Genomic DNA, 93669 nt, shown 5'->3' on the forward strand with positions numbered 1-93669 from the left:
TTCGGCACTGTCGTTGCTGTGGATCTTTTTTTTTTTCCAAGCAGAAGACGGCATCCGAGTTTTCTGCCTGTCGCGGGGGCTGGGAGATGTGTAAAAGAGACGGGGCCCGGTGGCGGGCGCTGCCCCGCCGGCGCCGCCGTTTCCGCCGGGGCCACCGAAGCCGTAGAACAGGCCCGCGCCGCCCCCGTACCCTCCAGCGCCGCCGGTAGTACCCACGCCCCCGGCAAGTGGGGCCGGACCACCATTACCGCCGTTCCCGCCGGCACCCCCGTTGCCCCATAGCCATCCGCCGTTGCCTCCCGTGCCCCCGCTGAACCCGTTGACGCCGACCGTGGTGGTGTTTCCGGCGGCGCCGCCGTTGCCACCGTTGCCCCACAATCCGGCACTGCCGCCGTTGCCGCCGCCCTGGTTGGGGCCACCGGAGCCACCGTTTCCGCCGTTGCCATACAAGATTCCGCCGTCACCCCCGTTGGCGCCGGTGCCGGGCGCCCCGTCAGCGCCGTTACCAATCAGCGGACGGTTGAACAGTGTTTGGGTGGGCGCGTTGATCAGGTTGAGCAGGTCTTGCGGCAGCGATTGCGCAGAGGCATTGACCGCCTCGGCGACCGCGTACGAGTTCGCGCCTGCGGTGAGAGTCTGCACAAACTGTTGATGAAACAGTGCCGCCTGGACGCTCAGCGACTGATATGCCTGAGCATGCGCGCCGAAGAGCGCCGCGATGGCTGCCGATACCTCATCGGCGCCCGCCGCGACCAGAGACATCGTCGGGGCGGCTGCGGCCGCGCTGGCCTCGCTGATCGATGAACCCACGTTGGCCAAATCCGTTGCCGCGGCCGCCAGGAACTCCGGCGTCGCGATGAGATACGACATGAGGGACCTCCCGCCACCCGCTGCCGGCACCGCCCGGCCACCATCGAACCCTGGCGCAAAGAGTATCGCGATCAAGCGATGAGACCGCGCATTTCCGTTCGTCGTCGTGCCTGATTTCGGTTGCGCGCCAATTGCCGGGGCATTGTGCGTGATAAGTATCGGCGGGTAAACGATCGGCGATAGCCAACATTCGGCCGAATGTTGGCTTCACAGTATGGCTTTGAGGTCCTTCGCTCGCGCGATATCGTCCCATTCCAGATCGAGTTCGAGCAGTATTTCCTCGGTGTGCTGCCCATGCTCGGGAGCACGCGCGGGATCCGGCGGGGTTTCGTTGAATTGAACGGGCGCAGCCACGATCCGGTATTGCTCGCCACGGTCGTCGACATTTGTCACCACATAGCCGTTGGGTGCAACTTGCGGATCGTTGAGGGTTTCCCGCGGGGTGGCCAGAGCCGCCCACACACCCGGTTCGTCTTCGAGCACCTTCTGCCAGTGCGCCAGATCATGGCCGGCAAACGCTTTCGCGAATATCGCGGTTGCTTCGGCCGCGTTGGCTATGAGATTGCTCGACGGTACGAATCGCTCATCGGTGGCCAACTCCGCCAGACCCATGCGCTCGCAGAAGCCCACCCAGAATTTGTCCGGCTGCAGAAAAACCAATTGAATCCACCTGCCGTCCTTTGTCTTATACCGGTTGACGAGTGGATTTATGGCCAACCCCGGCGGCGCCCCCGGGATGCCGTCAATGTCAAAGAAATCGGCCGCTGAAATCGACGGAGCGATGGCCCACATCGCCTGGGCCAGCAGCGAGGAATCGACGATGCTCGGTTCACCGGTCCGCTCACGATGGAACAACGCGGCGCAGACCCCGCCGGCCAGCGTTGCTCCGCCCTGCAGGTCGCCAAATCCGGGGCCCTGGACTGCGGGGGTCTCGGTGCCAAACGGCGTGAGCGTGTACGCCCCCCCGCCACGCGCCAGGTACGTGGCGGCATCGAAACCGCCGCGATCGCGATCGGGTCCGCGCACTCCCACCCCCGTGCCCCTCGCGATGATGATCTTGGGGTTGAAAGCGCGGATGTCTTCGACGGTCAGTCTGGCCCGCTGCAGCGCGCCGGGCAGCCAGTTGGTCAGGAACACATCCGCAGAAGCCAACAGCCGGCCAAACAATTCCCGACCCGTTTCGGACTTGATGTCGATCCCAATACTGCGCTTGCCGCGGTTACCCAACTCGAGGATGAAGTCGGCGTCAACGCGGGCCGCCTCGCGGGTGAAGCCGCCCACGACCAACGCCCGGCCGGGATCGCCGGAGGCAACGCCTTCGACCTTGATAACGTCGGCGCCCCAATCCGATAGCGCGGCACCGGCCGACGGTACGTACGTCCAAGACGCCAACTCGACCACCCGAACGCCGCTGAGCACCCCTGACATTGCAACCCCCTCGGTCGCTGCTTCATTTCTTGCTATTTTAGATATTCTAGTTACTGTTGGGTTATCGATACCGCGGCTGCAGCCCCGCGCAGTGTTTGTAGAAGAGATGCGATGGAGCCGACGATTGGTCCATTCCTTTGTCCCCCAACATGGGTCGTCGGTGTCGCCGAGGAAATACGGGGTTGGCGATGAGCCAGGCAAGAAGCGGGCGCGCCGGCCGTGTGGCAGGAAAAGTGGCGGTGCCGAACAGGCCAGCAGCTCCGGGTGGACGGGGCGGTTTCCTCAAAGTGAAGCCGTGGTCAGGCGCGTAAACGACTGGGATGCAACGTGGTAAGCACAGTGAGCAACGACGATCCCGCACCCGACAGTCAGCGCCGACTGTACGCGTTGATGGTGCTAATGAAGGTGGCTGACGACCGGCTGTCCAAGGGCATCGGCACCGGGGAGTTCATGTGCGTGTACTGGCCGTCTCGCGGCCAGGAAGCCATCGCCGCCGCGATGGGTGTGGCGCTATGGCCTGATGATCAGCTCGTCACGACGTACCGCGGGCTGCACGATCTCATTGGCAAGGGCGTCCCGCTCGAGGAGATCTATGGCGAAATGATGGGGCGCACCGTCGGCGCCAGCCGTGGCAAGGGCGGCTCCATGCACATCGCCAACCCCGACAATGGGGTAATGCTCTCGACTGGGATTGTTGGCGCCGGACCGCCGGTAGCGGTCGGGTTGGCAATGGCGGCTAAGCGCAAGGGCATCGACCGCGTCACTGTGGTCAGCTTTGGCGACGGAGCCACCAATACCGGGTCGTTCCACGAAGCGGCCAACATGGCCGCACTCTGGGACCTGCCCCTGGTCTTCGTCTGCCAGAACAACCTGTATGCGGAGATGACGCCGACCGTGGACACGATGAAAGTCGAGCATGTTGCCGACCGGGCCGCCGGTTACGGAATTCCGGGCGTTCGTGTCGACGGCAATGACCCGCTTGCGGTGACATCAGCACTCGAGGAAGCGCTGGATCGGGCGCGCGGCGGTGACGGTCCCACCTTGATCGAGTGCGTGACCTTCCGCTTCCGCGGCCATTACTTCGGGGATCGGATGCCCTACATCCCAAAGGATCAGCTGGCCGCGGCGATGGCGGCCGATCCGGTGCCGCGGTTCCGCAACCACCTCGCCGAGGCCGGCATCTGCACCGAGGACGAGCTCGACCGCATAGACAACGACGCAGCGACAACGGTGGAAACGGCGTTGCGCGCGGTTATGGCCGCTGATTCGCCTTCGGTCGACGAACTCGAGCGTGACGTGTACGCGACCCCGATCAGATACCCGGTGTGAGGCACATGGCTGACAAAGAGATGACGATGCGCGAGGCACTGAATCTCGCGCTGGATCAGGCGCTGGAGGCCGACGACCGGGTGTTCTTGCTCGGGGAGGACATCGCCGATCCCGGCGCCTCCGGTCCGACCGCGGGATTGTCGACCAAGTATGGCCATGACCGGGTCCTCGATACACCGATCTCGGAAGCCGCGATCGTCGGCGCGGCGATCGGCGCCGCAATCGATGGACTGCTGCCGGTGGCCGAGATCATGATCATGGATTTCATTGGCATCGCCGCCGACCAGCTGATCAATAACGCAGCCAAACTGCGATTCATGACCGGCGGGCGGACGAGCGCCCCAATCACCGTCCGGACTCAGGTGTATGCCGGCCTGTCCACCGGAGCGACGCATTCGCAAACCTTCGAAGCGTGGTTCATGCACATCCCCGGGATGAAGGTGATCGTGCCATCCACCCCACGCGACGGCAAAGGCCTACTGACCACCGCGATCTTCGACGAGGACCCTTGCCTGTTCATCGAAACGATTCGCCTGCAGAGCAAGAAAGGACCCGTCCCGGTCCATCCTGGATTCGCAATTCCCCTGGGCCAGGCCGACATAAAGCGGCCAGGCACCGACGTTAGTGTGATCAGCTACGGACGAACTGTGCACGACGCGCTCGCGGCCGCGGACACCCTGCAGGACCAGGGTATTAGCGTCGAGGTCGTCGATCTGCGCACCCTGGTCCCCCTCGACATCGATACCATCGTCGAATCCGCCCGCCGCACAAGACGAGTCGTGATCGCTCACGACGCGGTGCAATTCGCCGGGCCGGGAGCAGAGATCACCGCGATCCTGCAATCCGAACTGTTCGGCGAACTCGCCGCACCCGTCGCGCGCGTCGGCGCCAGGTTCGTCCCCAGCCCGGCCGCGCCGACGCTCGAGGCGCACGTTTACCCGTCACCGGCGCGGATCATCGCGGCCGTCCATCGCACCATGGAAAACGCGAACGTCCATGGCTGACTTCACCATTCGCATTCCGCGGGTTTCGGTGGCCGTCTCGGAAGCCGAGCTCACGGCGCTTCTCGTCAACACCGGCCAGCATGTCGAGGAGGGCACGCCGATCTACGTGATCGCCACGGAGAAAGTGGAGCAGGAAATCGAAGCAGGTGTCTCGGGCACCGTGCGATGGACGGGTCAGGTTGGAACCACGTACGACATCGGGGCCGAAATCGGCGTCATCACTTCTTAACGAAAGGCTGGACTATGGATCTTCACGAGACCCGCGAGCGGATCATCTACGAAAAAGAAGGCCCTATCGCCCGTATCACGCTCAACTGGCCGGAGAAGGCGAACGCCCAGGACCAGAAGCTGGCCGAAGAAGTCGACGCCGCACTGCTGGACGCCGACCGCGATTACGACATCAAGGTGCTGATTCTCAAGGCAAACGGCAAGGGTTTCTGCTCGGGCCACGCGATCGGCAACAACGCGGTGGACTACCCGGCGTTCGTCGAGGGTGCGAAGGTCATGGGACATCCGTGGAAGCCACAGAGCGACCTGTTCGTCAAGCCAACGATGAACCTGTGGGAGTTCTCCAAGCCGACGATCGCGCAGGTGCACGGCTATTGCGTGGGCGGCGGCCCGCACATGGGCCTGACCACCGACATCGTCATCGCCTCCGAGGACGCATACTTCCCCTCCCCGCCATTGCAAGGGTTCGGCATGCCGTCCGGTGAATGCTCCATCGAGCCGTGGGTATTCATGAATTGGCGCCGCGCGGCGTATTACCTGTTTCTCGCCGAAGTCATCGACGCCAGGAAAGCTTTGGAGGTCGGTCTCGTCAACGAAGTAGTCCCCCGCGACCAATTGGATGCGCGTGTCGAAGCCATAGCGCGCCACATCGCCCAGGCTCCGATGACGACGCTGCTGGCGACCAAGGCCAACCTGAAGCGGGCCTGGGAACTGATGGGCATGCGGGTGCACTGGCAGAGCTCCAACGACCTCGTCGCGCTCGCGTCGATCAGTAAGGATGTCCAGCAGCTGATACAGCAGGTGTTCAAGGACAAGGTGCTGCCCTCCGAACAAGCCCGCCGTCAGGCCGCCGCAGCCGCACCGACCGACGGCGCGGCAGCAACCACTTAGGTCTTCTGGGGTCTTTGGTGAATATCGCCGATTACGCGATCACGGCCCCGCAGTCGCCGGCGATGATACTGGCCGGCGGCGGGACGATCTCCTACGCCGAGCTCTATGCCCGCAGCCTGCGGGTCGCCGCCATGCTGCATGACGCCGGGCTGCGCCGAGGTGACGGCATTGCCCTGGTGTTGCCTAATTGTGCCGAGTTTTTCGAAATCACCTGGGCATGCCAACTTTCCGGGCTGTACTACACGGCGGTCAACACCCACTTCACCCCTGACGAAGTCGCCTATGTGGTCGACGACTCCGACGCAAAGGTGGTGTTTGTCGACGCTTCAATGGCAGACCTCGCCGCGCACCTCCGCGGCGCCGACATGGCGGTCCATGACCACATCGCGGTCGGAGGCAGTCTCCCCGGCTGGCGTTCTTATGCGGACACCCTCGCGGCGGCGGGCACGGCGCCGCCGTTGTCGGACGGATCGGAAATGCTCTACTCGTCGGGAACCACGGGACGCCCCAAGGCCGTCCGTCGCCCGCTTCCCGTCGACGGCAACGGGTCTTGGGCCCAGGCGGTGCTGGAGTTGGCGCTGATTCACCGTTATGGGATGGACCAGTCGAGCGTGTATCTGTCGCCCGCGCCCCTGTATCACGCGGCGGGGGTCAACTACACGATGGCGGTACACCGCGTCGGCGCGGCCTCGGTCTTAATGCCCAAGTTCGGCGCCGAGGCCGTGCTGCGACTCGTCGAGACTCATGGCGTCACGCACGCACAGTTCGTACCCACGATGTTCGTGCGGATGCTCAAGCTGCCGCAGGCGGTTCGGGACAGCTATGACGTCTCGAGTTTGCAGTGTGTAATCCACGCGGCCGCGCCGTGCCCGGTGAACGTCAAACGCCGGATGATGGACTGGTTTGGGCCCATTATCCACGAATATTACGGCGGTACAGAGGGATTCGCGGGCACGACGATCGGCCCACGGGAGTGGCTGGCGCACCCAGGCTCCGTCGGCAAGCCACTCAGCCGGGTCCATGTGCTTGGCGACAACGGGGGCGAACTTCCCGCCGGCGAGACCGGCGAGCTGTTCTTTGAGGGCGGGCCCGATTTCGAGTACTTCAAGGACCCGGTCAAGACCGCGGCGGTGTCCAACGACCGCGGCTGGCGGTCGCTCGGCGACATGGGCCACGTCGATGAGGATGGATACCTCTACCTCACCGACAGGTCAACGTTCATGATCGTCTCCGGCGGGGTCAACATCTACCCCCAAGAGGTCGAAAACCTCCTGGTGATGCACCCCAAGCTCGTCGACGCGGCGGTGTTCGGGGTGCCGAACGACGAGTTCGGTGAGGAGGTCAAGGCCGTCGTCCAACCGGTCGCGGGCATAGTGCCCGGGCCCGATCTCGAAGCCGAGCTCATCGACTATTGCCGAGCTCACCTTGCCACCTACAAGTGCCCGCGCACAGTGGAATTCGAGCCGGAGCTGCCCCGCGACCCGAACGGAAAGCTTTACAAAAGGCGCATCCGCGAGCGTTATTGGCAGGGTCGGGTGTCGCGGATCGTATGAACGAGGGAAAGCCATGGCGGGAACCGATAGCACCAAAGTGAACTGGACGCCGCTTCCCGTGCCGTGGGCGGTGCAGACCCCTGATCGGATTCCCAAACAGCGGTACTACGACCCGGCGTTCTACGCGCTGGAGGCCGAGATGTTCTGGCCACGCGTGTGGCAGATGGCATGCCGCCTCGAGGAGATCCCCAAACCCGGCGACTTCGTGGAGTACGAGATCCTCGACGAGTCCATCATCGTGGTCCGCCTCGACAGTGACCAGGTGCGGGCTTACCACAACGCATGCCGTCATCGTGCCGTAAAACTAGTGGAAGGCAACGGATCCCGGCGTACCTTCGTCTGCCCGTTCCACGGGTGGTGCTGGGGCATCGACGGACGCAACACCTACGTCGCCCAGCCGGAGGCTTTCGACGAGCACAACCTGCGCCCAGCCGATCTTCAGCTGGTATCGGTCAGGTGCGAACTCTGGGGCGGGTGCGCGTGGATCAACCTCGATGACAGTGCTCCCCCGGTGCGGGACTGCCTTGAGCCGTTCGCGTCGATCTACGACGCCTGGAAGGTCGAGTCACTGCGCACCGAGTGGTGGCAGGCGTGTCGGCTTCCCGTCAACTGGAAACTGGCGACGGCAGCATTCATGGAGGGGTACCACGTCCCACAGACCCATCCGCAGCTGTTGCCGTCGGCGCGGCACAATGAGGCGTCGGCAACGCATCAAATCATCCAGACCAGCCTGTATTTCATGCGAACACTTGGTGCAGGGATGGGCGGGATGACCCACGAGAACGACATCCGAATCGCCGAAGGCCTGCAGAATATCGAGCTACCGGACGATCCGGCCGCGGCGATGGCCATCTGGCGCAGCAAGCTCAACGACGCCGTCGTCGGCTGGCATCGAGCCCGGGGCTGTGACGTTCCCGACCTCAACGACTTGGCCCGGCGCGGCATTGTCGACGCCATAGGCTTCGGCTTCCCGCATTACTTTCTACTGCCGCAGTACAGCAGCGCTTCGTCCTACCGGATCCGGCCACTAGGCCCTGAGGACACCTTGTTCGAGATCTGGTCGCTGACCCGCATTCCGCCCGACCAGATCACCGGGAAGCCCACACCGCCGGAGCCGATGGGTCCCGAGGACCCGCGCTGGCCGCCGATCCCCGCCCAGGACTTTTCCAATCTGCCACGACAGCAAAAAGGGTTGCACTCCAAGAGCTTTGAGTACATGCGACTGTCGAGTCAGATCGAAGGACTGATCTCAAACTTTGAACGCGTCGTCGACGGATTCCTCGCCGGTCTGCCGCACGACACGCTGGTTTCCGCGATTCAGAAGACCAACACCACCATCGATGTTCCGATCGTCGAACTTGGATTTACTCAGACGGTCACGTCGGAGGCACGATGAATACCCAATGGCACCGATCGGTCGACCTGCTCATCGCAGGAAGCGGCGGGGGCGGCATGGTGGCGGGGCTGGCCGCACTCGACCGCGGTCTCGAGCCGCTCATTGTCGAGAAGCAGGCACTGGTCGGTGGGTCGACCGGGCTATCCGGCGGCATCGTGTGGCTTCCCAACAACCCGCTGATGCGCGCTGACGGGATCGCCGATTCGCACGAGGACGGCCTCGCCTACCTGGCAGACGTGGTCGGCGACGTCGGCGCGGCCTCCTCCCCTGCGCGCCGGGAAATGTTTCTCACCGCGGGCTATCAGATGATGAACTTTCTGGTGCGCAAAGGCGTTCGGCTGATCCGGTGCGCCGGCTGGAGTGACTACTACCCGAACCACAAGGGCGGCAATGAGTCCGGCCGCGCCGTCGAGGGCATCCCCTTCGACGCTGCCCAATTGGGCGCTTGGGGTGACAAGGTCCAGCCGTCGCTCGCCAAGAACTATGGGTATGTCGTGCTGACCAACGAGCTGCGCTCGGTCCAGTACTTCAACCGCTCGCCGCGCGCATTTGCCGTGGCGGCGAAGGTCTTTGCACGTACTAACGCCGCGCGGCTGGCCCGGCGTCAGATATTGACCAATGGCGCATCGTTGATCGGTCAGATGCTCAAGGCGCTGCTCGACCTCAGTGACGGCCACCCACCGCTGTGGACCAACGCCGCCCTGGCGGATCTCATCGTCGCTGATGGCCGCGTAGTGGGCGCGCGGGTCGTTCATGACGGCGTTTCGCTGAATGTTGAGGCGCGCAAGGGAGTTCTGCTGGCGGCCGGGGGCTTTGGCCACAACGCTGAGATGCGTCGACGGTATAGCGGCGATCAGCCCAACGAGGGACAGTGGTCGATCGCCAACGCCGGCGACACCGGCGAGGTGCTGCAAATGGCCATGCGTCTGGGTGCAAAAGCCGATCTGATGGATGAGGCCTGGTGGCTGCCTTCGGTTTTCATCGTCAACGGCGGCGCGGCCGCCGCGTCGCTCGGTTCGGGACGCCAACGCCCCGGAGCCATCTATGTCGACTCGACCGGCCGTCGGTTCTGTAACGAATCAAACTCGTACGTCGAGGTCGGCAAGGCGATGTACGCCAACAAAGCGGTGCCGTGCTGGATGATTTTCGACGATGGTTACGTGCGCCGGTATGTCGCGGGCACCAACCCGCTGAAGCGGCAGCACCTGCCGCCCGAGCTGGTCAACAGTGGCGCCGTCAAGCGAGCGGACAACATCGGCGGCCTGGCCCGTCAGATCGACCTTCCTCGCGACGAGCTGACCCTCACAATCTCGCGGTTCAACCAATTCGCGGCCAAAGGCTTGGACCCCGATTTCGGGCGTGGCCAGTCGGCCTACAACGACTGCCTTGGTGATCCCGGTTATCGGCCCAACGCCGCGCTCGGTCCGCTCGACCGTGCGCCGTATTACGCGACCCGGGTCTTTCCTGCCGATGTTGGGACCTGCGGCGGCGTGATCACCAACGAGCACGCCCAAGTTCTCGACGAGCACGACCGGGTGATCGAGGGTCTCTACGCCACCGGTAACACCACCGCGACGGTCATGGGCCGAACGTATCCGGGCGCGGGCGCGAGCATTGCCAACTCAATGGTGTTCGGCTACGTCGCGGCCCGGCATGCCGCCGGCCGCTAACCGGGCGAGCCATCCTCGCCGCGGTCGAGGAACTCGCGGGGCGTCAGGCCCGACTGCATGAGTTGTGTTCGGCGCGCCTGCACATCGGAGGCCGCGCCGACCATGTTGGTCAGGATGTGGCTGACCTGGAGGTGCACCCGCATTCCCATCAGTTCCCACGCCCGCTTCACGTTGTTCTTCACCGCCATCAGCGTGGTCAGCGGGATTTGCGCAATCTTGCGCGCCATCTCCTCGACAATGCTCTCGAGTTCTTCGCGCGGCACCACCTTGTTGAGCAACCCCCAGTCGAGGGCCTGCTGTGCAGACAGGGTGGGTGCCAGCAGCAGCCAATCCATGGTGCGGTGCCAGTTCATCATCAACCACGGCTCGATCATGGTGTGCCCGCCGGGTTCGCCAAGGCTCTGGGCAAGCGGCATCTGGAAATACGCGTCCTCAGACGCCACGCAAAAGTCGGTCAGCAGACCGAGATAGATGCCACCCCCCACGCAGTAGCCATGGATCTGGGAAATCGTCGGCTTGGGAAACTCCCATAGATACAGTGTGGGCCACAGAAATAAGTCCGCCGTGCCTTTGTATAGGTCCTCGAAGGTAGTCCCGAACTCCGGGTAAGGGTCCTCGTCCGGAGCCCAGCGCGCCACGTGCCCGCCGCAGAAGCCGTTACCGTTGGCCTTGAGGATGACGACCTTGATCTCGCTGTCGCGATCCGCCTCGTGTAGGCAGTCGTCGACTTCCCGGACGAGCTGGGAATCTTTGGTGTTGGCCTTATCGGCCCGATTCAGCACAATCCGCGCAATTGGCGGTTCGCGCTCATAGATGACCGCTTCGAGGACGCGCCGCTCCATGTCCGTGACATTACAGCGAACGGCTGATGATTTCTTTCATGATTTCGCTTGTGCCGCCGTAGATCTTGTTGACCCGCGCGGCAGCGTAGGCGCGTGCGATGGGACATTCCATCATGTAGCCGTATCCGCCGAAGAACTGGACGCATCGGTCGACGATGTCGACAGCCTTATCGGCTGCGATCAGCTTGGCCATCGACGCTGTCGCCGGATCGTTGTTGCCATCGATGTAGTGCTGGATGCAGTAGTCGACGGTCGTCTTGATCGACAGCGTCTCGGCTTTGAGCTCCGCGAGCTCAAACCTGTTGTGCTGGAACTTGATCAGCGGGCGTCCGAACGCCTCGCGCTGCTTGGTGTACCGGATCGCCTCTAGCACTGCGGCTTCGGCCATGCCGGCACAGACCGCGGCGATGATGAGTCGCTCACGGGCCAACTGTTCCATCAGTTGATAGAAACCCAGGCCTTCCTTGTCGCCCAGCAAGTTCTGCGTGGGCACGCGCATGTCGGTGAAGAACAATTCGCGGGTGTCCTGACCGTGCTGGCCTACCTTCTCCAGCACGCGACCACGCTCGAAGCCGACCAGACGGTCGTCGGTTTCGGCGACGATCAGCGAAGTGCCCGCTGCGCCTTCGGAAGGATCCGTTTTGGCGACGATGACCAGCAGGTCGCAGTGAGTGCCATTGGAAATAAAGGTCTTTGATCCGTTGATCAGATAGTGCGAGCCGTCGCGAACAGCGGTGGTGCGTACTGCTTGCAGGTCCGATCCGGTGCCCGGCTCGGTCATCGCGATCGCCAGAACGGCATCCCCGCTGATAATCGATGGCATCCAACGCTGTTTCTGCTCCTCGGTGCCGTAGGTGTTGATGTAGTGCGCGACGATCGGCGAGTGCACAATCCAGCCAGAGGAGCTGTCGTGAGCCAGCGCCAGTTCTTCGGCCACGACCGCGGAATAGCCGAAATCGCCACCCGTGCCACCGAACCGTTCGGGCAGATCCAGCCCGAGCAACCCGGCGTTACCTAGCTTGTTCCAGAACTCGCGATCGACCTGATGCTGGCGCGCCCATCGTTCTTGATGAGGCGTGGCCTCCTTGCGCAGGAACTCGGCTGCATGCTGACGGAGTTCCCGGTGTTGGTCGGTCTCCCAGCTGGCTCGGTACGCCGGAAAAAGCTTGGACACTCCCTACCTCGCTTCGCTCTTGCGCACGATGCCTCCCCCGTGCAAAACGATACGATCGTATTATCCGCCATTCAACCGCACCGCTTGCTGTGCCACCTCGCACGATTTCGGCGCAAGAGGGTGTAATGGACGCGTGGCGATGACCAACCCGCGGGCAACAAACGAGGATCTGACCGCAAAGGCCCGCATCCGCAACACCGCGCTGGACCTGTATGCGCAGTATGGCGAGGATCGGGTCTCACTACGCGCCATAGCGGCCGAGGCCGGAGTCACCCTCGGTCTCGTACAGCATCACTTCAAGACCAAGGCCGGCCTTCGCGACGCGGTCGACCAACTCGTCGTAGACCATTTCGCTCACGCTATCGCCGAGGTCCCCGCGGGAGGCCGTCCCGCGGAACTGGCGGCCGCCCGCGACGACGCAGTGCGGCGCATGCTTCTCGACAATCCGGCCGTGGTCAATTACATCCGCCGCGCCGCGTTTGAATCCCCCGATCGGATTCACCTGCTCGACGCGTTAATTGAGTTGACTCGCCGGGAGATCACAGCCCTGCGTGACGCCGGGCTGGCCTCCAAACGCCGTGGCGAATCGACCCAAGTCGTTGCGGTATTGGTGCGCCAAATGGGCGAACTACTGCTGCAACCCTTGGTCGACGCAACCTGGGAGCGAGTGGCACGCCGCGGTGACGGTCCGAAACCCCGCTTGTCGGTGACGATCCGGGACGAATAAGCCATCATGCACGGGCCAGCAGCCAAGCAGAACCGTGCCCCTCGCCGGCGGCAACCAACTCGAGTTCGGCGAATGCAGCGCGTAGCTCGCCCCGCCTTGCGCGGAACGGGCCTGGGGCGGCGCCTACTTCGCTGAATGCGGCGATCGCCAGTAGCCCACCCGGTGCCAGGCGCTCGATGAGCGCCTGGTCCAAGTGGCGGTCCCGGAATTTATGGCAGAGGATAACGTCGACCGGCGGCCCGGCAGGTAAACCGTTGTCGAGATCGAAGACGGAAAACTGACAGCGATCACCGACCGCACTGCGCCGGGCCAGATCTCGCGCGTGGCAGATGGCAACCGCCGATACGTCCAATCCCACGACGTGCAGGCCACGACGGGCCAACCAGACCGCGCCGCGGCCCTGGCCGCAGGCCAGGTCCAGAGCCGTTCCTGCGGTCGGGAATACGTCCACGTGAGGTGCAACAAAACCGGGCGGCTCGAGCGCACCGACGGGCACCGGTCCCAGGCTTTCGTACCGCTCGTCCCAGCGGCGCCGGTCGGCGTCGGTCATGAGCGCCAGTCGTAGAAGCCATACCCGCTTGCCCACCATGGCATTTGACGGCACCTAACAAAGACTCTGCGACACCCGGCGTTAAGCCGGCGGCGTGGGGTTCGGCTCCAGCGCGCCCCGCTGAATCTGCGCTTCGAGTTCGTCACACAGCGCGGCGGCGGCACCGAACCCGCGGACGTGCTCGGTCCGAAAATATCGTTTCTCCCGGTCGATCTGTACCGGCCAGCTCATCACACCGCAGGTCCGCGCAAGCAGTACCAGCGGCATCACGAGCACCTGCAGGACAAAATCGATCAAGGCGAGCAGCATGACAATGACGGCCGCCAACACGATCAGCGCCGCCTTGCCCGCCTGCGCGACGAGCCAGATCACCGCTGCCAGGACCACTAAGATCGCATGCACGACTGGGTTGGAGGACGACTCCGGTTGAACCGACTCCGTGCTCGGCGCCTCATCGTCGCCGCCGGAGGGCTTATCGTCCTCGCCCGTGCTGTACCAGATCGCGCGTAGCGAGAGTACCCGTCGCCACGGCCACCACCGCCGGCGCACGGTCCACGCGCTGCCGTCGGGAGCTAGCACCCGCTCCGCCACCCCTCGCCTCCTTTGCTTGGGCCCACCGACGCCGGTTAATGTACATCGAACTGCGCCCTAGGCGTTCGCCGTTCACGGAAGCACTAGCAACGAACTGTGCTGCCCGATCCTATTGTTTGAACCGCCCGGCGAATCCACGCAGCGGCAGGTCGGCACTGGTCAAGAGCCCGGGAGGGGCAGCGACGACAGACCGTATGGCGTTGAGCGCTGGCATACCGGTGACGGTCATCCCCAACGAAGCGAACGTCTTCGGGTTGGACAAGTCGGTGCTCCGGTTCGGAATGATCATGTGCTTGCTGTAGACGGTGGGATCACCCTGGATTCGGGTTATGTAGCAGCCCTTTACATCCCAGTGCGGGTCGGTATGTGGTGTCATTTGCCATTCGATATGCGCCTCGACCTTTGGCACGCCGCCGACAAGGCCTTGGTACTTGATGTAGCTGGCGCCAAGTGAGCCTCTGGGCAGCTTGTACCAGCCTAGGTCGACATCCTTTGTGCATGCGCCCAACTCGTACGAATAGCTAACTTCGTCCAGTTCGAGGCCGAAGCAATCAGCCATCATGTACACACTGTCGGCGAACACCCGGGTGCCCTTCTCCAGCATGCCGGGGATCTCGCGGTCGCCGATTGGCCGACCATAACCGCACATCTCCCAGGTCGGGGCCGAATGGTGGCAGGACACATCCACGGACTCTATGACGGTCACGTTTTCCAGATCGGCCACATCGCAGGTGTGCACGACACCGAGAACCTGGCACAGCCCGGGGTTCATTCCGGTTCCGTAGAAGGTCGATCCGCCGCGTTCGCACGCTTCCCGGAGCACCGCCGTGGTGGGCTTGCCCGAGGGGTGCGGGTGGTTGGTGTCCCGGTGATATCCGGTGATCCAGTCCGCTGTGGTGACGATGTTGATGCCGGCTTCCAGCACTTTCACATAGAGGTCTTCATCGGGAAATACACCGTGAAACGTCAGTACATCTGGTCTGGCTGCGATGATGTCCTCGACGGACCCGGTCGCGATCACACCATTGGGAGCCAGCCCGGCCAGCTCGCCGGCGTCACGTCCAACCTTTTCCGGTGTGTAGCAATGTAATCCGACCAGTTCGAGGTCGGGGTGAGTGCCGATCCGTTTGATCATCTCGGTGCCGACGTTTCCCGTCGCCACCTGAAAAACTCGGATCCGACGCTGGGTCTCCTTGGCGGTCATGGGATGGTGGATTCCTCTCGGCTGTCCGGATAAAACTGCTTCGCCCAGGCGCGCAGTGCTTTGAAGCCGGCGTTCTCGTCGGTGGCCAGCGCGGGAGGATCGGAATAACGCTGATGCGACCAGATGTGGACATCGGCAAGGAACTGGTCGATGACGGCCTGTGCGAAGCCCTGCGCCTTGGGCGGTGGTTGCGGTGTGTCGTTGCCCGGCAGGCGACCGATATACACCATGAACCGGACGTCTGATGTCTCCTCGTCAACCGGGGTGATCGTCGAAATCGTCCGGTTGTCGATCATGCCCCAGCTTTTCGTGACGGCCACTCCGAGACCGCCGTTGATGGCCTGCACGCCGCTGTTCATCGTGTCGGCAGACATGCCATCGACGGCGTCGAAGACGATCGTGAAGTCGACATAGGAGACCGGGCCCTCGAACTCCTGCCGAGTGAACTTCGGGATGAACGGAGTTTTGTGCACGAACTTGAAATGTGCGAAATCCACGCCGTTTTCAAGCACGTACTGGGGATGCAGTTCCAGGCGTTCTCGGTAGAGGGTGCCCTGCGGGTAGGCCGGGTAGTAATCCTCGACGCTGGTGCCGTCGCAGAAGCTGGCGAATACATCTGGGACATCGAAGTAGGGATCGCAGCCGTCGACGTCATGCCAGATGTAGACCGATTCGTTACGTTCCACCACCGGAAAGGTGTGGATGCGGCGCCCCCGGTTGGGGCGATCCTGGTACGGAATACATACGTTGCGGCCGTCGAGGTTCCATTCCCAGCCGTGGAACGGGCAGACAATCCGGTCGCCCTCCACATGGCCGCCATAGCCCAGATGGGCGCCAAGGTGTTCGCAATAGGCGTCCATGACGGTTAGGGCGCCCGAAGCTGCTCGCCAGGCGACCATCTCGCGACCGAAATATTTCATGCGGTGGACTTCGCCGGCGCCAATCTCGGCTGACCATGCGACTTGGAACCAGCCCGTTGGCTTCATCGACAGAGGCGGCTTTGCCATCTCAGCGGTCCCTTCGCGCACCCGTCCCGCCGGGGCTCGCGGCATCCTCGACACACCCCCAAATCCAAACAATAGCCCGCATTCCGCGTTTTTCATAGTAGGCTCTGTGAAACTACACTACGCAGATCCGGCCACGGCTGCCGGATGCACGAAAATCATTCGGAGCCAGAATTTTCCAGGTATGCAACGATCGCGTTGGTCAGCCCGCGGCGCGCCTCATCGAGGTCCGAATACGTGCCCAGCTGCCTTTCGGAGGTGATCCCCCGCATCGCGCCCGGGATGAACGCAGCCACCTCGCGAATCCGACGGGGGTCGACATCCAGGCCGGCAAACGCCTTCTGGCAGGCCAGTGCCCAGCTGTGTTGCCAGGACGACAATTCGGCAGCGGTGCGGGGATAGAGTCGCTCGAGTTCGGCGCGGTCATTGGGCAGCGCCCTGCGCAACGTCTCGATGGCCCGGGAATCGGTCGAAGTCAGCCCCACATACAAGGTATCGATGATGACGGCGACGCGGTCACGCAGCGGACCGCCACAGACGGCATTCGATGGCAGTTCGCCGCGCCGCTGCGCGGTGTGGTGCAATACAGCCGCCCAAAACCCGTCGATATCCCCAAATTGGTACTTCACAGCTCCCCAGGTGGCGCCACTTTCCTTGGCGATGCGATTAGCCGACGCGGCCCCGGGATCGCCGGACGCCAGTGATCGCAGGGCACTCTCCAACATGCTCTCCCGGGTCGCGAGTCCTCGCCGGTTGGTGCGCCGCCCATTGACGCCAGCTTCCGCCATTCCCGGGATGGTAGTGGTTGCGTCCACTGGGGGCTAGCACCCGCGTCGACGACGCCGGGCTTGTGGTGGCGGCCCACCGAATTCGAGAAGGTCGGCGGTACACCGCAGCTCGCCCTCCTGGTGCCGAACGGGTTGTCGGTCAAGGCGATTCACATCATCCACAAGGACCCGCGCAACATCTGTTGGCCGACTACACCCGCGCGGCGGTTGATCCTTTGCCCAAGTTCAGCGATCCTCAACGGGCCGATACTGGCGATGTACCGACCGAGGAGTGGCGTGATGGGTGTGGGACAGCTTGCGCTGAACAGTGCGCCGATTTTTGGTGGCGCGATGCTGGCGATTGCGGCCGGACAGTTCCGAGGACCGGACTTTCGCGGGATGATCAAGCAGGACATGGAACTGCTCGATCGGCTCCCACCGGAGGCCACCGCACGACGAGCCGAGCTGCAGCGCACCATCGATGCCCGCATCGACGACCTGATCGAGGCTTCCGACCGGGGTCGCGCCATGCGCAAGGCCGCAGCGTCCTACCAGGGCAATTGGCGCGACATCGTGCTACTGATCTGTGCGGTGCTGTTCACGATCGTTTGGTGGAATGTCAACCACCACCGCAGCAACTGGCTACCGACATTCATCCTGTTGATCCTGCTATCGGTGGTGACTGCGGCCTACGCACTGCGTGGCGTGGTCCGGGCCGGCACGTCGATGCTGTACAGCCGACACCGCAATCGCTAACGCGATAATCGTGAAAATGTTTGTGCGACGGTTTCAGTACCCGCCGCCGAAGGTCTCGAGCATCTCCAGTGCTGCTTCGATGCTCGGAAGAATGCTTGGCCCGAAGCTGCTCACTACCTTCGCGAGTGCGTGGGCGACGTGCGGCCCGACGGCGCCGGCCGCGAGGACGGTATCGGCAAGCACGATGCCGTTCACCACATGGGCGGCGCTCAGGCGACCGTCCTGGGTGACCTCGTACCGCCAGTCACCGATCTGGATTCTCTCTGGCTCCGATCGGAAGAACCCCCGTCGGGCCGGGATGTGCACCACGCCGGGAACTGCGGCAAACACCTTGACCACCAACCCGACTCCCCCGGGGCCAGCCAAAGCCGACCCGACGGCGCGGCTGACGCGATCCTGGTCGAAGCCGGTCATCAGCCACTCATCGGGAGGACGAACGACGGCGTGATGCTTTGCGGCTCGCCGCTTCGACGCACCGCCGTTCCCGCCACATAAAACTCCACCGTGTGGTGTCCCCATGCGTAGTTCGAGATAGCGAAATGCACACCGACTACACCGGTTCCGCCGTCTCGCTCGGCTTCGCTTTGCATGCGCGACATCGCCAGCTCCCGCGCCTGGTAGCTGCCCTGCGTCCACTGCGGCATCTCCGCGTTGCGCCCAACCTGGCTCAGCGTCCTCAAGAAACCTTGCACCGCAATGTGGAATACACAGTTGCCCATCACGAAGGCAACGGGTGTAAACCCGGACCGCAGCAGCGTCGTCAGGTCCTGCCCGGACAGGTGGCTGGTAAACGCTTGCCCATTGGGACGTCGAAACGCCCCCGGTTTGGCGGTGTACCGCACAGCCGTCCCGACGGCGATGAACTCGAGATGCTCGCCCTCGCCCTGATGGCGCCATTCGAGTCGGACGCCGACAACGCCGTCCGCGCCAAGTGAATCGGCTTCGGCCTGCATCCTCGACATCGCATTCCAGCGGGCGCGATACGTCGCGTCGGTGAGCACCGGCAGCTCCGATTGTTGCCGTATACCGGTGAACTGGTAGCCCACGTGATACACGGAGACGCCCATCACAAGTTCCATGGGTTCAAAACCTGCCCCGTGCAGGAGCGCGAACTCGTTGATCGACAGATCCGACGTGAACACTTTCCCGGCATGCGATAGCCGTTCGCTGGCAACTGGATCGAGTGGGTTCGGTTGCATTGTCCCTGTCCTCCTGCGGCCCTCGTGCGATCTCGGTCAGCGTAGGCCGCAGGGCAGTGTTGCACACGCATAACGTGCGACATCAGCGAACAGTGTCGAACTCAGGAATCCAGGTCGTCGCCATCTGTCGGGCGGTCGTCGCTGCATTCCAGAAGCTCTTTGAGAGCCTCGGAGAACCCATCGGCCATGCCCCACAGGTCCGGCAGGACGTCGGGGCACGAGATGATCCCGATGCCCAGTTGCCCGTTAAGCGACATCACGGTGATGTTGAGCGCCGCACTGCCCAGGATCGGACCGAGAGGATAGATCGAGTCGACTTGGCACCCCAGGAAGTACAACTGGGTCGGCGGGCCGGGCACGTTCGACAGAATCAGGTTGAAGGCGGGGCTGGGGGATATCGGAATGCGGGGCAGGATGCGCATCGCGGCACCGAACATCGCCGCGCTCCCGAATTGCGTCCAGTCATGCAGCAGAGTGGGGCCGATGGCGGCGGTGTGGTCTTTTGCGGCGGTGTTTCCGGCGGCGATGGTGCGAATTCGTTCGGCCGGGTCGCTGATTTGACTATCCACCCGACAAAACATCCATGTGGTGTGGTTTCGCCCCGGTCGGTCGGACTTATCGTGGACCGACACCGGCACCGTGGCGACCAGCGGGGTGTCGGGAAGCTCGCCACGATCCAGCAGGAACCGTCGCAAAACCCCGGCGCACAACGCCACAATCACGTCGTTGACTTTCACCCCGAACCGGTCCTTGACTCTCTTGACGTCGCGCATATCAAGCTGGGTGTAGGCGATGTTGCGTTCCTTGCCGACGGCGCCATTGAACAGCGCCGGTGGTGCTGAAAACGGTGCGGCCATGGTGCGGCCCTCGCGTGCCCGAAGCGCCGTCTGGGCCAAGGTCACCATCGTTGCCGGTACCAACGTGGCCAAGCGCAACGGGCGGGTAGCGAAACCCATCAATCCACTTACAGCGATCTGCAGCGGATTGGCTCGACCCGTGCCACCGACCGGCTGGGGGGCCGGCGCATCGGCCACCGGGCTGCATAGCTCGGCTAGCAGGTTCGCCCCGGCGATCCCGTCGACCATGGCGTGGTGGACCTTGAGCATCACCGCCACTGCGTCATGGCGGGCGCCGCCTTCAAGCACCCACATCTCCCACAGCGGTCGGTCGCGGTCGAGCGGCAATCCCGCAACATATCCACAGATCTCAGCCAGCTCCCGGCGTCCTCCCGGCGCCGGCACACCGACTCGGTGCAAGTGGCGGCGCAACTGGAAGTTCTCGTCGTCCACCCACACCGGGTGATCCAGGTTCAACTGGGTGTCGGCGAGCTTCATCCGAAATTCCGGCAACGCTTTCACATGCTTCGCCAACGCGGCGCGCATCCGGCTGTACGTATAGCCGCCTGGCATCGTTGATGTGTCCAATTCCAGAACACAGCACACGTTCAGCGGTTGCGTCCGCGTCTCCAGATAGAGGAAAAATGCGTCAAATCCGGTTAGTCGTTCCATAGCCGCCCGCTCGACTAGAAAATGTTGGAACTCCCCCACCCCGCACAAAAGTTTAGACAGCCGAAATCGCCAGATCTAGCCCCCAACAAGGGTTTTCCGCGTTAAAAAATTGTGACGGTATTGGTCAAGTCATCGCGTGTCAGTGGAACTGGAGACAACAAGACAGCCCGTATGCGCGTGCACCCCCGGGTGGCCGAGGGATTCCCACTCAAAACGAAACCTAAACGTCTTTCCAGCCCTCGTCACGAGCGCGCGTGGCCGCGCGGATCGCGGATCGACACCCGGCCCGCCCCGGGTGCTCGGGGGGCTCCGTTCCAGATCGGCATTCCCTCGAATCAGTGAAGTCAGCAGTCTTTGCATCGATGGCCTCAATGAGATTGCGCTGTGCTGCAGCGCCGGCATACAGACCGACCGGCGCGGACAGGCCGAAGGCACTGAGCGGGATCGATGTGAGTTCGACCGCAAATGGTACAGGCCACCGGCGAGTCCGCGCGCAAGCGAGACGTCACCACAGCCGATCAGCTGACACCTCAGGAACTGCAGATCGCCCGGTTCGTCGCCCAGGGACAAACCAACCGCGCCATCGCCGCGTCGTTATTTCTCAGTCGCCGCACCGTGGATTACCACTTGCGCAAGATCTTCACCAAACTCGGTCTGGCATCACGCGCCGAGTGATCCGCATCGTCCTCAGCGATGCCACGCTGGCTAGCCACACCACCAAGTCTGGCTGACACGCCTTAGAGGCGGCTCGCGGCGAAAGTCGCCGCCTCCTCGACCATTCCGTCGTCGGTATACGCGTTATGCGCGGCCCAGTCTCCTCCGTTGGAGCAGACGGGGTCGCCAGCAGAACACAGCTGGGTGGTCTTGGCCGCGTACAGCGGGCCGATGATCAGCGGTGGCGCACCGATCGAGTTGATGAATTGGGCCGACGGCGTTCCGAAAAGGGTGATCGCGGCGACATGATCCGCGACCTCGGCCGGCATCGGCCTGGGAGCGTCCTCGGGTGCACCATCGGGTATTGCCGCGGAGGTGACATAACCCATCACTGCCGCACCTTGGGAGAATCCACCCAGCACCATCTTGGTTTTAGGACAGTTAGCCGCCGTCTGCTCGATGTGCATGCCCGCGTTGTTGACTCCGTCGATCGCGGTCGGGAAATCGGTCGTGGCTGGGTAATCGACCGCGTAGACCACCATGGACTTCGGGCCAATCTTCGAACGCAACGAGTTGACGAATGCCTCTCCGGTTTCGCCAACGCCCGGTGGCTCGCCGGTGCCCCGGGCGAATACCACCTCGACATCCGCGCACGCCGGGTTGGGCGGCGGCGATGGAATCGCGGATGCGATGGGGACGGGTTCGATCAACAGTGCCCACGTCGCGGCAACTGCCGCACCAGCGAATCTAGCGATGACGGATGCTCTCACGCGTCAATAATGCCCGATGGATACCTTTCGCATCACCTAAGGGTCCGAATGTTCGGTCACGGATGCCTGGCGGTGACCGCGGGCAAGATGCTGTTCACAGGTCCGTCGCACGCGGATGCTGCGGTTCATAGAGGCCCAGTCGACCACCCCCGGGAAGCGTGATCATGGTGAGCCGGCCCCAGCCTTCTTCCGTCGGCGAAGTGCACTCGACGCCCTTGCCGTTGAGCATGTCGATGGTGGCTGCGAGGTCGTCGCACATCAAGTACAGCTCGTGAGAATCCGCCGCCGCGGTAGGGTGCACGGCGATCTCCGCTGGAGGCAGCTTGAAGATCAGCCAGCCACCGCCTGCGTCGACATGGGGGTAGCCCAGAACGTTGCGGAAAAACGCCCGGTCAGCCTCGGCGTCGCGGCTATAGATGATGACATGGGCACCGGTGATCATCCGGTCAACACTACTTCAGCGGCGTGCGCCTGTTACAGCTCAACAATTTCAAGAATTCTTCGCAATGGGCCGCGCCACGTCGGCAAACCAATCTGATCTGGTCGGTTCCGTGCCATCGAACCAATCCGGGGTCGACCTCGTGATATCTCATATCGGCACTTTGGGGAAGGTGTCCAGGGTTACGTGACTGGAGCGGCCTGGCGGGAGGGCCATGAGCAAACGAGTCGACGCTGCCGATTCGCTCACACGCGAGCTGACCATCCAATTACAAGACGTGGTTCGCGAATACCAAGTCGGTGGCCAACGCGTTCGTGCACTTGACGCGATCAACCTGCGGCTTGATGGCGGGCATTTCGTGTCGATCGTCGGACCCTCGGGCGCCGGCAAGAGCACGTTGCTACATCTGCTCGGCGCGCTGGACTCCCCCGACTCCGGGTCGATTACGTTCGCGGGCGATGAGATTGGCCGACTCAGCGATGAGCAGCAGTCGGAGTTCCGCCATCGGCGCGTGGGATTCATCTTTCAGTTCTTCAACCTGTTACCCACGCTGTCGGCGTGGGAGAATGTAGCGATCCCCAAGCTGCTCGACGGTGTCCGACTGGGCGTCGCCAAGCCGGATGCGGTTCGGTTGTTGGACCGGGTGGGACTGGCCGACCGGACCGAGCACCGACCCGCGGAACTATCCGGCGGGCAAATGCAGCGCGTTGCCGTGGCGCGGGCATTGATGATGGATCCACCCTTGATCCTTGCCGACGAGCCAACCGGGAACCTCGATTCCACGACGGGCGCTTCGATCTTGGCGCTGCTAGCCGAATTGGCCCACGAGGACGGCCACGGTCGACTCGTGGTGATGGTGACGCACAACTCCGACGCCGCGGCCGCCAGCGATCGGGTGATCATGCTGCAGGATGGTCGGGTCAGCTCCGACGAGTTGTCGGTGGTGTCCGGGTGAGACCGGGGCGCGCGACAACGGCTGCCGCGAGCCGGTGGCGCGTATTCAGCCTGCGCGAACTCGTTGTGCACCGGCGGCGCACTACCGCCTCGATTGCCGTAATGGCAGTGTCCGCAATGTATCTGGTCGCTATTCTCGGGATCTTCGGATCGATCAGCGGTTCCGTCAACAGGCTCGCCGACGGGATCGCCGGCATAGCCGCGCTGGAGGTGTCGGGTATCACCGATGCCGGATTTCCCGACACGATCACCGCAGACGTAGCCGCGGTTCCCGGCGTTGCCACGGCGGTACCGATGATCCGGGCTACCGCCTCCACGCCGACTGGACCGGTTCTGCTGCTGGGGGCAGACGCGAACATTGCCGCGCTGGATGGTGCGCTGAAAGATGCTTTGAAAGATGGTGGGGCAGAACAGCAATTGGCGACACCTTCGCGGGTACCCAATGGTGTGCGCGTCGGACCCGGTGTGGGTCGCACGAAAGGCGAAACGTTTCAACTGGGCTCGGGTTCAGTCACCGTCATCGAGGTGTTGGCGGGCAAACGCCTCGCGGATCTCAACGGCGGGCACTATGTGCTTGCTCCACTTGCTACCGCTCAGAATGTTTCCGGACGACGAGGTCAGCTCGACTCGATTCTGGTCACCACCAAACCAAATGCTGACGTTGCCGCCGTTCGCGCGTCGATCACGGCCGCGGTGAACAATCGGGCAATCGTCGCGGAGCCGAATGTGCGCGCGACGCGCGCCGGCGACGGCGTCAAGATGATGAACTACATGGCTCTAACGGGCGCGATGGTCGCGTTGGCGGTGGGTGCGTTTTTGATCTACACCACGATGACCATGGCGATCACGCAGCGCCGACCGGTGATCTCGATGCTGCGCGCGATCGGTGGACGACGCGTCACGATCGTTCGCGACATGCTCGCGGAGGCGGCGATACTCGGACTGATCGGTGGGGCCATTGGCTCGGGCACCGGAATACTGCTGGGCCGCATGGCGATTGGCCGATTGCCTCCGACGATGACCCAGGGTCTAGAGGCCCGGGTCGAGTACTGGCTGCCCGGCTACGCGATACCTGCCGCCGTGGCGGCCACGGCACTGACCAGTGTGGTTGCAGTTGCGATGGCTGCCCGGCAGGTTTACAAGGTTTCACCGATCGAGGCGTTGGCACCGGTCGGAGTTTCAGCGGCCGATCGCGTGTCGCGCTGGCTGCGGATCGCAACTGGGGTTGGAGCCGTCGCCGTGTTTGCGTTGTCGATCCTCATGGTCGTCAACCAGAAAGGCGTTTTGGCCTTCGCCGCGATGTCTACGGTGTTCTGTGCCCAGATCGCGCTGGGCTTCGCAGTTGCGGGGCCCATTATCAAAGCCACCGCCGCAACAGCCCGAATGTTCGGATCCGTCGGAGCTCTCGCGGCAGCAACGATCGAGCGGGCGCCACGCAGAGTCTGGGCGACCGTGATGACAGTGCTCATCGCAGTCATCACCACCGTTGCGATCACCGGTACGAACAGCGACATGATCCGGTCGGCACGAGCGATCTTCTCGCCGGTGTCCGAGGTCGACGTGTGGGTGAGCGCAGATCCTCCGGACAGTTATCCCACCGACGTTCTCCCGCAAGGCATTTCCGACAAGGTGGCAGCGGTGCCAGGGGTAGCACGCGTGACCGAGGGCGCATTCGCGTTCGCCGTCGTGGGCGGGACTCGCGTGATGCTCGACGGTTTCTCCGCCGGAACGGCCGACGCGCTCTACCGCGCCCTCGATCAGCACCTGCGCAACGAGGTGCTGGCCGGTCGAGGCGTGGTGCTTTCACGGAATCTAGGCAAGACGCTCAATGTTCGGGTTGGTGACCAATTGCGGCTACAAACGCCGCATGGCTTACAGCAGACGGTCGTGCTGGCCTTGGTGCCGTACTTCTCGACGGTGATCGGCACCATCGGAATGAGCCTCGACCAACTGCGAACGTGGTTCGACCGTCCGCAACCGACCACACTGCAGATCACCGCGGACCGTGGCGTGGATACCAACCGCCTGTTGGCCGATGTCCGGCGGGTAGTGCCGGCATCGAACTATGTGTATGACGGTCGTGCGGCCGTGGCGGGCTTGGAAGCACCGCTGCATCAAAGCATGTACATCGCCAACGCGGTGTGGCTCATCGTCGTTGTCGTAGCCGCCGTGGCACTCCTGAACACCCTGACACTCTCGGTACTGGAACGGCGTCGCGAAATTGGGGTGCTGCGGGCGATGGGATCCAACCGCCGGGTCACATTGCAGACGGTGCTGGCCGAGGCGGCGGCCCTCGGCATTGTCGGCGGTGTCTTGGGACTGTTGTTCGGCCTGCTCGACCAGTGGTTGTTCAGCCTGGTGAGCGGCGACATGATGAACTTCGCGGTCGGCTTCCGCCCAAGCTCAATGGCGTTGGTTTTCACCATCGGAGCGCTGGCGATCAGCCTCCTCGGCTCCGTACCGCCGGCGCGGCGGGCGGCACGACTGAACATCATCGAGGCGGTCGGCGTCGAGTAGGGTCCTCCCGCAGATCGCTGCCAGGCCAACCCACCGGCGGCGTCAGAGGCCGAGTGGGAGAAGCGCAATAAAGAGCGGCGCCAAGGGATCCGTCACAGGAAGGGCGAACGAACTATTCAAGAACGGTAGCACCGGACTTTCGAATCGATTTACGGTTTGTCCGGGCGCACCTAGGCCAAGCGAGGTTTCTTGCCCAGAAGTCAACGTATTGTTAAAGAATGGGCTCTCGACAACAAGTCCAACAAAATTATTCTCGGCGGAGTCGCCAAGAGCCGTGATTGTGAACGGGCCGAAACTTTGGGTTTGACTCTCTAGGCTTAGGTCGCCGGGTACCGGGTTGGTGACTGGATTGAGGCCCAGCACTCCGGCGAGCTGGGTCGCCAGGTTTCGCAGTGATTGTTGCCACGGCGCAAGCTGAGTGGCAGCCGCCGAGGCCCCGGCATGGTAGCCGAACATCGCGGCCACATCCTGGGCCCACATCTCCTCATACTGGGCCTCAGCGGCCGCAATCGCCGGCGCGTTCTGGCCGAAGAAATTCGACAACACCAACTGCACGAACCCTTGCCGATTGGCCGCCACGGCCAGCGGATGAATCGTCGCCGCCCGCGCAGATTCAAAAGCGTCGGCCACCGCCTGCGCCTGCCCAGCCGCCCCTGTCGCACGAGCCGCCGCCGCACTCAGCCACGCCGTATACGGAGCCGCGGCGGCCGCCATGGCCTCCGCCGCCGGACCCTGCCAGGCCTGATTCGCCAACCCCGACGTCACCGACGAAAATGACGACGCCGCTGTGGCCAACTCATCCGCCAACCCATTCCAGGCCGCGGCGGCTTCCAACATCGGAGCCGAACCCACACCAGAGAACAGCCGCGCCGAATTGACCTCCGGCGGCAATACTGAGAAATTCATCACCACAGCCCCCTGTTTACTTATTTTCAGGCCCGCCGCACCTATCCCCCGGCGCCAAAACGGCAGAATTTGAGTTTATACCTCGTCAATGGGAAGGTTCAAGATACCGAGTGTCGATTCGAAGCACTACTCCTCGATTACTGTGGCAAATCCTTGCAGATGAGGCGTGCACGGGGGCGGCACCATCGTTCGTGGGATGCTGCGCAGTCTCGAGGTATCGAATCCGGCCGCTGCAATTGCGTCGATGGTTCGGCGATTCGGATGACAACCGGACGAAACCCACGACCATGGCTTTGCGATCCGGTCTTGGAATCGACCCATCGCGCCATCCCCGCGGACATGTTCGAGGACGACCAACCTGCCTCCCGGTGCGAGCACACGCCGAATCTCGCCAAGAGTCGCGCCTACATCAGCTACCGAGCACAACACCAATCCGACATGTACTGAGTCGAAACTGTTGTCCGGGAACGGAATCGACTCTCCCATCCCATCGACGATGTCGACTGCAATGCCGTGGCGACGGGCAAGACGGGACGCCATCCGCCGAAACGCCGCCACCGGTTCCACAGCGGTGACCGAGGTCACCGTAGGCGGTACAAACTTTAAATCGGCCCCTGGGCCAAGACCAATCATCAGCAGCCGGCCGGTCGCATTCATGATCGCCGCCCGACGATACCGGTTATAGAACAGCCGGTCGAAGATCGGCTGTCCGAGCCGATACACATACGGAAATAAGGGATTACGGCGCGTTATGTTCCACCTAGATCCAGTCGGAACGGCGGATAGTCATCACGCATCAACGATACATATACAGCCACTCGATAACGCCACCGGACAATTCCCATCAGGAGATCGAACATGCCCGGATGGAGTCTGCCGGTGCACAGCAACCACACCGCGGAGATGACGCAAAGCACTTGCAGCAGCGGCTCCATCGCCCAGCACAGCAGTATCTGAGGAAGTCCCAGCAGCCACCACTTCACCAGGACCGCCCAGTTTGTGAGCCGTTCCGGATAGTCGACTTCTAGGTCGCCCGGGTAGTCCGGGCGAGACGACAGGCTAAATGGCGGATACCTGTCGGTGCTGTTCATCGGAAATCGGTAATTCATGACCCGCCACGACCAGCGCAGCACCCCGACGTTGAACTCAAATATGGGGCGTGGATAGCGTCCGGTGAACAAGATCGCAACGCCGGCAACAATCGTCAGCACCGGATACACCAGATAGAGAAATATCAGTATGGGATAGTGCGGAACGGCCAGCACGCACCACTTGACGAGCCAGAGCCAACGCGACGGCGTGCCGGGATCGCCTCGAATTCGTACCGGATCGTCCGGATGATTCATAGCCCAGACCCAGCCGTGCAAATGGGGGTGTTCGTCGCGGTCGCAAGGTCACGAGTGATCGCTGCGGACATCCTGCGGTGACTCGTCAACCGGAGGAACAACAGCAGGCCCCAGGTGTGGAGCCGGTCCGACAACAACGCGGCAGGTCGTAGCACCGACTCGCCGTGGGCCACCTGCAGCGAAGCCACCCGGGACACGGCGGCGACCCTACGCCTCCGGGTTTTCTCATACCAGCGCAACGCGCTCGGCAGATCATTGGTTGCGCTGGAAAGATCCGCAAGCGCCTTGCACAGCACCATCGTGTCCAACAGCGCCTGATTGGTCCCTTGCGCCAGTGTCGGCGGCATCGTATGAGCCGCGTCGCCAAGCAACGTCATCGCTTCTTGACCCTGCCGGGGAATCGGATGCCGAAAATGCGGGTAAGGCGAAGGCGCCAGATGATCGTCGGTCAATGCGGCCAGGACTCGATCGACCGAATCCGACCATCCACTGAAGTGAGATCGGATAACGGCGATCGGATATTGCGGCCTGATGAAGTCGTCGGACCACGGCAGGTCGAACCACCATTGAAGATCGGAGCCGCCGGCGGGCCAGAGGCCCAGGTTTCCGTGCTTGCCGATAATGACCTGAGCGACGTGCTTGTCGTCCACAACGTCTGACAAGGCGATCAGTCCCTGCCAGCTGCACCAGCCGGTCGGTTCCGCGCCCGGCGCGCCTACAACTTGTCGAACTATCGAATGCAGGCCATCCGCACCGATTAACAAATCACCTTCAACCGAGCTGCCGTCTTCAAAGTCAACCAGCACTCCGGTAGGAGTACTGAGCACTCCTACCGCGCGGCAGTTGCATCGGATGCGACCGCTCGGGATGCCGTCCAACAGCCGCTTGAGCAAGTCACGACGCGGAACCATCCGAACAGGTGCGCCCAACTGGTTCGCCATCGCCGTCACGTCCAGGGTGGCGAGCCGGCGACCCCGAGACGTCAACACTCGCACGCTGGACAACAGCTGACCGGCGCCATCCATGTCGACACCCAGCTGAGCCAGAACGGTAGAGCCGTTGGGCCATATGGTGACGGCGCCGCCACCCGCCTGCGAATTCGGCCGCTGGTCAAAGACGGTGACGTCGTGTCCGTCGCGCAGCAATCCGCGAGCCACCGAAATCCCACTCACACCGGCGCCTACGACCAGGACCCGAAGCGGCCCTCCTCGAAGCCGGCGTCCCGGCCGCTTCGTACTCACGACTGAACAGATGACGCCAGTGGGGCTGCTGAGCAAGGTGGTAGACAACTGACATGACTGTTAGCGCTACCGCGATAACGCTCTTCCATCCTCCCTCCGATCCCGAGCGATTCGGCCGGTGGGCAGCCGGATACCTCGCTGCGGCTCGTCATACTTCTGGATACGTCAGCGCGCGCCAATCGGTTCAAAGCTCCAGTCAACTCGATTGGGCGCTCGAAGCCTCCTTCGACAGCGCAGAACGGCTCGACGCATGGCTCGACGGCGCGGAACGCCAGGCCATACTTTCCGAAGGCCAACAACAAGGATGCTGGCGGGCTGCCTCCGAAGTCATCCTCGCCGAGGGCGAATTGCCACCCGCGAACCTCGGTGTCTTCCTGCACAGCGTGTCGCCCGGCAAGGAAACCGAATTCATTGCAGCCCAAGGTAACTTGACGCGCATCAGCTCCGGATTTCCCGGATACGAAGGGACGACACTGCTTCCCGCGGATGCCTCCGGGCAGTGGATGACGGTGCTTCGCTTTCGCACCCCGAGCCAGCTGACGCGATGGATTCGATCACGCGAACGGCAAGAAGCGCTGCCGCGGCTGCGGGGCGAGTTGACCCGCGACTTCGCCGAACTGCCTCGCAGTGCACCATTCGGGTCGACCGTTCGAGTTGCCGACGGGCAAACGAAAATCACACCGGGTTGGAAGTCGGCAATGCTGGTGTTGCTGTGCTTGTACCCGACCGTGCTCGTGTTGGCCAAGTCGCTGGCACCCGCGCTGAAGCAGCTCGGAATCGGGCCAGCGGTATCGATGTTCTTGGGCAATGTCGTCAGCGTTGTGTTGCTGCAATGGGTTCTCGTACCGATCGCATCGCGCCCGTTCCGGCGGTGGTTGGACCCTATCGACGGGGCGCCGGTCCGCATCGGTCTGGCGGGGGCTGCAGTGCTCCTCGGCGCCTACGCCGCACTTGTGCTGCTCTTCACGTTGGGCGACTAACTGGCGCTGATCATTTCGTGCGCCTCGGCAATTCAAACGGTCAAAGCTTCAGACACCTGCTCGTCGTAGGTAACCTGTCGCCGTGGGAACCACAGCCAGCGGCCCAGCACAACCATAACGGCAGGCAACACGAAAGCGCGCACCACAAGCGCGTCCAGCAACAGCCCGAGGCCGACGGTGACACCGATTTGGGCAATGCTCAGCACATGGCTGGCAGCAAGCGCGAGTATTGTTGTGCCGACAACGATTCCGGCGACTGTAGCAACTCCTCCGGTCGCGCGGTACGCGCGGATGATGCTGGTGCGTTGCCCGGCCCAGCGTTCTTCGCGGATGCGCAGCGCGAAAAGCAGGTTGCAGGCGGAACCCACGGCGACCAGCAACACAAAGGCGATCGGCAGCACCGACCAATGCAATGATTGGCCGAATATTCGTTGCCAAATCAGCACGCTGGCGCCAAGTGCACACAGGTACGAGATCGCGATGGTGACAACAACGACAAACCCAGCGACCGGACTTCGCAGGAGCATCGCGGCGATCACCAAGATGACGACGAGTGTGGTGGCAACCATCCGCATCAGGTCGCTGCCCACCAGATCCTGAAGGTCTCGGGTGGCGGGTCCGACGCCGGTGAGTTCAACCGCGGTCGGTTGGAGCGTGCCATCCTTGGTCGCGTCTGCCACGGCGGCCACGATGGCACGAGCACGTTCGGCACCATCAGAGCCCCACTCTTGCCCATCGCCGTAGACGATAAGACGCGTCGCGCGTCCGTTTGCCGAAATGAAATCGTTCAGCAGAACGCGCATATTGGGGTCGGTCAGAATCTTTCGGGAGGCGTAGAGGTCTGCTCCCGGAGAGCCCTGAGAAGCCGCCACAAGGTTCTGCAAATAGCCGGGTAGCTCCAGCGCTGGTACCGGGCGTGCAGCGCTGACGGTGCCAATCACGCCTTCTGCTGAGGCTCGTAGCTGTTCCAGCTGACCGGTGATCTTGGCTATCGCAATCGGCAGATTGGATGGACCGCCCTTTGCGGCGCCCTCCGCAACCTGCTGCCCGAGCTGTTCTGCCGTATCAGCCAGCTTCACCGAACTGTCGACGACGGTGTTCGACCATTGGACCGCTTCGTCGGCAGCAGCACATACCGGGGTTGTCGTGCAGTTCGGTAGCCCCGCGACGAGATTGCGCAGCGGTCCGAAAATGTCGGAGATGTCAGCTGCGCGGCCCCGAACTTTGGCGATCGATTCCTGCATGAGATGGACGGCCAAACCGGCCCCACCGATTCCGTAGGCGCCGAGCGACATCGCATTCTCGGTGAGGTCGATCGACTTCGTCATGTCGGCGATCGCGGTTTCGAGAGCGGCGAACGCCGCACCCCGAGACGCGACGAGGTCGGAAAACTCGTCGAGACGATCACCGAAATTCCCTGCCGAAGTTGAATACGCGGCTTGTTTGGACACCATCCCGGTGGGGTGGCTGGCTGACTGCACCATGCGCACACCGGGAACCGTCATGATTGCGGCGGTGATTCGTTCCAACGCAGTCAGACCCGCGGGATTGCGAATGTCGTGGTCGGTCTGGATGGTGACGACGTCGGGCAATAGTTGGTTGGCGGCGAAGTGACCGTCGACCGCTTGGTACCCGCGGTTGGATTCGGCGTTGGCCGGGGTCGCCGCAGATTCGTCCCACCCGATCGGCACTGCAGGCAGGCTGACCATAAGAATGAAAACCAGCACGCCGCTGGCCACCAGGATCGGCGCTGGCCAGCGCGCCACATAGATGCCGAGCCGCCGCAACCGGCGCCGCACCCGGTTACGGGCTGGCGGGTTCAGCAAGTCGGCGCGGCCAGCGAGCGCTATGAGCGCCGGCGTGAAGGGAAGTGTGGCCGCCGCGACCACGAGAGTGCCGATCGTTAACAGGGCTCCGGTTGGCCCGAACACACTGATCCGGGCGAAGTCTAGAAATTTCACAAAGCCCAGGGGCACCACCACGATGAGTGCCGAACCGATGATTGTCGGTGCCACACCCCGGTAGGCGTCCGCGAACGCATCCGCTGGGGCGAATTGTTGTCGTCGCCGTTCCTGGTAACGCCCGATCAGGAATATCGTGAAGCCGGTACCGACACCGGCAACCACAGCAATGCTCAGCCCGATAGCGAATACCGAAACCCCGATGTCACCGCGTTCGACGAGGACGGCGACGATCGGCTTGGCCACGGTTAAGGCCAAGCCGACCGTCACCAATGGCACCATCGCAGTGATCGGGGATCGGTCGAAAATCAACAACAGGACTAACAGCACCGCGAATGTCATCAGCACGATGAACTTCATCTGCTGGTATATCGCCGCGAACTCGTCCATGATCGTGGCGCCAGGACCGGTGACAAATACCTGCAGGCCGTCGGGGGGGTGCAAATCTTTCACCATGTTGCGCACGGCTTGCACGGACTCGTTGGCGTGCGTGGTTCCGACCATGCCCGATAACCGCACGAATACTGTCGCCACCTGATGGTCGGCGCTAAAACTCCGCCCCGCCATGACGGGGACTGCCCACCAGTCCACTACATCGGTGACATGCTGGTCATCGGCGTCCAGCGCGGCGACCAGTTGATCGCAGAATGCCCGGTCGCGGTCGGTCAGGGGTCCGTCTCGTTGTAAGACCACGTATCCGAGGTTGTCGGTGGGCGGCTTCGAGAAGGCCGCTGCCGACTGTTGCAACGCATGCCAGCTCGCGGTGCCGGCTGGCGCAAATGGTTGATCCCGCGCGGCGGTGAGCGCTTCGAGTTGCGGCGCCATGGCATTGCCGACAACGGCAGCGACCAACCACAAACCGACGATCCATAGCGCGAAGCGATCGATAAATCGAGCAATCACCACATGAGCCTTAGCCGCCGGTCAGGCATCACGTTGCCGGCTGATTCTGTTCAACTAGTGCATCGCCTTCGCTTCGGGTGACATCCTGACGCTAGCCACCAACCGATCTAGATCATTCAATCACCTCAGCCGCCGATCAACAGTAAATTTCGCGTGAGCTGGTCAGCGCGACGGCATACGCGGAAATCCTGGTCATTCGCATTCCCTGCTCGCTGGGGTGCCCGACCATGGGTGTCCTTCGGTTCATCTGGCAACGTGTGCTGGCGTTTGACCGGATCGGATCCCGTATCCCCCAGCTCATTCAGGTGTGGCTGCTCGAACTGTTCTTCGCGATGCCGTTGACCTTCGTTATCGCGCTTTATCGCGAGGATGATCGACATCCACGGCGCGTTTGGTGTGCCTGGCACCGGCGGCCGTATCGACGGAGTGTTCTGGGGCGCGCTGGCGATGTCGCTGATCTTCGGCTTCTTGTTCGTGCGCTCCCTGGTGAAACCGCGAATGGTACAGGGCTCTTGGACTCCCGTCGTGGGCGCCGACATCGGACCCGTGACCGTGTACGGCGGCAACCGTTCGTGGACGGTTACCTATTCCTACCTAACCAACCACCCGTCCTACGCGCTGCTGTTGCTTCTCACTGCGCCGATCCCGGGCGTCATGCTCGCGGCGACGATCAACCAAGGCGACAGTACATTCTATTTTCGGGCGAGCGGCATTGTTGGATTAGTCGTCCTGGCCTGTATGGCGCTGGCGCGCGTATTGGCCTGGTACGTCTTTCGATTCGGTCGCCGTCAACTCGATGAGCAGCTGCAAGCATTACCGATCTCGCGACGCCGCCTGGGCTGGGAAATCGCCTGGAAGCCGGTCCTGGTTCTGATGGTGTCGATGTATGCGATCGTCGGTATCCCGCTGGGTGCAATGTGGTTGAAGGAAAAGCACACAATCGCCGCCCTTCCCGTCGTCACCGTGGCCGACGCGGAAAACCCCGGCAGCTATCGGCGCGTGGTGGGCACCCTGGCGTCCAAGCCAATTTATTGGGCAGCACGAGGCACCGGCCGCGGCGGCAACAATTTTGCGGGCGCTGCTGTCCAACCCGTAAGACGGCAATGCGATCCCGGACGCGGGCGGCCGTTGTACCGTTCTGCACAGGTCTCACACGGTTCAGCGACAAAGCCGGATAAGAAGCCGTTGCCATGAGACTGGGTTGTGGCTTATGAGGGGAGTTAACACCATGACCAGAGCAGCAATTTCGGCCGCGGCGTTGGCCGCGCTCATGTTTGCTGCGGGATGCAGCGGGTCCAGCAGTCACCAAGCGGACGACAAGTCACAGTCGGGGCAGCCATCGAGTCAAGTGGCGAAATCATCGGCCGAGCCCGCATCGCCCGGGAACATGACCATTCGCTATGAGGACGCCGACACACCAGAGGCACGGCGCGGACGTCAGCTCATGCAGGACGCCACGCTTTTAGAACAAGTCGCCCAGCAGGTCAACGACACTTTGAATCTGCCTTACGACGTGGGGGCCGTCGGCAAGCAATGCGGCGAGGCCAACGACTACTGGGACCCCAACGTCAACGAGATACAACTCTGCTACGAGGACATCCAGCAAAGCGAGCAAAGGTTTGCAAACAACGGTAATCCGGATCCGGTGGTCGCCGCGGTCGATGCGACGATCTCCGGGTTCTATCACGAACTCGGACACGCCACCCTGGCCATCTATCAGCTGGCGTTCACCGGGCGCGAGGAAGACGTGGCCGATCAGCTCTCCGCGTTCATGCTCCTAACCCCGGGCGCAGACGGAAAGCCTTACCCCAACGGCGTTCGTATCGCCACCGACACCGCCCAGGACTGGAAGCTGAGCGCGAAAGAGGCCGGCGATGCCAACGATCTTCCGTTCTGGGACGGGCACTCCATGGACATCACGCGCATGTACAACTGGGAGTGCTGGATCTATGGCTCAGATCCGATAACCAACGCGAATATCGTCACCTCCGGCGACTTGCCGGAAGACCGCGCCGGCAATTGCGAAGACGAGTTTCAGAACATGTCCAGGGCATGGCACGAGATGCTGGGGCCACACCTCAAGAAACCCAGCTGAGCCACGCCCGTCGGCGCCACTGCCGTGTTCGGCACGTACGCAAGCGGATTCGGCTGGCGGACTTGCGCCGATGTTGTGCGCGATGGCGAGCTCGCGACGTCCCCATGCCCCGCCGGCGGAACAAGTCTCGGCTGGGCAGAGTTCATGCACTATTCAGGCACCCGTCGATCTGAGATCGTTGACCGCACACGAGCACCGGTTTTTCTCACGGTATGCGTGTCGTTCAGGTCGCCAACTTCTATGGACCTCGCTCCGGTGGCCTGCGGACCGCGATCGACCGTTTGGGCGCGGAATACTCTGCCGGTGGACACAAGGTATTTCTGATCGTCCCGGGTCCACATGCGGGGCGAATCCGGCTGCCCACGGGTGTCGTGCGAATCACGCTGCCCGCCAAGCTGCTTCCGTTCACCGGGGGCTACCGCGCGATAATGCCGGGACCCGTGCGCGCCGTGCTGGAAACGCTGCAACCAGATGCCTTGGAGGTCTCCGATCGGCTCACGCTGAGGTCGCTGGGCCGGTGGGGCCGCGACCACGGCGTCACAACCGTGATGATCTCCCATGAACGTCTTGATCGCTTTGCCGGCCAACTGCTTCCGCGTCGAACCGCACAGAAATTCGCAGACTTCGCCAACAAGCGCACCGCCGCCAACTACGACACGGTGGTGTGTACAACCAGCTTCGCGCGGGAGGAATTCGACCGCATAGGCGCCACGAATACCGTCACCGTCCCGCTGGGTGTGGACCTGCAGACCTTCCACCCGCGTCGGCGCTCTGCACTGCTGCGACGGCGCTGGGCCACACCGGCGCAGGTCCTACTGGTCCACTGCGGCCGGCTCTCGGTGGAAAAGCATGCCGATCGCAGCATCGACGCCGTAGCTGCACTGTGTGACGCCGGAGTCGACACCAGATTGGTGGTCGTTGGCGACGGTCCGTTGCGGGCCAGGCTGCAACGGCAGGCAACTGGGTTGCCAATCGACTTCACCGGCTTCATCTCCGATCGCCTCACGGTTGCGGGACTGCTGGCTTGCGCCGATGTCACGCTGGCGCCTGGGCCGCACGAAACGTTTGGGCTGGCCGCATTGGAATCGCTGGCCTGCGGCACACCGGCCGTGGTGTCGCGCACATCTGCGCTGGCCGAGATCATCACCGCGGACAGCGGCGCCCTGGCCGACAACGATCCGATGGCGATCGCACAGGCGGTCCGCACAGTCGTCAGCAGGCCCGAGCAAGATCGCCGTGTTAGCGCGAGGCGACGCGCCGAAATGTTCACCTGGCGGCGGGCCGCGGGAGGCATGCTGACAACTCTCGGCGCGCACCGAAACGCATCCGCAGCAATATTTTTCAAATCCACCAACGAAATATCGCGCGTGGAACTCATGTAGAAGTCGTTCGACCACCACGATTATTTGGGCAGTGCATGAAATTTGCGTGCGACACGCCGGGTCGGGCCGGCAAGGCCGGTCACCGTTGTCGTCTACGTTGAGCTGAAATTCCCCAACGGGAGGCACAGCGGTGAGCCAAAGCCGACTCAGCGGAATGTCGCGTCGGAAATTCTTGGGCAATGCCGCCGCAGGGGGTGCTGGGGCGTTAATGGCGCTTGCCGGGCCGGTAATTGAAAAGGCCTACGGAGCGGGGCCTTGCGCCGGTCATTTGACCGACATCGAACACTTTGTGCTATTCATGCAGGAGAACCGATCATTCGATCATTACTTCGGAACGCTCTCCGGCATCGATGGATTCAACACCCCATCGCCACTTTTCGCGCAAAAGGGCTGGAATCCCATGACGCAGGCCATTGACCCTGCCGGCGTCACGATCCCCTACCGCCTCGACACCACCCGCGGCCCCATCCTCGACGGCGAATGCGTCAATGACCCGGCCCACACCTGGGCCGCGCTGCATCAGGCCTGGAACGGCGGCGCCAACGACAACTGGCTGCCGGTGCAGGCCAACGGAGCACACACCCCCACAGTGATGGGCTACTACCAGCGCCAAGACATTCCGGTCCACTACCTGCTCGCTGACGCGTTCACGATCTGCGATCGGTACTTTGGCTCGGTGTTGGGACCAACCCTGCCCAACCGGCTGTACTGGCTGAGCGCCACCCTCGACCCAGACGGAACCAATGGCGGGCCGCAGCTGGGGAGCCCCTACATCAAGCCGACTCAGAGCTTCAGCTGGCGCATCATGCCACAGAACCTCAGCGACGCCGGCATCACCTGGAAGGTGTATCGCAACAAGACCCTCGGACCGTTCGTCTCCGATCTCACCTTCGGTAATTTCATCGAGTACTTCACACAGACAGCGGATCCGAGGTCGGATCTCGCCCGCCGCGGCCTAGCGCCGAGCTACCCCGGAGATTTCCTCGTCGACGTCAAAACCAACAGACTGCCGCAGGTTTCCTGGGTGATTCCCAACATCCTTCAATCCGAACACCCAGCATTCCCGGTGGCGGCGGGCGCCATCGCGCTGGTGATGGTGCTCAAGATCCTGCTGTCCAATCCGGCGGTCTGGGAAAAGACCGCGTTGATCGTCAGCTACGACGAAAACGGCGGATTCTTCGACCACGTCGTACCGCCCACCGCGCCACCGGGAACTCCCGGCGAATATGTCACGGTGCCTGACATCAATGCGGTGCCTGATTCCGGGGGCATCCGTGGGCCGATCGGCTTGGGTTTTCGGGTCCCGTGTTTGATCATCTCTCCGTACAGCCGCGGGCCGCTGATGGTCCACGACACCTTCGACCACACCTCACAGCTGCGATTGCTGGAGACACGATTCGGGGTACCAGTGCCTAACCTCACCCCCTGGCGCAGAAGCACGGTGGGAGATATGACTTCCGCGTTCAACTTCGCTGTCCCGCCAAACCCGTCGCCGCCTAAGCTGAATCATCCTGTGGTTGGCGAACTTTCGAAACTCCCGCAGTGCGTTCCGAACGCGGTACTGGGCAGCGTGAATTACGGGATCCCCTACCGAGTGCCGTATCCGCAAACCATGCCGTCTCAGGAAACCACTCCAGTCCGTGGGATTCCCAGCGGTGCTTGCTAATTCGTGTCCAACTCGCCTAGAGCAAAACACTGGCCGCCATAGCCCAATGGGCTAGGCGGCCAGGTTCCGTGAAATGCGTTTTGGAACTTAGGTGCACGGTATGCCGTGCGGACCTCCAATCCAGTGACCAGGCGGTGCCTGCCACGGGCACCAGTGCTGAATCTGTCCAGGTGGTACCGGCTGCCATCTAATCGGATCGTCGATATGGGGCCCCGGTGGTCCTGGTATACGTGGTCCCGGATCGGCCTGCGCGACACCGGCACCGATGCCCAGCACAGTGGCGCACATCGCCCCGGCGAGTGTGATCCTCCCCACGATTCTCTTCATATCCATTGTGGTGGCCTCCCTTTTGGCCCTTTCTTACCGCGCGCCAGATCAGTGGTACTCCGCTGACGTGCGGGTTAGGCAGGGTAACAACCTGCAATACTTCCAAGATACCCTCCGGACCTGAACGTCAAACCCGGTCCGCGCGCGTAAGGTAGCGATGGGCCGCTGATTGGGACCAGCCGGTATTAGATCTCAACTGGGTGACGCCCCGCTTGGCTGGCGCACTGGTAGTCCAGCGGCGCGGTATATCGCATCGATGACGATCATGTTCTCGACGGCATCCTCCGGTGTTGTCTTTACCGGTTCCCCGCGCAGCACCGCGGCGGCGAATGCGTCGAGCTGGTACGCATAGGAGGCGCGGCGCGAAAAACGCTCTACCCGTTTGCCATTGGCTGATCGCACCGTCATCCGGTGAAAATACTGCGGTACAACAGGATTGAGCACACGCAGCTCGCCGTCGTCGCCGATCAGGTGAGCGCTGATGTTCAGCAGGTCCGATGACCACATCGAGCAGCGGACCCTGCCCGTGTGCCCGCCCGCAAACCGCAACTCTGCCACCATCGCCCGATCGACCTGTGAATCACGCGGTTTGGCTTGCGCTGAAACAACTTCCGGAGCTGCCCCGCCGAACGTACGCGCCATATGGACGGCATAGCAGCCAGCATCCATCAGTGCGCCACCGGCAAGCGAAAAGTTATAGCGGATGTCAGAAAACTTCGGCAGCGGAAAGCACATCGAGGTCTCGACCCGCCGGAGCTTGCCGAGCTCGCCCGAGGCGACGATCTGCTCGACTCGTAAAGCCAGCGGATGGTAGCGGTAGTGAAACGCCTCCATGACGACCCGATCCGACTTCGCTGCCAGCTCTGCGATCTCACGGGCTTCGATTGCGTTGGCGGTAAACGGCTTCTCACACAACACGTGCTTGCCGGCGGCCAGCGCGGCGCGTGTCCAACGGCCGTGCAAACCGTTGGGCAACGGAATGTAGATCGCATCGAGGTTCGGGTCGGCGATCAGGGTGTCGTAGTTGTCATGCACCCGAGCGAGGCCGTGTTTGGCGGCGAAGTCCCGAGCACGCGACACGTCACGGGCGGCCACTGCGGCCACCTCAACCTCGGCGTTTGCTTTGGCCGGGTTGACGAGCGCCAGCGGTGCAATGCGGGCCGCACCCAGAATGCCGATCCGTAACGGTGCCCGCTGTCCGGACTCAGCCATTAGGGGTTGCCAGGTCCGCGACGGGCGAATTCGGGGGCGTGCTCGGGCCGGACCCCGACACCGATGAAATATGCGGGCACAGCCGATAGCCAGGGCAGCCGCGCGACCAGACCGAGTAGGGCCGCCGGAGGAGTGGGATCCTTGCCGTCGAGCAATGGACCGAGCAACCGCCTCTGTAATACCCGCTGCACGGCTTGGGTCACCGCGGTGGGAAATGCGCGGCGGCGGCGGACGGCGGCTAGATCGCGATCGGTGACCCGATGCTGCCGCAAGGGTTCAGCCAATATGGTCGCGGCCGCGACGGCATCTTGGACCGCCAGATTGATGCCGACGCCTCCTAACGGTGACATCGCGTGCGCCGCGTCGCCAATGCACAGCAGTCCATCAATGTGCCAGCGGCGCAACCGATTCACCCGGACGTCAAGGTGCTTGACATCGTCCATCGACTTCAGAGTTGCCACCGACCCGGCGGCTTCTGGTACCAGGGCGGCGACCTCGCGGCGAAACTCGTTGATGCCCCGTGCGCGCAATTGCCGGTCGCCACCCTTGGGCCCGATATAGGCGATCTGGAAATAGCCTTCGCGCGGGATGACGCCGAGGGCTTTGCCAGGGCCGATGCGAGGCAGGAAGGAAAACTCCACCCCGCCATCACGCGGCAGCTTGAACCACCAGACGTCGAAGTTCACCGGGTATTCGCGCGTCTTCAGCCCGGCCTCATGACGAGCGATCGACCAGCGACCGTCGCACGCCACGGTCAACTCGGCCCGCAGTTCACCAGGACCCTCGGGGCCGTCGTAGCGCACTCCGATGACCTTGCCCGCCTCCCGCAACAGCCCGGTGGCCTCGGTCTTCATCCGTAATGTGAAAGTCGGCTCGGCTTCAGCGGCCTCGGCGAGCAGGTTCAGCAGGTCCCACTGCGGAACCATTGCTACGTAGGGATGGGGCTGCTTCAGACGCTCGAAATCGACGTAGGTCACCGAGCGCCCGTTTGATTCCAGTCTCGCCTTGCGGACCTCGGTGTAGGGCAACGCCGCGAAGCGCTCCCACAGGCCGAGCTCGTCGAGCAGCCGCATCGTTGTCGGATGCACGGTGTCGCCGCGGAAATCGCGCAGGAAGTCGCCGTGCTTCTCCAGCAACGTGACCTGCACCCCCGCCCGAGCCAGCATCAGCCCGAGGACCATGCCAGCCGGGCCGCCGCCGATAATCGCGCAGGTGGTTGTGTCGACCATTAACGCCCAAGCATAAGGGCCGTTGAGTACGACAGGATCACCTGTTCAGTTGGCGACAGGTCCGCTAGGGGACAAGCGCCGAAATGTCATATGCGATCGCTTGGCCGGCGTTAATGAGTATCAGAAGCTCAAGCGCGCCCGCCGCGGTAACAAGTGCCACGTCGGCCGCTATCGGGTAACCGACCGCGTTCACGAGCCCCATCGGGTCACCATGGATCGCTTGCTGTATCCCGTCCAGGAAGAGATTGATGTTGTAGGACGGTGCCGTGGTTAACACGGCGTTGGCAATGTCGGCCGTTGGCAGCAAAACCGTGTAGCTCCTTTCGGCAACCTTGGTGATCGTGGCGGCGACGTTGGTGTTCGCCGCCTGCAGATTGTCGATAATGCTGTCGATCGTGATCGCGTGAGGCGCTGGCGCAGGACCCGGCGAGGAACCGGATGCGGTACTACCCGGATTCAAGGTCAGCGGACTTCCCCAATCCATCGGTGACGGCAGATCGAGGTTGCTGATGTCGTACGCGAAATCGCTTATTCCCTGCTGGGTGCCAGCAGCCAGAGCATCGAAGACGGTTAACGGGCTCACCTCAGGGAACAAGCCAAACGGAGTAGAGACATTCGGTGGTGAGGTCGAATAGCCATAGGCCGGGTCGCCATAGCCCAGGTTGACGATCACCTTCAAGTTCGGTTGAACCAGGTCGGCGAGTGGATTTCCGAGAACGGGCAGCGCCCGCAGCGGCTCCAACAGCGGCAAGTTCTCCGTGCGAATCACGTAGTACTGGGTCATGGTAGGGCCGACCGTGTTAGTCAACGGAACGGCCGACGCAATCTGTTCAGGCGTGAGCATGAAGTAGTCGGTGTGCACATAGTAAGCGCCCGCAATGGCGTTGAGCGTTGAGACGAAGTTGATCGGATACCGCGGGAAATCGGCGACGCCGTCGTATTCGATGGTGTAGATCCTGGTCGGATACAGATTGTCCGGAGTCGCGCCGGTGGCCGTCACACCCAGGCTCGGAAAGGATATCCCTGGAAACCGCGTCGCTACCCCTCCGTTGGGATTGTTGGGATTGCCGATCAGCGTGAAGGAAAGCTGGTCTGGCGGCGGCGGATTGGCCGACGCCGCGAGATTGGCCATCGTCAGGGACGAGATCGTGGCGCTCTGGGAGTAGCCGAACACAGTGACGTTACTGCCAGCGGCGAGTTGCTGCCGGATCGCACTGTCCAGAATGACCACGCCCTGGGCCACGGATGCGTCAAACGTCAGGTTCTTGACCGCGACCACGGGATATAACCCCTGTGGCGTAAAGAGTGCCTGCGCGATAGCCCCAGGGACACTGTGGCTGACGTATAGATCATTAGCTAATTGCACATATCTGGACGGAGGTATCGGCGTGCCGCTGCCACCCATGATCAGCGCAATCGTCTGTGCCGCAGCAGCTTTCATGACAACGCCGTTGCTCACCGAACTAGCTACGCCAACGTTTGATACGGCCGCCTTCGCGACCGCCGTATTGGCCTGGACAGGCCAGGCGGTACTAGCACTGCCGAGCAGGGCCTCGAGCTGCTGAGGCCAGGATGCCAACTGCGCGGCCACCGCCGAAGCCCCGGCGTGATAGCCCGCCAGCGCCGCCACGTCCTGGGCCCACATCTGCTCATACAGCGACTCAATGGCCGCGATGGCCGGGGCGTTCTGCCCGAACAGGTTGGACGCCACCAGGGACACCACCTGCGCTCGATTGGTCGCAACGAGCGCCGGATGAACCGTCGCGGCCATGGCTGCCTCGAACTCAGCTGCCGCCGCCCGAGCCAGACCAGCCGCTCCTTCGGCATGGGCGGCCGACATGCTTAGCCAACCGACATAAGGTGCAGCCACATCCGCCATCGCCACCGACGCCGGCCCCAGCCACGATCCGCCCGCTAGCCCGGAGGTTACCGAGCCGAATGAGGTTGCTGCACTGTGCAAGTCGATGGCCAGATCATCCCAGGCCACCGCAGCGGCCAGCATAGTTGCTGGGCCCGCACCGCCAAACACCCGCGCCGAATTAACCTCCGGGGGCAGCACCACGAAATTCTGCAGCATCGCGACGGTCCTTTCTCAACCGAGCCGCTGGTGGCTGACGTGATGAACTAGGCGTCCGGACAGCGCATTTTCATCCGATGCGCTTACAACAGCGCACTCGGATGAAAGTGCGGACGGATCCCGATGGGCGGTCAGATGCCGGTGTGCGTCGGCGCGCTGATTAGCGTGCCGCCTACTAGAGCCGGCGCCCCCTGAGGGATGTCGCGGCCAAGCGGGGGACCCTCTGCTAGACATCCGGAGCCCGTCAGCGCAACCATCGCGAACAGGGCGGCAAGCACCACCAGCACCCGAGTAGTGAGTCGACGTTTCTTGCTCTTGACGCTCATCGATCAGTCCTTATCTGTGTTGGGGACCCCCGCAAAGGTGGGGATCCGTTGGATCGTTGTTTTGTTGTTTTGCCTCGTTTCCCATCCCCGACATTGGTCGGTGGAGCGGAGTCGGGGTCAAGGTGGAGCGCCCGAAGCGCAGCGAGGACGAACGACCTTGAGGCCGAGGAGGATCCGCCGCATACTCCCGGTCGGTCGAGCGTCTGTGCCGAGGGGGTCCCCATCACATGTCATCTCTCATATGTCGATAAAACGGCCTGGCGTACGCCGAATAAATGCTAGCTTCAGTGCGGGCCATAATGGAACGTTTTCGGAAATTGCGGACGAACTTTTCGAATCGTCATTGGCGACCGGCCAATGCGCCTGAAAATAAATACTTCCTGCGGCCCACCGATCGGCTCTCACCCTCCGACATGGCGTTGCCGTTGCCCACCGCGCCTCGCCCGACGAGGTCATTGCACACCTGAAATACCTTGGTAGCTAGGAATTTTGGTGAACCCCGTCGTCGGGGCGCATAAGACGTGGTCAAGATGCCGGGCGCCCACTAACCAAAAGTCGCGCATTCCATGCATTGGCGATCCGCTCGATTGACCAATGACTTGACATTGCGCTGCAAATACTTGCGTCAACCGTGGAACATTTCCACCGATGTCGACTATTTTTGCATTTGGAACTTAAGATTGGTATGCCATGTTAATTGTCAAGAATTTGGACACGGCCCGGGTGGGCGGGACCTTCGCCCACCCACACACGATGACATGGAGCTTCCCGCGTTGGTCCACGCAGCGCGCAGTGAGCTAGCGGCTTCGGCATAACATAGGCGAGTGCAATGTCTACCGGTCAAGCCGCACCGTCGAGATCCTCGGCAGCTACCTTGTACGTGACAGAAACGATTCAAGCGCTCCTGCAGCAGCGGATGTCCGATTCAGCAGTTGCGGTGAAATACCTTGACCTGCAATGGACGTGGAGTCAGTATCTGGCGGAGGCGGCGGCGCGGGCGGCAGCTCTCATCGGTGCGGCCGATTCCGGCCGACCGATGCACATTGGCAGTCTGCTGGGAAACACGCCCGAGATGCTCGCCCAGATGGCGGCGGCTGGGCTGGGCGGCTACGTGCTCTGCGGTCTGAACACCACACGGCGAGGCGAAGCGCTGGCCGCCGACGTGAGACGGGCGGACTGTCAAATCGTTGTGACCGATGCCGAACACCGAGCCCTGCTGGACGGTCTAGACCTGTCGGGCACGCAGATTCTTGATACCTCGACTTCGCGGTGGGCTGAATTAATCGGTGACGGTGGCACTTTGGTCCCCTACCGGCAGGTCGACATGATGGATCCGTTCATGATGATCTTCACGTCGGGGACCAGCGGAAATCCCCAGGCGGTGCAGGTGTCGCATTTGATGCCGACGTTCGCCGGGCGCAGCCTGACCGAGCGGTTCGCACTGACCCAGCGCGACACCTGCTATGTGTCCATGCCGCTGTTCCACTCCAATGCGGTGGTCGCGGGTTGGGCACCCGCCGTGGTTTCCGGCGCCGCCATCGTGCCGGCGAAGTTCTCGGCAACTAACTTCCTCCACGACATCCGCCGCTACCATGCCACGTACATGAACTACGTCGGCAAGCCCCTGGCCTACATCCTTGCCACCCCTGAACGCGATGACGACACTGACAATCCACTGCGGGTAGCATTCGGAAACGAGGCCAACGACAAGGACATTGACGAGTTCTCGCGCCGCTTCGACGTCCAGGTCGAGGATGGCTTCGGCTCGACCGAGAACGCGGTCATCGTGATCCGCGAACCCGGCACGCCGCCGGGTTCGATCGGCAGAGGGGTCGACGGCGTCGCGGTGTACAACAGCGACACAATCACCGAGTGCGCGGTAGCACGTTTCGACGACCATGGTGCGCTCACCAACGCCGACGAAGCCGTGGGCGAGTTGGTCAACACGATGGGATCGGGCTTCTTCACCGGCTACTACAACGACCCCGAAGCCAATGCCGAACGCATGCGCCACGGCATGTACTGGTCGGGAGACCTCGCCTATCGAGACTCGGAGGGCTGGATTTACCTGGCCGGCCGCACCGCCGATTGGATGCGGGTGGACGGCGAGAATCTGGCGGCAGCTCCGATCGAGCGAATTCTGTTGCGCCACAATGCCGTAAATCGCGTCGCGATCTATGCCGTCCCGGACGAATCCGTCGGCGACCAGGTAATGGCGGCGGTCGTCCTGCATGACGGCCACGCGTTCGACCCTGAATCGTTCGAAGCATTCTTGGCCGCCCAACCCGACCTCTCCCCCAAGGCCTGGCCACGATACGTGCGCATTGCCACCGACCTTCCCAGCACCGCCACACACAAGGTCCTCAAGCGCCTGCTGATCACTGACGGAACGGCCGTCGCCGGCGACGAGATCCTGTGGGTGCGCGAAGCTCGGGGCACCGCTTACCACGTTGCGTCGGGTAGCGGCTCGGCGCACCGATCGCTCGTGCCGGATATTCGCAACACCGCATCGCGTACCCCTCACTGAGATGGGCTACGCGATCCCCCGTGAGCACGCGGCGACCGCCGTACGCCCGGTCCGCGACGTTGCCAGCCGCTACGACGCACCGACACCTGTCGAAGCCGACACATTGCGTCCCGCATACCCCGACTGGGACGCGTTTGCCGCAGTCCGGTCCCGCCTCGACCCAAGTCCGATATCTACATGACCGCCTATCTACACCAGCGCTTCCCCGAGTTGGATGACACACTCGGACACGTCACCCTCGGCAACGCGCCCACGCCTGTGCGCCGGCTGTCTCGCCTAATGACCACATGCTCGTCGGTCTGGATCAAAGACGAGGGCGCCTACGGCAACGGCGGCTGGGGCGGCAACAAAGTCCGCAAGCTGGAATGGCTGCTCCCTGAGGTCAAACGTCAACGCCGAAGCACCATCTTGACCTTCGGCGGCCTCGGCACCAACTGGGGTCTCGCGGTGACGCTGTACGCCCGCGAATTCGGCATCCATACCGCCCTCGCACTCATCGACCAGCCGGTAGACCAGCACGTCGAAGCCCAACTCAACCGCCTACGGGCATCCGGCGCCGACATCCATCTCACCCACAGCAAAGCGCGCACGGTCACGGCCGCACCGTACCTCTACCTGCGCCACCGACGGCCCTACGTGTTACCCGCCGGCGGGTCTTCATCGCTGGGAGTGCTCGGCTACGTCGAGGCAGCATTGGAACTCGCCGCACAGGTACAGGCCGGCACATTGCCGGCACCGTCGTCCATCGTCACCGCAGTCGGATCGGGCGGCACGATCGCCGGCCTGCACCTCGGCCTCACACTCGCCGGTCTCACCGACACCCTGGCGATAGGCATCGTCGTCAACGACACGCTGCGCCTAGACCACCGGTCGATCACATCGCTGGCACGCCGGGCAGTGCGCCTACTCCAAAGCCGCGGCGCGAACCTGCCGCCCACCACCCACCTACGAGCAGACCGCCTAATTCTTCTGCGCGACTGGCTCGGAGCCGGCTACGGCCATCCGACCAGCCAGGGTGCACACGCACTGCAACTCGCGCAGGAAACCGAACACCTCGATCTCGAGCCCGTCTACACCGCCAAGGCGATGGCAGCACTCTTCGACCTAGCCGCCAGCAGCCGACTACCCGAAGGGCCCACGCTCTACCTCCACACGAACGGGCCGCGCTAACAGCGCCTGCTGACAGCGAGGTTGGCAATCAGTCCTCATTTGGCTCCCGACTACGGTGAGCGCTGCACTCATCCGATGACGGAGGCCATGACCCCCATCACCGGCGACTCCCAAACCGCAGTTCGGGGGCATGTTGACCATCGACCGGTGCTGGTTGAGTCCCCTGTTGACACATTTCGACCCACCAACGCCCAACCCCGCCAGCCCAACGACCTGCGGTCGCGACGACCGCCCCAAGTGGCCCAAGTCAGGGGTGCGGCGAAGGGGCCGAGCCGAACATTCGAGTTCGCCTGCGCGGATGATGGCACCGTAATCGTCGAGCATGGCCCATAACGGCCCGACATCACTTCTCCCGCTCAGACTTTCAAGGTTGGGGTGAAGGCTGCGCGAATTATCTGCTTATCACGAGTGGCGATGGTGAGGTTGCGCCGCGTTGCCTGTGCGACGAGCATCCGGTCAAACGGATCTCGATGTTCCCACGGCAGCCGGCCGGCGAAGATCGCGTCCGCAGAGTCGATCGCGAGTTCGGCGGCCGCCATGTCGTTGACGATGTCTGACCAGGCGGACAAAAGAGGATCCCCATCGAGGCGCCCGAGCCGCGTTTTAGTGGCTATCTCCCAGGCCGATACCGCCGACACCCAGACCGTACAACTTCTCTGCCCGAGAAGTTCACGAGCCTCGCGCGACACGCTTTCAGGGGTGGACACTAGCCACAACAGCGTATGCGTGTCGAGAACGACGCCGCGTGGCGTTGGCGCCGCTGACCCGGCGTCGGTCACGAATTGCCTTCCCAGGCTGCAAGTTCCGATTCTGGCAGCGGGTCGTCGAAATCCTTGGGGACGGCTAGGTTTGGTAGTTGGCCGAAGCGCCGCGGAGTCTCGCGGACCGGTACAAGCACTGCGACGGGCCGACCGTGGTTGGTGATGGTCACGCGTGTGCCGGTGCGTTCCACTTCAGCCAACAACGCGTTGAGCGTGGCTTTAGCTTTGGTGCTCGTGATGGTCTTCTGCTGCACAGCACCAACCATACCAATGCAGGCTATTACGACTAGCCGCACTAGTTCGTCTAGTTGAGCTGACAGTGTCGCACATGGCTCCGTCGTCACAGCCGCGCACTAGCACATACGACGCAACAACTCCCAATCCAGGCACGCCAAAGCCGGGCGCGTTAGCTACTCGATGGTGGCTCGGCCGGATTCGTCGACGCCGGATTCGTCGTCTCGACGCTGGGTCTCAGGTGCCGCCACCAGCAGCTGATGTAGAGCATCATCGAAAGCACCAACACGACGACCACCCAGAGCACGACCTGGACATCGATTCGCGCCCCAAACGGGGGCGCGTTGGGAAGCGCATTACGCAGCGGTATCACTGCAAACAGCATCGCGGCATACCAGGTCGTCATAGGCGGCTGGAATGGTCGTCGATCACGCGCCGTTTGAATCGCGACGAAGGCGCCGATTCCGGCAAGCGCGACCAGCACAGCGATGATGATGAGTGCGAACGCCTCGGCGGTTGCCGACCGCTGCAACTTCACTTGGTACGTTGCAGGTACCCCGCCTTTGTTGGCCACCGGAATGTCTATATTCCAGCCGGGAAGATGGTCGACGAATGTTACTGTCGCTCGTTCAGGTATCTGCTGGTCGCCGTGGAAGAGTTCGACCGTTACCTGCCCCGAATGGTAATGATCGAACGGCCAATCATTGACGTTGCCGATTAGGGTCAGCGGAACAGGAAAGGTTCCGGGCAGCATGCCTTTCGACCAGGTGCGCTTGGTAGGCGATACCGCGGATGTAACCCTGACACCGAGGTCTTCTTTCAGACCAAGGGTTTGCGGATCAACCAGTGCAGGTCCGGGCGTAATGACGACGTTACCAACTAGCACAGTGTTGACCGACTGAACGTCGTCGAGCGTGATGGTGATAGTAGTCCCGTCCGGCGTCGGCTGACCGTCAATAACATTGTGCGGGCCGACGTTTCCATATAACACAGTTGAACCGACATAGGCCGCAATCAACAGCACCAGACCAACGACGCCGAACTTCATCAGCCGCACCTCGGCGGGTAGAAACCATCCCCAGACAATATGGCTCTCCTAATTTCCCAAAGTGGTGACAATCTGATATTGGCCGAGATCTCGTCGAATTCCGCATGGATACGCGCGATCTGGACGAACGCGGCGCCTGCTCATACAAGTCCTTTCTCCGGCGCTGTGGTCAAAGCCCGCGCCAAACCGGCCTTCGTCTCGAACGCCACACCCACTAGACGTCCCCGAGCGCCAGGGGCGACACAACCCCCGAGTCGTGCATGCTAACCAATTCTTGACTCGCGTCCAGACTGACACACCGGGCCCACACGGCCGCCCATTTCGAGACCGCACTTCGCCTAAGAGCAAAGCAAAAACATGTCCGCGCAATCGACAGCGTCTGTGACGTCGGCGTGTCAGTTGGCGATCTTTCGCGGCCCGTTGCGGATCTACCCGTCGATCTCGCCGATGATTCCGCGTTCGATGCTCGCTCGGGTGCTATCGGGCAGCACCAACAGGCCGTCGAGTTCGGTGCGCGCTAAGCCGTATGCCCGCTGACGTTCCTGCGGCGTCGCGGCGGTGTCGGCCGCCACCCGCAGCAGGTTCTGCGCACGCGCGAGGCGCTGCCGTTCCTCTCGCGAGAAGTCGTTTCTACCCCTGCGCATCGCCTCCGCTTCCGCGGCGTTGAACGCAGTCACATAGCTTTCGACCGCGTCGAGGTACTGGCGCGCAGCCTCGCGGTCGTTGAGAAGATCTTCGGCCCGGAGCGGCCGATGAAAATCGGCCGACAGTTTGGCCTTGTGAAAGGCAGTCGTCAGTGGGTCCCGCATGTCTGTCATGACCGGGAAGTCGAGGAGCTTGGCCGGATCGAGCTCGTACTCCAGCCAGCGTGCATCTGTCTGGTCATGCGCGTCGATTGCCCGCCTAATCGCCCGCCAACGCGACGCCTGGTTCCCGGTCGTGACTTCGCGCGATTCGGCACCCGCGAGGTCACTCGGTGAGCGGTCGCCAGACGCCTCGTTTTGCTGCCTCTTGAGGGACGAGAGCGCCCGGATGCCGGCATAGATCACGCCGACTACCGGCGCGATCACGACCAGCAACTCAATCAAACGAAACAGCAGTCCCACTAGGCAAGGATGCCACCATCCTCCAGGAGAGCCGATTCACCGCTTGTCAGTTTGACCGGCCGCGATCTCGTCGGCCGCCTTGGCTGCGATATCACCGGCCAGTCGCGAGGCCACCTCCGGGGCGTTCGCGGCGAAGCGCGCGAGCACTCGCTGGCGCAGCGGCGCCACGGTGATTTCCCCACGATTGCGCTCGATGGCGTTGACGACCGCAGCTCCGACCTGCTCTGGCTTGCCCGTGCCGATCAGTGGCGGCGCGGCGGCACCCGAGTCGGCGAACATTCCGGCACCCCCGATCGCACCCGGACTGACCACTGAGACTCCGACGCCTGCAGGCCGAAGGTCGTCTCGCAGGCACAATGCGAAACCGCGGATGCCGAATTTCGTTGCGGCATAAAGTGAAGCACGCGCTGTCGCCGTTTTGCCGGAGATCGACGAGACGAACACGAAGTGGCCGGATCCGCGCTTGGTGAACACCGGAATCAGTTCGCGGGTCATCTGGACCGGCGCCTCGAGGTTCACCCGGATTGCCCGGTCGACCTGTTCGGCGGTGAAGCTGTCGAGTTTTCCAGAGGCCGGGAGCGCGGCATTCGCGACCATAACGTCGATCTCCCCAGCCTCGGCGAGCAGCGCCAGCCCGGCACCCGCCTCGGCTAGATCGCTCACGCTCGTCCGGTGGCCACTACCGGACAGCGAAGCCGCGAGCTCGTCAAGCTCCCGCGGCCGTCGCGAGCTCAGGATTAGGCGCGTACCCCGGTCGGCAAGTGCCGCCGCGATCGCCCGACCGAGACCTCCAGTCGCGCCGGTGAGTAGGACGGTCTTGCCGGTTAACTCCATCTGGACGAGGCTAGTCCATCGTGTGGGCGCTCAGTATTCGAAACGGTTCAACACGTCGTAAGTGCTGATCGGCAATGCAGCCACCAGCTGGTAGATGAATCGCACCGGAGTGGATGGGATCTTCTGGTAGCCCGCCACTGCCGGCGTCCGCTCAAGGAAACGCAGCCTGGGATTCCACGTTTCCAGGTCACGGACATTACGGATCCCCCATTTGACGATCCCTTTGGTGAACGCCTTCGAAAGCAATGGACCCAGCGGTGAGACAGTATCGAATAGCATTTCGCCGCAATCGAATTGGCTTGTCAAACGCTCAAGTAGCTGGCGCACTTCGATTTCCGGCAGGTACATGAGCTCCCTTCCAAGGTCAGCATCGCCAGTTCGTCTGCCGTCACATGCTTCACCAAACGGCCGAGTGCACTAGAAGGTACGGACAGGCAGGGCTTGCGACACTCTTGTGCGCGATAGCCACGCAATAGGTGATCTTGATCTTTTGCGCATTGTGCTCAGGGGTGCGGCTCAGGGCAGATACTAGATGAGCAACAGGACCGCGAGGGTGATGAGGAACGCGAGGACGCCGCACGCCGCCGCCCAGGCGCCAAGGGCGAATGCCTTCGCTTTCGGGAACGGCATGGTGGCCATACCGAGGATGAACGGTAACGCGGGAGCGGCTGGCCAGACGACGACCGCGCCAATGCAGGCAAATACCAAGCCAGCTGCTAGACCACTCAAAATCATTGCGGGAAAACGGTGATCGCCCACTACGAGCGCCTGGTCAACAGCTCGGGAAGCCCGATCGCGAACATAAACAGCAGCAAGACCAGGCCCGTGCAGGGTGCGATGAACAGTGCGACCGCCCACGTACGAACGGCAGGCCAACGCGCCAGCCGATACAGCACCAACCCGACAACCAGCACCGGCACAAACACTCCCCCGGCGGCGACGGCCAGCCGAACCTCCATGGACAGAGCCTTGTCGAGGATCGACATCGCCTTGACAACAACGGCCCACAACACACCTCCGGCTATCGATCCAGCAAAAGTAGCTCGCACCCAATCGATTTGGCGTTCAACAGGTTGCGGAGACGGTGTGGACGACATCGTTGTCCTTAACGCGGCAGGAACACCGGGGGGAGATCGAGCGGGTCCCGCACGACGACCTGGGGTGGGGCGCTGACCGGCCCCAATGCTGTTAAGTTCGACGGCGGCAGCACGGTCATTGGGGGCATCATTGGAGCCGGCACCGGATCACCCGGGACGCCAGGAATTGTCGGCCGTGGCATCTCGGGGAATACATCGTTGAACCCGGTGACAATCGAGTAGTCGCCCACCGTCTTATGAAATGGCAGGCCCACTAGCGGGCCGGAAGCGTCGTCGGTGAAAGACGGCCACGACTGCAACAACGGCACGCCGACCGCGCCGGGTCGGTCACTGTAAATCTCCAGAGCGGGGAAGGTGGTGATGTTCCCGCCCACGTGTGGGCCCGAAGCCGAGGGTGCGATGGCCAGGGTTCCGTTCACGCTGATCGGGATGGCTTTCGCTGGCGCCTCGCCGCCCGGCGAGAAGGGATCGGCGGCGTTGTACTTGATCAGCACCGAACCGTTGCTTTGTTGGGTCGCGGAAATATCCGGTGTACCGACCCGGACCTGTCCGGTATCGGCGTTGACCGACGGGTTCTGGCGGGCCACGATGATGCCGTTGTCGTAGTCGACAAGGATCGACACTCGCGAGCCCTCTGGGTCGACGGTGGGAGAGAAACCTCGGTTGTCCCCGAGGTTGTTGTCGTAGGGCGGCCAACCAAGTTTGGGATCCCAGACGTCGCGGCCGGGAATGAACATGTTGGTCCGGACGACTCCTTGCCCGGGAACGGGTTTGATTCGCCCCACCACGATGTTTGGCGGCACTCCCTGGTTCTTGGGGTCGTAACTGTGCGGGTCGAGGGCGGCGGCGGTATCCCAGTCGCTGCCGCTGACCGGTTCCCGACCGAAGACCTGCTTGAATGCGTCAATCTGGTTGCGACGGCGTTGATCGTCTCCGGGAGCTTCAGGTTTCCCGGGTGCCGGAGTGAGTGGAAGTTCGAGACCGACCGCCTGCAGACGGTCCGCGGCCCCATTGAATCGTCCAATCGCGTCGCGTATCACCCCGCTGGCCTCTTGCAGGCGCCGATGGCCCGCGGTCAGCAATGCGGCTCTGCCCTTGGGGGTGTTCACAATCGGCCAGAGCGCTTTCTTGTCACTTTCCCAACCGGCCTGAACGCCCGCCATCCGGGTGCGCGCATCGGTAGTTGTCGTCGCCGCATCGTTGATGATGCCGGTCGCCGAAACCTGGCTCGCATGCAACCGGTTACGGTTGCCGTCCAGTCGTTTGGACACGTCGCGCGCGGAATCGCTGGCATCACCCGTCCACGCCGGCCACGGCGGCGCCGGGTTCGGGGGCGGCGGCGCCGTAACGGTCGCCGGCTCCCCGGTCCCTAGTAGTTGACGGAGCCCCACCAACGCCGCATCGATGGCCCCAACATCCCTCACTGACGAAACCTAACCCGAAACTGGAACTGGACCAACCGCCCCATCCCCGAGCACTATCTACTGAGACCTCACAACCGTCAGGAGATTCGATGCCAAACCGATTGACCGGCAAGGTCGCCCTCGTCAGCGGCGGAGCCCGCGGCATGGGCGCGTCGCACGTGCGAGCGCTGGTCGCCGAGGGGGCCAAGGTGGTGTTCGGCGACATACTTGACGACGAGGGAAGAGCCGTGGCGGCCGAAGTCGGCGACGCCGCGCGTTACCTCCACCTCGACGTCACCGAGCCCGATCAATGGGCCGCCGCGGTCCAGACCGCCCTGACCGAGTTCGGTGGCCTCGATGTGCTGGTGAACAACGCCGGCATCATCAACGTCGGGATGCTCGAGGACTATGCGTTGTCCGAATGGCAGCGAATCCTGGATGTCAACCTCACCGGTGTGTTCCTGGGCATCCGGGCTGTCGTCAAACCCATGAAAGCCGCTGGCCGCGGGTCCATCATCAATATTTCCTCGATCGAAGGACTCGCCGGCACCATGGGCTGCCACGGCTACACCGCAACCAAGTTCGGCGTGCGGGGTCTGACCAAGTCGGCGGCTCTGGAACTGGGGGTCAACGGAATCCGGGTGAACTCCATCCACCCAGGGCTCATCAAGACACCGATGACCGAATGGGTGCCCGAGGACCTTTTCCAGACCGCCCTGGGCCGTGCGGCCGAGCCCCAGGAGGTGTCCAATCTGGTCGTGTACCTCGCCAGCGATGAGTCGAGCTACTCCACCGGCTCAGAATTCGTTGTTGACGGGGGGTGCGTTGCCGGCCTTGCCCACAAGGACTTCGCCGCCGTCGATGCTGCCCAGGCACCGGAATGGGTGACCTAACCGCGACACTCAAAACGCGTCTGGATCGCGCTGTATGTCGACCGGTACGGGATGGCGGTACAGGCGTGACGCGTTCTCCCAGGTAATCTTGCGAATCACGTCTTGGGGAAGCGCGCCAATCTCTTCATGGATCGTTTGTTGCGTGTGCGGCCAGGTCGAGTCGCAATGCGGGTAGTCGGCTTCCAGCATAATGTTGTCCACACCGATCCGGTCATACTGCATGAAGGACGACTTGTCCTCCACCGCGCAGAACCAGAAGTTACGCGTGAAAACCTCTGCGGGAGTTAAACTCTCGCCCAGAGCTTGCCAGGTGCCATACATCTCGTGGTAACTGAGCATGTGATCGAGGCGATCCAGCAAGCCTGCGACCCAGCCGATTCCGCCCTCGGACAAGCAGATCTTCAGATCGGGAAACCTGCTGGGCAGACCGGAGTACAACCAATCGACCGCCGCCGAGATCGCGTAGGCGAAGAACAGCACACCCTGCACATCCGGCGGCGCGTCCTCGGTGGTGGACGGCGACGAACCCGACGATCCGATGTGAAGATTCACCACCGTGCCGGTTTCCGCGCACGCCGCCATTATTGGATCCCAGTGTCTTGAGTGAATGCTCGGAAACCCCAACATCGCCGGGTTCTCGCTGAATGTGACAGCGTGGAAGCCACGCTCTGCGTTCTCGCGGATCATGGTTGCGCCGAACTCAGGGTCAAGCAGCCACGGCAGCTGGCAGGGAATGATCCGGTCGGGATAGGGCCCAGCCCACGCCTCGATGTGCCAGTCGTTCCACGCGCGCACCGACGCCAAGGCCAGATCGCGGTCCGCGGTCACCTGCTGCAGCCGCTGGCCCGCGAAGCCCGGTAGGAACGAGGGAAAGTTGAGCGAGGCGTAGACGCCGTTGAGGTCCATGTCTTTGACGCGCTCGTGGATATCCCAAGCACCCCTGCGCATTTCATCGAAGCGAACCGGCTCAAAGCCATACTCCGACACCGGTCGCCCCACGACGGCATTGAACCCCACGTTGGGCAAAACCTGACCGTCGTACACCCATGTCTGTCCCCCCTCGTCGGTGTCGACAACCCTGGGCGCACGGTCGGCAAACTTTCGCGGCAAGCGTCCGGTGAAGGTATCCGGGGGTTCAACGATGTGATCGTCGACCGAGATCACCGTGTAGCGGCGTTCCGCCCGGGGCGGATCAGGCAGAAACGTCACCGATCGATCCGCGCCGGTCTTCGCCGTGGTGAAGTTCAGGTTGCCGGCCAGTTCGTCGATCGATTTCATCGGCAAATCTCCTTGCGGTGCAAGCTAATCAGCTGAGGACGTCGGAATCGGCCTTGATTGTCATCCGTGCCGCACCCGCCCAGTACACGTCGGCGGCTCGCTCGACTAGCGATTTCTGCATGCCAGCCATGTCCGACCAGTTCATCTTCACCGGCTCCTTGCCGGTGAGCATGACGTCATAGGCCAGCTTGCATACGCGTTCGATCGATGCCGCCCGGTAGACCGCTTCGGCCAGGTTGCGACCGGTTGCGATGACGCCGTGGTTGGCCAGAATCGTTAGGTTCGCGCGACCAATGTGGGCCGCGAGATCGGCTGCGCGGGACGGGCTGTCGACTTCACCGTCGTAAGCTTCGACCATGCACAGGTCATCAACGAACAGCGATCCGGTCTGATGGAGCAGGTCAGGCAGCCGTCCCAGTGCGGCCAGCACGCATGCGTAGTACGGGTGATTGTGAATAACCACCCGGGCGTCGTCACGGACACGGTGTAGTTCGGTGTGGATGTGTATTGCCGGTGTGACGTCCCAGCGACCGTGGACCACCCGCGCGGCGGCATCCACCACACAGATATCCGACGCGGTGAGTTCGGACCACCACAACCCCCACGGATTGACCAACATGTCAGTCTGTCCATCGAGCTGCCAAGTGATGTGTCCTGCCATGTTCTCTGCGAACCCAATGGCAGCCAGGTGGCGGAAGGCCACAGCGAGAGCCTGCTCATTGGATAGCTCGACTCCGATCGGGGGCACTACGGATGGCGCCCACACTTCGAGGCCGCCTCGGCGTGGGTTAGAAACGTTCATGATTGGCCTCAATCCTTACTCGAAGATCCTCGCGGAGTTGGCCTTTGGCGATCTTTCCGCCGGAAGATCGGGGTAGCTCGTCAACCACGATGAGGCGTTCGGGCAGCAACTCTTTGGAAACGCCCAGTGTCAGCAGATGGTTGATGAGCTCGGGCAAATCGACGCTGCGGGATTCGGCGAGTTCGGCATAGAGGCAAACCTTTTCACCGAACACCGGGTCGGGCATCGCGACCGCGGCCGCAACCCCGATGGCTGGATGGGTTGTGACTGCGTCCTCGACTTGCGCCGCGCTGATGTTCTTGCCGCCGCGCACGATGAAGTCGGATGTCCTGCCGGTGACGCTCAGATAGCCGTCGGCATCGATTTCGCAGAGGTCGCCCATGCGCATCCACCCGTCACCGGTAAACAGCTTGTCGTGGTCGGTGCCGCCGAGATAGCCAAGGCTGGTCGCCGGACCTCGGCACGCAGGCTGGCCACGTCCGGTGTCGGTGACATCGCTGTCGCCGTCGAAGAGCCGAACCCGCATTTCGGGCACGATCCGGCCGGCGGTTTTCAGGCGGCGTTCGCGAGGGTCGTCCAACGTGGTCGCACTGAGCAACCCGGTCTCATTCGATCCGTAGAACTGCAGGATCGTGGCCCCGGTGAGATCCTCGAAGTCGGCGGCCGGCCGATATGGCAGTGCCTCGCCGCCGGTGAAGACGACACGCAGCGAACTCAGGTCGTATTGTCGGCACGCATCGTCAGCCATCAGCATCGTCAATTGTGTACTAACGCAACACAACACGCTGACCTTGCAGTGGGCTACCGCTTCACATGCAGCCCTGGTTGTGAATCGCTCCAGGATCACCGCTGTGGCGCCGAGGTAGATCGGAGTCGTATGCCTGGTCCATATTCCGAAGCCGAATGGCATCGGTATGAGGGGCAGGAACACGTCGTCCGCCGTGAGCAGCCCGTTCGCAACGGCCTTCTGGTGAAAGTAATGCCAACGGTTTTGGGTGTGTACCACGCACTTGGGCAACCCAGTGGTCCCGGAAGTGGAGTTGATTAGAAAGACGTCGTCGGGGCCCAGTTGCGACTCGACCGTTAGTGGCCTGGACTTCGCGTCGACGTCTAGAAATGGCACTCCCCCGTCGAGAGCCAGGACAAGTAGCGGCACTGCGAGGTCGGCGGCTACGCCTCTGGCCGCGTCGCCACGCCGTGCGTCGGTGACCACGATCTTGGGTTGCGCACTGGTGAGTATCTGGCCGGCCTCGCGGGTGCCGGCCCGCGCGCCGATACCGACGGCTACGGCACCACAACGCTCGATGGCAACCAACAGCACGTGCGTGGCGGCGGAGTCGCCGCGCCATACCGCGATCCGATCGCCACGAGTCACCCCAAGTCCGCCCAGCTGCTCAGCTAGAGCGGTTGCCGCACAGTCGAATTCACGCCAAGTCAGCGAGACGCCGGCCGGTTCGACGTAGGCCGCCCGGTCCGGTGAGCGTTCGGCATTACGACGTACCGCATCCGACAGCGTCGCGTCGGACCACCAACCCGCCGCGCGATACCGGGTCGCCTCCTCACGGGTGAATGCCACTGCGTCGAGCGCGCCAGTGTGCATTACCAAATGATAGGGAACAAAGCCGTGGCCCGCCCTTGGGCTGCCCAAACGCCGCATTGGCTGACGCACGTCATTGACATCTGTCAGTGAAATTCGATATGTTACCTGGGTGCCTTTGATGACGTCTGGCACGAAAGCCGGCCCGCCGGGCGTACGGGAAGCCCAACGCCTTCAGACGCGGGCGCGGGTGTTCGATGCCGCGGTGGCCGAGCTGGGGCGAGCCGGACTGGCGGGCGCGGACGTCGGTGCGATCGTCACCGCGGCAGGCGTAGCCCGGGGCACCTTCTATTTTCACTTCCCGACCAAGGAACACGTGCTGGTCGAGCTGGAGCGCGCCGAAGAGGCCAAGATCGTGGCGAAGCTCGCCGCGAGAACGACCCAGCGTGACGATCTGCTGTCAATGCTCACGCTGCTGGTGCGCCACGTGCTCGCCGCCGAGCGGCGATTGGGTCCGGTGATCTTCCGAGACATGTTGGGATTGCATTTCTCCGCGACGCGACCCGTCGAGGATGAGCTGGGTAAGCATCCGCTCGCCGAGTTTGTGATCGCCGCGGTCGCCGACGCGCAGGCCGCCGGGCGAGTTTCTCGGGACGCGGACCCGGGCGAGCTCGGCGTGATCTTTATGACGGGGCTCTTCGCGTTGCTGGCCACCGGCGCGCCCGCGTCCCGGGCGCGGAACGCTCTGCTGGACCGGTACGTCAAGACGGTCGTTCACGGGATGGGGGAACGATGAGCGGAACAGGCATCGAGGGCTACCGCGACTTTCTGGCCCGGCGCGACGGCGACGCCGATCTGTTGCATCGACGCCTGACAAGTCGTGAACAGTTCTTCGCAGCCCTGGATGCGGACCCGGTGCGCTCGACTCACCTGGTCGATCGGCGTGTGTTCATGCGGAACCTGCGCCGCCGCCGGCCTGAGCCCGACGTCGATCCCAAGACGCTGTTCCTATTGGCCACCGCGAAGTTGAACCAAGCGGAGCGATTCGGTGTGGACCTCGGAGACACTTACGGACGCATCGGCGGTGATGACCAGCCGCCCGAGCGGGTGTACCTCGCGCTCGAGGAGCACTATCACACTCGGCTGCTGGCGTACGTGCTCGACATGTTCGGTCTGCCATTCCAAGTGGTGGTCCCCCCGTTCGTGATGCGCCAGTTCGTCAAGATGGAGGTCTTCCTCCCCGAGCGACTCGGGTTTGCGTTCGTGGGCGCGGCGGAAATGGCGGGCTGCATTATGTTTCACGAACTGCGGCGCGTAGGCGTTGCATTGTTCGCCGACGAACCCGACGTTGCCGCCCGGATCGAGCGGCTCTATACCGAAATCCTCACCGACGAGATCGGCCACGTCGGCTACTGCGCGGCGAACTGCACGAAACCCGAACGGGCCCTGATGCGTTGGCTCTGTCCGCGGTTCGGACGACTCGTTGCCCGGCAGACCGCCGAGATCGGCCTGCTCGCCGATCGCGACGAGCTACATGCCCGCCTGGATCGCCCCTTCGATATAGACGAGCTCACCGCCGGCATGCCGAACGAGACGTTTCTCGCCGCACACCCCTGACCGGGTCGACAGGCACCCTCGATCGGGGGGGAACCGGCCGTCTACCTGCACTCCAAGAATCTGTTGAGAATCCTCCAAGGGCGGTCCCCGACCCTTTAGCCGCCAGAAAAACGAACCCTCTTGGCACTCCCATGTTTGGGATCGGTAGCGCGTTGCCGCAGTCCCCTTGCCCCATGGCTGCGAATAGACAGAGAGCCACAAGAAGGAGCGAGCCAGTGAAAACCAAGGTGGTTGTGGTGTCGATCGGGGGGATGGTCGGCCTCATGCTCCTCCTGCACTACTTCACGCTGAGCCGATCCGGCATGCCATCGGGGTGGATGCTCTACCTTGGGCTGCCGATTACCGCGGCCGGCGTGCTGTCTGCGCTGCGGCTCATCCAGCTCGGCGAGGGGTGGGGGCCTGCTACCGGGGCTGGTTCCAGTTCGATCTCCGAACGCCTGCGCGATCTCGAGACCCTACACGGGAGCGGAGCGATCTCGGATACGGAATATGCCGCGCGCCGGCTGCACATCATTTCGGAGGGTTGATGGGTCGCCCAACGATTTATTGAGGATCCTCCAAGTGCGCCCCGGACTCTCGAAGTCACACCAACAAACCGACATCACAGAGGAGTTCGAGGACAACATGGCCATCGTGGAATCGGCGCCGAATCATCACCACTCCTTCCCGTCCTCGTACCACGGCGCCCCTGTACCACCCGCACCGGGCCCGACCGGTCACCTGGAGCGCCCAAGACGGCACCCGTGGGAAATCGGGCTCCTTGTCCTGGTCATCTTGTCCAGCCTCCTGCTCTATATGCTCGCCTTCGCAATCGTGTTGTCGGGTAGGGCCAGCCTGCTGTGGCTTTCAATCCTGGCGACACCGATCGCGCTGTACTTCCTCCGCGGATTGACCTACGGCCAGCAACGGGCCAACGGCGTCAAGATGTCACCGACCCAATTTCCGGAGGGCTATTGGCTCGTCGTCGAGGCAGCCCAACGGTTCGGACTCAGCGAGGTACCCGACGCCTACGTCGTACTGGGCAACGGCCTCATCAACGCGTTCTCCAGCGGGCACGGCTTCCGTCGCTATGTCGTGGTCTACAGCGACCTCTTCGAGATCGGCGGCCAGGCCCGCGATCCCGAAGCCCTCGCGTTCGTCATTGGCCACGAGGTTGGACATATCGCGGCGGGGCACGCGTCCTACTGGCGTCAGCTCAGTCAGCTGGCAATGAAGGTCCCCTTCCTGGGCGCAACGCTGTCGCGGTCGATGGAATACACCGCCGACAATTACGGGTACGCGTTCCGCCCGTCGGGCGCGGGCCGAACTATCGGCGTGCTGAGCGCAGGAAAGTATCTGCTCAGGTCGGTGAGTTTCGATGGCATGGCTGACCGGGCCAGGACCGAGACCGGATTCTTTGTCTGGCTGGCCAACATGCTGTCCTCGCACCCGGTAAACACCTGGCGCGCAGCGGCGCTGCGCAACCGCGCCGTCGCGGGATCACTATTCTTCCGGCCAAAGCAGCTGGCCCCGATCGAGACGCCGCCCTGGCAACCGACCCAGAATGCCGGCTGGATGCGCTGATCCGCAGCGACCGCCTGGACAACTCAATAGTTGGGACGCTCAGGCCAACACGGTTGCGGTGCAAAGGGTTGCGATCCATGCGACGATCAGCAGCTGTACAGTGCGGTCCCGCAACAAGATCTCTTCCGGTTCACCCGCCATGCCGCCGTCGATGTCAACGGCGTAGCGCAGGATCCCCATCGTGAGCGGGATCGCCGATACCGCAAACCATGACACGCCATGCCTGTCTTGCTCGAACGCCCACAGCACGTATACCACCACGATGGCCGTGCCCGACATGCTCCATACGAACCGCAAGTAGGCGCCGCTGTAACTGTCCAGCGATTTGCGGATCTGGGCGCCCGTACGCTCGGCGAGCTGCAGTTCTGCGTAGCGCTTGCCAGCCACCATGAACAGCGCAATAAAGGCGATCACAACGAGAAACCACGGTGGCAGCGGAATTCCAATCGCCACACCACATGCGATTGCTCGGATCAAGTAAGCGGACGCGACGATGCAAATGTCAAGCACCGCTTGGTGTTTGAGGCCAAAACAGTAGCCGAGCTGCATTGCCAGATAAGTCATGACGACCAACGCGAGCGCGGGGACCGTCGCCAACGAGACCGCCAAGGCGGCGCCGGCCAGCGCAACGGCCAGGGTGCAGGCCAGAGCCGGCGAAACCACACCGGCGGCTATTGGACGGGAACATTTGATGGGGTGCTGCCGGTCGGCATCCGCGTCGCGGACATCGTTGATCAGATAAATCGAGGATGCGGCCAGGCAGAACACCACCATTGCGATGCCCGCCTTGTAGAAAACGTCTCGGAAGTCGTGCTCATCCCCGACGGTGGCCAACGATGCACCAACGACCAACACGTTCTTGACCCATTGCCGCGGCCGCAGCGCTTTGATAATGCCCGCCGCCACAGCGGAGGGCGGCCGCATCTCGGATGACAGGCGACTGACCACGACTGTTGATTATGAAGGGATCAGCACATGCGATGTGACGAAACGGCGCCAGTGATCTGCCACCCCTTGAGGCGAATCTTCCAGCACCCAAAGCACAGGTAGCGCACACCGATTACGGCCGCATGACCGCGACAACGCATGGCTCGTGGCGCGTCAATCGGATGTGAGTGGACGTACCCGAACCGTCGTTGCGAGCTCTGACAGGGTGCTCAACCACTCAGTCGATTGGTGCCCAGGCTCCTTGCCAGTATCAATTTTCTGACGAAATTCACGCAGCGTTCGATTGTTCGCGTTAACCCGGTCTTTCATTAGTCGAGAAAACGTCGGAGCTTCCGCCGAGTGAATGCGCCATAGCGGGTTGGTGGAACTGCGCAAGGCCAGCCGAAGAGTTTCCAACCATATGACCGGACCAGCGAATGAATGCAGGATCAAACTTCCGTCTCGAAATCCGATTTCGATCCGGTGCGGAACCGGGCTGTCGCTACCATCGTCGACCGGCCCAACGTCACGGCTGCATTGCACCCGAACCGGAACTCCATCGATCACCCCGCAGAGGCTTGCGAACGGATGTTCCGGTATCGCTGATGGCGGGGGTTCACGCTGAAGACGTGCCGCAGCCAGCGAACCCAAGGCACGTCCGAGAACATCGAACGTGGGGTACGCCGCACGAGGCGCTGTAACGACGGAGGCGTACAACGGTTGGCTCAAGTCACGTCGGCGTCGACATTCATCGACGAACGCGCGCGCCGAGCTGAGCTCTGCGAAGTGGCAATTTACGAAATGAGTTACCTTTGCCGACAGAGCTTCCTGACGCACCTCGCGGAGCACCTCACCGCGTACCGGGTGTTCCATCAGAACGTGAACGCCCCGGTGAATCAGCTGTTTGGTTACTGTTGCTGCCGCCGCCGGTGGAAGCGCGACAATCGCGGCGTCCGCATCATTCGGAATTTCTGCGACGCTCGCCCAGAGGGGAATTTTCTGCCGTGCCGCCAGTCGCGCCGAACGTTCGCTTCCAGCCGCGAGTACGCCGATCAACTCGAATGAGTTATTCAGTTCTTGCAAAGACGGGATGTAGAAGGCGCCGTAATTACTGCCACAGAGAACGACCCTTGTCCTACGTTCGAGCGCGGTCATACCGACTCGTGCAAAGGGGTCCGCATCGGTGAGGCAGCCGCTGGCAACAACAGGCCGGGGGCAATAACCTTCACGACGGGAACGCAGGCACCCGGAAAGTCGCACACCACCGCCAACGGTTCTATCCCGGTTCGCGCGACGACCGCCGTCGCCGCCGCGGCTACCAACTCAGGCAGCGAATCGGTACTCACAACTTGCCACGGAGTCGGCGGCGCCGCAGAAAAGCGCGTTCTCGAGCGCTGAGCGGCGACCGGTTGTACATTCGCGAACCGCTCAAAGAGTGTTGAGGGGATATCCTCGCGAACTCCACTGATCGCGGTAAGTCGCGATTGAGCGGCCTCAGTAATCGATCGCGACAACGCCACCTTAGGGTCGTGGTGTAAACCACTGCCAAAGAATGGCACCCCCAGCTTCGGTGAAATCAACTCAACGGCGAAGCAGAAGTAGCCGCTCCACAAGTCGAGGCGGGCGATTCGCAATTCATTACCGGACCTATACACCTTGTCAACTAGGTCGGCGCACTCCGCGCCACCGACATCGTCGGCCCGCACTTCCCACATCGTCGAATCCGCGACAGCCGCGCCCAGGCAGTACCGTTCCATGATTTCGTACAGGCCGTGCAGCGCCGCCTCGTAGTAGCTATTGCCCGATGCCAGACCTTGGGTGTGCATTGTGAACATCGGCGGTCCCCAACTCTCGCTGACCGCAACGCTCACCGTGACCGCCGCCGACGGCACCCACGTCCGGCGGCCGGTCAGCAGGGTTGTCGCGATCATCCAGTCGAGCTTGGCGCGGGAGTGATAGAAGCTGCCGGGCGGGCGGTCGAGTACAGCGGGATCGTAGGTCAACGCCGAGATTAAATCGTCGGTAGCCGTAAACCGTAAGTCGGGAACGGCATTTTCGCCGTGCCAGTATTCGAGCGATTCCATCACGGCCGACACCTGAGCGGCGCGATAGTTGCTGGCTTTTCCCTGACTCACCGACACCGTCAGCGACGCCGGCCGCACCACCTGCACCGTGGGAATACCGATCTCGTCCAGCCAGGTGATGTCGGCGATCCGGGTGATGCCGGCCGGTCCAAGCAGCGGCTGTACAGCCTGCCAAGTCGCCTCGGGGCTAACGGTGCGGTGGGTGCCTTGATGGTGGCGAATTACAGCGGGATCACCTGAGCCAAGCGAACGAGCCGGCCAATGAGACCAATCCGGGCCGAACTGCTCCGCCGTGCGGGACGCACACGAATCCAGCATACGAATATCTTCTTCAGAAAATCAGCGGTGGGGAACCCGCAATCAGCTGCGAGTTCCCCACCGTCGTGTGGTCTGAACTGACCCGCGTATCACTCCATCGAAAAACAGAGAGCGACAACTTGAAGCTCGCCTTCGATCTCGCCGTCAGTCATGCCGAAAAGCATGTCGTGGGACATAGGTCACCTCCTCTCGGCGTACTGATATAGGCGGTAGCGGGGTCTTCCGCCCAGACCGCTATCCTGCATGATTTGCCGACCGCGCGTTAGCCACCGAATGGCGTAACGGGCTGTCCCCCAATCGGGGGACCGGATCCGCCGCCTCGATGCCAGTGATCAGCCGCGCGGGAGGCGAATCTTCCAGCGCACGAAGCTGAGATAGAAGACGCTGATTACGGCCAGCATGGCCATGTCGAACCACCACGCGCCGGCCGTGTGCCGCCAGTGCGAATCCTTCGGAGTCAATGGGCCGGGCACCAATTTGATCAGGTCGACGGTGGAGGCCGACGCCGCGAAACCCCATCTCGCGGGTGTGGCCCACGACATTTGGTCCAGTCCCATACGTCCCGTCACCGGGATCATGCCGCCCGAGAACACCAGCTGCGACATGACCGCGACCACGAGCAGGGGCATGATCTGTTCGTTGGACTTGGCAATGGCGGACAGCGCCAACCCCAGCATCGCGGACGCGACACAGGTTGCGGCGACGTCGACGAACAGCTCCAGACCCGGCTTGCCCAATGCCACTGCGCCCTGGGTTGGGCCGCCCTTGCCGACCAGCACGATGATGGTCACGATCGCCGATTGGACGACCGCGAACACCGTGTAGACGCAGACCTTCGCACATAGGTACGCGCTGGTGGACAGGCCCACCGCCTGTTCTCGCCGGAAGATGGCCCGCTCGCCGATGAGATCGCGGATCGTCAGCGCGGTCCCCATGAAGACCGCACCGACATTGAGCAGCACCAGAATCTGGCCGGGCTCGTTGGGGGCGTTACCCATTGGGTTCGGGAAACCGAAGCCGACGTCGCCTGGTACCGACATCGACAACGACCCCATGATGAACGGCAACAGCGCAAGGAAGATGAAGTAGCCCCGGTCGGAGATGATCAACCGCAGCTGCCGCCTGCCGATCGTGGAGAACTGCCGGAACAAGCTCGTGTGCGACGGATCGCCGAGCTCGGCGGGTTGCTCTGGTGGCGGCGCTGGCGGAGGCGGACCCGTCTGGGCCAAGTATCGAGCCTTGGCCCCGTCCGGGTCGTCGGCAACGGTACTGAAGATGTCGGCCCAGTTCGTCGTTCCCATGGCCGGGCCGATCTGGCTCGGCGGTCCGCAGAACGCGGTCTTGCCCCCGGGTGCCAGCAGCAGAACCTGATCGCATACATCCAGGTAGGTCAGCGAGTGGGTGACCACGAGCACCACACGCCCAGCGTCGGCCAACTGCCGCAGCATGGTCATGACCTGTCGGTCCAGCGCGGGATCCAGACCGGATGTCGGCTCATCGAGGATCAGCAGCGACGGCCCGGTGAGCAGCTCCAAGGCGACCGACGCGCGTTTGCGCTGACCACCCGATAGCTTGTCGACACGCGTTTCGAGGTGCTTGCTCATCTCGAGTTCCTCCAGCACCCGAGCGACCACCTGTTCGCGATCGTCCTTCGTGGTGTCCGGCGGCAGCCGCAATTCGGCGGCATACATCAGCGCCTGCTTCACGGTGAGCTGACCATGCACCACGTCGTCCTGCGGCACCATGCCGATCCTGCTGCGCAGCGAGGCATATTCGGCGTGCACGTTGTGGCCTTCGAACGCCACCGTGCCGCTCGTCGGGTGTGTGTAGCCGGCCACCAACCTGGCGAAGGTCGACTTGCCAGCGCCCGACGGGCCGATCACGGCGGTCAGCATTCCGGGGCGTGCGGTCAACGAGATGTTGTCCAGCAGCGTCTTGTTGCCCTCGATCGTCCACGTCACCCCGCGCACATCAAGGCCGCCGGTACGGGTTTCCAGCAGAGTCTCTTCGCGACGCGACAGAGTGCCGTTGCTGAAAATAAGGTCGATGTTGCCGATGGTGACCACATCGCCGTCGTGCAGCATCGCCGAGTCGACCCGGGTGCCGTTGACGAAGGTGCCGTTGATGCTGCGGTTGTCGCGGATCTCGGTGCCGCCAGGCGTCGGCACGAGGCTGGCGTGATGCCGTGATGCGAGCACCTCGGGAATGACGATGTCGTTGTCATCGGCCCGGCCGATCTTGATTGAGCCCGGCGGCAACTCCCCTACGCCCTTGCCCGGCCGCAGGATCTTCATCATCGACGTTGCGACATTTCCCGCAGCGGTGCCGCCGCGGGGAGCCACGGGAGGCGCCGGGGATATCGCGGGACCGGACGGCGGGGATGCCCCGGCTGGTGGCCGGTAAATCTGTGGTGCTTGATGCGGGCCGGTTTGCGGGCGGACCGGCTGCGGCCCCGACGGGAATCGCGGCTGCGGTCCGCTTGGCTGGGCGCCGGGCATCCGCGCGGTCGATGGCGGCGGCGGCTGGCCGTGGCCGTACGCCCCGGTCTGCGGCGGGCCATGGGTCGGGACTGGTCCACTCGGCCGGGGCGGTATTGGCATAGCCGTCGTCTGCGGGGGACGCCCGGCCGAACCCTGGTGGCGCCCGACCTCGAAATCCAGCGCGGGACCATCCGGGTTGCCGATATTGACTCGCTGGCCGTCCTGAATGTCAACGACCGGCACCCTATGGCCGTGGACGTACAACCCATTGAGGCTGCCGTTGTCGATGGCTATCCATCGGCCCTGGTCGAAACGCAGCAGCAGGTGTACTCGGGAGATCAGCGGATCGGCGACGCGGACATCCGCCCGCAGGTCACGTCCAATGACAACATCATGGCCTGCCGCGAAAGTGCGTTCGGCTCCGGCATACCGCACGGTCAGCGCAGGCGGGGCGGCTGTTTGGGTCATCAGGACCAACTGTATCGGCACGGGCTCCAATACACGCTAGGACGTCGCCATGTATTAACGTGCCCAAGTCACGAAGCGGACTTGCCGTTTGTCACAAACACCTGTCACGGCCAACCGTTGCCTCTGCGGATTTCCTCGCGGCATTCACGCCGCGTCTGGCCGGTCTGCTGCATGCACACGCGTATCGGTGACTCCTGCTCGCTGGGAAGCGGCGCCTCGGTCGGCTCGGCCGTAGCGGTTACCGTCGGACTGGCTACGGTGCCCTCGGTCAGCGACCAGATCGTGGTGTTGGTGCCCTGCAGCGTCGAGCAGTAGGCGGTCGCTCCGGTCTTTGTGGTCCCGATGCTGCCCAGCGGGGAACAGGCGGCACCGATAGCGACGACCGGGATGTCGACCGTGGACGCGGTTGTCGACGTGTCGGCGGCCCCAGAAGTAGATGCGGCGGTCGGCGCGGTCGTCGCGGGCGATGCGGTCGTAGGGGTCGCCGAGGCGGTGGCTGTCGCACCTGTGGTCCTGGTCGGCGAAGCGGGTGCGGCGTGCTCGTCGTCGGCACGCTGGAACTCACGCAATGCCACTGCAACGGCAATGACCAGCAGCATCGCGAGCAGTGCGGGTACGATGACGGCGGGCCGCACCAGCGAACGGTTGGCAGGAGGAGCCGGCGCCGCGGCAGGCAGGGAGGGACTCGTGCCGTCGGGATCAGCACCGCCGCCCAAGTGATGGCCCAACGCCCGCGCGAAATCGATGCACCGCAGGTAGCGGTCCTTGGGGTTCTTGGCAAGTGCCATGGCGAATACCGGGTCGAGCTGCGCCAGGCCGGGACGGCGATCGCCGATGGCCGGCGGCGAGGCGCCGAGGTGCTGACTGATCACCACGGCCGGGTTCGAGTGCTGGAAGGGCGGCGAGCCGGTCAGCAGTTGGAACGCCGTCGCCGCCAGTGCGTACTGGTCGGCCCGCCCATCGAGGTCGTCGCCCATGAGCTGTTCTGGAGCCGCGTACGACACGGTGCCCACCGTCATGTTGGTGGCGGTCAACCCGCTCGATTCACCCACCCAGCCGGCGATCCCGAAGTCTGCCAACATGATTCGGCGATCCGGAGAATCGGGCCGGCCGATAAGGATATTGGCGGGCTTGACATCGCGGTGCAGCAGCTTGCGTTCGTGAGCGTAGTCCAATGCTTCGGCCACCGCGGTGACGATCTCGGCGACCTCGGGGCCGGGCATCCCGTTGGGATACCGCTCGTGGAGCAATTGCACGGCGTCGGTGCCGTCGACGAAGTCCATGTCGATCCACAGCTGGCCGTCGAGCTCACCCCGGTCATGCACGGCAACGATGTGCGGGTGCCACAGCGACGCGGCGGCGTCGGCTTCGCGGTTGAACCGTTCCCGGTATTCACGATCCGCTGATACCTCGGCCCGCAGGATCTTGAGCGCGTCCTGCCGGGGCAGTCTCGGATGCTGGGCTAGGTAGACCTCACCCATCCCACCGGACCCCAACTGCCGGATAATGGTGAAGCCTGCGAACGTCGAACCTTCCGCGAGCGACATAGCCGCAGCTTAGCCGGCCGGACGGGCGCGAATGCGCATACGGTGTCCTATCCGGTTTTTGATCACAAGACAAGGGGAACCCCCAGTCCATGCACGACACCGACGGTGCGTTCCGCGACGACATACCCATCGCCGATGCCGTAGACCAACAGCGCCCTACCTCCGACCTGTCGTCCGAAGAGGAGGACGAAGGCACACCGCCCGAGGGTGACGTGCCGTTGGAGACGACTGCTGCCGATTGGCAGGAACAGCGGGAACCGGTCCCGATCGACCAGGAGCTGGAGGAATTCGACGACCGCGAGAGCTAAAAGTGGAGCGCCGTCGCGGAAATCCGCTGGTAAGCGGCCTTATTCGGCTCATCCGGCTGCTGCTGTGACGGGCTCGTCGTATCCAGCAGTGACCTCTTTGACAAATTCGCCGATGTATTTAATCGCTCGCCTCCCTTCGGGCAAGACATCGGCCGCCAACGGGAAGTCGTGAATTTGTCCGTCCCAAAGATGTAGATCACACCGGATTCCCGCCGCTTCCAGGCGTTTCGCCATGAGCTCGGCGTCCGGGAGCAATAACTCGTCGGAACTTGCGTGGATAGCGACCGGCGGCAACTCGGACAGGTCGGCATCTACCGGTGAGATAATCGGACCCGGCGAATTTCCTCGTTCCTGCAGAAGCCGGACCTCGCTGAGATATCGCGTAAACATCGACAATGCTCCGCCAGTGAACATCGAGCACTTGTTTGCGTTGGGGTGCTTGAGTTTTCGGGTGGGATCCGCATCTGTGAATGGCGAGACGGCCGCAATTCCGGCCGGCTTGGCGACGCGATTCTGGATAGCGGAGAGTGTGGCCATGAACGCCAGGTATCCCCCAGCCGAATCGCCTGCAGCAACGACCCGATCATCGTCATACCCGTGATCTTTCAGCCAGGTGAGCCCGCTGATTGCATCGTCGATCGCCTCGGTTATCTGATGGGCCGGCAGCTTTCGATATCCAATGTTGAGCACGCCGGCTTCGGCCGCCTTCGACAAGCGACCCACCAGTGAACGGTGCGTGTTGAGGCCGCAGGTCAGGAATGCGCCGCCGTGCAGGTAAAGGATGGCTCGGGTCGGGGATACCCCGGCCGCACAAACCCATTCGGCAGTGCAGTGCTCAAGGCGTACTGGTTCGATTTTCACCGCGGACCTGAAACGTGGCAGCAAACCGACAAACCCGTCGACGTATTCGAATGGCCAGCGTAAGTTCGGCTGGACGGCCCATGCGCGCACGGCATTCTTGACTATCAGGCGGCTGGCCAACGAGACTGCACGGGATTGCGCGCTCCGACGGTGGTGCATTCGCCGCTCAATCGCCTTGTCGGGCAACCAGTGATCGGGATACTCCTCCGTAACCATTTGCGATCAACTCCTAATGATGCTCGTCGAATACCCTGGCCGGTGGACGCCAAACGTGGCGCGGCTCACGCCGCATTTGTAGGGTTCGTCACGTTTGTGCGACGGGACAGTGGGTATACCGAGCAAAAATATGTGTCGTCGCGTGATCGGGATCTGGACAGGCGCTATTTGACGGTCAGCGTGATGCCGTTGAACACGCCATTTCCGGGCGGTTCGTCGATAACGGGCACGCGGTGCAACCAAGAAATAGGCGCGGCCAGTCGCGGCGGGCCATCGAGCACGTACAGCGGGGCCTTATTGCGTTACGGGTTGTAGCGAAAGTGGCAGGATGACAACGTTGAAGCTGCCGGGACCCGCCAGCGCCGACAGGTGGTCGGCGAAGGTGACGGCGAGGTTGAGATGGCCGTTGAATGCGCGGGCGATGCCGTTGTTGGCAATGACGATCGCAAGGTTCCCATAGCTAAGGCCCCCGGTTTGGTCGCCGGCCAGGGCTGAGTTGGCTCCCCCGACGACGACAGCGATGTTGGCCGTGCCGTTCGCGCCGGCTACCACCGCGTTGTTGGCGTCGCCGACGACGGTGGCGACATTGACGAAATTCAGCACGCTATGACCGCGGGCTTCGACACTGGTGTTGCCGGAGCCGACGACGGTGGCAACACCGCCAATGTTGAGCCCGCCGGTGCCGGCTGCGACGGTGTTGTTGTCGCCGACTGCGGTGGCGACGGTGGCGATGTTGCCGCCCACGCCGCCAGCGCTTGCCCCAACACCGTTGCCCGCGCCGATGGCCGTGGCGGCGGTGGCGATGTTGCCCACGCCGGTAGCAGTGGCCGCGGCGGAATTGTGGCCGCTGTAGACGATGGCTTGGGTGACGATATTGCCCGCGCCGTTCGCTACCGCTGTGGCCGAGTTGTTGTCACTGAACAACACGGTCGCGCCGGTAGCGACGTTGCCGCCTAGGCCGACCGCGCGGGCCGAAACAGTGGTGTTGTCGCTGCCGAACACGGTGGCCAGGGTGGCGATATTGCCTCCAGCGCCGCCGGCCTCGGCCAGCACTCCACTGTTGCCGTCTCCGATCGCGATGGCCACGGTAGCAATGTTTTCCGCCCCGAACACGTCGGCGGTCACCGAGTTGTTGTTACCGATCGCCGTGGCGACGGTAGGGACATTGCCGATGCCGGTCGCGGTGGTTTTGACCGCATTGCCGTCACCGAATGCGGTTCCCAAGGTTGCGATATTGCCGCCCACACCCACCGCCCTGGCCACAGCCGCGGTGTTGTTGTTGCCGTACACCGTGCCCAGGGTCGCGATGTTGCCGCCCACACCCCCGGCCTCGACCAGACCACCGGTGTTGCCGTCACCGATCACGGTCCCCAACGTGGCTATGTTGTCCAGGCCGAACGCGCTGACTTTCATCTCATTGCCGCTGCCGATCACGGTCGAGGCAGTGGGTAGATTGTTGAGGCCGGTAGCGCTGGCCGTGGCGATATTGTTGTCGCCGAACGCATTAGCCAAGGTGGCAATATTGGCACCAGCACCGCCCGCCGCGGCGCTGACTTGACTGTTGCTGTCGCCGATCGCGGTGGCGATGGTGGCGATGTTGCCGCCGACACCGGTTGCGCTGGCGGCTATCCCATTGTTGTTACCGCCCGCGGTCGCGAACGTGGCGATGTTATCCACGCCAAACACATTGACTTCCGCCGAGTTCTTGTCACCGATGGCGGTAGCAACATTCGCGATATTGCCCGAGCCGGTCGCACTCGCTGAGACTGTGGTGTTGTTGTCACCAATCACAGTGCCCAGGGTGGCGATATTGCCCCCGATGCCGATCGCGTGGGCACCGGTGGTGCTGTTGCCGCTGCCGAACACCGTGGCCAGGGTGGCTATATTGCCGCCCGCGCCGCCGGATTCGGCCGCGACCGTGCCATTGCCGTCGCCGTAGGACGTCGCCAACGTCGCGATGTTGTCCAGGCCGAACGAGCTGGCCGACAGCCCAGTGTTGTTACCGATGCCAGTGGCAGCGGTGGCGATATTGTTCCCGCCGATCGCACTGACGACCGCCGTGTTGTTGTCACCGAACACGTTGGCCAGAGTGGCAATGTTGGCGCCCGCACCGCCCGCCGTCGCGCTGACCTGGCTGTTGCCGTCGCCGATCGCGGTGGCGATGGTCGCGATATTGGCGCCGACGCCGGGCGCGCCGGCAGCGACACCATTGTTGTCGCCGTATGCGGTTGCGATGGTGGCGATATTCTCCACGCCGAATACGTTGACATTCGCTGTGTTGCCGTTGCCGATGACGGTGCCGATGTTGGCGGTATTACCCAGGCCGGTCGAGGTGACCGAGACCGCGTTCTGGTCACCGATGGCGGTGGCCAGAGTCGCGGTGTTGCCGCCGCCGCCGCCCGCCTCGGCATGAACCTGGGTGTTGCCCTGGCCTATTGCGGTGGCGAACGTCGCGATATTTGCACCAACACCGGGCGTACTGGCTGAGACATTGTTGTCGTGACCGTACGAAGTGGCAACGGTGGCGATGTTCTCCACGCCCAGCGCGCTCGCGTTGGAAACGTTGTTGTTGCTGAACAACACGGTGGCAAGGGTGGCGGTATTGCCGGCACCCAACGCGCTGGCCTGGGCGGAGTTGTTATCGCCGAACACGGTGGCCAGCGTGGCGATATTGCCACCCGCGATGCCCGAATCGGCATCGACTTTCGTGTTGCCCTGGCCGACGGCCGTGGCGATGGTCGCGATGTTGCCGCCGACGCCCTTGGCCTCGGCCGAGACGTTGTTGTTGTCACCAAACGAGGTGGCCAACGTGGCGATGTTCTCGACGCCGATGGTTTCTGCCGTCGATGCGTTGTTGTTGCTGAACAACACCGACGACACCGTCGCGACATTGCCCGCGCCGAAGGCGCTTGCTTTGGCCGTGTTGTTGTCGCCGAACGCGGTGGCAACGGTAGCGATATTGCCGCCGGCACCGCCGGCATCGGCGCTTACCTGGCTGTTGCCGTTGCCGAAAGCTGTTGCTACTTGGGCGATATTGGCACCGACACCCACGGCGCTGGCGCCGACGCCATTGTTGTCGCCGCCCGAGGTCGCCACGGTGGCGATGTTTCCTGCGCCGATCACATTGACGTTGACGCTATTGCCGTTGCCCAGCGAGGTGGCCACGTTGGCGATATTGCCCACACCGAGTGCGCTTGCTGCGACCACGGGGCTGTTGTTGCCGAACGAGGTCGCCACGGTGGCGATGTTCTCTGCGCCGCTGGCCTGGGCCGAGACCCCGCCGTTGCCGCTGCCGCCGACCGTGGCCACGGTGGCGATGTTGTCCAGGCCGATCGAGCTGGCCTTGACCACATTGTTGTCGCCGAACAATGCGCTGGCGACGGTGCCGATATGTCCCCCGCCGAGCGCCTCGGCCGTGATGTTGTTGTTGTTGCCGACGAACGACAACGCAACGGTTCCGAGTTGCCGCCGACCCCCGTCGCAACCGCTCCGACGGCGGTGTTGTTGTTGCCGAACGCAGCGGCCACAACGCCCTCGTTGGCACCCGTACCACCCGCGCCGGCATGGACATTGCTGTTGCCGCTGCCGGCGGCGGTGGCCACGATGATGTTGTTTTCCACACCGAACGCGTCGGCACCAACCCCGTTGTTGTTGCTGCCGAAGACGGCCGACACGACGCCGGTGTTCTCCACACCGTTGACCACGGCGGAAACCCCGGTGTTGTTGTTGCCGAACGCGGCTGCCACCGTGGCGTTGTTTTGCACGCCGTTGGCCATGGCTGAGACCGTGTTGTTGTTGCCGAATGCGGCAGCGACGGTTCCGATATTGGCAACGCCGATGGAGCTGGCCGTGACGGTGTTGTTGTCACCGAAGGCGAGGGCACCGGTGCCGATGTTCACCGCGCCGGTAGCGCTGGCTGTGCTGTTACTGCCGCCCACACCGGCGATGTTGAGGATGCCGCCGGTCGCCGCGGCGCTGCTGCCGCTGCCGAATGCAAAGGCGATATCGGCCAGGTCGGCAGTGGCCGAGCTGTTCGCGCCGGAGGCGACTGCCAACCCACCAAAGGTCGTGTTGGCGTGAGCGGTACCGGACTGCACGAGTTGCAACCCGAAGATCGAGATACTGAAGTCAACCCCATCGATGCCGGGCAGCACCGCCGCCCATGGTGTCAGCTGCGCGGCCACCGCCGATGCCCCCGAGTAGTAGCCCACCATCGCGGCGACATCTGCGGCCCACATCTCTTCGTAGAGGCCCTCGGTGGCCGCGATCGCCGGGGCATTCTGACCGAACAGGTTCGAGATCACCAGCGATACCAGCGCACTACGGTTGGCCGCCACTGCCGCCGGGTGCACCGTCGCCGCCAGCGCCTCTTCGAATACGGTTGCCGCCGCCAGGGCCTGCCCCGCCGTCCCTTCGGCTTGGGCGGCTGCCGCGCTCAACCACCCCGCGTAGGGAGCAGCCGCGGCCGCCATGGCCAGCGCCGCCGGCCCCTGCCAGGACTGACCCGCTAGTCCCGAGATGACCGACCCGAATGAGGACGCCGCGGCATTCAATTCGCTGGCCACACCGTTCCACGCCGCGGCCGCCGCGAACATTGGCTCCGACCCCGGACCCGTCAGGATCCGCACCGAATTGATTTCCGGGGGCAACACCAAAAAACTCATCAGATTAGTCCGTTCCGCACTGCCACGACATCGGCGGCCGTCGGCACCGCGGTGACTACAGAAACCATCGCGCGCCTCCCGGGCGACGACACCGAGGCAACCGCCCCGGTCAAATCCAGAAATGTGTCAGCAAGAAACATATCTGGCGATGCCAGGAGAGGCAGCTTCTTTCCGTCAAACCTCTTGCCAATTCGCAAGAAATTTCCGACGGCAGCCACTCGCGGCAACTCACAGAACGACCTGGTTCGCTGCCCCCTTCGGACTGGCTTCGCGCTGTCACGCCATCGGCGCCGGACCAACTTCCATGATTGCTCGGATCGTTGCGCGGAAGTTCGCACACGGTGGCAGAGTGCCGTCTGGCATGTCAGGCTACCCTGACATCTATGAGCATCGCTGATGCCTGGGAGCAGGCAAGGCAAGCCTGGCGACGGCTTACCGCGCGTACCGGACGCCCTCGTGAAGGTGACGATGCGCTGGCGGCGTTATCCGACATCGGCGTGGTACGCCGCTCGCTGGATCAAGCGGAGCTGGAGGCCGTTCGAGCCGCCCGACGGCAGGGAAAGTCCTGGACCGAGATCGCGACCCATCTGGGCGTCACGCGGCAATCCGCGTGGGAACGCTGGCGTGATCTCGACGAGTCCCCCGACGCTGGCGAGCCGGAGCGCGCAAGTGCATCAACGGCTCTTGCGGACGCGGCCTCTGATCTGATCGAAATGCGCGCCCACAAGCAGCCCCGGAAGGCGAACGTGACAGTGCCCAATGTCGTCGGACTGGACTGGATCAAGGCGCGTGAAGTGCTCGACGACAAAGGACTAGTGGCAATCAACGCCCAACCGGACAAACCGGTGCCCACGGACCCGGGCTGGATCGTCATCGATCAGAGCCCCGAGTCCGGCGCGCGGGTACATGCCGGATCGGTAATCCGGTTGTGGCTCGTAGGCGATGGTGGCGCTGGAGTTCGTGAACCACGGCGTCCGCGACCCACGCCCCGGTCGGGGAACGAGATGCTTCCCGAACCACGCGACCAAGCCGTCGGGTAAGCGATAGCGACGACACCGATATCGCGGGCGAGCAATCAGAGAAGGATGCAGTACGCCGCTTCTTCTGGGGTGGTCTCATCCTCGCCCACTAACGGCGGAGGGCCAACTTCCAAGATCGCTCCGACCGCTCCACGGAGGTATACGTTCACGGTGTGCGCGGCAAAGCGCATGTTCCGCAAGGCAATCCGCTTCGGCAGATCAAGAACGCAGACGCGCACCAGCCCCACCGCGTCGGCATCGTGACGCTTCCACAGGCCAATCGCCAACCGCGACATGAACTCCACGAGTTCCTGGTCCAAAGCGCGTAATTGGTCGCCCAACTCAGGCGACATCGCCTGATTTAGTACCTCCTCGCGGCGCGTGGTGAACAGCACGGCGGCCGACCGCGGATACTGATCGAGGAGACGGATCGATGCCTCCGCCGCCGCAAGCACCGCATCAAAAGGGTTGTGCGCCTGGGCAACCTGACGATTGAGCAGCGCCAGAAAACGGCGCTCTGCACGGATCCACATTCGACCGATCAGCCCGCCGCGCGAGCCGTACGTCCGATAGATCGCACCGTTGGAACAGCCGGCGGCCGTTGTGAGGGCACGAATCGTCAATGCGTCTAACCCCGACCGGGCAACAAGGACCTCGACAGAGTCGAGGACCGCGTCGGGATGCTGCAGTTGAGGACTCAGCACACCATTTTCACTGCTTTCCCGCTTTGGGGCATCGCAAAAACTGGTCGTGGCGGATTGCTTGAGCACTGGCCAAGTCTTGCCCACCCGTTGTCATACTCGATTACTCAAGGATTAAATTCCCAGGTCACGGTGCCTGCGGCCAATGTTGCGGAACGCTCAGTCCGCGAAGTCGGCGAAGTCGTAAAAGCGGTGCGCGGAAACATGTTTCGTGCACCTACTGCAGGCACGCTGCGCCGACTGCTAGTTTCGGTTCGTGCAGTCGCTCTGGCCGGATACGTGATGCGCTATTAGGACGAATCCGACTGAGCCATCGCGCATCCCGGCGCAGAGTATGGAGAGGACACAATGCACACGAGCCCACTGCTGGCCGACCGAGTCGCGGTGGTGACGGGCGCCGGTGGCGGCATCGGCGCAGCGACCGCGCGGTTGTTTGCCCGACACGGCGCCCACGTCTTCATCGCCGATATCGACGCCGAGCGCTCCGCGCAGATCGCCGATGAGATCACAATGTCTGGCGGATCGGCGCAGCTGGTCGTCACCGACGTCCGCGACACTGCACAAGTTGCCATCCTGGCGCGAACGGTGCTGGATCGCTTTGGCCGGGTGGATGTGCTGGTAAACAACGTCGGGCACTGGCTGCGCCACCCCGGCAATTTCGTGGATACCGACCCGCAACTGTGGGATGAGCTTTATCGGGTGAACATGCACCACGTGTTGTTGGTAACCCACGCGTTCCTGCCGACGATGATCGACCAAAACGCTGGGTCGATCGTCAATGTCTCCTCCGTCGAAGGATTGAGTGGCTACCCCGAGGATCCGGTCTACGCCGCCTTCAAAGCCGCCGTCATCCACTTCACCCGCAGCCTTGCGGTGCAAGTCGGTCGCGACGGTGTGCGGGTCAACGCGATTAGCCCCGACGTCACCGAATCGCTGCAAGTGCCCTACTCGCAGTGGCTATCGGACCAGGAGCAGCGGCAGTGGCCACAATGGGTTCCGGTCGGACGGATGGGGCTGCCCGACGACCAGGCCCGGGTGATTCTTTTCCTGGCGTCGGACCTATCGGCATTCGTCACCGGCCACACGATCCCGACCGACGGCGGCACCAGCGCGGCGGGCGGCTGGTACCGGTCGTCACGCCCAACCGGCAGAGCATGGACGAATCGCCCTGTCGCGCCCTGACCGAAGCCTGCGCGTGGATCACCTGGGCTGGCGACGGAAGTTAGGACCTGCCCCGCGGCCTCGGCCCGGCCGGTAGAACGTGTTACAGTTTGCCAATCGCGGCCGAGGTCCGGGGGCCACCCGGGCGTTGCGCGTAAGGAGGTCCGCATTCGGCGAGAAGTCCAGCGGCCGAAGCGAACTGAGACCGCGACGATGACTAAGTCGCGGTCATTAGCGCGCGGTGGCGTCGCGCATGCGGTTGCTGTCGCTGTGGGCCGCCGCCTGGCTGGTGTGGGTCCGACTGCCAGTCGGCCGCGGCTGGATAGTTTGGTGGAAACGCGCGGCCTGCAACGCTCACCCGGTTATCAGGGTCTCGATAGGGTGCCGCGCTTTGCCCCCGGGCCCGATGCAGGACCACGGGGAGGCGGCAACTGACATGAGCCGCAGGTGCGTTGTCATCGCGGGGCTGGGCGACGTAGGCATCTTGGCCGCGATCCGGCTGTCTCCGGACTTCGACGTCGTCGGGATCTCGGTGAAACCCGCGTTGGTAAGCGGTCAAGAACTTGGCGTACGTCTGTCGCGTCCCGAGGATTGGGCCCGCGATTACTGGATTCCATTCGACAGATTTCGGCGTTTGGATCGAGTACGCACGATTCAGGCCACGCTGACGGGCGTGGACCTGGCGGCCCGAACCGTATTCGGTCGTAGCGACGATGGCGCAACGATCGCCGAAACGTATGACGCGCTGGTCATCTCAACGGGCGTCAGCAACGGCTTCTGGCGGCGGCCGATCCTGCAGTCGGCAGCCGAGATCGGCGCAGACCTACACGCTGCGCACGTGCGGGTAGCCGCCGCCAAATCGGTGATCGTCGTGGGTGGCGGCGCGGCAGCGATCACCAGCGCCGCCAACATCGCCACCACCTGGCCAGACAAACGGATCGACCTGTACTTCCCCGGAGACCGCGCACTGGGTGCCTATCACCCGCGGATTTGGAAACGCATCCACGACCGACTGACCGGCCTCGGCGTGGGTGTCCATTCGGGACATCGCGCTGTCGTCTCAAACGACTACGCGGGCAATCAAATCACCAACGAACCTGTCCGATGGACCACCGGACAACCACCGGCCTCCGCCGATGCAGTGCTGTGGGCTATCGGGCGGGTAAAACCCAACAGTGACTGGTTGCCGCCGGAACTGCTCGATGAACGCGGGTTCGTTCGGGTGACGCCCCAGCTGCGGGTGCCCGGTCATCGTGATGTCTTCGCGGTCGGGGACATTGCGGCAACCGACCCGCTTCGCAGCTCCGCGCGCAATCGTGGGGATGCAGTGGTGGCCCACAACATCCGCGCCGAGTTCGCAGGTCGACGGCTGCGCACCTTCCGGACGCCGGGACGACGGTGGGGTTCACTACTGGGGATACAGCCCGACGGACTGGAGGTCTTCCTACCCACCGGCCAGGCGTTCCGTCTACCGTCATGGTCGGTTGACTGGGTGGTGATGCCGTGGATCGTTCGATGGGGCATGTATCGGGGTGTGCGAGAAAACGATCCATTCCGATGACGCCTACGGTAGGTGAGGAGTCGCAGCGGTGGAGATGTGGGAACTTGTTGCCCGCGAACAGATCCGGAACACCCTCGCGCGGTACAACTGGTCCGGCGACGCCGGACGGCTCGATGAGCTTGCGCAGACGTTCTGCGCTGACGGCGTCCTCGAGATACGCGGCTTTGAGCCCTCACCGGTTTGACTCCCGACCAGGCGCACGTCTCGTCGTACTTCACCGTCGTCACTCCGATCGGGCTCGACCATTTCGGCCGCTACCGTGACACGTTGGCGCCCGAGGGTGACAGCTGGCTGATCCGGCATCGAAAAGTGTCGACCGACTGGGCGGCCCCCAATTCCGAGATGGCCCGGCAAACTTCCGGCTGCTGACGTATCGTCGGCATCTCGTCACGACGGTTGGGCAACGCCGGTGGCCCAATTTCCAAGACAGCCCGCACCGCACCGCGCAGATATTCGTCTACGACTGATGGTGCAAATCCTATGTCCTGCAAGGCGATCCACTTCGGAAGATCAAGGATGCAGACCGCGATCAGGTCGAGCGCCGCGGCATCGCTACGATGCCACAGGTCCAGCGCTAGCCGAGACATGATTTCCCCGAGTTCATGGGCCAGAGCGCGTAGTTGGTTGCTGGCCTCGGTTGGCATCGGCTGACTCAAAATTTCTTCGCGATGCACCCTAGACAAGACCGCCGCTGATATCGGGTGCAGCTGGGGGTAGCGGATCGAAGCCTCCGCGGCCGCAACCACCGCGTCAACTGGGTTGTCCGCTTGGGCAACAAGGCTTTTCAAAAGTTCCAGGAAGCGGCATTCCGCGCGAATCCACATTCGGCCAATAAGTCCGCCGCGCGATCCGAACGCGCGGTAAATCCCGCCGTTAGAAAACCCGGTGGCTTTTGTCAGTGTCCGGATTGTCAATGCGTCTAAGCCAGCCTTGGCAACAAGAGCCTCGACGCAGTCGATGACGTCGTCGGGATGCTGCAACCGAGGAGTTACCACAGCTCCATTGCTCCTTACTCACAACTCTGCCTCCGCCAAATCGAGCCCCTCAGCCGTAGATGGTGCCTGCCTGCTGGCGCGACGCCATTGTCAAGCTATTAAATTCCCTGCTCACAGGGCTGGGCGGCGTGTTCAACATGCCACTGCAGGCTTGATCGCGCCCGCGCGAAAACCGCCGCGCTGCTGCTCGGCACACCGACGGTGTCGAGGCAGGCTGCTCCCAGCCGATCGAAAACGACATCCAGCTGGGACGGCGTCAATGGCGACGGTTTGCCCGCATTCATCAGAGCGCGGTGCAGGAAGGCAGCATCGTTGTGGTTGCCGAGCCGGAACAACAACCGCGTGACGTAGCGTAGGGCGACCCACTGCTCGGTCACATCGCCGAACCGGTCCCAATGATCAAGGACCGCGCTCAACATCTGCGCCGCCGCTCGCGGTTCCCCGTGGACGGCACGGGTCGCCGCGGCTCCCATCAGCGCGGTGCCATACACCCAATAGTTCTGGACACCCGCGGCCAGCCGCGCGGCATCGTCGAACAAGCCCAGCGCCCGTTCGGGTTCGGACCTTCTCAGTAGATAACCGAGCGCAAAGTAGGCCAACGCCTGTGTCGTTGGGTTAGCCGTGTCGTTTGCCACCTCCACCGCCTCCTGCGCAGACGACAGGGCTGTGTCGGGATGTCCCAGCAGTGCCTGACAGATCGTGAAGAGATAGAGGGTCCAGCCCAGCCTTATGCGGTCGGATTCGCGCCGGGCGCGCTCCGCCTCGGCTTCCCAGTACGCCGATGCTCCCTGGGTGTCACCCTCGAAAAGCGCAATATCGGCCAGCACGTCTGTCGGGTACACCACGCGCGCGGTGCCGCGGAGCGGGCGCCGCTTCCGCGCCAAGGCCGCCAGAGATTTTGCATGAGAAAAGTCGGCATGATTCCACGCGACCCGGGCGGCCGCGCCCACCACAGCGGGGAACAGCGGATGATCAGGATCGGCGATGGCGATTACTTGTTCGGCCACAGCGGCCTCTTCATACCCGATGCGCCAGCCCAGGACCTCCGGCGTTGCGGCGCCCAATCGCAGCGCGACGTCGGTGTCGTGTTCATCCATTGCGTGATCCAACGCCGTGCGCAGATTGTCGTAATCGGGCAATACCCGCTCAACCCAGTCCCGTTCCTGCGGGCTTTGCATGCCGGCCCCTGCGCGCTCGGCCAGTTCGGCGAAGTAGACCGCATGCCGCATCGTGTACTGCGCTTCAATTCCGCTCTCTTGCAAGCGCTCTCGTCCGAAGGTGCGCAGAGTTTCCAACACACCATAACGTGTCCGGTCGGTGATACTGCGGACGACGACCATCGACTTGTCGACCAGACCTGACAGCAACTTGAGCGTGTCGCGCTCGGCCGCCCCGTCGGCGCCGCACACTCGGTGGGCAGCTTCAAGGTCGAAAGAGCCGGCGAAAACCGAAAGCCGCGCGAAAAACGCTTGCTCGGTTTCGGTGAGCAGTTGGTACGACCACGCGATCGTCGCGGCCAAACTCTGTTGGCGCGGATGGGCTCCGTGCACCCAACCGTCCAACAGACGCAGGTCGTCCAATCGTCGCGCCAGGTCGAGGGTGCTCATAATCCGCATCCGCGCTGCCGCCAGCTCCACGCCAAGAGGCAGGCAATCCACCCGCGAACAGATCTCGGCGACGACACCGGCTGGTTGGTCGTCCAGGGTGAAGTCCGGTCTGCTGGCCTTGGCGCGATCGGCGAACAATCGGATTGCGTCTTCGGCGGGAAGCGGTGGAACGACGACGATTTGCTCACCCTCTACGCCGAGCGGTTGCCTGCTAGTCGCCAACACCGATACGCGGGGGCAGTTTTGAACGATCCGGGCCACCAACCCCGCGGCCGCGTCTAGCACGTGTTCGCAGTTGTCGAGCAGCAATAGGACCTCGTGCGCACGAAGGTATTCGATCACCGATTCCTCGAGATCCAGGCCTTGCTGGCGCCACACCCGGCCCGCCGCCGCGACGACCGAGCCTATGGCGTTGCCGTGGTCTAGCGGACCTAGTTCGCAGATCCACACACCGGCAGCGAAACGGGTCTGTTCGCGTCGCGCGACCTCCACGGCCAGCCGCGTCTTGCCGACACCGCCGACCCCGGTGAGGGTTATCAACGGGCCCTTGTGCAGTGCGTCGGTGATCTGGCTCAACTCGTGTTCGTGGCCGATAAACCTGGTCGCGCGCCGCAACAGACCTGAATGTGCGCGCTCGGCGGTCAGTGGGTGCACCAGGACCTGATCGACCGGCGTCGCTGCGGGTACCGCCGTCTCGCCGGCGAGAATCTGCTGATGCACCTGCCGCAGCGCGGGCCCAGGGTCAATGCCAAGCTCTTCGACGAGCCGGTCCCGGATCCGGCGGTAGGTGTCCAGCGCATCGGCTTGCCGGCCGCAGCGGTACTGCGCCAGCATCAACTGCCCGGCAAGGCGTTCGTCGAGAGGCTGGGTGACCTGCGCCGCGGCCAACTCGACCAGCACAGCGTCATGTCGACCGATGCGCAGTGCGACATCGTTGCGATCCAGTTCCACCGATAGCCGCTCCGCCTGTAGAGCGGTGCGGAGGTTGTTTATCCATGGAGTGTTCAGCAACACGAAAGGCTCACCGGACCAGATCGCAAGCGCTCGGTCATACAAGTCCGCGGCCTCATGCGGATCCGCGCTGGCCCGGGCGCGGGCGACCATGGACCGGAAGCGATGCAGATCCACCGTCAACGGGTCGGCGGTAAGAACATATCCCCCGAGATCGCGCGAAATCGTCACGTCCTCGGCGTCGGCGAGCAGATGCCGCAACCGATGCACGTACACCGCCAGGGTATTTCGGACGCGATGTGGCGGCCGATCCGACCACACCCGATCGACCAACTGATCCAACAGGACGGGACGGTTCACATCGACCAGCAGCGCGACTAGTACGCAACGCTGGCGGGCAGGGCCGATATCCAGTCGCCGCCCGTCAACGAGGACTCGTGTGCCACCGAACAACCGGAACTCGACCGTCAACCGGGTACACACCCTTTCTGCCACAGTGCATACCAAACGCAGGTATCGCCTAGCATACGACGATTCCGGGTGTCTCCTGGGCCAGGTCATTACCCAGCTGTTCGCAACGACGATGAACACGTTGCATGCAACGGAATCTCGATGCGGAGCGCGATCGGAGGAACGCTCCAATAGTCGCATCCGTAATATCGTCGTCGTCTCCTTGTGTTGAATTACTGTGTGCTTTAGTCGATTCCGATACAACCGAAAGCCCTGATGTGTGAGACATCGTCCGCTCCAACAGATTTAGTTCGGCACAGCCCCGGATCTGCTCTATGACGTCTACGGCGAGACCTCATACGGCGGTCTGTTGGTGTGGCAATCCGGCCCGTCGCGAGCCCTTACGCGGACGCCCCCGCCGGTGCCGGTGGTGCGCGCCAATCCGGAGCGTTAGATTTTTCCCAGATGCGGTAAATCTGGTGATCGTGAGCGTGAGAAATTCGTTGGGTCGTCCTGGCTACCGACGTGGCTTGCCCGCTGCCCCGGTCGACGGCAATGCCGTCTCATCCGGTCGGTCGCGGTGGATGTCGCGAATCTTGACCGGTGTCGTCCTGGTTGCCCTCCTTGTCGGCGGGCTCACCTTCGTCGGGGTGCGGTCGACACAGCACCGCGACACCGTGCCGGCGCAGTCCGCTCAACCGTCTCCGCCGGCTCCCCCACGCCCAACGTCGATCGGCGTCGCAATCGCGGGATGTTACAACCGTTCGGTCCCACCGGCCGACCGTCCCATAAAGCTCAACATCGTGGGATGCGCCAGTACAGCCGTTGCACTGCAAGACATATCGTGGACCTCCTGGGGACCGCAAGGGGCCGACGGCACCGGCACCGCCGTTTTCAAGATCTGCCAGCCGACCTGCGCCAGCGGCTACCAACTCACCAACCAGGTGGTAATCCATGCTTGGAATCCGCAGCCGCCGCGGGCCAACTCGGGATGCCCGGTCGGCCTCAGAGTATTTGCTGACATGATCCTGGCGTTCCCGAAAGGGACCCCGCCAGCCACCGCGCAAGAAATGAACACCCAGTACCAGGGGATGCCAGCGGTCCACTACACCAACTACTCCGTCGCCAGCCCCCGTGACGGCCAATTCATCGGTTACACCTTCTGCGACTGAATCCGGCCATGGTTCGGCGGGGTTCCGAATTTGCGGTACGTTCCGAGCTACCCGTCCTACAGTGGATGCGTGGACGACCGACCCGGGCTTCGGCTCAACCGCAGAACATTCGTGGGGGCGTCCGCCGCCCTGGGCGGCGCCGTCGCCGCCACCACCACGGTCGCCGGATCTGACCGCACCGATCATGACCAAAGCCATACCACCGTCGTGCACGCCGAGATCAACGGTGAGCACCGCCAAATCACCGTCGACAACCGCACCTCGTTGCTTGACATGTTGCGCGAGCGAGCGGGACTACCCGGGACCAAGAAGGGCTGCGACCAGGGCGCGTGCGGGTCGTGCACCGTGCTGGTCGACGGTCGCCGGATCAACTCCTGCCTGACCCTGGCGGTAATGCACGACGGAGCGCGGATCACCACCATCGAAGGCTTGGCCGAACACGGCCGACTCCATCCACTGCAACAGGCGTTCATCGATGAGGACGCGTTCCAGTGCGGTTACTGCACGCCCGGCCAAATCATGTCCGGTATCGGGTGTATCGCTGAAGGGCACGCGGGTTCCGCAGCGGAAATACGAGAGTGGATGAGCGGCAACATTTGTCGCTGCGGTGCCTACCCAAACATCGTCAACGCAGTCGCAAGTGCGGCGCGGAACCTTTAGCACGTGTTCCCGTTCCGCTACACCAAAGCCGCCGACGAGCAGTCGGCGTTGCGGGCGGGGGCAGCCGGCGCTCGTTACATCGCCGGCGGCACCATGCTCGTCGACCTGATGCGCGAAACCGTCGAACGTCCCGATTCGCTGGTCGACATCAACGCTCTGCCCTACACGTCGATCGATGTGCAGCCCGCAAGTATCCGCGTCGGATCCTTGGTGCGAATTTCCGAACTCGGCGCGCACCCTGTCGTCGAGCAACGGGTTCCCATGATCACTCAGGCCATATTGCTCACTGCCTCCGCTCAGCTGCGCAACATGGCGTCAATCGGCGGCAACCTGTTGCAGCGCACGAGATGCCTGTATTTCCGCGACGTGTCGGCGGCATGCAACCGACGTACCCCAGGCACGGGCTGCTCGGCAATCGAGGGACGTAACCGCACGAACGCAATCCTTGGCACCAGCCAACACTGCGTCGCGGCCCACCCATCGGACCTCGCGGTTGCACTGGTGGCGCTGGACGCGATAGTGGTGACTCGGCATATCTCTGGGGAACGGCGCGTTCCGATTTCGGAACTGTTCCGACGACCAGGTGACTCACCTGAGCGAGAGCATAACCTTCGTCCGGGCGAGCTGATCGTCGCCATCGAAGTGCCGATCGGGCCCGAGACCCGTCGGTCCGGCTTCTTCAAGGTGCGAGACCGTGAGTCCTATCAGTTCGCACTGGCCTCAGCGGCTGTCGCCCTCGACATCGCTGCCGGTGTCATACGCGGTGCAAGGGTCGCCGTCGGCGGGGTCGCCACTGTGCCGTGGCGCTTGCCAGCCGTCGAAACGGCACTTCGGGGCCTGCCGGCCACTGCCGACGTGTTCCGCCGTGTCGCCGCGCTTGCCGCTGACGGGGCAACGCCGTTGCGCGAGAACGGTTTCAAGGTCGAACTGGTTAAGCGGGTGGTTGAGCGACAATTGGCGACCGTGGCGGCCCTACCATGATGAAGCCGTGACGCACGCATTTGCCGCCGCGCGAGTTGTCTCCGGCCAGCCGATTAGCCGGGTGGATGGTCCGCGGAAGGTGACCGGTGAAGCCGCCTACACGGCCGACAACGAGATTCCGGGGTTGGTGTACGGTGCGCTGGTCTGTAGCACGGTCGCCTGCGGCGGCATCGAACACATCGACATCGGTGCTGCACTGCGGCAGCGTGACGTGCTTCGGGTGCTGACCGACTTCGCCGAGGTCAAACTGTCCTTCGACGCACGCAAGGTTTCCTTCTTCGGACAGCCGCTGGCCATGGTGGTGGCGACAACTCCCGAGGCAGCAGCCCACGGAGCCGCGCTGGTCCAGGTTCGCTACTCGAAACAGCCGTCGTTGACGGATATCGCTGCTCCGCAAGCTATTTCGCAACCCGGCCGTTTCAACCGCGAGTACGTCCGAGGCAACCCGGAGCAAGCACTGGGTAGCGCTTCGGTGGTCACAGATCTCTACTTCAGCATCGCGCGCAACAATCACAATCCCATGGAAATGCCGGCAACCATCGCCAAGTGGGAAGGCGACCGGCTGACAGTCTGGGACAAAGTCCAGAGCATCAGCTCAGTGCGACAGTCGTATGCCGAGGCGATGAGTGTGCCGGAAGAAAACATACGGCTGATCTCGCCATTCGTCGGCGGCGCATTCGGCAGTGCCAGCCAGACCTGGCCGCATCAATTGCTGACCGCATTCACCGCTCGCCAGGTGCGACGACCCGTCAAGCTGGTGCTGACCCGTAAGCAGATGTACAGCGGAATCGGATACCGACCTACCAGCCGCCAGCGCATGGTGATTGGGGCGGACCCATCCGGGCGCATCGACGCCATGATTCACGATGGTCGCACGGAAACAGCCAGATACAGACTCTATGAGGACTCACTCGTCCGCAATGCGCGGTTCCTCTATCGCGTCCCGAATATGCGATCGACGTATCGCGTTGTGCCACTGGATGTCAACCTGCCGACCTTTATGAGGGGGCCTGGGGCGGTCAGCGGTGCGGTTGCGCTGGAGTGCGGCATGGACGATCTCGCACACCAGCTGGGTATTGACCCAATCGAATTGCGGTTGCGCAACGAACCCGATATAGACCAGACCAATGGGATGCAGTTTTCCACAAGGCGGCTCACCGAGTGCCTTAGGCAGGGTGCAGCGACGTTCGAGTGGCAACGGCGGAACCCACTGCCAGGCGCCACCCGCGACGGGGATCAACTACTCGGGATCGGTATGGCCGTTGCCACCTATCACACGTATCGCAGTGTATGTAGCGCTGTCGCAAGGGTTTTGGCCGATGGCACCGCCGAGGTGCAAAGCGGAACCAGCGACATGGGGCCTGGTACATATACGTCGATGACGCAGGTCGCCGCCGATGCACTGGGCATGCCGTTGAGCCGGGTGCGATTCGAACTGGGCGATTCCCGGTTCCCGGAGGCACCGCCGCATTCGGCGTCTCGAACCATGGCGAGCGTGGGTTCTGCGGTGTCCGCCGCTGGGAATATGCTGCGCGACAAGTTCATTCGCACTGCAGTGACCGACCCAGGATCACCACTAAACGGTCTGCGACCCGAAGACGTGGCGGTCACCGATGGCCGCATGTTGTCCACAATCTCGAGGGCCGGACCAGAGCGCGCAGAGTCGTACCGGGATCTCCTGCGTCGACGCGGCTGGCCCTGGCTGGAGTCTGAACAGACATGGGTACCCGACGATGCCGAGAACCGATACTCGACATACGCCTACGGAGCCGTATTCGCAGAAGTGGCCGTCGACGCGCTACTCGCGACGGTGCGGGTCCGCCGCATCTATGCGTGCTACGACGCGGGCCGGGTGATCAATCCGAAGCTCGCGCATAGTCAGGCGATCGGCGGCATGGTCGGCGGGATTGGGATGGCTCTGTTGGAAGCGACCCAACTGGATCATCGCGACGGTCGGATAGTCAACGCAAACATGTCCGATTACCTGGTTCCGGTCAACGCCGATGCGCCAGCGCTGGATGCAACATTCTTGCCTGCAGAAGATATGGTCGCCAATCCCCTCGGTGTCAAGGGACTCGGCGAGTTGGTGATCGTCGGGGTTCCGGCGGCGATCGCCAACGCGGTGTTCAATGCCACCGGAAGGCGAGTGACTGATCTGCCCATTACCGTGGAGAAGTTGCTGTGAAAATGGTGGCCGGTGGGTGTGCATGCTGCCGTGCTACTGGGTAGAACCCTGGCTATTGTGTCCGTAGCAGCTAGTCGATGCCGTGCATAATCTTTCTGGAAACTCCAGACATCGTCGATAGCGAAACCGCGCTACAAGCGGAAGCTTACCTAGTGGAAGGTTACCGAGCCCAATGAGCGTAAACCCGTTCGATGACGACAACGGCACTTTCTTCGTCCTGGTCAACGACGAGGAACAGCACAGCCTATGGCCAACTTTTGCCGAGGTTCCCGAGGGCTGGCGGGTGGTTTACGGCGAGGCCCAGCGCCAAGCGTGCCTGGACTATATCGACGAAAATTGGACCGACATTCGGCCGAAGAGCTTGCGCGAGAAGCTGGCCCAGCGTCGGGCCGTTGAGGCGTAAGCCACCACAAGGCTGACCTACGGCCGCACCCGCTGCGCACGGCTCTCGCCGACCAAGCATGCGGTGCGGGTTGAATTCTCTGGGCGCGACCACCAGTTTGTCGGCGACGTGACCGCGACCCTACAGGCGCAGGCGTCCCGCAATGCCCACACATAGTTGTCATTCACGTCGGTCCAGGCGCCATCACGTGCACGTCGGAATCGACAAGCAAGTGTCTGCACGGCTGGTGTGGTGGTGATTATCGGGATCGGTTGGGCGCATCAAAATCAACTTCAACGGTCGTTCGGAATCGGCCTACTCATACGTTAGACGCACCCATGGCACGCGGCGAGCATTCCGGGGAGTCAATGTGCACTCTGCGCGCTTCAGGCCTTCCAGTCGAGGCTATTTGCCCGTGGAAGGTATTGCCTGAGTGAATTAAATTCCTCTCACTAACCTCCACCGCGGACCGCGAGAGCGGTTCCGATCTTGCCGGCCGATTGTTTGTGCCGACGAGGTCGGATGGTCGAGACCATTTCCAGCTTGAGGAGAACGCCATGATCGGGGACGCCGCCAATCCTCAATTCACCAGCGTCTTCAATGTCGCGCGCCCTAGCGTTGGCAGTCGTAGGCCCCAGTGTCGTAACCCACTCCGCAAACGACCTGTCAGGAAACGCCTTCTAGTTGAGGAGGAGCTCCGTGAGCTTAGCCGTGATCTCCGCATGCTTATCGCAACCAATGGAACTCTCACTGGGATTCTCGGCGTCGTCACCGATGACGACATCGATGTCGAGATTATTGAGCAGGACAGTCATTCCACTGCGCCGAAGACCGCCGATTGTGAGCAATTGCCGACCGGCCGAACCGTGCAACGCAGATTCTTACTCAAGGGCCGGCGTTCGGGCCACCCGTTCGTCGCTGTCGAGGCATTGATAGCAGTCGATCTTTTGCCACCGGCACTAGCGACAAGCTTGACAACAACGAATCGCCCTCTTTGCGAGCTAATGATACGCAGCGGGATTGAAACTTATAGAGAGACAGCGAAGGTTTGGATGGCTGAATTGCCCGTGTGGGCGATATCGGGTGAAGATCAGGATTCACTTCCGGCGGTCGCGCGTCGATACCGCACATTTATCGGACGTCAGCCAACCCTGACCATCACAGAGTACTTCCCGCAAAATGCATTCTCGGACTAAACGTCAGAGAATGTTCGGCTGGACGGTCACAGAATGACTGGACCGTGCGGGATGAACGAACAGCCAACAGTCTCTTCGAAAGCTACGGCGCGACACATCGTGGTCACACAAGCAAGCTTGATGGGGTCATCAAATAATGCGGAATGGCAATAGCGCGAGAACACTCGCCAAGAGAGCCGCAAAAGAAGGCTGGTGCGACGCGCCTGCGTACCACACGCCGGACATCGTCACTCATGGCCAAATCCATGACGGTGCTTTACGGCTTGGCGAGGTGCTGAGAAGCCACGGCCTTCGCCGGGGTGATCGTGTCCTGTTGTGCCTGCCGGATTCGCTGGACCTCGTGCAATTATTGTTGGCCTGCCTAGCACGGGGATTTTTGGCATTTGTCGCGAATCCGGAGCTTCATCCTGATGACCACGGATTTCAGGAGCGTGACACCGAGCCGGCGCTTGTCGTCACGACTGCCGCTCTGCACGACCGGTTTTCGCGATCGCTCGTTGTGACCGCAGCAGAGCTGCGATCCGATGCGACGGGAGCCGAGCCGGCCGACTACGAGCCGATGCGTGGTGACGCGCTTGCATACGCCACGTATTCTTCGGGCACCACCGGCTCGCCCAAAGCTGCACTGCATCGCCATGCCGACGTGTCGACGTTTGTCGAGGCAGTGGGTCGACGTGCGTTGCGGCTCACTCCCGACGATGTTGGGCTAAGCAGCGCACGCATGTATTTTGCGTATGGCCTGGGTAATTCGGTCTGGTTTCCGCTTGCGACAGGTAGCTCAGCAGTCATCAGCCGGTCACCGGTAACTCCCGAATCGGCGGCTAAGCTCAGTCAGAGATTTGCGCCGTCGGTGCTTTACGGTGTACCAACTCTATTTTCACGAATTCTCGATACTTGTTCGCCCGATTCGTTCCGTTCGCTTCGCTGCGTAGTGTCAGCAGGAGAGGCCCTCGAACTCGGTCTCGCCACGCGACTCAAAGACTTTTTCGGCGGCATTCCCATCCTGGATGGGCTCGGCTCGACCGAGGTGGGGCAAACATTTGTCTCGAATAGGGTCGATGAATGGCGCCTTGGTACGTTAGGAAAGGTCCTCCCGCCTTACGCGATACGCGTGGTAGCGCCGGATGGCACGACCGCCGAACCCGGAGCGGTCGGTGAGCTATGGGTCCGAGGACCATCGATCTCGCCGAGGTACTGGAACCGCGACGAACCGCTTTTGCTACAAGAGGAGAATTGGCTCGACACCCGGGATATGGTGCGCGTTGACGGCGAAGGATGGGTCACCTATCACGGGCGCGCGGATGAAGTCGAAATCATCGGCGGCGTCAACGTTAATCCGGAGGAGATCGAGCGGATCATTCTCGAAGAGGACGCGGTCGGTGAGACCTTGGTTGTCGGACTGAAGGAGGCGACGGGCGCGTCCGTCTTGCAGGCGTTTCTCGTCCCGCAGCGGGACGCAATCCTTGATCAAGCGGTAATTCAGCAGATTTACCAGCGATTGCGTGGGCGGTTGTCGTCGTCTAAAGTGCCGCACCGCTTTGCCATTCTTGAGCAGCTTCCGCGAACTGGTACCGGAAAATTGATGCGTAGTGTGCTACGAGCGGAGAGTCCGACGACGCCTATTTGGCAATTGTCATCCACGACACCCAGATCAGGCCCAACGGTGGATGTAACTGGCACGTCGGCTTCGACAAATCAAACGGTTGCAGAGAATGTTGCAGGGAATGTTCCAAAAATGTCGCTCGTTGAGCGCCTGGCGGCTTTGCAGCAAGAACGTTATCGGTTGGTGGTGGACGCGGTTAGTACAGCGACCGCGGAAATGCTGGGCCAGGCCGATCCGCAGTCGATAAACCACGCTAGCGCGTTCTCGGATATGGGCTTCAACTCCCAAATGACGGTCGAACTGCGCAATCGATTAGCAACGGTAACCGGCCTGAATCTGCCTGACACGGTCGGATGGGACCACGGATCCATAGCAGGGTTAGCCAAATATTTGGAGGGAGAACTATCTGGAGGGGATAAACCGGTGACGGCGCCCTCGCCAGCACAGGTGGATGAGCCCGTCGCGGTCATCGGCATGGCGTGCCGGTTTCCTGGGGGGATTGATTCAGCGCAAGCGTTGTGGGAGGTGGTCAGTAGCGGTACCGATGTGATGGGGGCTTTCCCGGCGGATCGGGGCTGGGATTTGGCGGAGTTGTTTGATCTCGATCCTGACGCGGGGGGCAAGACCTACACCCGTTACGGCGCCTTCCTGGCTAGCGCCGCCGATTTCGACGCGGAGTTCTTCGGCATCTCGGCCCGCGAGGCGTTGTCCACCGATCCGCAGCAGCGGTTGTTCCTGGAAGTGTGTTGGGAGGCTTTGGAAACCGCGGGTATCGATCCGGCCGGGTTGGTCGGCACGGATACCGGGGTGTTTGCCGGGACCTGGGCACAGCCCTACGGGGATACAGGTTCTGACGGGGCCGAGGGCTACGGCTTGACCGGCAGCGCCACCAGCGTGGCCTCCGGGCGGGTGGCTTATCTGCTGGGTTTGCAGGGGCCGGCGATCACGGTCGACACGGCCTGCTCGTCATCGCTGGTGGCTGCGCACTTGGCGTGTCAGTCACTGCGCAATGGTGAATCGAGCCTCGCGCTGGCCGGCGGGGTGACCATCATGACCACACCGGCGTCGTTCACCGAGTTCGCCCGCCAGCGCGGCTTGGCCAGCGATGGGCGTTGTAAAGCGTTCGCTGCCGCCGCCGATGGCACCGGATGGGGCGAAGGAGCCGGCGCGGTCGTGCTCGAGCGTCTCAGCGATGCCCGCCGCAACAACCATCCGGTGCTGGCCGTCATCGCCGGATCGGCGATCAACCAAGACGGCGCCTCCAACGGGTTGACCGCCCCCAATGGGCTAGCACAGCAGCGCGTCATCCGACAAGCCGCCGCCAACGCCGGGCTCGGGTTAAACCAGGTCGATGTCGTGGAGGCGCACGGCACCGGTACCACCCTGGGGGATCCGATCGAAGCCGGCGCGTTGATCGCCACCTACGGCGCCCACCGCGGCCCCGAGCAACCGCTGTGGCTGGGGTCGATCAAATCCAACCTGGGACACACCCAAGCCGCTGCCGGGGCGGCGGGCCTGATCAAAATGATCGCCGCCCTCAACCACGATGTGTTGCCGCCCACCCTGCACGTGGATCGTCCCAGCCCACACGTCGACTGGTCGGCGGGCACCGTACGCCTGCTCACC

The 93669-nt window shown here is 62.9% G+C and carries 80 protein-coding genes and 3 pseudogenes; 37 read left to right on the forward strand and 46 right to left on the reverse strand.

Annotated features, from left to right (window positions below):
* Together MSIMFI_RS00005 and MSIMFI_RS00010 are read right to left on the reverse strand one after the other, a co-directional pair.
* Positions 1 to 870 (reverse strand): PE family protein (locus tag MSIMFI_RS00005; RefSeq protein ID WP_191495650.1); only part of this gene is annotated, 870 nt, incomplete at its 3' end.
* A 207-nt stretch (positions 871 to 1077) separates the two neighbouring features.
* The gene (locus MSIMFI_RS00010) at positions 1078 to 2298 is read right to left on the reverse strand and encodes a CaiB/BaiF CoA transferase family protein (protein WP_191495651.1); all 1221 of its coding nucleotides are present in this window, start codon (positions 2296 to 2298) and stop codon (positions 1078 to 1080) included.
* A 390-nt stretch (positions 2299 to 2688) separates the two neighbouring features.
* On the opposite strand from MSIMFI_RS00010, the gene MSIMFI_RS00015 reads away from it, so the two are divergent.
* From MSIMFI_RS00015 to MSIMFI_RS00045, 7 genes are read left to right on the forward strand one after another with little or no spacing between them, the layout of a single operon-like run.
* Positions 2689 to 3627, forward strand: a complete 939-nt coding sequence (locus MSIMFI_RS00015) for a thiamine pyrophosphate-dependent dehydrogenase E1 component subunit alpha (RefSeq protein WP_191495709.1) — start codon at positions 2689 to 2691, stop codon at positions 3625 to 3627.
* 5 nt (positions 3628 to 3632) lie between these two features.
* Entirely contained in the window at positions 3633 to 4631 is a 999-nt protein-coding gene (locus MSIMFI_RS00020; protein ID WP_191495652.1) for an alpha-ketoacid dehydrogenase subunit beta, read from the forward strand.
* On the forward strand, positions 4624 to 4860 hold the full coding sequence (locus tag MSIMFI_RS00025) for a biotin/lipoyl-containing protein (RefSeq protein ID WP_186243198.1): 237 nt from the start codon (positions 4624 to 4626) through the stop codon (positions 4858 to 4860). Before MSIMFI_RS00020 ends, MSIMFI_RS00025 begins: the two co-directional genes overlap by 8 nt.
* A 14-nt stretch (positions 4861 to 4874) precedes the next feature.
* Positions 4875 to 5750 (forward strand): enoyl-CoA hydratase-related protein, encoded by an 876-nt coding sequence (locus MSIMFI_RS00030; protein WP_191495653.1) that lies wholly within the window; start codon positions 4875 to 4877, stop codon positions 5748 to 5750.
* A 17-nt stretch (positions 5751 to 5767) separates the two neighbouring features.
* Complete coding sequence (locus tag MSIMFI_RS00035; protein ID WP_191495654.1) at positions 5768 to 7303, forward strand: acyl-CoA synthetase; 1536 nt, start codon at positions 5768 to 5770, stop codon at positions 7301 to 7303.
* A 13-nt stretch (positions 7304 to 7316) separates the two neighbouring features.
* Complete coding sequence (locus tag MSIMFI_RS00040) at positions 7317 to 8699, forward strand: aromatic ring-hydroxylating oxygenase subunit alpha (protein ID WP_191495655.1); 1383 nt, start codon at positions 7317 to 7319, stop codon at positions 8697 to 8699.
* Positions 8696 to 10369, forward strand: a complete 1674-nt coding sequence (locus MSIMFI_RS00045) for an FAD-binding protein (protein WP_191495656.1) — start codon at positions 8696 to 8698, stop codon at positions 10367 to 10369. Before MSIMFI_RS00040 ends, MSIMFI_RS00045 begins: the two co-directional genes overlap by 4 nt.
* Here the strand turns inward: MSIMFI_RS00045 and MSIMFI_RS00050 are convergent.
* Complete coding sequence (locus MSIMFI_RS00050; RefSeq protein ID WP_191495657.1) at positions 10366 to 11211, reverse strand: enoyl-CoA hydratase-related protein; 846 nt, start codon at positions 11209 to 11211, stop codon at positions 10366 to 10368. The genes MSIMFI_RS00045 and MSIMFI_RS00050 overlap by 4 nt on opposite strands.
* Positions 11212 to 11221: 10 nt before the next feature.
* Complete coding sequence (locus MSIMFI_RS00055; protein ID WP_191495658.1) at positions 11222 to 12385, reverse strand: acyl-CoA dehydrogenase family protein; 1164 nt, start codon at positions 12383 to 12385, stop codon at positions 11222 to 11224.
* Positions 12386 to 12524: 139 nt separating this feature from the next.
* Between MSIMFI_RS00055 and MSIMFI_RS00060 the strand changes: the two genes are divergently transcribed.
* Positions 12525 to 13112, forward strand: a complete 588-nt coding sequence (locus MSIMFI_RS00060) for a TetR/AcrR family transcriptional regulator (protein WP_191495659.1) — start codon at positions 12525 to 12527, stop codon at positions 13110 to 13112.
* Positions 13113 to 13116: 4 nt separating this feature from the next.
* Here MSIMFI_RS00060 and MSIMFI_RS00065 read toward each other — a convergent pair whose 3' ends face one another.
* The 5 genes from MSIMFI_RS00065 to MSIMFI_RS00085 form a co-directional block, all read right to left on the reverse strand.
* Positions 13117 to 13662, reverse strand: a complete 546-nt coding sequence (locus tag MSIMFI_RS00065) for a class I SAM-dependent methyltransferase (RefSeq protein ID WP_191495660.1) — start codon at positions 13660 to 13662, stop codon at positions 13117 to 13119.
* Between the two features lie 81 nt (positions 13663 to 13743).
* Positions 13744 to 14253, reverse strand: coding sequence for a hypothetical protein (locus MSIMFI_RS00070; RefSeq protein WP_191495661.1), 510 nt, complete (start codon positions 14251 to 14253; stop codon positions 13744 to 13746).
* Between the two features lie 109 nt (positions 14254 to 14362).
* Positions 14363 to 15457 carry an NAD(P)H-dependent amine dehydrogenase family protein gene (locus MSIMFI_RS00075; RefSeq protein WP_191495662.1) on the reverse strand — a complete coding sequence of 365 codons (1095 nt, stop codon included), beginning with the start codon at positions 15455 to 15457 and terminating at the stop codon, positions 14363 to 14365.
* Positions 15454 to 16464 carry a Rieske 2Fe-2S domain-containing protein gene (locus tag MSIMFI_RS00080; protein WP_191495663.1) on the reverse strand — a complete coding sequence of 337 codons (1011 nt, stop codon included), beginning with the start codon at positions 16462 to 16464 and terminating at the stop codon, positions 15454 to 15456. Before MSIMFI_RS00080 ends, MSIMFI_RS00075 begins: the two co-directional genes overlap by 4 nt.
* A 155-nt stretch (positions 16465 to 16619) precedes the next feature.
* Complete coding sequence (locus MSIMFI_RS00085; protein WP_186243187.1) at positions 16620 to 17249, reverse strand: TetR/AcrR family transcriptional regulator; 630 nt, start codon at positions 17247 to 17249, stop codon at positions 16620 to 16622.
* 279 nt (positions 17250 to 17528) lie between these two features.
* On the opposite strand from MSIMFI_RS00085, the gene MSIMFI_RS00090 reads away from it, so the two are divergent.
* Positions 17529 to 17984 carry a hypothetical protein gene (locus tag MSIMFI_RS00090; protein ID WP_186245766.1) on the forward strand — a complete coding sequence of 152 codons (456 nt, stop codon included), beginning with the start codon at positions 17529 to 17531 and terminating at the stop codon, positions 17982 to 17984.
* A 33-nt stretch (positions 17985 to 18017) separates the two neighbouring features.
* On the opposite strand, the gene MSIMFI_RS00095 is transcribed toward MSIMFI_RS00090, so the two are convergent.
* From MSIMFI_RS00095 to MSIMFI_RS00105, 3 genes are all read right to left on the reverse strand, one after another.
* Positions 18018 to 18398: a DUF5073 family protein gene (locus MSIMFI_RS00095; RefSeq protein ID WP_191495664.1), complete on the reverse strand. Its 381-nt coding sequence runs from the start codon at positions 18396 to 18398 to the stop codon at positions 18018 to 18020.
* The gene (locus MSIMFI_RS00100) at positions 18398 to 19183 is read right to left on the reverse strand and encodes a heavy metal-binding domain-containing protein (RefSeq protein WP_186243185.1); all 786 of its coding nucleotides are present in this window, start codon (positions 19181 to 19183) and stop codon (positions 18398 to 18400) included. Before MSIMFI_RS00100 ends, MSIMFI_RS00095 begins: the two co-directional genes overlap by 1 nt.
* Before the next feature lie 101 nt (positions 19184 to 19284).
* Positions 19285 to 20691, reverse strand: a complete 1407-nt coding sequence (locus MSIMFI_RS00105; protein ID WP_191495665.1) for a WS/DGAT/MGAT family O-acyltransferase — start codon at positions 20689 to 20691, stop codon at positions 19285 to 19287.
* A 465-nt stretch (positions 20692 to 21156) separates the two neighbouring features.
* On the opposite strand from MSIMFI_RS00105, the gene MSIMFI_RS00110 reads away from it, so the two are divergent.
* A complete protein-coding gene (locus MSIMFI_RS00110; protein WP_191495666.1) occupies positions 21157 to 21366 on the forward strand; it encodes a helix-turn-helix domain-containing protein in 210 nt (69 codons plus the stop codon).
* Between the two features lie 62 nt (positions 21367 to 21428).
* Here the strand turns inward: MSIMFI_RS00110 and MSIMFI_RS00115 are convergent, their stop codons facing one another.
* Positions 21429 to 22115, reverse strand: coding sequence for a cutinase family protein (locus tag MSIMFI_RS00115; protein ID WP_191495667.1), 687 nt, complete (start codon positions 22113 to 22115; stop codon positions 21429 to 21431).
* 94 nt (positions 22116 to 22209) lie between these two features.
* Positions 22210 to 22557: a VOC family protein gene (locus MSIMFI_RS00120; protein WP_191495668.1), complete on the reverse strand. Its 348-nt coding sequence runs from the start codon at positions 22555 to 22557 to the stop codon at positions 22210 to 22212.
* 211 nt (positions 22558 to 22768) lie between these two features.
* On the opposite strand from MSIMFI_RS00120, the gene MSIMFI_RS00125 reads away from it, so the two are divergent.
* Positions 22769 to 23509: an ABC transporter ATP-binding protein gene (locus MSIMFI_RS00125; RefSeq protein ID WP_396819205.1), complete on the forward strand. Its 741-nt coding sequence runs from the start codon at positions 22769 to 22771 to the stop codon at positions 23507 to 23509.
* Positions 23506 to 26025, forward strand: a complete 2520-nt coding sequence (locus MSIMFI_RS00130; protein WP_224770010.1) for an FtsX-like permease family protein — start codon at positions 23506 to 23508, stop codon at positions 26023 to 26025. Before MSIMFI_RS00125 ends, MSIMFI_RS00130 begins: the two co-directional genes overlap by 4 nt.
* Positions 26026 to 26411: 386 nt before the next feature.
* On the opposite strand, the pseudogene MSIMFI_RS27595 reads toward MSIMFI_RS00130, so the two are convergent.
* The 4 genes and pseudogenes from MSIMFI_RS27595 to MSIMFI_RS00150 all read right to left on the reverse strand — a co-directional run.
* A pseudogene (locus MSIMFI_RS27595) lies at positions 26412 to 26931 on the reverse strand (PPE family protein); the annotation flags it as partial.
* Between the two features lie 126 nt (positions 26932 to 27057).
* Positions 27058 to 27654, reverse strand: a complete 597-nt coding sequence (locus MSIMFI_RS00140; RefSeq protein ID WP_396819207.1) for a class I SAM-dependent methyltransferase — start codon at positions 27652 to 27654, stop codon at positions 27058 to 27060.
* 26 nt (positions 27655 to 27680) lie between these two features.
* Positions 27681 to 28250 (reverse strand): DUF4389 domain-containing protein, encoded by a 570-nt coding sequence (locus MSIMFI_RS00145; RefSeq protein WP_191495711.1) that lies wholly within the window; start codon positions 28248 to 28250, stop codon positions 27681 to 27683.
* 23 nt (positions 28251 to 28273) lie between these two features.
* The gene (locus tag MSIMFI_RS00150; protein ID WP_191495671.1) at positions 28274 to 29518 is read right to left on the reverse strand and encodes an FAD-dependent oxidoreductase; all 1245 of its coding nucleotides are present in this window, start codon (positions 29516 to 29518) and stop codon (positions 28274 to 28276) included.
* A 53-nt stretch (positions 29519 to 29571) separates the two neighbouring features.
* On the opposite strand from MSIMFI_RS00150, the gene MSIMFI_RS00155 reads away from it, so the two are divergent.
* Positions 29572 to 30498, forward strand: a complete 927-nt coding sequence (locus MSIMFI_RS00155; protein WP_191495672.1) for an antibiotic biosynthesis monooxygenase — start codon at positions 29572 to 29574, stop codon at positions 30496 to 30498.
* A gap of 32 nt (positions 30499 to 30530) precedes the next feature.
* On the opposite strand, the gene MSIMFI_RS00160 is transcribed toward MSIMFI_RS00155, so the two are convergent.
* Both MSIMFI_RS00160 and MSIMFI_RS27600 read right to left on the reverse strand, forming a co-directional pair.
* Complete coding sequence (locus MSIMFI_RS00160; RefSeq protein ID WP_224770011.1) at positions 30531 to 33362, reverse strand: MMPL/RND family transporter; 2832 nt, start codon at positions 33360 to 33362, stop codon at positions 30531 to 30533.
* Positions 33363 to 33487: 125 nt separating this feature from the next.
* Complete coding sequence (locus MSIMFI_RS27600; protein WP_224770012.1) at positions 33488 to 33742, reverse strand: hypothetical protein; 255 nt, start codon at positions 33740 to 33742, stop codon at positions 33488 to 33490.
* Here MSIMFI_RS27600 and MSIMFI_RS00165 point away from each other — a divergent pair.
* From MSIMFI_RS00165 to MSIMFI_RS00180, 4 genes are all read left to right on the forward strand, one after another.
* Positions 33732 to 34556 (forward strand): hypothetical protein, encoded by an 825-nt coding sequence (locus MSIMFI_RS00165; protein ID WP_224770013.1) that lies wholly within the window; start codon positions 33732 to 33734, stop codon positions 34554 to 34556. The two genes, MSIMFI_RS27600 and MSIMFI_RS00165, sit on opposite strands and share 11 nt — an antisense overlap.
* Before the next feature lie 34 nt (positions 34557 to 34590).
* Positions 34591 to 35457 carry a DUF4344 domain-containing metallopeptidase gene (locus tag MSIMFI_RS00170; protein ID WP_191495674.1) on the forward strand — a complete coding sequence of 289 codons (867 nt, stop codon included), beginning with the start codon at positions 34591 to 34593 and terminating at the stop codon, positions 35455 to 35457.
* A gap of 212 nt (positions 35458 to 35669) precedes the next feature.
* A complete protein-coding gene (locus MSIMFI_RS00175; RefSeq protein WP_191495675.1) occupies positions 35670 to 36839 on the forward strand; it encodes a glycosyltransferase in 1170 nt (389 codons plus the stop codon).
* A gap of 154 nt (positions 36840 to 36993) precedes the next feature.
* Positions 36994 to 38505: a phospholipase C gene (locus tag MSIMFI_RS00180; protein ID WP_191495712.1), complete on the forward strand. Its 1512-nt coding sequence runs from the start codon at positions 36994 to 36996 to the stop codon at positions 38503 to 38505.
* 519 nt (positions 38506 to 39024) lie between these two features.
* On the opposite strand, the gene MSIMFI_RS00185 is transcribed toward MSIMFI_RS00180, so the two are convergent.
* From MSIMFI_RS00185 to MSIMFI_RS00200, 4 genes are all read right to left on the reverse strand, one after another.
* Complete coding sequence (locus tag MSIMFI_RS00185) at positions 39025 to 40044, reverse strand: Gfo/Idh/MocA family protein (RefSeq protein WP_186243170.1); 1020 nt, start codon at positions 40042 to 40044, stop codon at positions 39025 to 39027.
* Complete coding sequence (locus MSIMFI_RS00190; protein ID WP_191495676.1) at positions 40044 to 41273, reverse strand: FAD-dependent oxidoreductase; 1230 nt, start codon at positions 41271 to 41273, stop codon at positions 40044 to 40046. The genes MSIMFI_RS00185 and MSIMFI_RS00190 overlap by 1 nt, the downstream gene beginning before the upstream one ends.
* A 64-nt stretch (positions 41274 to 41337) precedes the next feature.
* Positions 41338 to 43350 carry a PPE family protein gene (locus MSIMFI_RS00195; protein WP_191495677.1) on the reverse strand — a complete coding sequence of 671 codons (2013 nt, stop codon included), beginning with the start codon at positions 43348 to 43350 and terminating at the stop codon, positions 41338 to 41340.
* Between the two features lie 131 nt (positions 43351 to 43481).
* Positions 43482 to 43676, reverse strand: a complete 195-nt coding sequence (locus tag MSIMFI_RS00200; RefSeq protein WP_191495678.1) for a hypothetical protein — start codon at positions 43674 to 43676, stop codon at positions 43482 to 43484.
* 880 nt (positions 43677 to 44556) lie between these two features.
* On the opposite strand from MSIMFI_RS00200, the gene fadD1 reads away from it, so the two are divergent.
* Genes fadD1 through MSIMFI_RS00210 form a run of 3 tightly spaced genes read left to right on the forward strand, consistent with a single transcriptional unit; the run spans position 44557 to position 47373 of the window.
* The gene (gene fadD1 / locus MSIMFI_RS00205; protein ID WP_191495679.1) at positions 44557 to 46203 is read left to right on the forward strand and encodes a fatty-acid--CoA ligase FadD1; all 1647 of its coding nucleotides are present in this window, start codon (positions 44557 to 44559) and stop codon (positions 46201 to 46203) included.
* Complete coding sequence (locus tag MSIMFI_RS29475) at positions 46127 to 46384, forward strand: D-arabinono-1,4-lactone oxidase (RefSeq protein ID WP_396819213.1); 258 nt, start codon at positions 46127 to 46129, stop codon at positions 46382 to 46384. Before fadD1 ends, MSIMFI_RS29475 begins: the two co-directional genes overlap by 77 nt.
* On the forward strand, positions 46381 to 47373 hold the full coding sequence (locus tag MSIMFI_RS00210; RefSeq protein ID WP_191495680.1) for a 1-aminocyclopropane-1-carboxylate deaminase/D-cysteine desulfhydrase: 993 nt from the start codon (positions 46381 to 46383) through the stop codon (positions 47371 to 47373). Before MSIMFI_RS29475 ends, MSIMFI_RS00210 begins: the two co-directional genes overlap by 4 nt.
* A 356-nt stretch (positions 47374 to 47729) precedes the next feature.
* Here the strand turns inward: MSIMFI_RS00210 and MSIMFI_RS00215 are convergent, their stop codons facing one another.
* The 9 genes and pseudogenes from MSIMFI_RS00215 to MSIMFI_RS00255 form a co-directional block, all read right to left on the reverse strand.
* Positions 47730 to 48152 (reverse strand): type II toxin-antitoxin system VapC family toxin, encoded by a 423-nt coding sequence (locus MSIMFI_RS00215; protein WP_186243164.1) that lies wholly within the window; start codon positions 48150 to 48152, stop codon positions 47730 to 47732.
* Positions 48149 to 48400, reverse strand: coding sequence for a type II toxin-antitoxin system Phd/YefM family antitoxin (locus tag MSIMFI_RS00220; protein WP_186243163.1), 252 nt, complete (start codon positions 48398 to 48400; stop codon positions 48149 to 48151). The genes MSIMFI_RS00215 and MSIMFI_RS00220 overlap by 4 nt, the downstream gene beginning before the upstream one ends.
* Positions 48401 to 48540: 140 nt before the next feature.
* The gene (locus tag MSIMFI_RS00225) at positions 48541 to 49416 is read right to left on the reverse strand and encodes a DUF4436 domain-containing protein (RefSeq protein ID WP_191495681.1); all 876 of its coding nucleotides are present in this window, start codon (positions 49414 to 49416) and stop codon (positions 48541 to 48543) included.
* Between the two features lie 428 nt (positions 49417 to 49844).
* Positions 49845 to 50522: a hypothetical protein gene (locus tag MSIMFI_RS00230; protein WP_191495682.1), complete on the reverse strand. Its 678-nt coding sequence runs from the start codon at positions 50520 to 50522 to the stop codon at positions 49845 to 49847.
* A 36-nt stretch (positions 50523 to 50558) separates the two neighbouring features.
* Entirely contained in the window at positions 50559 to 51356 is a 798-nt protein-coding gene (locus MSIMFI_RS00235; protein ID WP_191495683.1) for an SDR family NAD(P)-dependent oxidoreductase, read from the reverse strand.
* Between the two features lie 30 nt (positions 51357 to 51386).
* Positions 51387 to 51707 (reverse strand): annotated as a pseudogene (locus MSIMFI_RS00240) (class I SAM-dependent methyltransferase); the annotation flags it as partial.
* Between the two features lie 177 nt (positions 51708 to 51884).
* Positions 51885 to 52064, reverse strand: coding sequence for a hypothetical protein (locus tag MSIMFI_RS00245; RefSeq protein ID WP_186243158.1), 180 nt, complete (start codon positions 52062 to 52064; stop codon positions 51885 to 51887).
* A gap of 50 nt (positions 52065 to 52114) precedes the next feature.
* A complete protein-coding gene (locus MSIMFI_RS00250; RefSeq protein WP_191495685.1) occupies positions 52115 to 52453 on the reverse strand; it encodes a hypothetical protein in 339 nt (112 codons plus the stop codon).
* Between the two features lie 8 nt (positions 52454 to 52461).
* Positions 52462 to 53877: a hypothetical protein gene (locus MSIMFI_RS00255; protein ID WP_191495686.1), complete on the reverse strand. Its 1416-nt coding sequence runs from the start codon at positions 53875 to 53877 to the stop codon at positions 52462 to 52464.
* 89 nt (positions 53878 to 53966) lie between these two features.
* Between MSIMFI_RS00255 and MSIMFI_RS00260 the strand changes: the two genes are divergently transcribed.
* Positions 53967 to 54749 (forward strand): SDR family oxidoreductase, encoded by a 783-nt coding sequence (locus MSIMFI_RS00260; RefSeq protein WP_191495687.1) that lies wholly within the window; start codon positions 53967 to 53969, stop codon positions 54747 to 54749.
* Between the two features lie 9 nt (positions 54750 to 54758).
* Here the strand turns inward: MSIMFI_RS00260 and MSIMFI_RS00265 are convergent, their stop codons facing one another.
* From MSIMFI_RS00265 to MSIMFI_RS00275, 3 genes are read right to left on the reverse strand one after another with little or no spacing between them, the layout of a single operon-like run.
* On the reverse strand, positions 54759 to 56027 hold the full coding sequence (locus MSIMFI_RS00265) for an amidohydrolase family protein (RefSeq protein WP_191495688.1): 1269 nt from the start codon (positions 56025 to 56027) through the stop codon (positions 54759 to 54761).
* A 28-nt stretch (positions 56028 to 56055) separates the two neighbouring features.
* Complete coding sequence (locus MSIMFI_RS00270; protein ID WP_191495689.1) at positions 56056 to 56829, reverse strand: class II aldolase/adducin family protein; 774 nt, start codon at positions 56827 to 56829, stop codon at positions 56056 to 56058.
* Entirely contained in the window at positions 56816 to 58429 is a 1614-nt protein-coding gene (locus MSIMFI_RS00275) for a class I adenylate-forming enzyme family protein (RefSeq protein ID WP_191495690.1), read from the reverse strand. Before MSIMFI_RS00275 ends, MSIMFI_RS00270 begins: the two co-directional genes overlap by 14 nt.
* A gap of 118 nt (positions 58430 to 58547) precedes the next feature.
* On the opposite strand from MSIMFI_RS00275, the gene MSIMFI_RS00280 reads away from it, so the two are divergent.
* From MSIMFI_RS00280 to MSIMFI_RS00295, 4 genes are all read left to right on the forward strand, one after another.
* Positions 58548 to 59162 (forward strand): TetR family transcriptional regulator, encoded by a 615-nt coding sequence (locus MSIMFI_RS00280; protein WP_191495691.1) that lies wholly within the window; start codon positions 58548 to 58550, stop codon positions 59160 to 59162.
* Positions 59159 to 59983 carry a hypothetical protein gene (locus MSIMFI_RS00285; RefSeq protein WP_191495692.1) on the forward strand — a complete coding sequence of 275 codons (825 nt, stop codon included), beginning with the start codon at positions 59159 to 59161 and terminating at the stop codon, positions 59981 to 59983. Before MSIMFI_RS00280 ends, MSIMFI_RS00285 begins: the two co-directional genes overlap by 4 nt.
* Positions 59984 to 60198: 215 nt before the next feature.
* Positions 60199 to 60510 (forward strand): hypothetical protein, encoded by a 312-nt coding sequence (locus MSIMFI_RS00290; RefSeq protein WP_191495693.1) that lies wholly within the window; start codon positions 60199 to 60201, stop codon positions 60508 to 60510.
* A 97-nt stretch (positions 60511 to 60607) separates the two neighbouring features.
* Entirely contained in the window at positions 60608 to 61546 is a 939-nt protein-coding gene (locus MSIMFI_RS00295; RefSeq protein ID WP_191495713.1) for a M48 family metallopeptidase, read from the forward strand.
* Positions 61547 to 61585: 39 nt separating this feature from the next.
* On the opposite strand, the gene MSIMFI_RS00300 is transcribed toward MSIMFI_RS00295, so the two are convergent.
* From MSIMFI_RS00300 to MSIMFI_RS00320, 5 genes are all read right to left on the reverse strand, one after another.
* Positions 61586 to 62470 (reverse strand): decaprenyl-phosphate phosphoribosyltransferase, encoded by an 885-nt coding sequence (locus tag MSIMFI_RS00300; protein ID WP_191495714.1) that lies wholly within the window; start codon positions 62468 to 62470, stop codon positions 61586 to 61588.
* 177 nt (positions 62471 to 62647) lie between these two features.
* Positions 62648 to 63628 carry a Gfo/Idh/MocA family oxidoreductase gene (locus MSIMFI_RS00305; protein WP_191495694.1) on the reverse strand — a complete coding sequence of 327 codons (981 nt, stop codon included), beginning with the start codon at positions 63626 to 63628 and terminating at the stop codon, positions 62648 to 62650.
* On the reverse strand, positions 63625 to 64875 hold the full coding sequence (locus MSIMFI_RS00310; protein ID WP_191495695.1) for a YcaO-like family protein: 1251 nt from the start codon (positions 64873 to 64875) through the stop codon (positions 63625 to 63627). The genes MSIMFI_RS00305 and MSIMFI_RS00310 overlap by 4 nt, the downstream gene beginning before the upstream one ends.
* A 332-nt stretch (positions 64876 to 65207) precedes the next feature.
* Positions 65208 to 67823, reverse strand: a complete 2616-nt coding sequence (locus MSIMFI_RS00315) for an FHA domain-containing protein (RefSeq protein WP_191495696.1) — start codon at positions 67821 to 67823, stop codon at positions 65208 to 65210.
* A gap of 104 nt (positions 67824 to 67927) precedes the next feature.
* Positions 67928 to 69370 (reverse strand): serine/threonine-protein kinase, encoded by a 1443-nt coding sequence (locus tag MSIMFI_RS00320; protein WP_191495697.1) that lies wholly within the window; start codon positions 69368 to 69370, stop codon positions 67928 to 67930.
* An 89-nt stretch (positions 69371 to 69459) separates the two neighbouring features.
* Here MSIMFI_RS00320 and MSIMFI_RS00325 point away from each other — a divergent pair, with 89 nt between their 5' ends.
* On the forward strand, positions 69460 to 69678 hold the full coding sequence (locus MSIMFI_RS00325) for a hypothetical protein (RefSeq protein ID WP_191495698.1): 219 nt from the start codon (positions 69460 to 69462) through the stop codon (positions 69676 to 69678).
* A 48-nt stretch (positions 69679 to 69726) separates the two neighbouring features.
* Here MSIMFI_RS00325 and MSIMFI_RS00330 read toward each other — a convergent pair whose 3' ends face one another.
* Together MSIMFI_RS00330 and MSIMFI_RS27605 are read right to left on the reverse strand one after the other, a co-directional pair.
* Positions 69727 to 70755, reverse strand: a complete 1029-nt coding sequence (locus MSIMFI_RS00330; RefSeq protein WP_224770015.1) for an alpha/beta hydrolase — start codon at positions 70753 to 70755, stop codon at positions 69727 to 69729.
* A 3119-nt stretch (positions 70756 to 73874) separates the two neighbouring features.
* Complete coding sequence (locus MSIMFI_RS27605) at positions 73875 to 75419, reverse strand: PPE family protein (RefSeq protein WP_224770016.1); 1545 nt, start codon at positions 75417 to 75419, stop codon at positions 73875 to 73877.
* A gap of 383 nt (positions 75420 to 75802) precedes the next feature.
* Here MSIMFI_RS27605 and MSIMFI_RS00340 point away from each other — a divergent pair, with 383 nt between their 5' ends.
* On the forward strand, positions 75803 to 76459 hold the full coding sequence (locus MSIMFI_RS00340; protein WP_191495699.1) for a PASTA domain-containing protein: 657 nt from the start codon (positions 75803 to 75805) through the stop codon (positions 76457 to 76459).
* Positions 76460 to 76494: 35 nt separating this feature from the next.
* Here the strand turns inward: MSIMFI_RS00340 and MSIMFI_RS00345 are convergent, their stop codons facing one another.
* Complete coding sequence (locus MSIMFI_RS00345; protein ID WP_224770017.1) at positions 76495 to 77208, reverse strand: TetR/AcrR family transcriptional regulator; 714 nt, start codon at positions 77206 to 77208, stop codon at positions 76495 to 76497.
* 279 nt (positions 77209 to 77487) lie between these two features.
* On the opposite strand from MSIMFI_RS00345, the gene MSIMFI_RS00350 reads away from it, so the two are divergent.
* From MSIMFI_RS00350 to MSIMFI_RS00360, 3 genes and pseudogenes are all read left to right on the forward strand, one after another.
* Positions 77488 to 78321: an SDR family NAD(P)-dependent oxidoreductase gene (locus MSIMFI_RS00350; protein ID WP_191495700.1), complete on the forward strand. Its 834-nt coding sequence runs from the start codon at positions 77488 to 77490 to the stop codon at positions 78319 to 78321.
* 415 nt (positions 78322 to 78736) lie between these two features.
* On the forward strand, positions 78737 to 79861 hold the full coding sequence (locus MSIMFI_RS00355; protein WP_191495701.1) for an FAD-dependent oxidoreductase: 1125 nt from the start codon (positions 78737 to 78739) through the stop codon (positions 79859 to 79861).
* Between the two features lie 28 nt (positions 79862 to 79889).
* A pseudogene (locus tag MSIMFI_RS00360) lies at positions 79890 to 80230 on the forward strand (nuclear transport factor 2 family protein).
* Here the strand turns inward: MSIMFI_RS00360 and MSIMFI_RS00365 are convergent.
* Both MSIMFI_RS00365 and MSIMFI_RS00370 read right to left on the reverse strand, forming a co-directional pair.
* Complete coding sequence (locus MSIMFI_RS00365) at positions 80116 to 80856, reverse strand: TetR/AcrR family transcriptional regulator (RefSeq protein ID WP_191495702.1); 741 nt, start codon at positions 80854 to 80856, stop codon at positions 80116 to 80118. The pseudogene MSIMFI_RS00360 and the gene MSIMFI_RS00365 overlap by 115 nt on opposite strands.
* 98 nt (positions 80857 to 80954) lie before the next feature.
* A complete protein-coding gene (locus MSIMFI_RS00370; RefSeq protein ID WP_224770018.1) occupies positions 80955 to 83909 on the reverse strand; it encodes an AfsR/SARP family transcriptional regulator in 2955 nt (984 codons plus the stop codon).
* 539 nt (positions 83910 to 84448) lie between these two features.
* Between MSIMFI_RS00370 and MSIMFI_RS00375 the strand changes: the two genes are divergently transcribed.
* The 7 genes from MSIMFI_RS00375 to MSIMFI_RS00405 form a co-directional block, all read left to right on the forward strand.
* A complete protein-coding gene (locus MSIMFI_RS00375; RefSeq protein ID WP_191495718.1) occupies positions 84449 to 85036 on the forward strand; it encodes a hypothetical protein in 588 nt (195 codons plus the stop codon).
* Positions 85037 to 85105: 69 nt separating this feature from the next.
* Positions 85106 to 85696, forward strand: coding sequence for a (2Fe-2S)-binding protein (locus tag MSIMFI_RS00380; protein ID WP_191495703.1), 591 nt, complete (start codon positions 85106 to 85108; stop codon positions 85694 to 85696).
* 3 nt (positions 85697 to 85699) lie between these two features.
* A complete protein-coding gene (locus MSIMFI_RS00385) occupies positions 85700 to 86677 on the forward strand; it encodes an FAD binding domain-containing protein (RefSeq protein ID WP_191495704.1) in 978 nt (325 codons plus the stop codon).
* A 7-nt stretch (positions 86678 to 86684) separates the two neighbouring features.
* The gene (locus MSIMFI_RS00390; RefSeq protein ID WP_191495705.1) at positions 86685 to 88862 is read left to right on the forward strand and encodes a xanthine dehydrogenase family protein molybdopterin-binding subunit; all 2178 of its coding nucleotides are present in this window, start codon (positions 86685 to 86687) and stop codon (positions 88860 to 88862) included.
* 172 nt (positions 88863 to 89034) lie between these two features.
* Positions 89035 to 89265, forward strand: a complete 231-nt coding sequence (locus MSIMFI_RS00395; RefSeq protein ID WP_191495706.1) for an MbtH family protein — start codon at positions 89035 to 89037, stop codon at positions 89263 to 89265.
* Positions 89266 to 89966: 701 nt separating this feature from the next.
* On the forward strand, positions 89967 to 90440 hold the full coding sequence (locus MSIMFI_RS00400; protein ID WP_224770019.1) for a chorismate--pyruvate lyase family protein: 474 nt from the start codon (positions 89967 to 89969) through the stop codon (positions 90438 to 90440).
* 136 nt (positions 90441 to 90576) lie between these two features.
* A partial coding sequence (locus tag MSIMFI_RS00405; protein WP_191495708.1) for a beta-ketoacyl synthase N-terminal-like domain-containing protein occupies positions 90577 to 93669 on the forward strand: 3093 nt, incomplete at its 3' end.

The organism is Mycobacterium simulans (genome assembly GCF_900232995.1).
Taxonomy (GTDB): Bacteria; Actinomycetota; Actinomycetes; order Mycobacteriales; family Mycobacteriaceae; genus Mycobacterium; species Mycobacterium simulans.

Coding starts and splice junctions, on each gene's coding strand:
- MSIMFI_RS00010 (WP_191495651.1), bottom strand. CDS start 2,298: ATGTCAGGGGTGCTCAGCGGCGTTCGGGTGGTCGAGTTGGCGTCTTGG.
- MSIMFI_RS00015 (WP_191495709.1), top strand. CDS start 2,689: ATGGTGCTAATGAAGGTGGCTGACGACCGGCTGTCCAAGGGCATCGGC.
- MSIMFI_RS00020 (WP_191495652.1), top strand. CDS start 3,633: ATGGCTGACAAAGAGATGACGATGCGCGAGGCACTGAATCTCGCGCTG.
- MSIMFI_RS00025 (WP_186243198.1), top strand. CDS start 4,624: ATGGCTGACTTCACCATTCGCATTCCGCGGGTTTCGGTGGCCGTCTCG.
- MSIMFI_RS00030 (WP_191495653.1), top strand. CDS start 4,875: ATGGATCTTCACGAGACCCGCGAGCGGATCATCTACGAAAAAGAAGGC.
- MSIMFI_RS00040 (WP_191495655.1), top strand. CDS start 7,317: ATGGCGGGAACCGATAGCACCAAAGTGAACTGGACGCCGCTTCCCGTG.
- MSIMFI_RS00045 (WP_191495656.1), top strand. CDS start 8,696: ATGAATACCCAATGGCACCGATCGGTCGACCTGCTCATCGCAGGAAGC.
- MSIMFI_RS00050 (WP_191495657.1), bottom strand. CDS start 11,211: ATGGAGCGGCGCGTCCTCGAAGCGGTCATCTATGAGCGCGAACCGCCA.
- MSIMFI_RS00060 (WP_191495659.1), top strand. CDS start 12,525: ATGACCAACCCGCGGGCAACAAACGAGGATCTGACCGCAAAGGCCCGC.
- MSIMFI_RS00065 (WP_191495660.1), bottom strand. CDS start 13,662: ATGACCGACGCCGACCGGCGCCGCTGGGACGAGCGGTACGAAAGCCTG.
- MSIMFI_RS00075 (WP_191495662.1), bottom strand. CDS start 15,457: ATGACCGCCAAGGAGACCCAGCGTCGGATCCGAGTTTTTCAGGTGGCG.
- MSIMFI_RS00080 (WP_191495663.1), bottom strand. CDS start 16,464: ATGGCAAAGCCGCCTCTGTCGATGAAGCCAACGGGCTGGTTCCAAGTC.
- MSIMFI_RS00085 (WP_186243187.1), bottom strand. CDS start 17,249: ATGGCGGAAGCTGGCGTCAATGGGCGGCGCACCAACCGGCGAGGACTC.
- MSIMFI_RS00090 (WP_186245766.1), top strand. CDS start 17,529: ATGGGTGTGGGACAGCTTGCGCTGAACAGTGCGCCGATTTTTGGTGGC.
- MSIMFI_RS00095 (WP_191495664.1), bottom strand. CDS start 18,398: ATGACCGGCTTCGACCAGGATCGCGTCAGCCGCGCCGTCGGGTCGGCT.
- MSIMFI_RS00100 (WP_186243185.1), bottom strand. CDS start 19,183: ATGCAACCGAACCCACTCGATCCAGTTGCCAGCGAACGGCTATCGCAT.
- MSIMFI_RS00105 (WP_191495665.1), bottom strand. CDS start 20,691: ATGGAACGACTAACCGGATTTGACGCATTTTTCCTCTATCTGGAGACG.
- MSIMFI_RS00110 (WP_191495666.1), top strand. CDS start 21,157: ATGGTACAGGCCACCGGCGAGTCCGCGCGCAAGCGAGACGTCACCACA.
- MSIMFI_RS00120 (WP_191495668.1), bottom strand. CDS start 22,557: ATGATCACCGGTGCCCATGTCATCATCTATAGCCGCGACGCCGAGGCT.
- MSIMFI_RS00125 (WP_396819205.1), top strand. CDS start 22,769: ATGAGCAAACGAGTCGACGCTGCCGATTCGCTCACACGCGAGCTGACC.
- MSIMFI_RS00155 (WP_191495672.1), top strand. CDS start 29,572: ATGACTGTTAGCGCTACCGCGATAACGCTCTTCCATCCTCCCTCCGAT.
- MSIMFI_RS00165 (WP_224770013.1), top strand. CDS start 33,732: ATGATCGACATCCACGGCGCGTTTGGTGTGCCTGGCACCGGCGGCCGT.
- MSIMFI_RS27600 (WP_224770012.1), bottom strand. CDS start 33,742: ATGTCGATCATCCTCGCGATAAAGCGCGATAACGAAGGTCAACGGCAT.
- MSIMFI_RS00170 (WP_191495674.1), top strand. CDS start 34,591: ATGACCAGAGCAGCAATTTCGGCCGCGGCGTTGGCCGCGCTCATGTTT.
- MSIMFI_RS00175 (WP_191495675.1), top strand. CDS start 35,670: ATGCGTGTCGTTCAGGTCGCCAACTTCTATGGACCTCGCTCCGGTGGC.
- MSIMFI_RS00180 (WP_191495712.1), top strand. CDS start 36,994: ATGTCGCGTCGGAAATTCTTGGGCAATGCCGCCGCAGGGGGTGCTGGG.
- MSIMFI_RS00185 (WP_186243170.1), bottom strand. CDS start 40,044: ATGGCTGAGTCCGGACAGCGGGCACCGTTACGGATCGGCATTCTGGGT.
- MSIMFI_RS00190 (WP_191495676.1), bottom strand. CDS start 41,273: ATGGTCGACACAACCACCTGCGCGATTATCGGCGGCGGCCCGGCTGGC.
- MSIMFI_RS00195 (WP_191495677.1), bottom strand. CDS start 43,350: ATGCTGCAGAATTTCGTGGTGCTGCCCCCGGAGGTTAATTCGGCGCGG.
- MSIMFI_RS00200 (WP_191495678.1), bottom strand. CDS start 43,676: ATGAGCGTCAAGAGCAAGAAACGTCGACTCACTACTCGGGTGCTGGTG.
- MSIMFI_RS00210 (WP_191495680.1), top strand. CDS start 46,381: ATGACCGCCTATCTACACCAGCGCTTCCCCGAGTTGGATGACACACTC.
- MSIMFI_RS00220 (WP_186243163.1), bottom strand. CDS start 48,400: ATGGTTGGTGCTGTGCAGCAGAAGACCATCACGAGCACCAAAGCTAAA.
- MSIMFI_RS00225 (WP_191495681.1), bottom strand. CDS start 49,416: ATGAAGTTCGGCGTCGTTGGTCTGGTGCTGTTGATTGCGGCCTATGTC.
- MSIMFI_RS00235 (WP_191495683.1), bottom strand. CDS start 51,356: ATGGAGTTAACCGGCAAGACCGTCCTACTCACCGGCGCGACTGGAGGT.
- MSIMFI_RS00250 (WP_191495685.1), bottom strand. CDS start 52,453: ATGTCGTCCACACCGTCTCCGCAACCTGTTGAACGCCAAATCGATTGG.
- MSIMFI_RS00260 (WP_191495687.1), top strand. CDS start 53,967: ATGCCAAACCGATTGACCGGCAAGGTCGCCCTCGTCAGCGGCGGAGCC.
- MSIMFI_RS00265 (WP_191495688.1), bottom strand. CDS start 56,027: ATGAAATCGATCGACGAACTGGCCGGCAACCTGAACTTCACCACGGCG.
- MSIMFI_RS00270 (WP_191495689.1), bottom strand. CDS start 56,829: ATGAACGTTTCTAACCCACGCCGAGGCGGCCTCGAAGTGTGGGCGCCA.
- MSIMFI_RS00275 (WP_191495690.1), bottom strand. CDS start 58,429: ATGCACACTGGCGCGCTCGACGCAGTGGCATTCACCCGTGAGGAGGCG.
- MSIMFI_RS00280 (WP_191495691.1), top strand. CDS start 58,548: ATGACGTCTGGCACGAAAGCCGGCCCGCCGGGCGTACGGGAAGCCCAA.
- MSIMFI_RS00285 (WP_191495692.1), top strand. CDS start 59,159: ATGAGCGGAACAGGCATCGAGGGCTACCGCGACTTTCTGGCCCGGCGC.
- MSIMFI_RS00295 (WP_191495713.1), top strand. CDS start 60,608: ATGGCCATCGTGGAATCGGCGCCGAATCATCACCACTCCTTCCCGTCC.
- MSIMFI_RS00300 (WP_191495714.1), bottom strand. CDS start 62,470: ATGCGGCCGCCCTCCGCTGTGGCGGCGGGCATTATCAAAGCGCTGCGG.
- MSIMFI_RS00305 (WP_191495694.1), bottom strand. CDS start 63,628: ATGACCGCGCTCGAACGTAGGACAAGGGTCGTTCTCTGTGGCAGTAAT.
- MSIMFI_RS00310 (WP_191495695.1), bottom strand. CDS start 64,875: ATGCTGGATTCGTGTGCGTCCCGCACGGCGGAGCAGTTCGGCCCGGAT.
- MSIMFI_RS00315 (WP_191495696.1), bottom strand. CDS start 67,823: ATGACCCAAACAGCCGCCCCGCCTGCGCTGACCGTGCGGTATGCCGGA.
- MSIMFI_RS00320 (WP_191495697.1), bottom strand. CDS start 69,370: ATGTCGCTCGCGGAAGGTTCGACGTTCGCAGGCTTCACCATTATCCGG.
- MSIMFI_RS00325 (WP_191495698.1), top strand. CDS start 69,460: ATGCACGACACCGACGGTGCGTTCCGCGACGACATACCCATCGCCGAT.
- MSIMFI_RS00330 (WP_224770015.1), bottom strand. CDS start 70,755: ATGGTTACGGAGGAGTATCCCGATCACTGGTTGCCCGACAAGGCGATT.
- MSIMFI_RS27605 (WP_224770016.1), bottom strand. CDS start 75,419: ATGAGTTTTTTGGTGTTGCCCCCGGAAATCAATTCGGTGCGGATCCTG.
- MSIMFI_RS00340 (WP_191495699.1), top strand. CDS start 75,803: ATGAGCATCGCTGATGCCTGGGAGCAGGCAAGGCAAGCCTGGCGACGG.
- MSIMFI_RS00350 (WP_191495700.1), top strand. CDS start 77,488: ATGCACACGAGCCCACTGCTGGCCGACCGAGTCGCGGTGGTGACGGGC.
- MSIMFI_RS00355 (WP_191495701.1), top strand. CDS start 78,737: ATGAGCCGCAGGTGCGTTGTCATCGCGGGGCTGGGCGACGTAGGCATC.
- MSIMFI_RS00375 (WP_191495718.1), top strand. CDS start 84,449: ATGTCGCGAATCTTGACCGGTGTCGTCCTGGTTGCCCTCCTTGTCGGC.
- MSIMFI_RS00395 (WP_191495706.1), top strand. CDS start 89,035: ATGAGCGTAAACCCGTTCGATGACGACAACGGCACTTTCTTCGTCCTG.
- MSIMFI_RS00400 (WP_224770019.1), top strand. CDS start 89,967: ATGCTTATCGCAACCAATGGAACTCTCACTGGGATTCTCGGCGTCGTC.